The organism is Pseudomonas sp. FW305-20 (assembly GCF_058788075.1).
On sequence record NZ_JBYTAJ010000005.1, the window covers coordinates 1 to 114582 of the forward strand.

Sequence of the window (114582 nt, forward strand, 5' to 3'; positions counted from 1 at the left end):
CGGTCTGTACTGCGTCAACAGTCAGAATCGAGCCTTGTCCCTCCTCCTCCCTTCAAGTCCTACCATACAAGTGAGCCTGCTCGCGATAGCGGTATGCCCATCAACATAAATGTTGAGTGATAGTCCGATATCGCGAGCAGGCTCACTCCCACAGGGTTTGTGTGCTGTCTGGAAGGTTATTCGAAGAGGGCGTCGAGCGCCTGCTCCAAACGCGTTACGGCAATAATCTGCAACCCCGGCGGCGCTTCCTTGGGCGCATTGCCCTTAGGCACGATGGCGCGTTTGAAACCGTGCTTGGCGGCTTCTTTCAAGCGTTCCTGGCCGCTCGGCACCGGGCGTACTTCGCCGGACAGCCCGACTTCGCCGAACACCAACAAATCGTGGGGCAGTGGCCGGTTGCGCAAACTGGACATGACCGCCGCCATCAGCGCCAGGTCGGAGGCCGTTTCCAGCACCTTCACCCCGCCAACCACATTGAGAAACACATCCTGATCGTGGGTCGGAATGCCGCCGTGACGGTGCAGCACCGCCAGCAACATCGCCAGCCGATTCTGATCCAGACCCAGCGTTACCCGACGTGGATTGGCCAAGTGACTGTCGTCCACCAACGCCTGGACTTCCACCAGCATCGGCCGCGTGCCTTCCCACGTCGCCATGACCACACTGCCCGGCACTTCTTCCTGGGCACGGGTGAGAAAAATCGCCGAAGGGTTGGAGACTTCTTTCAGCCCCTTGTCGGTCATACCGAATACGCCCAGTTCGTTGACGGCGCCGAAACGGTTTTTCACCGCCCGCAGCAAACGCAAACGCCCATCGGATTCGCCTTCGAAATACAGCACCGTGTCGACCATGTGCTCCAGCACTCGTGGCCCCGCCAAAGCGCCTTCCTTGGTCACGTGGCCGACCAGGAAAATGGCCGTGCCGCTCTGCTTCGCATAGCGCACCAGCAACGCCGCGCTTTCCCTGACCTGCGACACGCCCCCCGGTGCCGATTGCAGTTGCTCGGTGAAGATCGTCTGGATCGAGTCGATCACCATTACCTTGGGTTTTTCCTGCCGGGCGGTGGCGATGATGGTTTCGATGCAGGTTTCGGTCATCACCCGCAGTTGATCCTGAGGCAAGCCGAGGCGGCGCGCGCGCATGGCCACTTGCTGCTGGGATTCTTCGCCGGTGACGTACAGTGCCGGCATGACTTTGGCGAGGTTGCACAGGGTTTGCAGCAGAATGGTCGATTTGCCAATGCCCGGATCACCGCCGATCAGCACCACCGAACCGTCCACCAGCCCACCACCCAACACCCGATCGAGCTCGCTCGACGCTGTGGAAAAACGCGGGATTTCTTCGACGCTGACTTCGGCCAGGGTCTTGATCTGTGCCTGTTGACCGGTCCAGCCGGTGCGACCGCTGGGGGCTGCCGCGCCACCGCTTTCCACCATGGTTTCGGTCAGGGTGTTCCAGGCCCCGCACTCGCCGCACTGGCCAGCCCACTTGGGGAAGGTTGAGCCGCACTCGGTGCAGCCGTACATGCGCTTGGCCTTGGCCATCTGAACTCCCGGCAAAAACCGCGATGATAGCTCAGCTGGCGTCGGTCACGCGCGGCGAAGTTACCCAGCGGCCCCCTGGCAACAACTTGTACAGCGCTTTGAATACATCTACTGCACTACCAACTTTGAAAAACTGTACAACTTTCAAAGAATACCCGACCCAATAGTTGTCTCGCTCAATGAAACAAAAATCAGAACCTGTACAGGTCTTCATCATTTGGAACATGACTGTACAATCCAACCGTTAAGCAAACTTTACAAATACGAATAACCGAGCCAATGGCAATATACTGGCATTTTCAACATTGAACACCAAGGGGTCCGTTTAAGTAACGAATCCATACTTCCGGTAAACCATTCACATAAAGCCTCTTATACCGCAGATTATCCTTGCATCAAGCGAGGATACTAAAGCCCCTACTTTCTATGTTTTTTCCTGCACTCGCCCTCCACTGAGTAGAGACTGAGCGATCGAGAGGAAAATGCCGGACGGGCGCGCGGGGCGCCCTGGATTGAGCGGCTACCGAACACGGTAGCCGGCAAGCGCTGTAAACAGTTGTTTCGAGCAAGAAGCATCGTGCTGATTTACACTGCGCTCACCAACCTCATCTGTAACAAGGAATAACCTATGGGCGTGATTAGTGAGTTCAAGGCCTTCGCGGTCAAAGGTAACGTAGTCGACATGGCGGTCGGTATCATCATCGGCGCCGCCTTCGGCAAGATCGTTTCATCGTTCGTCGGCGACGTGGTGATGCCACCCATTGGCCTGCTGATCGGAGGGGTGGACTTCAGTGACCTGGCCGTCACGCTCAAGGCAGCCAACGGCGATGTCCCCGCGGTGGTGCTGGCGTACGGCAAATTCATCCAGAGCCTGATTGACTTCATCATCGTCGCTTTCGCGATCTTCATGGGCGTCAAAGCCATCAACCGCCTGAAGCGCGAAGAGGCCGTTGCGCCAACGCTGCCGCCGGTTCCGACCAAGGAAGAAGAGCTGCTGGAAGAGATCCGTGATCTGCTCAAGGCTCAGAACAATCGGCCCTGAACACGTTAGTCAAACAACCAACGGTGCCCCTTGAGGCGCCGTTTTTTTACCAATAGTTTTCCACCGCCACCTGCCCGGGCCGGCGACTGAGGCTCAAGTGCATGTGGCGCTGTTTGAGCAATTTGCGCGTGTCATCGATCATCTGCGGGTTGCCGCAGAGCATGACCCTTGAGTGCTCGGCCGTCAGCGCCACGCCAGCCGCCCGCTCCAGCTCGCCATTTTCGATCAGCGCAGTGATCCGCCCACTCAGAGCGCCATGATGCTGCTCGCGCGTGACCGTGGTGATGAATTGCAGCTTGTGCGCAAACTCCGCTAAATAGTCGCGCTGGGCCAAGCCGCTGACGAGGTCTTGGTACGCCAGTTCCCGGGCTTCGCGCACGCTATAGACCAGAATGATTCGTTCGAATTTCTCCCAGACCTCGAAGTCCTGCAGGATCGACAGAAACGGCGCCAGGCCGGTGCCTGTGGATAACAGCCAGAGATCACGGCCGTCGACAAAGCGATCCAGCGTCAAGTAACCGAAGGCCTGACGCTCGACCAGCAGCGTATCGCCGACTCCCAGCCGACTCAGCTCACTGGTGAACTCCCCCCCTGGCACCACAATGGAAAAGAATTCGAGGAACTCGTCATAGGGCGACGACACCATGGAATAGGCGCGCCATACGGTGCTGCCGTCAGCCTTGGTAACGCCCAGCCGGGCGAATTGCCCTGCACGAAAACGAAAACCCGGATCCCGTGTGGTCCGCAGGGTGAACAGACTGGGGGTCAGCGACTGGACGTCGAGCAAAGTCTGGCGCGTGAACTTTTCTGCGCTGGCGGTCATGGGGTGCTCCATTCAACAGATAGCCACAGTGTCCCGCAAAGCGGGCGGCTTAAACACCGGTGATTTGTAGTGGCTTTAGCCAGTACCTCATTCACATTAACTTCATAGCACGACTTAAATATTAAATACGCGGTTAACGAGCTTGATGACAGTAAGTCCGACATGCCCTTATCTACTCTAATTTTCTGACGTTAGAACCAGATATCAGTTTACAAATCTCAAACAAAGCTAAAAAGTCTCACACACACGTAGGAAACATCCTACACTCGCCTTCGTGCCAGAGACTGGATCCAAAATGGCACCCCCAAGTAACATCATCTGGAGAGACACAATGGAGAGGTGGAAGGAATCACAACTCAATCAATTATCACGGGCAACGGAGATTGAGACTGCCTACCGGATTTCACTCGGCTTTGCGAAAAACATTGGCTTTAAATTTTTCGCTTTTTCAACAACATACCAAACAAAAACTGACCACTTTAATACAGTCCAGCTCAACAACTACCCGACGGATTGGAACATTGAATATGAACAAAAAAATTTCAACGCAATAGACCCGGTAGTGGCTCACTGCAATCACTCCAGATTGCCTGTCCTTTGGAGCGAAGAGCTTTTTTCCAAGACTCCCTGGTTGTGGGATGCGCTTGAGAAACAAGGATTGCAGCACGGCTGGTCGCATTCGGTGCATGACGAGGGCAGTGGTGTTTGCAGCATTCTGAGCCTGGCCAGAAGCCATTGCCCGATCACTGCGTTTGAGCTGTATGAAAACCTTGGTTTCTCAGTGTTCATCGGGCGCCACCTGCATGGCTTGATCGCACAGACACTGCCCAAGAAATCGGCGAAGCCGGTCGTGCCGCATTTGTCTCCCCGCGAGATCGATGTATTGAGGCTGGCGGCTGATGGCAAGACTGCCTATGAGAGTGCCAGAATCCTCAATCTCAGCGCCCGTACGGTTAATTTTCATGTGCAAAGCGCGATTCTGAAACTGGGAGTCAATAACAAGATTTCCGCAGTCATCGCCGCAACCAAGGACGGTATTCTCAACAGCAGCGCGATTCGCTGAGCCAAAAAACCTGCAAGTAATCCAAAAGAAAAAAACGTACCATTTGCGGTCCTTCTTGAGTGATGACGTGTAAACCTTCACGGCGCAGTACACTCGGACGGTCTCGCCCGCTACAACGCCCTTGGGCGGCGGGACACCTGTTGATGACCCCGTTGATTACCCAGAGCCCCGCCTCATGCCTTTGCTCGAAACACCCTTCGCCCGACTCGACCTGATCCGCCAGCCCGAACAGCAGAACGAACCGCTGCAGGCGTTTGACGCCGCAGACGAATACCTGCTCACCCATCTGGCCGACCAACAGCCCTCGGCCGACACTCGGGTTTTGGTGCTCAACGACAGCTTTGGCGCATTGGCCGCCAGCCTGGTCGGCAAGGTTCAAGTGACCAGCAGCGGCGACTCGTTCCTGGCCTTTCAGGGGCTGGAAAAAAATCTGCTCCGTAACGGCCTGCCGTTTGATGCGATACCTGGCGTACCTGCCAGCGAAGCCTTTTCAGGCCCTTTCGATCGGGTACTGATCCGGGTCCCGAAAACTCTCGCCTTGCTGGAAGAACAACTGATTCGTTTGCAGGGCCAACTGGCGCCGGGCGCGCAGGTGATTGCAGCGGCGATGATCAAGCATTTACCTCGCGCTGCGGGCGATCTGCTGGAACGCTACATCGGCCCGGTGCAAGCGTCCTTGGCGGTGAAAAAGGCTCGACTGTTGATCGCGACCGCTGAAGACAAAGCACCTGTCGCATCCCCCTACCCGACCCGTTATCGACTCGACGCGCCTGAGATCGAACTGCTGAATCACGCCAATGTGTTCTGCCGCGAAGGCCTGGACATCGGCACGCGAGCGTTTTTGCCGCACCTGCCGAAGAACCTCGGCACCGCGCGGGTTGCCGACCTCGGTTGTGGCAACGGGGTTTTGGCCATCGCCAGCGCTCTGCAAAACCCTGAGGCCCACTACACGCTCGTGGACGAGTCGTTCATGGCCGTGCAATCGGCAGCCGAAAACTGGCGCGCGGCGCTCGGTGACCGGGAAGTGGTTGTACGTGCCGGCGATGGTTTGGCGGGGCAGGAACCCCAGTCTCTGGACGTTGTACTGTGCAACCCGCCGTTTCACCAACAACAAGTCGTTGGCGACTTCCTGGCCTGGCGCATGTTCCAGCAGGCCCGAGAGGCGCTGGTCGTCGGTGGCGCGCTGTACATCGTCGGCAATCGTCATCTGGGTTATCACAGCAAGCTCGCGCGGTTGTTCCGCGGTGTCGAGCAAGTGGCGGCCACACCCAAGTTCGTGATCCTTAAAGCCCGAAAATAATCCCAGGCAAAAAAAACCCTCCGGCCAAGGAGGGTTGTGAATCCGTGCCGCAAGGCAACGGGATGGGATCTGCTGCAAAAATTCAGTGGGTCGTCAGCCCCGCGGCATTCATGAACATGCGCATCAGGCTGGCCACGATGAACAGCGCCACAACGCTACCGGTCCAGATCATCGCCAGCCAGCCGAGTCGCTGCCAGAGCGGCTTTTTCTCTGCTGCTTCGATTTCCTGCAAGGAATGTTTACCCGCCATCATCGCAATCTCCTCTGAAGAAATGGCGCAGGTCTCAGCCCTGCGCCACAGTCGCGCGTTCTAGTGATAGCCATCTTCATGGGTGACCTTGCCGCGGAACACGTAGTAGCTCCAGAAGGTGTAACCCAGGATAAACGGGATGATGAACAGCGTGCCCACCAGCATGAAGCCCTGGCTTTGCGGCGGTGCGGCGGCGTCCCAGATCGAGATCGACGGCGGCACGATGTTCGGCCACAGGCTGATGCCCAGACCGCTGTAGCCGAGGAAGATCAGCACCAGCGTCAGCAGGAATGGCGTGTAGTGCGCATTGCGAGCCACCGCACGGATCAGACCGTACATGGTCACCAGCACCAGGATCGGCACCGGCAGGAACCAGAACAGGTTCGGCAGGGTGAACCAGCGAGCGGCAATCTCGGCATGGGCCAGCGGGGTCCAGATGCTGACGACACCGATCACCGCCAACACCACGAAAGCCAGCGGCCGAGCCAGGTCATGCATCTGCTCCTGCAACTTGCCTTCGGTTTTCATGATCAGCCAGGTGCAACCGAGCAGCGCGTAAGCCACCACCAGCGCCACACCGCAGAACATCGTGAACGGTGTCAACCAGTCCAGTGAGCCACCGGCAAATTGGCGATTGACCACCGGCAACCCATCAATGAACGCACCCAACGCCACGCCCTGGAAAAAGGTGGCGGCGACCGAACCACCGATGAACGCCTTGTCCCAGAGATGGCGCTTGTCGTCCTTGGCCTTGAAGCGGAACTCGAAGGCCACGCCGCGAAAGATCAGCCCGATCAGCATGAAAATCAGCGGCAGGTACAACGCCGAAAGCACCACCGAATAGGCCAGCGGGAAGGCCCCGAATAACGCGGCGCCGCCCAGCACCAGCCAGGTCTCGTTACCGTCCCATACCGGGGCGACGGTGTTCATCATCACGTCACGATCGGTCTTGCCCGGAATGAACGGGAAGAGAATCCCGATCCCCAAATCGAAACCGTCCATGACCACGTACATCATGATGCCGAAGATGATGATCACGGCCCAGATCAGCGGAAGATCAATACCCATGAGTCAAATCTCCTTGGTCAGGCTAGAGCTGTGGTCGCTGTCACCGTTGTCATCGGCGGCGGACAGCGGACGGGCCGGCGTGCGTTTCTTGCCAGGACCACCCTCGTTGGTTTCCTTGCCTTCGTCGATCTTCGGCCCTTTGCGCACCAGGCGCATCATGTAGCCAAGGCCAGCACCGAACAGCGCGAAATAGACCACGACGAACATGATCAACGTGATGCTCATCTGCATGAAGCTGTGATTGGAGGACGCATCTGCCGTGCGCATCAGGCCGTAGATCACCCACGGCTGACGGCCGATTTCAGTGGTGAACCAACCGGCGAGGATCGCGATCAGGCCGGACGGCCCCATCCACAACGCCAGGTACAGGAACGGTCGCGAGGTATAGAGCTTGTCGCGTTTACGCAGCCACAGGCTCCACAAACCGGTGAAGATCATCAGCATGCCCAGGCCCACCATGATCCGGAACGACCAGAACACGATGGTCGAATTCGGCCGGTCTTCCGGCGGGAACTCCTTGAGCGCCGGGACCTGTTTGTCCAGCGAGTGCGTGAGGATCAGGCTGCCCAGATACGGGATCTCTACTGCGAATTTGGTCCGTTCTTCTTTCATGTCCGGCCAGCCGAACAGAATCAGCGGGGTCGGCTCATCGCCGTGGTTTTCCCAGTGACCTTCGATGGCGGCGATTTTCGCTGGCTGATGCTTGAGCGTGTTGAGGCCGTGGAAGTCACCGATGACCGCCTGAATCGGCGCCACGATCAAGGCCATCCACATGGCCATCGACAGCATGGTGCGGATCGCCGGGTTGTCCTTGCCGCGCAGCAAATGCCAGGCCGCCGAGGATCCGACGAAGAAAGCGGTCGCGACGAACGCTGCCGTGGCCATGTGCATCAGGCGGTACGGGAACGACGGGTTGAAGATCACCGCCAGCCAGTCCACTGGAATGACCTGGCCATTGACGATCTCGTAGCCTTGCGGCGTCTGCATCCAGCTGTTGGAAGCGAGAATCCAGAAAGTCGAGATCAGCGTGCCGATGGCGACCATGACCGTGGAGAAGAAGTGCAGATTGCGCCCGACCTTGTTCCAGCCGAACAGCATGACGCCGAGGAAACCGGCTTCGAGGAAGAACGCGGTGAGTACTTCGTACGTCAGCAGTGGCCCGGTCACGGAACCGGCGAAGTCCGAGAAGCGGCTCCAGTTGGTGCCGAACTGATAGGCCATGACAAGGCCGGAGACCACGCCCATGCCGAAGTTGACCGCAAAGATCTTCGACCAGAAGTGGTACAGATCGCGGTACGTGTCGTTATGGGTTTTCAGCCACAGACCTTCGAGCACCGCCAGGTAACTCGCCAGGCCAATGGTGATAGCGGGAAATATAATGTGAAACGAAATGGTGAATGCGAACTGAATCCGGGCGAGATCAAGTGCCTCCAAACCGAACATAAGTCTTCCTCTGTCAGGTAATACCGGCTGAAGGCTTGCGGCCTACACCCACTGCCCCCACGGATATGGAGTGTGGCGAATTTGAATTCGTTCTTTTTTTACAAACATCACAACGTAGGGAGTCTGGCCATCTGGCCGCCGGATCAATTCCATGAACGGTCTTGATCTGGATCAAGCAACGTTAAAAGAGTAGTCCCATTTTTGACGATGGACGGTGTGGTCTTTTGCCGCGTGACAGGTTGCCTCATACCGTCGCCGACAACCCTGTAGCAGCTGCCGAAGGCTGCGTTCGAGAGCGCAGCAGTCGTAAACCCGGCTGGCTCGAATCAACTGATACACCCACCGCGCATGAGTTTCACGACTGCTGCGCAGCCGAACGCAGCCTTCGGCAGCTGCTACAAGGCTTATGAGCCCCGATCGGTGTCTAGCTAACGAAATTTCCCAACCCTGCAACTTCTGGTTACAGCTTGGTGATAATCTCGCCCCTCCCCTCGCTGAAAAACCGACCCCCAGATGCCCAGCCAAGCGCCTTTGCTGTTACGTCATCACCGCCCTTTTATCGCGTTCTGGCTGGCTCGGGTGTTTACCGCCAGCGGTTTCCAGATGCTCACGGTGGCCATCGGCTGGAACCTCTACCAATTGACCGGCAATGTGCTGGACCTGGGCCTGGTCGGTCTGGTGGAGTTCGCCCCGCGGGTGCTGTTCATGCTGCACACCGGGCATGTCGCGGACCGTTATGACCGGCGCAAGGTCGCGACCATCTGTCAGTTCCTGCAAGCGCTGATCGCCCTGTCGCTGGTCATCGGCAGCGCGACCGACAATGTCACCCGGGAGATGATCTTCATCCTCGCGTTCCTGCTCGGTGCCGCCCGGTCCTTCGAAATGCCGACCACTCAGGCTCTGTTGCCTAGCATCGTGCCCAGCGCGCTGTTCCCTCGCGCGGTCGCCGCCGCCCAATCCGCACAGCAATCGGCGACGATCGTTGCCCCGGCCCTCGGCGGATTGCTTTATGCCTTCGGCAGCGTTTGGGTCTATGGCCCGACGGTGATCCTCTACCTCATCGCCTGCCTGCTGATGGTCAACCTGCCTCCACGGCAGACACCGCTGAACAAGGGCAAGGCGACGCTGGATTCGCTGCTGGCGGGCATCCGCTTCATTCGTAGTCGCCCGGACATTCTCGGGGCGATTTCTCTGGATCTGTTTGCCGTCCTGCTCGGTGGCGCGACGGCGTTGCTGCCGGTGTTTGCCAAGGACATTCTGCTGACCGGCCCTTGGGGCCTGGGCCTGCTGCGGTCAGCGCCGGCAGTCGGTGCGCTGCTGATGTCGCTGTACCTGGCGAGATTCGCCGTGGAGCGCAAAGTCGGAAGGGTCATGTTCACCGCCGTCGGTGTGTTCGGTGTCGCGACCATTGCGTTCGGCCTGTCGACCTCGTTCTGGTTTTCCCTGGCTGTGTTGGTGGTGTTGGGCGCGGCGGACATGATCAGCATGGTGATCCGCGCCTCCTTCGTACAACTGGAAACCCCGGATGAAATGCGCGGCCGGGTCAGTGCCGTGAACGGTCTGTTCATCGGCGCTTCGAACCAATTGGGCGAGTTTGAATCCGGCTTGACCGCCCACTGGTTCGGCACTGTGCCGGCCGTGGTCATGGGGGGGATTGGCACATTGGTGGTGACCGGGGCGTGGATAAAGCTGTTCCCGACCCTGGCTAACCGCGACCGCATGCATGTGGCTGTGGAGGAAGTGAAGGTTTGAAGCAGTTTGTCCGGAGCACTTTCTAGACCGCCAACTCCCCCGCCACCGCCGCTCGCGTGGCCTTGCCACAGAGTTGTTCCACCAGCGCCAGGGCGAATTGCAATGCCGCGCCTGAACCCTGGGCAGTGATGCAGTTGCCGTCGACCACCACCGGTTGATCGACAAAGTTGCATCCCGACAGTTGATGGCTGGCCGAGGGCAGGCAGGTCATGCGCCGCTGACGCAATACGCCAAAGGCTTGCAGCGCGACTGCCGGAGACTCGGCGATGGCGGCGAACAGGCGCCCGGCCGCCGCTTGATCCTTGATCAATTGTTGCAGGGGTTGATGCGCCGCCAGGTGTTGCGCCCCCACGTCACCACCGGGCAGGACGATCAGGTCGAACGGCTGCGCCAGTACGTCCACCAGCATCGCATCGGCCGTCACTCGGGTGCCGCGCGCGCAGGTGAGCATGCGCCGTCCCTCGACACTGGCCACCACCACTTCAACCTTGGCGCGGCGCAGCACATCGATCAGGGTTACTGATTGCAGGTCATCGATGCCCTCGGCGAGGGTAATCAGAGCTCTAAAGGTCATGGGCGCAGTCCACTGGATGATCTTTAAAGCGTAGTCAGCTTTCCTGCCCCTTGTTCGAGCCTGCCATTACTTGATGTAAAGCTGCGTCGACAGCGTATTGCCTGGCGCGTTGATCGATGTGTTGCTGAAGGTGAACGTGCCTTCCTGCTTACCCGCCAGATCGAAGACGTACAGATAGCCGACGGTTTTTTTCCCGACGGTGCACTCAGTCAGGTTGCCATTATCAAAAGCACAGACCGGGGTCCGGGTGCCGTTCACTTCAAAACCGTCCAGCCCGACCTGCGCGCTACGACCGTAACCGACTTCCAGCACGTAGACCTTGATGTTCGGCCCGCTGTGATTGCAGCGGGTTTGCTCTTGCCCCTGCGCGATGTCTTCAAAGCCGCAACCCGGCGACTCGACCTTGAGCACCTTCACCTGGCTCAACGGCGCCGCCGATGCAGCCGAGGCGGTGTGCGTCCCCAGGAACAAGGCGATCGACACTCCGAATGCGGCAATCAGACGTTTATTCATGCAATACATAAGTACCCCCAAAACCAGCGCGCAGTATGGCGCACTTGGCTTTACCGCAAAACATCGACGACGATCGCAGCCATAAGCAGCCATAACCCCAAGCGGCTGGTATGATGCGCGGCTTTTTCCGACCCACAGAAAATTACCAGGCGCCAACAGCGGTCTGTGCTTTGCTGTTGAGGTCGATACATTCACGGCGCCTGGCGCGCCACGGGGAGCAGACATGCTGGAAAGGCTGTTTCAACTCAAGGCACACAACACCAACGTGCGGACCGAGATTCTGGCGGGCGTCACGACCTTTTTGGCCATGGCCTACATTCTGTTCGTCAACCCGAGCATTCTCGGCGAGACCGGCATGGACAAAGGTGCGGTGTTTGTCGCCACCTGCCTGGCAGCAGCCATCGGCTCGGCGACCATGGGCCTGATCGCCAACTACCCGATCGCGCTCGCGCCGGGCATGGGACTGAACGCCTTCTTTACCTACACCGTGGTCCTGCACATGGGCCACACCTGGCAAGTGGCATTGGGCGCGGTGTTCCTCTCGGCGGTGATGTTCTTTCTGTTGTCGATCTTCCGCATCCGTGAATGGATCATCAACAGCATTCCGCTGGCGCTACGCTCGGCAATTGCCGCCGGTATCGGCCTGTTCCTGGCCCTGATCGCGCTGCATAACGCGGGCATCGTGGTGAGCAATCCGGCTACCATGGTCGGTCTCGGTGACTTGAAGCAACCGGCACCGATCCTCGCGACCCTCGGCTTTGCCCTGATCGTGGCGCTTGAAGCACTGAAAGTGCGTGGCGCGGTACTGATCGGCATTCTGGCAGTGACCATCGCTTCGATCGTGATGGGCTTCACCCCATTCGGCGGCGTAATGTCGATGCCGCCGTCGCTGGCGCCGACCTTCCTGCAACTGGACATCATGGGCGCACTGGACATCGGTCTGGTCAGCGTGATCTTCGCCTTCCTGTTCGTCGACCTGTTCGACAACTCCGGCACACTGATCGGCGTCGCCAAGCGCGCGGGCCTGATGGGCAAGGACGGCCATATGCCGAAAATGGGTCGCGCCCTGATCGCCGACAGCACCGCGGCCATGGCCGGTTCGCTGCTGGGCACTTCGACCACCACCAGCTACATCGAATCCGCTGCCGGCGTGAGTGCCGGTGGCCGCACCGGCCTTACCGCTATTGTCGTGGCGATTCTGTTCCTGTTGGCGCTGTTCTTCTCGCCATTGGCGGCCAGCGTTCCAGCCTTTGCTACCGCGCCTGCACTGCTGTTCGTCGCGGTATTGATGACTTCCGGCCTGGCCGAAATAGACTGGGACGACATCACCGTCGCCGCACCGGTTGTGGTCACCGCACTGGCCATGCCATTCACTTATTCCATCGCCAACGGCATCGCCTTCGGTTTCATCTCCTGGACCGCAATCAAGTTGCTGTCCGGCCGCGGCCGTGAGCTGAACTCGGCACTGGTGATTCTGTCGATTCTGTTCGTGATCAAGCTGGGTTGGTTCAACGCATGACTTTTGATTCCAAGGCTTACGCCGTTCAGCTCGAAGAGAAGGTCACGCGCCTGCGTGACCTGTTGGCCCCGTTCGGTGCGCCAGAACCTGCGGTGTTCGATTCGCCGCTGAAAAACTTCCGCCTGCGCGCCGAATTCCGCCTGTGGCGTGAAGCCGGTGAGCGTCACTACGCGATGTTTTCCCAGGAAGACAAGCGCACGCCGATCCTGATCGAGGAATTCCCGATCGCCAGCCTGCGCATCAACGAGTTGATGCCGCAGCTGAAGGCAGCGTGGCAAGCCAGTGCGGCCCTGAGCAACAAGCTGTTTCAGGTGGAGTTCCTCACCACCCTGGCCGGCGATGCGATGATCACGCTGTGCTATCACCGCCCGCTGGACGAGCACTGGCACGCGGCGGCGTCGAAACTGGCAGCCGAGCTGAACGTCAGCATCATCGGCCGCTCCAAGGGCAAACGCGAAGTGATCGGTCACGATTATGTGGTCGAGCAGATGGACGTCGGCGGTCGCACCTTCAGCTATCGCCAGCCGGAAGGCGCGTTCACCCAGCCCAACGGCACTGTGAACCAGAAGATGCTCAACTGGGCTTACGACTCACTCGGTGATCGCTCCGATGATTTGCTGGAGCTGTATTGCGGCAATGGCAACTTCACCTTGCCGCTCGCGACACGCGTACGCAAAGTGCTGGCCACTGAAATCAGCAAGGCCTCGGTCAACGCTGCGTTGAGCAATCTCAGCGAAAACGCTGTGGATAACGTCACTCTGGTGCGCTTGTCCGCCGAGGAGCTGACCGAAGCCCTGAATGAAGTTCGTCCGTTCCGTCGTCTGCACGGTATCGATCTGAAGAGCTACGAGTTCGGTAGTGTCTTCGTCGATCCGCCTCGCGCAGGCATGGACCCGGACACCTGCGAGCTGACCCGCCGCTTCGACAACATTCTCTACATCTCCTGCAACCCGGAAACCCTGGCGGCCAACATCGCCCAGTTGCACGACACCCATCGCATCACCCGCTGCGCAATGTTCGACCAGTTCCCGTGGACCCATCACATGGAATCCGGGGTGTTGTTGACCCGTCGTTGATTGCCCCTGGCAGAAACAGATCAGCCGTCATCACGACGGCTTTTTTGTGCGTGCTTAAAGGGGGATATCGGTCTTGCGCGGACGCCCGCCCTTACGGCCATTCGCCCGCGCCGCCTCTGCTTTGGCGGCGCTGCTTTGGCGACCATTACGCGAGGCGATGACCGATGCGGCCATATCCATCAGCGGCTTGCTCGCCGAAATCATCCCGGCAATGGAGACCTGCAGGTCCTTACCTTCGTGGCAAAGGGCTGTCCCGGAAAAGCCGACTTTGAGGTCGGCGAAATCCTCGATGTCGAAATCATCGAACTCCGGATAGTGCTGCACGGGTAACAGCACGCCACTGCCATCAATAAAACTGACCGCCAGACACGGTTCCACAAAGGTCACCGAGGTCGCCCGCAGACCGCCTTTGTGGCGCAGTTGGCCACGCTGGATGGCATCATCCAGCGTGGCTTCGGTTACCGGCCGATCCACCAACATTTTTGCTGTTATCGTTTTCATAGTTCGATCTCCACGCCCTCCGGAACGCCCATCAGCGCCAGCAGGGTCTTGTTCGTCTCGGGCTCATAGCAAGCCGAGCCAATCATGCAGGTCGTACTGGCGACCCTTTTCACCACCACGACTTCACTGGTTTGCCAGTCCCATATCTGATGATCGAGGCAGACCGTGTGCAACTTGTCCCACCAGATACACCGGGCGCGGCGCAAATGAGCGGGTTGTCCGAGTGCATGACGCAACCCTTCCAGCACCGCCACAGGTGGCCGGCGAGAATGAGGAACCACGTCCCACAGCTCGACACTGTTGTGCCAGAAGCTGAATTTGAAGCGCGCACTCCAGGTTCCGGCATCTACATGGGCATGCGGCGGACAGTGCTCATCGCGCAACATGATCACCATTGAAAATCCTTTGTAGCTGAATAATCTCATGCTAACCCATCCGTTAGGTTAATGAATCCGAAGACCCGACATTCCTTGGAAAATCCGATAACTGGCGCTGCGTTGAATTCGTCATTGCGACTTTTGAGACTAGCGCCAAGGTTCGGCTTGGGCCGGTGGATCACACCGCTAAATGGTAAGCAATCCTTTCCTGGCGCCGACTAAAAAGCCGCCCCGAGGGCGGCCGTCTTGGCTTGTCAGGCAATCAACCCGGCTGGTTTGCTCATCACAAACTCGCTGTATCTGTGTGCTGGCTTCTGATAAACACTGACTCACACACTTCATTTGATCCCCGGTGTAATTAATCATGCAGCGACAATTCGACGATCTTCAGCTGGGCAGCATCGAACTGTTTTGCCTGGCTGCCGAGGCTGGCAGCTTTACCGCCGCCGCGCTGGTGGCTGGCGTGACGCCCGCGGCTGTGAGCCGCTCGGTGTCGCGCATGGAAGAACGCCTGGGCGTGCGGTTGTTCGCCCGCACCACTCGCAGCGTCAAGCTGAGCGACAGTGGTCGGCGCTATTACGAGGAATGTCGCCAGGCGCTGGCGCAATTGGTCGAGGCCCAGCGTGAAGTCATGGGGCAGCAGCAACAGCCTTCCGGCACCTTGCGCATCAGCATTCCCACCACCTATGCCCATCACCGGATCCTGCCGTTGTTGCCGGCATTCCGGGCGCGTTTTCCAGCGGTGAAGGTCGAGTCGCACATCAGCAATCGCAACATCGATTTCGTCGCGGAAGGCTATGACATGGCGATCCGCGTGCGGGCGATTCCGGATTCCGGCCTCATCGCCCGACAGCTGGAAGACGCCGCGCTGGTGATGATTGCCAGTCCTGACTACCTCAAGCACGCGGGCATTCCACAAACACTGGATGATCTCAAAGAGCACGAGTGCATCCAGTACGAATTGCCCAGCAGCGGTCGGCGGATTGCCTGGCTGTTCAACGACAATGGCGAGCAGCGGGAGATTCTGGCCGAGGGCAATCTCAGTTGTTCCGACGATGTGCTGGGCGGGGTGACCCTGGCCAAACATGGTGCGGGACTGTTCCAGACCTATCGCTTCATCGTCGAAAACGAACTGGCCGATGGTTCGCTGGTGGAAGTGCTCAAGCCCTATGGCGGACGCTCGCGACCGTTCACCCTGCTCTACCCGCAAACTCGTCATATGCCGTTGCGCCTGAGGGCCTTCATCGATTTTCTCGTTGAGCATCTGCCCCGCTGAAAGTCAAAACCGTCCGATCACCGCACACATTAACCCTGAAAACGGCCTCTGCAATTGACCAAATTAACTAGCTAGTACAATTTATCTCCACAGGCTGAAACCCTCGGCCAATGCCAAAAACAATACGTGGAGAGACCCCCGATGCCCCCAATCGTTCTGGTGCTCAACGGCCCGAACCTGAACCTGCTCGGCACCCGTGAACCGGCGACTTACGGTCACGAAACCCTGGCCGACCTCTCAGCCTTGTGCGGTCGTGCCGCCGAAGAGTTCGGCCTGGCGGTGGAGTTTCGCCAGACCAATCATGAAGGCGAACTGCTCGACTGGATTCACGCCGCGCGCGGCCGTTGTGCCGGGATCGTCATCAACCCGGCCGCCTGGACTCACACCTCGGTCGCGATTCGCGATGCCCTGGTCGCCAGCGAACTGCCGGTGATCGAAGTCCACCTGTCCAACGTTCATGCTCGCGAGCCCTTCCGCCACCACTCTTTTGTGTCGGCCATCGCCACGGCGGTGATGGCCGGTTTCGGCAGCCACGGCTATCGCCTGGCGCTGGAGCATTTCAGCCAACGTTTAAAAGGATGAAGACCGTGACTCAGACCAACGCTGTACTGGCCGGACTGATCGGTGCCGGCATCCAGGCTTCTCGCACCCCGGCGCTGCACGAGCATGAAGGTGATGCCCAGGGGTTGCGTTACCTCTATCGATTGATCGATCTGGACCCGTTGAAACTCGACAGCAGTGCCCTGCCCGACCTGTTGGTAGCCGCCGAGCGGATGAACTTCACCGGCCTGAACATCACCTTTCCGTGCAAGCAGACGATCATTCCGCTACTCGACGAATTGTCCCCGGAGGCCCGCGGCATTGGGGCGGTGAACACGGTGGTGTTGAAGGACGGCAAACGCATCGGCCACAACACCGATTGCCTGGGCTTCGCCGAGGGTTTTCGTCGCGGCTTGAAGGGCGTTGCCCTTGAGCGCGTCGTGCAAATGGGCGCCGGTGGTGCCGGCGCGGCAGTGGCCCACGCACTCTTGAGTGAAGGCGTGCAGCTGCTGAGCATTTTCGACGTGGAGACCAGCCGCGCCCAGAGCCTGGCGGACAACCTCAATCAACATTTCGGCGGCGGCCGGGCTGTGGCGGGCCATGACTTGCCAAGCACTCTCGCCCAGGCCGACGGCCTGGTGAACACCACCCCCGTGGGCATGAAGAAACTGCCGGGCATGCCGGTGCCGGTGGAGCTGCTTCGAGGTGAGTTATGGGTGGCGGAGATCGTTTACTTTCCGCTGGAAACCGAACTGCTGCGCAACGCCCGCGCGTTGGGTTGCCGCACGCTGGATGGCGGTAACATGGCGGTGTTTCAGGCGGTGAAGGCGTTTGAGTTGTTCAGTGGCGTGGTGCCGGATGCGCAGCGAATGCTCGAGCATTTCCAGAGCATGAATGGCTGAAAAGCCAAGGCGTCAGGCCTGTAGATAGCGCAAAACCGCCTCGCAGATCATCGCCCGATGACGTTGCTTGATGCTTTCTTCCGGCAGGTCGATCTGAAAAATCTCACTTAAGGTATGGCGGTTCGACACGCGATAGAAGCAGAACGAACTGATCAGCAGATGCACATCCAACGGATCAAGCCCTGCCCGGAACACACCCTCCTCAGCACCGCGACGCAAAATCTCGCCCAGTGAATCGAGGATGGTGTTGTTCATCGCCTTGATCGCATCGGAGCGCTTCACGTATTCCGCGTTGTGAATGTTCTCGATGCTGACGATGCGCACAAAGTCGACGTTGTGATCATGGTGATCGAACGTGAATTCCACCAGCCGCCGAATCGCGTCCACCGGCGCCAGTTCGGTCAGGTGCAACCGGTTTTCGGTATTGCGGATATCGCCGTAGAGTTTCTCCAGCACCTCGATGTAGAGCTGTTCCTTACTGCCGAAGTAGTAATAGATCATGCGTTTGGAGGTGTGGATGCGCTCGGCAATCGCATCGACGCGAGCGCCGGAAAGCCCCTGCTGGACGAACTCGACAATCGCCTCTTGAAGGATATTCTCGCGGGTCTTTTCCGGGTTGTTCTTGCGACTCTTGCGCGGCTCGACAATCGGCTTGTCGGGTGCTGTGGAGAGTTCTGAAGTTATTGTCATTGCGGGCTCACGGCCATCACTGCACAGGTGGGCGATTATGGGCCGCTCCGCACAGTGAAGGAAGCCGCGCGGCAGCGGTTTGTGCCCGTGTTTACGATTTCCCTACAACTTGGCTTGGCGTACGACACCGCTTCGAGACTTGGCCATGGCCGCCAGTCGTACCGCGACGTTGGCGGCGCCGTAACCTGCGTAACCGTTCTTGCGCTGGATGATCTCGAAGAAGAAGCGCCCTTCGAACGGCTCGGTATACACATGGAACAGCTCGCCACCCTGGGCATCGCGGTCGTAGAGCACGTTGTAATAAGCCAGTTCGCTGAGGAACTCGTCGTCGAAATCGAACCGCGCAGCAAGGTCATCGTAGTAATTGAGCGGGATGTCCAGCAGCGGCACGCCGGCCTCCTTGGCCCGGCTGACTTCGGCAAAGATGTCGTCGCAATCGAAGGCGATGTGATGCACGCCGGAGCCACGATAACTCGACAGCGCGTGTGAGATTGCGGTGTTGCGGTTCTCGGAAATGTTCAGCGGCAAGCGGATCGAACTGTCCCGGCTGCGCAGCGCCCGACTCTTTACCAGGCCGTATGGGTCAGGCAGCACCACTTCATCATCGGCTTCGAAATCCAGCAGGCTTTTATAGAACAGCACCCAACTGTCGAGGCTGTCGGCCGGCAGCGCCATGGCCATGTGGTCGATGCGCTTGAGACCACCGCTGGCCACCGCAGCAGGTTGCAGATTGAAGTCGGTGCCGTAGACATCGGCGTCCTGGTCCACCAGATAAATCAGGCTGCCATCCGGTGCGCGCACCGCGGCGAGCTCCAGTTCATTGGGGCCGACCAGCCCGCGATACGGCTGGCCTTTATAAGCCACTGCCCGGGCCAGCGCACTGGCGCTGTCCTTGACCCGCACGGCGGTGGCACACAGCGAGGGGCCATGCGCCTCAAAAAAACTGTGGGCGAAGGAGTAAGGCTCGGAGTTGAGGATCAGGTTGATATCACCCTGACGCAGCAAGCTCACGCTCTTGGAACGATGCTGGCCGGCTTTGACGAAACCCAGCCGCTCCAGCCAATGAGACAGCTTGGCGCCAAGGCTTTCGTCCACGGCGAACTCAAGAAACTCGATGCCGTTGTACTCGCTGGCCTTGGGCGTCTCGAACAGAATGTCGACAGTCACCGGTGACGTGGTTTCTTGCGCCAGACGCTCGCGGGTTTTCTCCTCCAGGTACAGCAACGAGCGCAAACCGTCGGCGGCATTGGCCCGTGGCGGCGCGGCTCGGAAGCCGTCGTTGAAGATCTCCAGCGACAACGGCCCGGTGTAACCGCTCTTGATGATCGGCGCGAGAAAACCCGGCAGATCGAATTCGCCCTGGCCCGGGAAACAGCGGAAATGCCGGCTCCACTCCAGCACGTCCATGGCCAGGATTGGCGCGTCGGCCATTTGCACGAAGAAAATCTTGTCGCCGGGGATTTCGGCAATCGCGCTCGGATCACCCTTGAGCGACAGCGTGTGAAAACTGTCCAGCAGCACGCCGAGGCTTGGATGATCGGCCTGACGGACGATGTTCCACACCTGTTGATAAGTGTTCACATGGCGGCCCCAGGCCAGCGCTTCATAGCCGATCCGCAAACCACGGGCACCGGCGCGTTCGGCCAGCAAGCGCAGATCATCGATCAGAATTTGTTCGTCACCGATGGCGTCGGCCGAAGCGTTGCTGCACACCAGCACCAGGTCGGTGCCCAGTTCCTGCATCAGGTCGAACTTGCGCTCGGCCCGCTCCAGGTTGCGCGGCAGGCGGTCACGGCGGCAGCCCTCGAAATCCCGGAAGGGTTGAAACAGCGTGATCGCGATCCCGAGATCGGCGCACATCTGTTTGATTTCCCGCGGGCTGCCGTCGTAGTAGAGAAGGTCATTCTCGAAAATCTCCACCCCGTCGAAACCGGCGGCGGCAATGGCTTCAAGTTTTTCCGGCAGGGTACCGCTCAAGGACACGGTTGCAATGGAACGCTGCATATTTCGACTCCCGGTAGTGGAGACAATCTTGTTATCAATCGCACGCTTTCGCTTTTACGTAGGAGCTATCGAGTGAAACGAGGCTGCGATCTTTTGATCTTAAAAACTGACATCAAAAGATCGCAGCCTCGTTTCACTCGACAGCTCCTACAAAGATCAGGGATCGCGTTTATCTGTGAGCGAATTATTGGCCGGGGGAATCGACACAGCAATTTAAAGTGTACTACCCGGTTAGTTTTGCGTGCGATTATCGAACACAATGGCCCTGGGCGAATTGACGATTTTTCGTCCACTGCGCAACATCAACGCCACATTGGGTCCCGTCATCAACCGCGGGCTCCGGTTACCCAAGACCCAGAACACCACATAAAAATAATCGGTGGACTACATGACTCCTTCTCAAAGCTCTCCCGTGGAGCGTTCCTCCATGACTCCTGCCACTGGCGGCATCGGCGACAAGATCCGCGGCGCCATGGCGGTCGGCAAAACCCGTTGGGGCATGCTGGCGCTGGTGTTTTTCGCCACCACCCTGAACTACATCGACCGCGCCGCACTGGGCGTGATGCAGCCTATCCTTGCCAAGGAAATGAGCTGGACGGCGATGGACTACGCCAACATCAACTTCTGGTTCCAGGTCGGCTATGCCATCGGTTTCGTGCTGCAAGGCCGGTTGATCGATCGGGTCGGCGTCAAGCGCGTGTTCTTCTTCGCCGTGCTGCTCTGGAGCCTGGCCACCGGCGCCCATGGCCTGGCCACTTCGGCCGTCGGCTTCATGGTTTGCCGATTCATCCTCGGTCTGACGGAAGCCGCCAACTACCCGGCGTGCGTGAAGACCACACGGTTATGGTTCCCGGCCGGCGAACGCGCCGTGGCCACCGGCATCTTCAACGCCGGGACCAACGTCGGTGCGATGTTCACCCCCATGTTGTTGCCGCTGATCCTGCATGTCTGGGGCTGGCAGGCCGCGTTCCTGTGCATGGCGTCGCTGGGCGGGATCTGGTTGCTGTTCTGGGGCTTGAAGTACTACAACCCGGAAGATCATCCGAGCGTTAAACAATCGGAACTGGACTACATCCAGAAGGAAGTCGAACCGGAACAATCCCGCGTGCCGTTCACCAAAATCCTGCGCATGCGTGGCACCTGGGCCTTCGCCCTGGCTTATGCGATCACCGCGCCGGTGTTCTGGTTCTACCTCTACTGGCTGCCGCCGTTTCTCAATCAGCAATACAACCTGGGGATCAACGTGACCCAGATGGGTATCCCGCTGATCATCATCTACCTCACTGCCGATTTCGGCAGCGTCGGCGGCGGGATCCTGTCCTCATTCCTGATCGGCCGAGGCGTCAACCCGATCAAGGCGCGGCTGATGTCCATGTTCCTGTTCGCCTGCTGCATCGTCGGCGTGATCATGGCGGCGGGTTCGAGCAGCCTGTGGGTCGCCGTGGCCGCCATCTCCCTGGCCATCGGTGCGCACCAGGCCTGGACCGCGAACATCTGGAGCCTGGTGATGGACTACACGCCTAAACACATGATGAGTACGGTGTTCGGCTTCGGTGGCATGTGCGCGGCCATCGGCGGGATGTTCATGACCCAGTTGGTCGGCCACATTCTGACGATCACCAACAACAATTACACCGTGCTGTTCACCATGATTCCGGCGATGTACTTCATCGCGCTGATCTGGATGTACTTCATGGCACCGCGCAAGATTCCTACTGTCACCCCGTAAAATCCCCTCCCCCGGCAGGCCTGATTCCAGGCCTGCCCTGCGGCTCTCACCGACGACTCTGCTGCCAGGCTGCTGCCAACCCGCTGCAACAGATCACCGCGATCCCGATCACCGTGGTCAGGGTCGGCGTGTGGGAAAACAGCAACCAGCCCAGCAAACCGGCAAAGACAATCTGGCAATAGCCGAACGGCGCCAACAACGCCGGGGCTGCATGGCGGAAGGCTTGCGTCAGAAACAAGTGAGCCGTCATCCCGCAGGCGCCCAGCGCCACCATCATGAATCCATGGCCCAGGCTGGGGACTTGCCAGAAGAACGGCACCAGCGCGCTCATCACCAGGGTGTTGCACAGCCCGGCGAAAAAGTTGCTGGTGGTCGGGCTGTCGATTTCACTGAGCTTGCGGGTTAGCAACTGATAGAAGCAGAAAAACAGCGCCGAGCAGAGCGGCAGCAACACCGCCGGGGTAAAGAGATCTCCGCCGGGATGGACGATGATCAACACGCCGATGAAGCCGCAAATCACCGCAATCCACTGGCCACGCGTGACGTGCTCGCGCAGCAATGGCACCGACAGCGCCGTCACCAGCACCGGCGCAAGAAAGTTGACCGCCGTGGCTTCGGCCAAAGGGATGTACTGCAAGCCGGTGGTGAAAAACAGACTGGTGCCCAGCAGGCACAACGCCCGCAACAGCTGAAGCAACGGCCGTTTGGTGCGTAGGACACCCAACCCGGATTGCGGCAGGAAAATCCCGGCCATGAGTAAGGTGTGAACCAGATAACGGGCCCAGACCACCATGACGACCGGGTAGAAGCCTGAAAGGTATTTCGACAAGGCGTCGTGACTGGAAAACAGGAAGGTCGCAACGACGATCAGCACAATCCCTTTGAAGGGCTGGTTTACGCCTGAGAGCGGAGTGCTGACGGTCATTCGGTATCCCTTGTGTTATGCATCAACTATTTAAAAGCATCCCTTACCGGAAAGACGAACCCGAATAATTTAGAACCTTGTTCCAGATTCCTACACAGGTAAACCAAAAAAGTGTGCGAACAGCGCACGGTTTCTGTAGGAGCGATCAGTTGAACAACTCCGAGGCCAGACTGGCCGCCGACAGCTCATCGGCGAATTTCAACAACAGTGGCGCCAACTCATGCAATCGCGCCCCCGGCATCCGCGCGCTGGGCCCGGCGATGCTCAGCACACCGATGACTCGACCATCACTGGGATGTCGCACCACCGCAGCTATCGCCGAAGTGCCCACTGCCGAACTTTCCTCGACCCAGGCATAGCCCTGCTCCCGCGCCAGGCGCAGGCGTTCCAGCAATTCGATGTTGGAACGCGGAGCATTTGGCCCGAGGTCCTTTGGCCGCTCGACACCCTGTCGTTCGACCAGGGACAGCGCCTCGGCATCGCTCATGCACGCCAGCCACGCATGCCCGGACGCGGTGTAAAACAAGGGCGCATCACGGCCCATGTCCGGGTCGTAGCGCAGCCCGGAACGGGCGCCCTGGGATTTGGCGATCCAGATCTGCCGCTCACCTTCAATCACCCCAAGACGCACCAGCTCGCCGGTTTCCTGGGCGAGGCGATCCAGCACTGGTTGCACAATATCGGCGCCGCTGCCCGACAGGTAACGGAAACCCATCGCCACCAGTTTGGTCGACAGGTGATACCGCAAATTCTCCGGATTCTGTCGCACATAACCCAGCCGGATCAGCTCGGCGAGCAACCGGTGAGTCGCGCTTTTGGGAATATCCAGCTGCTCCGCCAGCTTCTGCATCGGCAGGCCACGAGGGTCACTGGTGAGACTTTCAAGCACGCTGAAAACACGTTCGATCTGACTGCCTGCCATTGAGAGGTTCCACACAAATTTTGTCCGATTCTAGAAGACAACCGACCGTATGCGAAATCTGGAACCCACTGTCCGAAAACGAAGCAGGCGGTCGCCTGCTCGATAAAAACCGACCGCCCGAAGGAATTAGATGGGTTGTCTGTGTTCAATACGAGTCTGGAAGACTCCCGGCCACCCACCACAGGTTGCCGGGACGGCTGCTGTGCGCAACAAAAGATGGACGACCGGACTGGCGCCGCTCCCACTCAGCAGCAACACTCATCCCCACGGACAATCAGAGGATTCCCACATGCTATGGAAAAAAGGCCGACGCAGCGACAACGTGGTCGATGCCCGTGGAGATGATGTCGGCAGTGGCGGTGGCAGAATGCGCTTCGGTGGCGGCAAGGGCCTGAGCCTGACGGCGATTATCCTGATCGTCGGGATCGGCTGGATCACCGGCCAGGACCCGCTGCAAATCCTCGGACAATTGACCGGACAGATGAGCGAGCAATCGGCACCGGCCCCGACTCAAACCCGCAAGGCGCCACCGGCCACTGATGAAGGAGCCGAGTTCGTGCGCTCGATCCTCGGCGATACCGAAGACACCTGGGGTCAAATTTTCCAGCAGGCCGGTCGTCAATATAAGGACCCGACCCTGGTGCTGTTCAGCGGCCGCGTCAACTCGGCCTGCGGCCTGGCCAGTTCGGCGACCGGTCCGTTCTATTGCCCGGCGGACCAGAGGGTCTACCTGGACATGAGTTTCTTCCAGGAAATGTCCCAACGCTTTTCCGCCGCTGGCGACTTCGCTCAGGCCTACGTGATCGCTCACGAAATCGGACACCACGTGCAGACGCTTCTCGGTGTATCGGCGAAAGTTCAGACTGCCCGCCAACAGGGTCGGCAGATGGAAGGCGACAGCGGTTTGCTGGTGCGCCAGGAACTTCAGGCCGATTGCCTGGCCGGAGTCTGGGCCAACAATGCGCAGAAACGGCTGAACTGGCTGGAACCCGGTGACATTGAAGAAGCCTTGAACGCCGCCAATGCCATCGGCGATGACCGCTTGCAACAGCAAGGTCAGGGGCGCGTGGTGCCGGACTCGTTTACTCATGGTACGTCGGCGCAAAGGGTGCGCTGGTTCAAAATCGGATTCGCACAAGGCCAGGTCGGCCAGTGCGATACCTTTGCAGCGAAAAACCTATAAATGAACAAGTGGCTGTTAGCTCTACTGATCACCTGCGCAAGCGCCCAGGCTGCCGAGCATGCGGTCAAAGAGGTCAGCTCCGGACGCCTGCTTTTGACTTCAGGTGAAATCGCGGTGGGCATCGGCCCGGCGCCGGCGAAAATCGAACGCGTGCTGATCATCATCCATGGTCGATTGCGCAATGCCGATACCTATCGCCAGAGCGCCGTGCGCGTGGCCGAACAGGCCGGGCAAACCGCCAGCACCTTGGTGATCGCTCCGCAATTTCTCAATGAAGCCGACGTCGTAGCCCATCCCGTGGCGGACAGCGTATTGCGCTGGCAGGGCAACGACTGGATGGCGGGCGGTTTATCCACCGCACCGTTTGCCATCAGTTCCTACGCGGCGCTCGACGAAATCATTGGCCGAATCGGCGATCGAAAACAGTTTCCGGATGTGAAGCAAATTGTCATCGCCGGTCACTCCGGCGGCGCTCAGGTAGTGCAGCGATACGCGTTGCTGGGCCACGACCAGCCAGCGCTAAAGGCGGCCGACATACAGGTGCGTTACGTCATTGCCAACCCGTCGTCTTATGCGTACTTCGATGAACGACGACCCGTGGCGTTCAACCACGCCGGTTGCCCGAATTTCAATCGCTGGAAATATGGGCTGGCGAATTTACCCGCCTATGCCGAAGGGCAAACGGCCAAGCAGTTGAAGGAAATCTACGTCAAACGTGATGTCGTTTATCTAATCGGACAGCAGGATAACGACCCTAAGCAGTCGGCGCTGGATAAAAGCTGTGAAGCCCAGGCTCAGGGAGCCAATCGATTGGCTCGCGGGCGCAATTATTTTGCTCACCTGAAGCGGCTGCAACCTCAAGGATTGAATCAGCAACTGATTGAAGTGCCCGGGGTCGGGCATGACGGGGATGGGATGTTCAACTCGCCGCAGGGGCGCAAGGCGTTGTTCGGTCAGTGAGTTTTGTGGTGCCTGATCAGGCGCCTTCGCGGGCAAGCTCGCTCCCACAGGTTTTGTGTTGGACAAAGTATTGTGATCAACACAGAACCTTGTGGGAGCGAGCCTGCTCGCGAGGCCCTCAAGCCGACAACATTTCCCGCAACGCCACGCAATCCGCCGCATGCCAATCCGCCAACTCAGGCCAGGGATTATCCGGCAGGTTCACCAACACCGTCCGCGCCCCTGCCGCCCGACCGCAATCCAGATCGAAGCGGTAATCGCCGACCATCACCAGCTCGCTGGCCGGGACATTCCAGGCCTGGGCCAACTTCAGCAGACCGCCGGGATGCGGTTTTGGCGGTGCTTCATCGCGGCCCAGTACATCCTCCGCCGCGAAGCAGTCAGCCAAACCGATCGCCTCTAGCGTGACATGCGCCAGTTCGCGCGCATTGCGCGTGAGAATGCCCAGGCGATAACCGCGCCCGGCCAGCTCGCGCACCAGTTCTACCGCGCCCGGTGCCGCTTTCGAACCCAGTGCCAGGTCGCGTTCATGTTCCAGCAACCACGCATGTTTGGCGGCGGCCTCATCGGCCGGCAGCGCGGCGAGGTGGGTCAGGATGTCGTCATCGGCAGGAATCGCCAACGCCACGCGGATCGCCGCGAAGTCATGCACGGCCACCGTCAGGGTGCCGTCCATGTCGAACACCCAGTGCCGCACCTCGGCCAGGCTCATGCCCAATCCTTGCGGTGGCGAATCAGGCCTTCCTGAGTGACCGACGCCACCAGTTGCCCGGCACGATTGAACACGCTGCCACGGGAGAAACCGCGGGAGTTGCCCGCCCAAGGGCTGTCCATCGCATACAGCAACCAATCATCGGCACGTAGATCCTGATGGAACCACAGCGCGTGATCGAGGCTGGCGACCTGCATGTCTTTCTGCCAGACCGATTTGCCATGGGGCTGCATCGAGGTGGTCAGCAACCCGAAATCCGAAGCGTAGGCCAGCAGGTATTTATGCAGCGCCGGGGAGTCGGCCAAGGCACCGTCGGCGCGAAACCAGACGTACTTGATCGGATCGGACGGCTGCGGGTTGTAGGGATCTTTCTCGGTGATCGGGCGAAACTCGATCGGTTTCGGGCACAGGAATTTTTCGCGCATGTGCTCAGGGATCAGGTGCGCGCGCTGCTGAGTGAGTTCCAGCTCCGACGGCAGGTTTTCCGGGCCGACCACCACCGGCATCTCGGCTTGGTGCTGGAAGCCTTCTTCGTCGTACTGGAACGACGCACTGCAGGTGAAAATCGGGTTGCCCTTCTGGATCGCCGTCACCCGGCGCGTGCTGAAACTGCCGCCGTCGCGTACCCGGTCAACCTGATAAACCACAGGCAACGCGGAATCGCCGGGGCGCAGGAAATAACCGTGCATCGAATGCACATGACGCGCTTCTTCGACCGTCTGACTGGCCGCCGACAGGGATTGGCCGATCACCTGACCGCCGAACAGCTGACGAAAACCCAGGTCCTGGCTGCGGCCACGGAACAGGTTTTCTTCGATCGGTTCCAGGGTCAGCAGGTCAACCAGATCATCCAACACTTGGCTCATTCAGACTCTCCTCACACAACGCATGCCGCGCAGTCTTGGCTGCGACGGTCGATTCAATTTCTGGCCAGGGCCCACGGCAGCCATTGTAAACGTCCGTGTCGGCTTAGCCATGCAAGGTTTGCAGCCATTGTTCACGAGTGATGCGGTACAACGCATGGTGACGCAGGGGATGATCGGCCGCGAGCATCGGGTGCTCGAAATCATTGGCTGAATCATGATGCATGCCGATTGCCTGCATGACTTTCTGCGACGGCATGTTGGTTTCGGTGGTGAAGGACACCACTTCTTTCAGCGCCAACCGATCAAACCCGCAGCGCAGAGCGGTCCACGCCGCTTCACTGGCGTAACCAAGGCCCCAGTGCTCGCGAGCCAGGCGCCAGCCGATTTCGGTGGCCGGGGCAAAGCGCGCGTCGAAGCCAACCACGGCGAGCCCGGTAAAACCGATAAATGCCCCGGTGTCCTTGCGCTCCAGCGCCCAGAAACCGAAGCCATGTTCGGCAAAATGGCCACGAATCCGTCCGATCAGCGAGGCACTTTCCAGTCGACTCAAAGGCGCCGGAAAATAACGCATCACCTGTGGATCGGCGCACATCGCCGCAAACTCAGGTAAATCCTCATCGCTCCACTGCCGTAACAGCAGTCGCGCGCTCTCGAGTTCCAGTATCGGTTCCATCGTGCTCCCCCGTTCCCATGCCACAAGTCTACAACGCTGGTAGGATCCGTCCTTCATTCCTACGTTAATTCGTCATGCCCCTGCCCCTGATCTACCACGAAGACTACAGCCCCGAGTTCCCGGCGGAACACCGCTTCCCCATGGACAAGTTTCGCCTGTTGCGCGATCACCTGGTGGACAGCGGACTGACTCGCGACGCCGACCTGCTGCGCCCCGACCTCTGCCCGCCAGAGATTCTCGCGCTCGCACATGACCCTGCGTATATCGAACGCTACATGGGCGGCGAGTTGTCCCGTGAAGACCAGCGACGCCTCGGCCTGCCGTGGAGCGAAGCCCTGGCCCGGCGCACGGTGCGAGCGGTTGGCGGCTCGCTGCTGGCGGCCGAGCAGGCGCTGGAGCATGGTTTGGCCTGTCATCTGGCTGGCGGCACCCATCACGCGCATTACGACCATCCTGCCGGGTTCTGCATCTTCAATGACCTGGCGGTGATCAGCCATTTCCTGCTGGAAAGCGGCCGTGTGAATCGGGTGCTGATCTTCGACTGCGATGTGCATCAGGGCGACGGGACTGCACGGATCCTGCACAACACCCCCGAAGCGGTGACCGTTTCCCTGCACTGCGAGAAGAACTTTCCTGCGCGCAAAGCCGAAAGTGACTGGGACATTCCACTGCCCAAGGGCATGGGCGATGCCGATTACCTGAAGGTGGTGGACGATGCGCTGAATTATTTGCTGCCGCTCTACCAACCTGACCTGGTGTTGTACGACGCTGGCGTCGATGTGCATAAAGATGACGCGCTCGGTTATCTGAAGCTGACAGACGAAGGCGTCGCCGCCCGCGATGAAAGCGTGATGCGCCATTGCCTGGGCCGGGATATCCCGGTGGTCGGGGTGATCGGCGGCGGCTACAGCAAGGACCGCAAGGCGTTGGCGCGCCGTCATGGAATCCTGCATCACAGTGCGCAACGGGTCTGGCAGTCATCAGGTTGTCATTGAGGTCTGGGTCTTTACCCACAATGCCTGTGGAACTGCCTGTGGATAACCTGAGTGAAAGGGCCTACAGGCTATGTGCTGTGTAGCCTACAGAACACTGGTTGTTTTTTGATCACTATCTTATAAACACAACAGAACCCATGTGGGAGTGAGCCTGCTCGCGATAGCGGAGGCACATCCAGTAATTGAAGTGACGGTCAGATCGCTATCGCGAGCAGGCTCACTCCCACAGGGAATGGTGCTGGTAGAATGCGCGGCTTATTCCGCCAAGCCGCAGCTCTCGCCATGACCCAATCCGCCGCCCTCTCCCCTCACGTCGCCATCATCGGCGGCGGCCCCGCCGGTTTGATGGCCGCCGAAGTGCTGAGCCAGGCCGGGGTCAAGGTTGACCTGTACGACGGCATGCCGTCAGTAGGGCGAAAATTCCTCCTGGCCGGCGTCGGCGGCATGAACATCACCCATTCCGAAGCCTACCCGGCATTTCTCTCACGCTACGCCGAACGCGCGCCGCAGATTGCGCCACTGCTGCGTGGCTTCGGTGCCGATGCGCTGTGCCAATGGATTCATGACCTGGGCATCGAAACCTTTGTCGGCAGCTCCGGGCGAGTCTTTCCTACAGACATGAAAGCCGCCCCCCTATTGCGCGCCTGGCTCAAACGCCTGCGAGACAGCGGCGTCGTTATCCATACCCGCCACCGCTGGCTCGGCTGGGATGACAGCGGTGGATTGCGCATCGCCAGCCCTGAAGGCGAAAAAACCGTCAAACCTGACGCCACCTTGCTGGCCCTCGGTGGCGGTAGCTGGTCGCGGCTGGGCTCGGACGGCGCCTGGATGCTGGCGCTGGAACAACACGGCGTAGGACTCGCGCCGCTGCAACCGAGTAATTGCGGCTTCGAGGTGCAGGCCTGGAGCGAGTTGATGGTCAGCAAATTCGCCGGCGCACCGCTGAAAAACATCGCCATTGGCCTCAATGACGACGTGCCGCGGCTCGGGGAATGTGTGATTACGGCAACCGGGATCGAAGGCAGTTTGATCTACGCCTTGTCAGCGCCGATCCGCGAGGCCATCAATCAGCACGGCTCAGCAACCATTCACCTGGACCTGTTGCCGGGCAAGCCTGTGGATAAAGTACAGTCTGCGCTGAGCAAACCGCGTGGTTCACGCTCAATGTCCAAGCACCTGCACAGTCAGCTCGGCATTGATGGCGTGAAAGCGGCGTTACTGCGCGAACTGACGCCGGCCGAACACTTCACCGATCCGGCGCTGCTGGCCAAAGCGATCAAGGCGCTTCCACTGACACTGGTGAAAACCCGCCCACTGGACGAGGCCATCAGCACTGCCGGTGGCGTGATGTTCGAAGCAATGGATGAGCGTTTGATGCTCAAGCAACTGCCCGGCGTGTTCTGCGCAGGAGAAATGCTGGATTGGGAAGCACCGACCGGCGGCTATTTGCTGACCGCGTGTTTCGCCAGTGGGCGAGCGGCAGGGTTGGGGATGGTGGAGTGGTTGAAACACAAGGGCTGAAGAACCGGTGCGCGCGCCACTGATCGTTCCCACGCTCTGCGTGGGAATGCCTCTTCGGACGCTCTGCGTTCGGCTTTGAAGGGACGCGGAGCGTCCCGGGCTGCATTCCCACGCAGAGCGTGGGAACGATCATTACGCGATCAAGGCTTCTTCTTACGCGGCCCGGTATTAAACACCGGCACCTTGCGCACAGGTTTGATCGAAGGCTCCGGCGCCGACGCATCCCCACTCTCGACCCACTTACCCAGATTGCGTTTACCGCCACCGGAGGTCTTCGGCTTCTTCGGTTTTTTCGGCTTCTTGACGACCTGACCGCTGGCATCGGTATCCGGCACCCGGTGCTCAGGCTCGAAGTCATGCTCCATCTGGCGAGGCAATGTCTGACGGGTCAACGTCTCGATGGCCGACAGCAGATTCACTTCGTCAGCGCAGACCAGCGAAATCGCCTGCCCGGTTGCACCCGCGCGACCGGTACGGCCGATCCGGTGGATGTAGTCCTCCGCCACGATCGGCAGGTCGAAGTTGACCACCAATGGCAAATCTTCAATGTCCAGACCACGGGCCGCAACGTCGGTGGCCACCAGAATCTGCACTTCACTGGCCTTGAAACGGTCCAGCGCACGCTGACGGGTTGCCTGCGGTTTGTCGCCGTGGATGCCGTCGGCATTGACGCCCAGGCCCTGGAGTTTTTCCACCAGCGCGTCCACGCCATTGCGGGTCTTGGCGAATACCAGCACCTGCTTCCACTTGCCCTTGCGCAGCAAGTGGATGAACAGCTCCGGCTTGCGCTTCTTGTCCACCGTCACCACCCATTGTTTGACGGTGTTGGCCGCCACGTTGCGCGGGCTGACTTCGATGCTCAACGGATCGTTGAGCATTTGTCCGGCCAGCAAGCGGATCGCGTCGGAGAACGTCGCGGAGAACAGCAGCGTCTGACGTTGCTTGGGCAGCACGCGGTAGATATTCCCCAGTTCCTCGGAGAAACCCAGATCAAGCATGCGATCGGCTTCGTCCAGGATCAGGGTTTGCAGCTGATTGAACTTGAGGGCCTTCTGGCGATACAGGTCGAGCAAACGACCCGGCGTCGCCACCAGCACGTCAACCCCCTTGCGCAGCTTCATCATTTGCGGGTTGATGCTGACGCCGCCGTACACCGCGTAAGTGCTCAGCGGCAGATTCTCGGCGTACTGACGCACGGCTTCGTGAACCTGTTCGGCCAATTCGCGGGTCGGCACCAGGATCAGTGCGCGCACCGAGTTGGACGCCACTTTCGGCCCTTCCATGGCCAGTAATTGCAGGAGCGGCAGCGCGAAGCCGGCGGTCTTGCCAGTCCCGGTCTGGGCGGCAGCCATCAGGTCGCGACCGGCCAGCACCGCCGGAATGGCTTGCGCCTGAACCGGCGTCGGGGTCTGGTAGCCGAGCGTCTCGAGAGAGCGCAGCAAAGGTTCGATCAGGCCAAGGGAGGCGAAAGTCATGGGATTACCGTAGGAAAATTCAGCGCGGGTGTGCAATGGCGCGCAGTTTACCCTAATTCACACTCGATTCTGTCTGCACCACGGCCGCAGGTCTTTCCGGCGCCCGGCGCCACTGCGGCAAACCGATCAACACCACGGCGCTGATGATCACCAACATGGCCAGCGCTTCTTCTATCCCGATGGTCTCGCCGACAAACACGATCCCCAGCAACACCGCCACCGCTGGGTTGACGTAGGCATAACTGGTGGCCGCCGCCGGACGCACGTTTTTCAACAGGTACATATAAGCGTTGAAAGCGATGATCGAGCCGAAGAAGGTGAGGTAGGCCAGGGCCGCCCAGCCTTCGATCGGCGGCATGGCTTGCAGATGCTCACCGCTTACCGCACTGCCGATCAGCAGCGCTACACCGCCGACCAGCATTTCCACGGCACTGGCCATCGCGCCTTGGGGCAGCGGTAAGTGTTTGCTCCACACCGAACCGAAGGCCCAGGACGCTGCGGCGAATATCAGCAAGGCGGCACCCAACGGGCTCGATTGCAAGTTGGAACCGAGATTGAGCATGGCAATGCCGATCAGCCCGAGCGCAATCCCGGCCCATTCGAGACGGGTATTACGCGCGCCCCAGAAATATCCGCAGAGCAAGGTAAACAGCGGCACCGTCGCCACCGCCAACGCAGCCACACCCGAAGCCACGCCCGTGTGCTCGGCCACGCTCACCGCGCCGTTACCGAAACTCAGCAGCAAAATCCCGATGATCCCGGCGGCTTTCCACTGTGGCCAGGTCGGTGCCGGCGCCCCGCGCCAGCGCAGGAACGCATACATCAGCGTCCCGGCGATCACGAAGCGGATACCGGCGAGCAGCAGCGGCGGCCAGTACTCCACACCGATGCGAATCACCAGGTAAGTCGACCCCCAAATCACGTACAACGCGAAAAAGGCAGCGATCAACGGTAAGGGAAAACGACGTAAGCCAGGCATGGGGCAGCTCGTAGGCAAGACAAGTGAGCAGCTATTCTAGAAAGGCCAGTCGCTTAAAATAAGTTACAAAACCTGTTTATAGCGCCGGTACACTTTTCAAAACACGGAGTTCATCGCTATAAACCGTGTTTTCGAAAGTCAGTCATTTTTCAGGAATCCGACGATGGACAAATACGACCGCATGCTCCTCAGCGCCCTGTTGGAAAACGGTCGTGCGTCCTACGCCGACCTGGCGCGCAAAGTGAACCTGTCCGCCCCGGCCGTGGCCGAGCGCGTGGCCAAACTGGAAGCTTGCGGAGTAATCACCGGTTATCAGGCGAAAGTCGACATGGCCAAGCTTGGCTTGCCGATCCAGTGCGTGATCGAACTGCGCTTGAATCAGCACGGTAACCAGAAGGCCTACGACGACCTGATCAAAATCCCACAACTGACCGAATGCCACCGAGTGACGGGGGATCCCTGCGTGATCATGCAAGCGGCGGTGGGTTCGATGCCGGAGCTGGAAGAGCTGATCAACCGGATCGCCAAGTTCGGGTTCAGCAAAACGTCGATTGTGCTGTCGAGCGCGATAGAGAAGCGCGTGCCGCTGGGGCAGTTGGAAGGCAATGGCAGAATCTGAAACGGCGCAATCCCTGTGGGAGCGAGCCTGCTCGCGATAGCGGAGTATCAGTCGACATCGATGCTGAATGATAAATCGCTATCGCGAGCAGGCTCGCTCCCACAGGGGATTTGCGGTGTTCTTAGAACCCGCGATGGCGCTTGAGATGCTCATTGATCTTCGCCGCCGGCACTTTTTGCAAGCTCACCAGCAGATCATGTGACAACTCGCGCAACCCGTGTTTCTGCCGCAGTTCCTGGGCCAGATACGCCGTCAGGTTGGCCGCCATTTCAGCATCGGCCATGGCCCGGTGAGCCTTGCCGGTGTTAGGCAGGTTGGCGAACGTGGTAAGCGTGCCGAGTTTGTGGTTCGGCGCGGCGGGCATCAAACGGCGGGCCAGAAGCAGCGAGCAGGCAAAGTTCTGCAAGCGTGTGCGTTTGATTCGCCCCAGCTCAAAGTCCCAGAACTTCTGGTCGAACGCGGCGTTGTGCGCCAGCAGCGGTGTGATGCCGACGAATTCGTTGACTTCGTTCATCACCTGCTCGGCCGATGGCGCGGTGCGCAGCATGGCGTTGCTGATGCCGGTGAGTTGTTCGATGAAGGCTGGCACGCGCACGCCGGCATTCATCAGGCTTTGGTAACGCTCGACGATGCGCCCCTGTTCAAGGATCACCACGGCAATTTCCGTGGCCCGGCAACTGCTGCTCGGGGAGATCCCGGTGGTTTCAAAGTCGATGACTGCTATGCGTTCCAAACCTGTTTCAACTCCGTAAAAATCAATTCTTGAGCAGCAACGCGCCTTCGATCGGCACGTAGCGGCTGGCGGCGCGGATCAGCGAGTTGGCCGTCAGGCCCGGTACGCCGTAGGCCACGGCTTGCACTCCGTGCTTGGTGATGATGCGCTCCAGCAGCATGTCGAAATCACCGTCACCGGAGGCCAGCACCACTTCGTCGACATGATCGGCGGCGTCCATGATGTCGAGGGTGATGCCCACGTCCCAGTCACCTTTGGCCGAGCCATCGCTGCGCTGGATGTAGGGCTTGAGCTTCACGACGAAGCCGAGGTTGCGCAGGATCTGCTGGAATTGCTGCTGTTTGCTGTCGCCACGATCGATGGCGTAGGCGTAGGCCTCAACGATCTCGCCCTGTTTGCTGATATCAGCCCACAGCGCGGCATAGTTGAAATGGCAGCCATAGGCCTGACGCACGGTGTAATAGAGGTTCTGGACATCGGCGAACACTGCGATTTTTTTCACCGGTCATCCTCGTTGTCGCGCCGCAGCGCAGGCAGGATCAGGCACCTGGCCCGAAAAGTTGCCCAGTATGCCAGCCTGAAGGATTGTTCCGCGAATAATCAGCCGTGTGGCGAGGGAGCTTGCTCCCGCTGGACTGCGTAGCAGGCCCTTAGGTTCTAAAGCAAGGGGCGCTTCGCACCCCAGCGGGAGCAAGCTCCCTCGCCACAGTGAATCAGACGAAGGAATCGTCGTCGCCGCCGAAGAACGATGAGCTGTCATCGCTGTAGTCGGCGTCGGCAAAGCCGCCCTGATCACTGGAGTTGTCGGCCACGCGCTGATCCTCGTTCCAGCCGCTATCGCCACTTTGATCGTTGACCTGAGCCGGTTCTTCCTTGATCACTTCAGCCACTTCCGGCTGCTGATTCTGATGGAACAGGCTGCTGATGCCTTGCGCCAGCATCACGCCACCGGCCACACCGGCGGCGGTTTTCAGTGCACCACCGAGGAAACCACTGCCGGCAGGCTGTTGCTGGGCGTAATTCTGCCGAGGCGGTGCCGCACCGAAATTCTGTTGTGGCGGCTGCGAGTTGAACGACGGCCGCGCCGGTTCACGCCAGCCGCCACCGCTCGAGGCAGGTGGACTTTGGGTGGGTGCTGGCTGCGGATCACGGGAACCGCCACCGAAGATGCTCGACAAGAAGCCACCGCTGCTGGGTGCAGCCGCCGCCGGCTGCGCCTTGGCCGATTGCAGTTCGGCCTGCAATTGCTCGACTTGCCGGGCGAGTTGTTTGTTCTGTTCGTCGAGGCTTTTGAGAGCCGCCTCTTGCACCAGAATCGCCTGGGTCATGAAATAGCCTGCCGCGGGCTGGCGAGTCAGGTGTTCCTTGATCCGCGCCTCGGCCTGGGCGTCGCGCGGGGCTGAGTCCGTTTCGGCCTGTTGCAGCCGGGAAAACAGTCCATCGATCAGGGTTTGTTCTTCGCTGTTCATGGCGACCTCGTAGATTGCCGGGAAAATCGTCGCCCCTATCCACTGTGGAAAAGGTGCTCATCCGTAATGGAGGCTGATAAAGGATGTTTCAATGGTCTTTACCGAACGTTTACGTTTGCGCCCCAATGCGCTTCATCGGTTAAAGTGGGCCACTGCTTCCAACCTGCGATACCGACTGATGAATTCGTTCGATGTACTGCGTGACTCACTGTATTTCTTCAAGCGCAATCTGGGCCAGATCGTGCAGCTGTGCCTGCCGCTGGTGATTTTCGAGGCGCTGCTGCAACAAGTGGTCGATCACTCCACCGAGCCGGACAGCTTTCCCGGTATCAGCGTGATGGTCGGCTTGCTGGTTTATCCGCTGTACACCGGCGCACTGATCCTGTTCCTCGATGCCCGCAGCCGTGGCGAGTCGCCGCGCATTCGCGACCTGCTGTCGAGGTCCGCCTACTTATGGCCGCGTTTTGCCGTGCTGACGGCGCTCAATACGCTGCTGATCCTGATCGGCCTGTCGCTGTATTTCCTGCCGGGCATCTGGCTGATGGTGACCCTCGCGTTTGGCGAGTATTTGCTGGTGCTGCGCGGCATGGCACCGCTGGCGGCGATGAAGGAAAGCCTGCGCCTGACCCGCGGCAACTTTCTGCGCATTCTGGTGTGCATTCTCTGCGTAATGGGCCCGTTGTGGGTGCTCAAGGGCGCGACCCTGGCGGTTTATCCCGAACCGCAGAACGCGGTGATTTCCCTGCTGATCGACAGCGCCCACAGCTTCCTGCAACTGTTCGTCAGCGTGGTGCTGTTTCGCTTGTTCATGTTGATCGACGAGGTGCCAGAAAAGATTGATCGACCTCTTTAAAGAACAACGCGCCCCTTGTAGCAGCTGGCGAAGCCTGCGTTCGGCTGCGCAGCAGTCGTAAAATCAGTGCTCACGGTGAACCAGGCAGACCGCGCTCGCCGGATTTACGACTGCTTCGCAGCCGAACGCAGGCTTCGCCAGCTGCTACAGGGATATCGTTACGGCTAATTGCCGGGCAGGCCGTTTCGCCCTTGGGATTAAACCCGACGCTCGGTTATGCTCGGGGTCAACTTTTGTAACGCTATAAGCCGAGCCATGACCCGTCTGCTGCGCTACACCCTGCTGGGCCTGTTGATCGCGACCGGCCTGATGGTCTTGCTGATCTACAACCTGACCTGGCGCCCCGAAGCCAAGGAAGCCTTGCCGGTCAGTTGCAACGCCCAGGCTCCGACGCTGGTGCCCGGTCAGGCGCTGAAGGTGATGACCTGGAACGTCCAGTACCTGGCGGGAAAACGCTACGTGTTCTGGAATGACCTGGCGGCCGGCAATGACGAAAAACCCACGCCCGAAGACATGGCCTTCAGCCTCGATGAAGTGGCGCGGGTGATCCGTGACGAGCAACCGGACGTCGTGCTGTTGCAGGAGCTCGATGACGGCGCCAAGGCCAGCGATTACCAAAACCAGTTCAAGCTGCTTCAGGAACGAGTCGCGGACCTGTATCCATGCAGCGCCCACGCCTTCGACTGGAAAGCCGATTTCGTGCCTGAGCCGCACATTTTCGGCAGCGTCGGCCGGCAGTTGGTCACCCTCAGCCGCTACCAGATAAAACAGGCCGAACGCCTGCAATTACCGGTCGCACCGGCCAACGTCATCAGCCGGCAGTTCAAACCGAAAAACGCCTTGTTGGTCACCTATCTGCCGTTGAGCGACGGTGGTCAGCTAGCGGTGCTCAACACCCATCTGGACCACGTTCTCCCACCAGACGAAACACTGCAGTCCCAGGTGTCGGCCATCGTCAAAATACTCGACAAACTCGAAAGCCGCAGCACGCCGTGGTTGATCGGGGGCGACTTCAACCTGTTGCCGCTGGGGCAATATCGACGCCTGCCCGACGAGCAACGCACGCCCTACTCTGCCGACAGTGCGCTGCATGTGCTCTGGGACAAATACCCGATGATCCCGACCAACAACGAAGCCAGCGGCATCGACCGGGCGCGGTGGTTGACCCATTACCCGAATGATCCGGGCTTGAACGGCCCGGACCGGACTGTCGACTACCTGTTCTACAGTCCGCGGATCAAACGGGTCGAGGCGACGGTGAGGCAGGACGATACCTTGCGGATCTCCGATCACTTGCCGGTGATTGCAAGGTTCCTCTTGCCGGCAGCGCCTTAACTTCGGTTAAACGCAAAACCTGTGGGAGCGAGCCTGCTCGCGATGGCGTAGTGTCAGTTGACATCTTTGTTGGATGATCAATCGCAATCGCGAGCAGGCTCACTCCCACAGGGATTTGTGCACGGTCAATGTTCCTCCTCCAGCTCATCGTGCAATAGCCCGAAGATCCTGCGCTTCATGTCGATGAACGAGCGCTCCATGACCATGTCCAGCGTCCGTGGGCGTTCGATCGGCACGTCCAGAATCTGCTTGATCCGACCCGGCCGAGCGCCCATCACGTAGACCCGATCACCCAGCAGAATCGCCTCGTCGATATCGTGAGTCACGAACAACACGGTCTTCTTGCTGTTGCCCCAGACCCGCAACAACAGCTGCTGCATTTGCAGGCGCGTCTGGCTGTCGAGCGCGCCGAAGGGCTCGTCCATGAGCAGGATTTGCGGGTCGTTGGCCAGCGCCCGAGCAATCGCCACGCGCTGCATCATGCCGCCGGACAGCTGCTTGGCGTAGTTGTCGGCAAACCCGGACAGGCCGACTTCGTTGACGTAGTAATCGACGATCTCCTTGCGCTGGGCGGCGGCCATGCCGCGACGCTTGAGGCCGAACTCGACGTTCTGCCGCACGGTCAGCCACGGGAACAGCGTATAGCTCTGGAACACCATGCCGCGATCCGCGCCCGGCCCCTGAACTTGCTGGCCACCGACGTAGATCTCGCCTTCCGTGGGCTCATTCAAACCCGCCGTGAGGTAAAGCAGACTCGACTTGCCGCAGCCCGAAGGCCCCACCAGCACGGCGAATTGCTGATCCGGCACTTCAAACGACACCTGATCCAGCGCGGTGAACACGCCACCGTCGGGCTTTTGATAGCGAAGGCTGACCTTGTCCACTTGCAGCCGTGGTGCGGCGTGCACCGGGGCGGGTTGTGGCGTGATGAAACGAGGGTTGACGGCGCTTACTGAGCCCATGCGGCGATCCTCAGACGAAGGAAACGGAACAGTTGATCGGTGACCAGGCCCAGCAGGCCGATGATCGCGATTGCCAGGAAAATCACATCCACTTGAAAGCCGCGCATGGCTTTAAGGCTCAAGTAGCCCAGACCGCTGGAAGCCGCGACCAGCTCGGCAACCACCAGGTAAGTCCAGGCCCAGCCCATGGTCACGCGCAAGGTGTCGAGCACACCCGGCAATGACGCTGGGGCGATCACATGCAGCACCGCATCGCGGCGGTTCGAACCCAAGGTATAGGACGCGTTGATCAGGTCCTTGGAGATGCCTTTGGACACGTCCGCGATCATCACCAGTTGTTGGAAAAACACGCCGAAGATGATCACCGAAACCCGCTGCTCCAGACCGATGCCGATCCACAGGATGAACAGCGGCACGAACGAAGTGACCGGCAGGTAGCGGATGAAATTGACCATCGGCTCAAGGAACGCCTGGACGATACGAAAGCTGCCCATCAACAACCCCAGCGGCACGGCCACCAGCGACGACACGATGAAGCCGACCATCACCACTTCGAGGCTGGCCCACACATGCAGGCCGAGCGTGCCGTCGCGACTCAGGCGCACGGCGGCCTCGACCACCGCGCCCGGTGTCGGCAGGAACATGCCCGGCACCACGCCGCCGTAAGACAACCCGGCCCACAGGCCGACCAACAACACCCAGGCCAGACCGCTCGCGCTCCAGATCACCGAAACCGGCAAACCGGTCTTGGGCGTGATGCAGCGGCTCAGCCATGAATTGCGCTTGAACATGCGAACCTCCTAGAGCGGGCTGACGAAACGGTTGTCGATCAGGTCGTCATGGCTGACGTTGTAGGGTTTGCCCTGCAATTCGCTAGCGGTCTCGTTGGCCAGTTTGATCAGCAGTTCGCTGTCGCCCGGTTTGCCCGGCGAGCCGAGGAGTTTCTCGCTCATGGCCTGATCGTAGAAGCGCACGCCCTGTGCGGCAGCGGCCAGCTCCTTGGGATCGGCGAGGTAACCGCCGACGCCTTTGGCCATGATTTTGTAGGCTTCTTGCGGATGGTCCTTGGTGTACTGCACGGCCTTGTACAGACCGGCCACCAACGCCTTGACGTCTTCCGGCTGCTTTTCAATGACCGTGCAGTTGAGCGCGACCACGTCGACAATCACTCCCGGCGTACTGCTGCTGTCGATCAGCACTTTGCCTTTTTGCTTATTGCGGACCATCGACAGATGCGGTTCCCAGGTCACGGCGGCGGGCACGCGACCGGCGATGAACGCGGTGGCTGCATCGTCAGCCGTCATGTTCTGCACGGTGATGTCGCTCATTTTCATGCCGTGTTTTTTCAGCAGGTACGACAGCCAAAACTGCGAAGTCGAACCTTCGTTCACCGCCACGGCCTTGCCTTTCAACTCCTGCAAACTCTTGACGTCCTTGCCGACCAAAACACCGTCGCCACCATGGCTGTCATCCAGTGCAGCCACAGCCTTGAAGCAGAATTGCGGGCGGTACTTGAGCACCTCGTCGATGGTCGACGCCGAGCCCGACAACTCGCCCGAGGCTTGTGCGGCCATGTACATCGAAGCCTCTTCGACGACGGGCAATTCGACGGTCAAACCGTTTTCCTTGAAGTAGCCCAGGTCTTGAGCCAGGTAGAGCGTGCCGTATCCGACCCACGTGGTGTGGCCGATAGAGAGGGTGCCGGCCTGGGCGCTGGTGGCGACCGTGACGGCGATGGCGGTGACCGCCAGTGGATGAGTGATGCAGTTCAGCAAGGACTTGATCATGGAGCACTCCCAAAGCTGTTGATTTAGTTTTGTCATGGGCAGTACGGCCAGCGGCCTTGGAGAAGTGCTGCCACCTGCGGTCTCTGGTGGACCTTTCGGCGAGCAGCGTTTGGCTGACTGGCGAGGTCGATGTTGGCCCAAGGCCGGGAGAAGGAAAATCAGGAAATATGTCGTTGGGAGTGATGAAAAAACTGGGTAGTGCGCGCCGTAAAAGGGCGCTGTGGGCGGGGATGCCCGAGGTGGGTGCAAAAGGTGAGAGGTGTGTTAAATCGGTAATAGCTATCGCGGGCAAGCCCGCTCCCACAGGGTTTGTGTTGGCCTCAGAATTCCGGCACGACACATAACCTGTGGGAGCGGGCTTGCCCGCGATAAGGTCCGCAGGACCTTCCGGCAATGTCAGAGCCGGCCGTATTCCTGCGCCGTACGATCAACCGCTTTCAGGGTTTTGCCGACCAGTTCATCCACCTCTTCCCGACTGGCAATCAACGCCGGCGCCATGATCATCCGCCCCAACGTCGAGCGAATAATCACCCCCTCTTCAAAACCAATCGTGCGGCAACGCCAGGCAATGTCGCCTTCATTGGCAAAGCGTTTGCGACTGGTCTTGTCCTCAGCCAATTGCAGCGCCGCGACCATGCCGACACCCTGAATATCGCCCACCAACGGGTGATTGCCGAACACCTCGCGCAAGCACTGTTGCAGGTACGGCCCGATGTCATCCTTGACCCGCGCCACCACCCCTTCATCGCGCAACGCCGTGAGGTTGGCGATGGCCACCGCCGCCGCCACCGGGTGCCCGGAATAGGTCAAGCCGTGGGCAAACACCCCGCCCTGCTCCACCAGTACCTGAGCCATTTTCTTCGACAGGATCAGACCGCCCATGGGGATGTAACCCGAGGTCAAACCCTTGGCGATCGACAGCGTGTCCGGCTCGAAACCGAAGTGCTCGTGGGCGAACCATTCGCCGGTACGACCGAAGCCGCCGATCACTTCGTCAGCGCACAACAGCACATCGTACTTACGGCAGATCCGCTGAATTTCCGGCCAGTAACTCTCGGGTGGAAAGATCATCCCGCCAGCGCCCTGGAACGGTTCGGCGATAAACCCGGCGATCTTGTCCGCGCCGAGTTCGAGAATCTTCGCTTCCAGTTGCTGCGCCGCCCGCAGACCAAATTCAGCCGGAGTCAGGTTGCCCTCGTGGGCGAAAAAGTACGGCTCGTCAATGTGTTCGATGTCGGGAATCATGCCGCCCATTTCGTGCATGAATTTCATGCCGCCGAGCGCCGTCGCTGCCAGGGTCGAGCCGTGGTAGCCGTTCCAGCGACCGATCATGATTTTCTTCTCGGGCTTGCCGAGGATCGTCCAGTAACGACGCACGGTGCGGATCAGCACCTCGTTGGCCTCGGAGCCGGAGTTGGTGTAGATCGCGTGGCTGTAGTGCCCCGGCAACAGGCTGAACAGCAGCTCCGAAAGCTCGATCACCTGCGGGTGGGTGGTGTGGAAAAACATGTTGTAGTACGGCAACTGCTCCAGCTGCCGAGACGCGGCGGCAGCCAGGTCCTTGCGCCCGTAACCGAGGTTGGTGCACCACAATCCGGACATGCCGTCGAGGTAACGCCGACCATCGTTGTCCCACAGGTGCAGGCGCTCGCCACGAACCATCACCCGGGGTCCTTCATCGTTGAGCGCTTTTTGATCGACGAATGCGTGGATGTGGTGCGCAGCGTCGGCGGCCTGGTAGTCGCGGGTTTCACGTGGTGTGGTCATCGCCAGTTCTCCGTTTTGTTATGTGCGGCTGTTATGTGCGCAGCTGAAACCAGGTGGTCTTCAACTGGGTGTATTTATCGAATGAATGCAGCGACAGGTCGCGGCCGAAACCGGATTGTTTGCCGCCCCCGAAAGGCACGGTCACGTCCAGCGCATCGACGCTGTTGACCGACACCGTGCCGGCTCGCAATTGTCGCGCCACGCGGTGGGCGCGATTGAGGTCGTCGGTCCACAGCGACGCGGCCAAACCGTAGACGCTGTCGTTGGCCAGTTGCAAGGCGTGGGCCTCATCATCGAACGCCGTGACCGCCAGCACCGGGCCGAACACTTCATCACGAAACAGCGGCATGTCCGGGCTCACGCCAGTGAAAATCGTCGGCTGAATGAAGTTGTCGGAGCCGTTGAAAATCGACTGTCGACCGCCGCACACCTTGGTAGCGCCGTGGCTCTCGGCGTTTTGGATGAACTTCATGATGCGTGCGGTTTGACGGCTGTCGACGATGGCTCCGGCGCGACTCGACGGGTCCAATGGATCACCCGGCTGCCAGCGCTCAGCCTGCACTTTGAGACGCTCGACGAACTCGTCATGAATCGAACGCTCCACCAGCAACCGCGAGTTGGCCGAGCACACTTCACCCTGATTGAAGAAGATCCCGAACGCGGCTTTCTCTGCAGCGAGGTCGAGGTCCTGGCAATCAGCAAACACCAGATTGGCGCTCTTGCCGCCGCACTCCAGCCACACCTGTTTCAGGTTCGATTGCGCGGAGTACTGCATGAAATATTTGCCGACTTCGGTGGAGCCAGTGAACACCAGACAATCGACATCCGGGTGCAAACCGAGGGCTTTGCCGGTCTGTTCGCCGAGCCCCGGCAACACGTTCAGCACCCCGGCCGGCAGGCCGGCTTCCAGCGCCAGCTCGGCCAGACGCAGGGCGGAAAACGGTGATTGCTCGGCAGGTTTGAGGATCACCGAATTACCCGCCGCCAACGCCGGTGCGAGTTTCCACGCGGCCATGTCCAGCGGGAAGTTCCACGGCACCACCGCAGCGACCACGCCCAGCGCTTCGCGGGTGATGGTCGCCAGCACGTTCTGCGCGCTCGGGGCGATCTGGTCGTAGAGTTTGTCGAGGCTTTCGGCGTACCAGCGAAACACCACGGCGGCGCCCGGCACGTCGATGTTGTAGGCGTCCATCACCGGTTTGCCCATGTTCAGCGAATCGAGCAGCGCCAGTTCTTCGCGGTGGGTCATGATCAGATCGGCCAGGCGCAACAGCACTTGCTTGCGCTCACTCGGCGAACGCGCCGCCCAGGTGCCGGCCTCGAACACTTGCCGCGCATTGCGCACCGCAGCGTCCACGTCTTCTTCGCCGCACGCGGCCACGTTGGCCAGGCACTGGCCGGTGGCGGGGTTGATCGCGGCGAAGGTCTGCCCCGACTGCGCCGCACGGGGTTTGCCGTCGATCACGGCCTGATCGGGAAACCGCAGCGCAGCGGCTTTGTTTTGCCAGTCTGTAAGCTCGAACACGTTCAGATGCTCCATGGGCTTTTCTTGTGAATTGGATGGTGGCCCAGGCCTGTGTCGAGGAAAAATAGTAAAAATGTCTTCGCAGACCATGAAAAAACTGGGCAGCCGATCTCCCCGGTGGCGCGGTATGTGGTTATTGTTCAGGCACAACAACACCGTCGTCAGAACGGAAGCAGTCGGCGCGAAAATTGCCTGGATGTCGACATCATCCACCCCGAGGTTTGCCGTGGCTGCCTACAACCTGCGTCAATTGAAGTACTTCATCACCACCGTCGAATGCGGCAGCGTCGCCGAGGCCTCGCGCAAGCTGTACATCGCCCAACCGGCGATTTCCACGGCGATCAAAGGCCTGGAAGACAGCTTCGGCGTGCAACTGCTGATCCGTCATCACGCCCAGGGCGTGTCCTTGACCCCCAGCGGTGCACGCTTCTACCGCAAGGCCCAGGAACTGCTGCGCATGGCCAAGGAGTTCGAACAGAACGCCCTCGCCGACAACGACGTGGTGGCCGGGCAAATCGATATCGGTTGCTTCGAAACGGTCGCGCCGCTGTACCTGCCGCAGTTGATTGCCGGGTTCTCGGCGCTGTATCCGGGGGTGAAAATCCGCATCCGCGACGGCGAGCAGCAAGAGCTGGTGCAAGGCCTGACCTCGGGCACCTTCGACCTGGCGATCCTGTATGAACACGACCTCGACGCCACCATCCAGACCGAACCCCTGATGCCGGCGCAGCGGCCTTATGCATTGCTGCCGGCAGATCACCGCTTTGCCCAGCTCAAGCAAGTGTCGCTGCGCGATTTGTGCCTGGAGCCGATGATTTTGCTGGACGTGCAACCGAGCCGGACCTACTTCGTCAGCCTGTTCGAAGAGTTGGGGCTGACGCCGAACATTGCTTTCAGCTCACCGTCGATCGAGATGGTCCGGGGCATGGTCGGGCAAGGCTTCGGCTTCTCGATCCTGGTCACCCGGCCGCATTCGGAATGCACCTATGACGGCCAGAAAGTGGTGTGCGTGGACATCGTCGAAGACATCACCGGCTCAGGGCTGGTGGCGGCGTGGCTCAAGCGCGGGCAGTTGACCAAACCGGCGCAGTTGTTTGCAGATTATTGCCGCGAGCAGTTGACGGCCAAGGCCGGGACCAGAGCTTAGCGCTTATGATCGTTCCCACGCTCTGCGTGGGAATGCCTCAAGGGACGCTCCGCGTTCCAGCAGCACCGCTGGCGCCGGGCCTGGCACCGAAGTGACGCGGAGCGTCACGGGATGCATTCCCACGCGGAGCGTGGGAACGATCAGCGCTTCAGCTTTTACGGGGTTTGATCCGCGCGGTCGCTTCGGCCACCAGTGGGTCATCCGGCCAATAGTGCTTCGGATACCGACCCTTCAAATCCTTCTTCACCTCGGCATACGTACTGCGCCAGAAGTTCGCCAAATCCTGGGTCACCTGCACCGGCCGTCGCGCCGGGGACAGCAGATGCAGTTTGACCACCTGCCGGCCACCGGCGATCCGCGGGGTTTCCGCCAGGCCGAACAGCTCCTGCAACCGCACCGCCAGAATCGGCGGCTGTTCGCTGTAGTCCAGCCGAATCGATGAACCCGACGGCACGCTCAAATGATGCGGCGCCAGCTCATCGAGCCGTTGCGGCAGCGGCCACGGCAACAGGTTATGGACGATGCTCGACAGGTCCAGATTGGCGAAATGACTGAGCCGCGAGACTTTACCCAGATACGGCATCAGCCACTGTTCGAGGCTTTTGAGCAATGCAGCGTCGCTGACATCCGGCCATTCACTCTGCTCCTTACTGCCGAGGTCCAGCTGTCGCAGCAACGCCACGCGCGCTTGCCACTGACGCAGCTCTGGGGTCCACGGCAACAGCTCCAGGCCTTTGCGTCGCACCAGATTGACCAACGCCTGACTGCGGGCAGTTTCATCGAGCCCGGTCAACGGTTCGCGGCTGAGGATCAATTCACCGACCTTGCGCTGACGCTCGGCGCGCAACACGCCTTCGCGCTCATCCCAATCCAGTTGATCGACCACGCGCACTTGCTCGGCCAGCACCGAATCGAACAGCGCCGGATCGAAATCCACCGCCAGATAAATCCGTTCTTCACGCTGGCCCTGGCGACTGCCGAGATCGGCGATCACCAGCCACGGTTGCTTCATCAAACTGTCCGCTTCGGCGAACAACGCCGCACGGCCATTGGCCAAACGATACTCCGCGCCACCGGCACGACGCTGCTGGGCAACGCGGTCGGGATAGGCCAACGCCAACAGCGCGCCCAGCCAACGCGGATGATCCGGATCGCTGACCGGTTCCGACGCTTTACCCCGCAAGTAACCGCGATACTGCCGCGCCAGTTGCCGGGCACGCTGCACGCCACCCTGCGCGCCGCGTGCGGCCCGTTCTTCGCCAGACAACAGCACCAATCGGCTGTGCAGATCCGCCCCGGCGCCACGCAAGATATCCCGCTCGCCGAGCAAGGCCGCGACATCGCAGGCCATATCCGCCAAGCCGAGCGCCTGACCGCGCAACAGTAAATGCGCGATGCGCGGATGCGCCGGCAGTTCGGCCATGGCCTGACCGTGGCGGGTCAGCGCTTCGCCGTCCAATGCGCCCAGGCGCTCGAGCAAGTCCTGAGCCTGCGCGTAAGCGGCCGCTGGAGGGATGTCGAGCCACACCAATTGCCCCGGTGTCACGCCCCAGCGGCCGAGTTGCAACGCCAATCCGGCAAGGTCCGCCGAGAGGATTTCCGCGCTGGCGTAGGCCGCCAGTTGCTCGTGCTGATCCTGCGACCACAAGCGATAACACACGCCCGGTTCCAACCGCCCGGCCCGACCCGCGCGCTGAGTGGCGCTGGCTTTGGAAATACGCTGAGTGTCGAGGCGGGCCATGCCGCTGCCCGGATCGAACCGCGGCACCCGCGCCAGCCCGGCATCGATTACCACGCGCACGCCGTTGATGGTCAGGCTGGTCTCGGCGATGTTGGTCGCCAACACCACTTTGCGCTTGCCGGCGGGGGCCGGATCGATCGCGGCGCGTTGCGCGGCCAGATCCAGTTCACCGTGCAACGGGCAGAGCAGAACTTCCGAAGCGAAGTCGACGTAGTTTTCTATGCAGTTTTTCTGATAATTCTTGTCATTGTCTCGTATGGCTGCGACTCGAATTCCAAGCAGGTTAGCGAGCTCCATATACCTTTTGAAGCTAGTGCCGCCAATAGAGATTATGTGAACGTCATCGACATGCGGCAGACGCCCATTGGTACATTGCTTATAGAATTCTTCCACCAGGATGAATTCCGCATCACCTTCAACCAATATCACTTTCTTCGAAAGCGCGAACTCCAGGACATTGTTGTCCGGGGCCTTCATGAAGAATTCTGCGGTGTCAGGTGATAGGGCTTTAAGTGAGCCAGCAGCTGCATTCGGGCCGATCAAAAGGGCATGCCGAAGATCAAGCCTTGAGCAAATATGGCTACTGTGGGTTGCGATGAAAAGCTGTGTGCTTTCGTTCTCCGCTAGCTTGGCGACAAGTGCTTTCATAGAGGAATGGCTGAGATGGTTTTCAGGCTCCTCCAATAGCATTACATCTAAGCCTCCTTGCTTGTGCTTGCTCAGCGCAAATTCGGTCTTGATGAAGCACTGCCTTCCTTTCCCATGGTTCTCAAGCGGAATATTGTCTTCCGTGATGATTAGGTCAGTTTCCAGGTTCGACCGGACGCTACTCCGTACGTCAAACTGATACGCTCGTAGGTCAGCGTTGAGCGCTGCGAGATGTTGTCCTGTAAACGCCTGCTTCCCTTGGCGGTACAGGTTCTCAAGCTTATAGCGGTCTTCAACGGGGGCGTTGAAAGCGTATACGGCTCGTGTGTATTCACGAGATGCGTGATCGCCATCAATACGTGAACCGTCTAGCATCATATGCTTGATGGGGCGGTTGAACGCTGCATAGGGCCTGCCGGCAAACGTTTCAAACCGCACCGCGTAATATTCGAATGGGAAGTTCGGTTGATCATCAGCCAAAATGGCTTGTACCGCTTCGCCATACTCGGCCATCACCGCAAGGATCATGCGCACACCGTCTGTCTGGCGCTGGTGGGCGTTGTTGGTTCCATACAGGCTTTCGTCGTCACCTTCCTCTAGGAACACGTCGACTATCAGCTCAGGCAGTTTCTCTAGGCTTTTCTCCCCAGCAAGGAAGGTGGTCACCGAATCCTGGTTGAGCAAGGTTTCAGCACCCAGAGCTTCAATGCGATTGCGACTCCCGCCGAGCGCGAGGTCTAGAGCGAGCAAAATGCTGCTTTTTCCTGCCTCATTGTTGCCAATCAGAACACTCTTCCCAGGCTCGAAATCGAGCGTGAGCGATTTGAATTTTTTGAAGTTCTGGATTACCACTTTCCGTATGGTATGCATGTCGAGCCCTGAGCTGAAAAAGTAAAAAAAAGAGGGTGAACCACCGGAAATGTAAAGCAAGGCGGGTCACGGATTCATAGCCAATACCCAGCTATCTGCAACGAAACCTATCGTCACTAGATGGCCTCGTCTATCGGTTCTTACGTCTCCAAAGCGCCTGCGAAATTTTACCCCCCGGGGATACGTCATCAGATGATCGCTTAAACGCCGTAGCGCTTGTTTCCGCCTGAGGTAATGCAGTACCTACCGCCTCTTGGCCCTATGCAAACTGTTCCAGAGGAACAGGGGCACGAGGAGCCGTAAGCTGGAGTATGTTGGCGAGAAGGCTGTGCAGGCTGAGTAGCTGGCATGGGTTTCGACACGACGTAGCAGCCCGATCCACTACACAGACTTTTGGACGACAGCCACTTCGCTGGTTGACCATCAATGCTGATGCGCGCCCATTCATTCTGCGTCTCGAAGACCTGAACCTTTTCCCCGCGCTTCAGTTTGGAGATGACCTTTCCGCCTGGTTGATTCCGAACATTGAGGTTGTCAGCGCTCACGAACTGCTCAGTTGCAGAGGTAGGGGCCGGTGTTGACGGTGAGGCAGGAGAAGTTGACGGCAGCGTACTCGGCGCGCTCAAGGTTCTGGGCTGCGCAGGGGCAGGAGGTGTGTCTTTCTTCCCCATTGCCCACAGGACAGCGAATAGAATCAGGAGCGGGACAAACCATGACTGAGACTTCTTGCGCATATCCATTGCTCTCATTCGGCACGTATCACAACGGCTGTCTTACTGACCAACCTGACGTCATCACCTATTGCGAGCTTAGCCAAGCTTCCACTTTTTGCAGCCTGTTCAGTTCCGAGAGCTTGGGCTTCCCACGATCCAGTACACCAAGCAGATGTCTTCTCGCCTCTGGGGAAGGGAACCATTCCGCGACTTCTACATTGCAGTGTCTTGAATCGCTCAACGCCCATTTCACGATCATGTCTGCAGCAGCTCTGTAGTGATCAGCCATAAAGAGCCGTTTATCCTCTACGCGCCAGCCACGCTCCCTGAGCTGCTCGGTCACATCAGTGATGCCCGTGTCACCAAAAAACGCATCGGTATCCGGGTAGTGAATCCCTGCAAGAGACACTTTGGCGACGACCGAATCTCGGTCGAAATAAGACAGGAAATGCCACCCACCGGTGCTGCATCCTGGGCAGGGGAAATTGATTGCGGCTTTGCCAGTTATGTAGTGCTGGCGAGAAACGCGTTTGAGGTCGAAATCGAAGAGCGGTTGCGTCATGTGACATACCTCTGTGCACCTGCGCTACCTAATCGCCCGGAGACAACGCCTCGGTAAAGCAAGAGTCTGACTGCTCATCTCAGGCGTTTGGTACGGCGGAGGCCTTAATGGCTTCTTCATCCTTCCGTAACCTTACTCCGGCATCCTTAACATACACCCCGCATTCAATTAGCTCACTCACGTCCTCGTGCTTGCCAAGAAATGATGCTCGAATCCCCTTGAGCAAAACGTGGGCGTAGCGGGCATCTTCAATCATGGTGTCCATCTCGCCTGATATCGTTATCCCTCGGGAACTCAAATGCTTAACAGCAGACAGAGTGAAAGGCTGCTGTGGCTCCTCCATTCGATACTGGTGGCGCTGCTTCAGTAGCTCGCTTAACTGATGCGCGTCACTTAGCATTTGTTCTGAGAGGCCTCGGCGATTACTTTGCCGAGCTGCGACCAGCACATTTGCCTGCATGGATTGAAGCCCAGGCAGGATAAAATCGCGGAGGATGAAGTAGAACTCCAACTGCCGATTCATCGCATCGTCAGCTGGCTTGCGCAGCCGCTTCAAGCGTTCAGCAGACGCATCAGAATTGTTAGGAATGCATAGTGCCTTCTGGCTATCCCTGATGCCCTGTTCAAAAAAATCAGTCATCTGATTGGCGATCAATCCCTGTCGATAATCCTCTCGTAAAAGGTCGAGCAGCACATCCAGTTGGTTAATCGCTGCAATATCAATCTTTAAACTGGCGTGCTGCACCTGATGCTCCATTGCATTCAGTGTCCTTTCCACAGGAACGATGCAAAACTGCTGAAAAGAATATGAGAAGGCAAACGTCTCTTTGTCCAGCATTCCAAGGCAACCCTCATAGATCTGAATCAACCGATCATTTAGATCCATATACTCAGCGAGGCCCTCGATTGTCGCCTGATTCATCTGTGCTGTATCGGCTTGATAGGCCAGGTACTTATGGATCCCCACGAGGGCAGCTACGGCAAAGCAGCTCGCCAATCCGACCCTGAGGATCCAACCACGAAGAGAAATCTTAGGTTTGTAGTCAGGATAAAATGACTCCTGAAGCGAGGCGTTCTCTTGAATTACAGCTTCAAGCGCCCCCCAGCCCCATACGTCCACTGTTCCCTTTCCAACGATAGCTCGCTCTTCCGTAAGCTCTAAAGCTCGATTGGTGAGAAGCTTGTCATGCGGACTGGTGGTAAGGATGAAGAAGTGATCGATCTTGAACGGGAAGTCTTCTGTCTCGAGAACCGCTTGGTTTACCTGCGCGAGGGTCAGATTTTTGCCGAGGTTCTCATTTCGCCCCTTGCACTGAACGGCGATGAGAGAACCATCTTTGAGGCGGCAATACAGATCCACGCCATGCTGCCGTTGGCCTTCCCGACCGTATTGGTCGAATCTGTTTTTAAAGACGCAGCTCATTACTGCTAGTGACAGACGCTCGAATTGTTTCCAGTCTGCGGGACGTCGGTAGGTCGCGGCATGTGGTGCGGTCATAACCTGAAAATCAACTCCATTTAAAAGTGTTTACGCAGGGAAGCTTGGCTGAGCTAGACCCAGCAGCTAAAACATCCCAAGCCAGGTTTCGCCTCAAATGGGGCAACCTGAAGGCTGCGACTCGGCGTACAGCAAGTTTTTCATCGGGCCGAGCGTCCATGGTGACTTAGAATCGCCGCCAATTGAATTCTGCTAGGCGTAAAACATGGATGAAGACCTGATCTGCCACGAATGCTTGAACGAAATCCATCTTAAAGGGTTGATCAGGCGAACCGGCGTGGCTGCAGAGTGCTCGTTCTGCCTAAAAAAGCGTAAGGCTATCCCACTCGAGAATCTGGTCAGTATGGTCGACGATGTCCTCCAGAAGTATTGCCATCCTGGAGCGATATACGATCAGTACGATGACAATGGAAAACGCTCTGAGACAGAGCAGACTGGCGATCCCCTTATCTTCCATGTCGCAGAATTGCTTGGTTTGGATGAGGACGACCCGGTCGCCGAGCGTGTCCTCTGCGACCTCAACGAAAGCTCCCATTACGACATCATGCAAGGAGGAGAGGCTAGATATAGCGATGATGAGAACTATGAGTGGAGAGTGATTCGACCAAGAGAAGCAGAAACCCGATGGCTGAATTTTCAGAACGAAATGAAACATGGGAATCGATTTTTTAGCCAGCATGCCAAGGATTTTCTGGACTGGCTGTTTCGAGGACTCTCATCCTTCAAAAGCCCTGATGGCTCGATGTCCGTTGTCAGAGAGCTTGCGAACGATCAGATCTTTCGTGCCAGGCGCTGTGACTCCGCTTCAGAATACGACTCGATCATTAGCAGCCCTGCTGCAGAACTCGGCCCGCCACCCAAGGAGGCCGCAGGGGCTGGCCGAATGAACCCTAAAGGATTGGCCGCTTTTTATGGAGCTTTTGACCGAAAAACCTGTGTTGCCGAGCTTCGCCCGCCAGTAGGAGGACGAGTCGTCAGCGGCGAATTCAAACTCACAAGACCCGTTCGCGTCCTGGATTTCATTGCTTTGGATGAAGCCTACGAAGCGAGGCCGTTGAGTGCTTTTGAAGCCAGCTATGAAGAGCAAATGGGTAGGCGCATCTTCTTGAAAACTCTCCACGCAAAAATCACCGTTCCAGTGCTTCCGAACCAGGAACACGAATACCTGGCAACACAAGTCATGGCGGAGTACCTGGCGACACAATTCGACCCGCCGCTCGACGGTGTACTGTTCGAATCGGCTCAAGTGCGAAAAGGTACAAATCTGACTCTGTTTAATCATGCCGTGGTGGCCTCACTCAAGCCTAGAACTGCTTTTACGAACCTAGATGACTTGCTTAGCACCAGCTCACCGCAAACGCCTGCGATTGAATACGTTCCTGACACGCTGGTGAGACATAAGGTTTGTCGAGTGAGATTCATAACCGATGATCTGATGCGTGAGGATGGCCAGCCCGAGTCTGATGAGCAGTACGACGATTGGGATGAGTATTAATTCGAGTCGTCTGGGGCAGTCGGGTTAAACTGGCGCTGATCACTCAGTCCGGTTTCTTCCGATTAAGACTCAATATTGGCCGAACACCAGCTCCCCCGGTGGCCTGCGGCTGCTGCTCGCTTGCAGTTTCAGCTGACGGTGGAATCTCCACTTGGCGAATTCTGGCAGGCTCGCGGTTCGGCGCGGGGTTTGCATCAGGCTTGTGTTGAGCGTCCGCTTTCACTCTGACGGAGATTTTCACCTCTGGCTTATCGTGCCGAGATTTTTTCTCTGGCTTGGCTGCCGTCGTGTTCTCATCGCCCTTCATCGCAACTTCGACCTGAGCTGACTGAGCCACTACAACGGCCTCTGGCCTCACTTCACTAGGCTGTCCAGCTGCGCGCCTAGCGGCTTCCTTCCAGTTATTCCAGTCGGCCACAGCAGCCGGTAATCGGTCATGGGCTTTGAGCCAGGTGCATAAACCTGGGTCGATCCACTGCACGATTTTCGTAATGTCACGATGCAGAAAATAGATCGGTTGCCACAAAAGCGGCTCGTGATGAAAGCATCGATTACGTAAATCCCTTGCATTGTTCAGCCGCTAGGCACGACCTCACTTAATGTCCCTTAAAAGGGACACTAACCTAGCTTTTGCCACTTAATGACCCAGTTTGGGGTCATTAACGAATGTCTGTTTTGCGCTCAAAAATTAGTGAAACAATCGACTGCACTTGGGGTGATCGGCGCGAGCGCTTCTTCAAAAAGCCAACCGCATCTTTGACCCAGATGCGGGTCGCTTTCGGCATACAACCTGGGGGTATAGTCGAATCAGCATCCGTTAAGCGCTTGGAGGGTATGAACGGGGTATGAACGATTGCAGGTGAATCGAGCGCGGTTCGAGTACTTTCTTGCTATCGCTCTTTCGAGCCATAGGCTCGGCTGAGACGGCCCTGAATTAATTGGCAACGGTGATCCAATTCAGTGGTCACTGCAGGATCTTATGGTTGCCGCACGAATCGCTTGAGTGACCGTCGACTCGCTATCACTTGCTCTCGTATCTCGGCGGGGTCAATCGACATGCCGCCATTGGGTGTCACGCGAAGCGACAGCAGCTTATTTAGGGCAGCTATGAAGGCGCGATCTCTCGCTTGCTCTGTGCCAGATCTTTTGTCAGGCCAAACGAATTCAACGCATCTCCTAAACAAGTTCATAACGCTCTCCATTGACGTCGCCTGCTCATCACAGAGCTTCAGCAAATGATATCTGGGTTCTACTACCCTCAGCGACGGGCGCTGATGTGCTGGGCCATAAAAACTCAAAGCGCGGTGGTAAATCGTCATGCATTGACCACCTGACTGGCTTCACCGCAGGTGTTAGGTGAGTGAGCGATTAGCCGCTAGATATTGGACAACTTGCTCGAGACCCGTTCTGCTTTTGATGAGGCCACGAGGTCGACTACACAGACCACGATTCTCGCTGCTGAGCCAGTTTCTTGCATTTCGCTCGTTACCAACGGCTGCGAGTAAGGACTGATACACCTCAACTAAAAGCAAAGCACGGCTCCCCGTGTCACTACTCGGTCGAAGCAGTTCATGTCCATGGCGTAAAAGCTGCATCGAGGAAACATCCTCGCCTAAGACAGCTGATAGTTCAGCGTCAGCAAGCCTCAGCCCTTCGCCGGCCCGGATAAATGCTTTGCTAAGTACAGCGCTTTCAGCGCTCGAAGCGGATTCCATGCTCCACCATATGGTCGGTGATGACTGGTCTGTAACGTAATTCTATGCTCTGTAACGCTGCTTACGTTACAAGTCAAAAGTTACGTTACGGGCTGTGATTAAACTCATAAGGCAGGCGGAGCGCGCAGGCGTGCAGGATGTCAGCCCGAAGGGCCGAGACGTGGCTTGCTACGGCTCGGTTCACGACAGCCCCCCCGCCAACGGCGGCACGCCACTATCGAAGCCCAGTTTCAACCAACCTGAAGAGGCTGAAATGACCCACGATGGGGAATGCCCAACGCTGGTCTTCGATGAAGCGTCTACATGGTCGAGGTGCCGTGACTCTAGAGCGCCCACTTGAGTTTTGGCTGCGCCAGCCGACACCAGGGGGATCGCTTCACGGCGCTGGAGCTCCTCCCCAGTTCCTGATTTATGAGTGCGGCCCCCTAAGATGAATAAGTAAAGGAATACTATTTTGCATATCAAAAGTTTTGGCTTGCTGGGTCTCCGCAGACTCTACCTCAACAACACCATGCAGACCGCCTCTCTCAATCCGGGTGAAGTTAAGCAATTCAAAGCGTCGAAGATTAATATCTTTGTCGGCCCCAATGGCGGAGGTAAGTCAACCGTACTGGATATGGTACGCGCGCTCAAAGACCCTGAAGTTATAAAAACAGTTGCTCGTGAAAACATGCGATCTACGACTGCCGCGACATCGATCATCCATTTTGAGAATGGAACCTGGGTCGGTTCAATATTCAACAAGCTAAAGATTGAAGAGTTCGGCACGTATGTTTCCGTCACCACGCAAGCGGACAAGCATGTATTTGAAGGAAGTATTTATAGTAACTCATCAACTCCTCCAAAAAAGCTAGTCAACGTTCTAGAAAAAATAGAAGCAAAAATTAGTTTTCGCAGATCAAACGATGAGCGCGGAGTTAGCATCCAAAGAGTCATAGATGCGCTAAATAGTGACGGTAAAAACCTAGTGGGCTTAGCGCCGAACCCTTTACAGTCCAACCAGGTTGCCTACGCTAGCCCTCCTGGCCAAGACCATACTTATAAATACGCTCAACCTGTAAGCCATATTAAGAATGGTGTTTTAGGCGTATATCTGAATGATGACTTATTCCAGCGCAATCACATCCCATTGAAGCTGCTGCCATCCGGCTGGCGAGCGTTTGCAGGTTTGGTAGGATGGCTAAATTCTGTTGATGATGACCAAATATGTGTCATTGAAGAGCCGGAAGTCCACCTGCATCCTACTCTTCAAAGACTCATGATTGCCAGGGTTTCTGAAATCGTCACACGCAAGAACCTACAACTATTCATCTCTACGCATTCGTCCGTGCTTATAGACATATCAAGCTGGGCTGTATCAGACGTAAGTCTATTTGAAGTTAATGGTCACGCATTATCTGAATTAACATCACCTGCTAAAGCCTTGGCAGGCCTTGGCATCAAGCCTAGTGATGTATTCCAAGCCAATGGTGTTATATGGGTCGAAGGGGCCTCTGATCGGATCTATATATTGCGCTGGTTGTCATTGTGGTGCTCGGCAAACGGCAAGCCCATGCCCGTAGAAAACCTTGATTTTTCTTTCGTGCTGTACGGCGGGTCAATGCTCGGCCACTTCACATCCAATGGTACGCCAGGATTGATTGATATATTCAGTATAAACAAAAACTCCATCGTTATTATGGATCGCGATCTAGACTTCAAGCGTTCCCCTAATGGCACGGACGAATGCACTAACAAAAACTGCGTGAAATACCAAGTGTGGGCTGATATCGCTATAAATAACTCAGAGACGGGATACTGTTGGGTGACCGAGGGCTACACGATTGAGAGTTATCTGCCGACAGCCTTCCGACATAAACATTATAGGACTTTTGGCTCTAGATTAAAGCAGATTACCACCTACTCCAAAGTAACAATCGCTAACAAGTTCGTAGCTGGGGCCGGTACTTTTAATCATAGCCATGACCCAAAAACCGACTTACCAACTCAAATTGAAAAGCTGTTCAAGTCTATTGAGGCATGGAAGCTATAGTCCCATTTCGCAACTAAGTAAATAGGGTGTTCTAGGCGTCAACAAGCCGCCTAGAAAGGTAATCAGAGCGCTGCGTCCCAAGCATCCATAGCCTCACTCACAGTAGTAAACCACTGGAGCTCGCTCTGTACGGCGCTAGCGACTTGCCTGTTTGTGTTGGCGTCAACCCAGGACGGGAGACTCTCCGTACCGCCTGAAAATAGGCTGGCCGTCGCCACAGCGTACCTACCCGTTCTCGTAGACTGGAGGCTCACGTAGCGCACCGCTGCTCCACTAGGAAGACGACGCCAAGCCACAACCTCAATACAGTCCAGGCCATCCACCGAAGCGCCTACGATGGAACTCGCGCCCTGATCCACCTGAATATCAGTCACTACCTTCAACGGCCTCCTGGGGGCTCCTGGCATGTGAACAAGATGCTTAAGCTGTTCACGGGATGTGATGACCTGCTCGCGAATCTCTTCGGGATTGATGGCCATGCCACCTCGGTCGGTAACCGAAAGGGTCTTGAGCTTGTTCACAGCAAGGATGAACTCGCGTTCACGCGCTTTCTCACGCTCGGGGCGGCGGTCGGGATAGAGGACGTTAAAGACGCGTTTCAATACCTTCAGCATCATTCCTAGCCTGATTTGAGGGAGGCAAGCTCCGACGATCATACCTCACTGCTTCAATGATGCTCACACCACCATTGGTTGTCCCTCCCTCAAAAGATGGGGCTTGGCTATACCGGCTATGATGGCTAAATGGTATGTTGCGCAAGACAAGTGAAAATCAGGCACAGGGAATGTGGAATCTTGAACAGGCAGCCTGCGAAAGCAGCGTGTCTTTATCACCAAGCGCAGTCGCCGCGTCGGTTGACACCGTCTTGCCACCCTCCCAATCGTCCGTAGGTCAGGCGTTCCCTTCTTTCCGTATGGAGCCTACACCGGTGCCTATTCATCACTCTTCTATCAGCCAGCCGGGGCACTGCTCAGCCCTGAGTGGCATTCAGACAATTTAGGTTTTATATGGCGAATGTAAGGACAACTTACCATCCTGAAGAGCACAGCATGCTTTATGCGGAAACAGGTGGTATCTGTCCGCTATGCGCTCGTGCAATCATAGATAAGAAGCCAGGTTCAAAAAACCCTAGAAAGTTTTATGAAATCGCTCATATCTATCCTCTGAATCCAACTGCCGCTCAAACTCTGGCACTGGTAAATCACACTATCCCTATCGACATCAACGGCCTCGGCAACGTGATCTGCTTGTGCCCTTCTTGTCACCGAAAGTATGACAAGGATTTTAAGATTGAAGAGTATGATCGGTTACGGGAAATTAAGGACTGCTTCATCCGAGATACCGAGGCAAGAAAGTCGATTTCTGAACACAGCCTCAGGATAGAGATAAAAGAGCTGATTGAGTCATTCGTTGATCTAGACGACGAAAGCCTTGTCGCCTTTGACTTAGAACTAAATGCCTACACCTTAAAAGAAAAACTAAAGAAAGGTGCTACCAACGTCCTGAAACGCAACATACGAAACGACGTGGTTGGCTATTTCGTGACCATTCGGGATGAGCTGCGGCTGCTTGAGCAACGGGATCAAGCATCAGTTAAGATGCTGCTCAACCAAGTTAATACCTATTTTTGGGCGATGCATAGAGAGCACCCCGACAACAAGGATGTAATATTCAACTATATCGCTCAATGGATTAGCGCCAAGAGCGGTAAGTCGCTGGATGTTTCGAAGATCATCACTTCATTCTTTGTTCAAAACTGCGAGGTTTTCGATGTTAGTGCCTAGTAAGTTTACGAAGCTTGAGGAATCTACCATTTTCAAGATGCACGCAATCCTAGCAGAGAAGAAGCCTGGCGAAACCGTAGCCCAATCCCTCGCAAAGACTCGCGATAAATTCTTAGATGCCTCTGAATTTCTTGCTGCGATGGATGTTTTATTTTTTTTAGGTTATTTAGATATTCAGGATGAAACTGGAGTGATTGAATATGCTTAAACAGGTAAAGTGCAATCTATTCAATCAAACCCCTATTGAATTCCATGCTGGACTAAATATTGTCCTTGGTGATGACGAAGCTAAGAACTCCATTGGCAAGTCATCAGCCCTCTTGGTGATCGACTTCGCAATGGGCGGTAATAGCCTATTGGTAGACGACGCCGGGGTTATTAAGGTGCTTGGGAGCCATTCATACGAAATCACATTTGACTTTGGTGGCGCCCCTCTATTCGTAACTAGGTCTACTGAGCAGCCAGACGTTGTTTATGTCTGCGACTCCAACCATGTTAAACAAGACGAAATATCACTCGAAGCGTATAGAGAAAAGCTCAAAAGCCTATACGACCTGTCTGAGCTAGAGAGCTCCTTCCGATCCATCGTTGGCCCATTTGCTCGGATATGGAACAAGGGCGAAGCCGATCCAGATCACCCATTGGCGGGAGCTTCAAAAGAAAGGCTCAGCGCCGGGGTGGCCAGGCTACTCGATCTCTTTGAACGCACCGGTGATGTTTCCGTGGAGCGGGCTGTACTTCAGACCTTGAAAGAAAAAAAAGATCTGATGAGGAAGTCGATGACTGCGGAAATCATTCCACGGATCACGATGACTAAGTACAAATCCAACAACCAGCTCATTAAAACTAATGTACAAGCTATTAGTGACATCAAGGATAATTTCGCCGGAGCCATCACCGCATACGAAGCCCTGTTCGACGAAAAGTTAAGGGCCATCCAACAAACCAAAAATGAGATGATAAATCAGAGAAATCTGATTTCAGCTAGAAGAGAAAAGCTTCAGAGGGACATCTCTGGCGTATCACCTCGCCTCGCTGCAAACATAGCCCTCGTTGCTGAATTTTTCCCAGAAGCCGACCTTGAACGCCTCGAGCAGGTAGAGCAATTCCACGCAAAAATTGGCAAGCTAGTAAGCAAAGAACTTAAGAGTGAACTTGAACTTTTGGTCGCAAATGAATCTGAGATTATCGGACTCATCACCGACTTGGATCAACAGATAAAATTCACTCTTAAAGCCAAAGGCACCCCCACAGACCTATTCGCGAAGGTCTTTGAACTTAAAGAGGTTACCGACAAAGCTAGGGAAGAGAATAAATTCTTCGAGCAGAAGGTTTCCATTGATGATAGCGAGGCAGCTTCCAAAACGCGCCTAGACGCTATCTACGACAAGATCTTCCTTGAAATTGAAGGCACCATTAACCAGAAGCTTGAGAAATTTAACAACATTGTTTACGGGCCTGAGCGCAACCCGTCACAGCTTCGCATTAAGAATGCAAATTCTTACAGCTTTACTTCGCCATTGGATACTGGAACAGGAAAATCGTACGCGGGCTTGGTTGGGTTTGATTTGTCAATGCTTTCGCTCACGCGTCTGCCATTCGTCATCCATGATTCGATGATCTACAAAAACATCGAAATTGCCGCCACCGAGCATATCATTCGAATTCTGGCCTCATTTAAACAAAAGCAAATTTTCCTAGCTTTTGATGAGGCGAAGAAGTTTAGCTCAGTGACTCAGCAACTCCTGCAAACCAATAAGGTATTACAGTTACATCGCGACAAACTGCTCTATACCAAGGACTGGCGGGCAAAAGTGAAGAGGACATAAGGAGGCTTGTCGGGTACGTGTCGTGTTCGGGCGCATTGAGCGCCCTCATGCTTGAGCCATCTAAACAGCCACACGGCAGGAGATACGACATGAGCACCTTTGACACCGCTGAAACACGCACTCTGAGCAAAGCCGAACTGGGACAGGTAATCAGGTATCTGAGAGAACTTCGCAACTGGTCTCAAGAGACGTTCGCGGAGCTCGCCCAGACGACAACCCGCACCATCCAGAGAATCGAAGCCGGTTCGGGCACGAGTATCAACACCCTACGTTCCATGGCCAGTGCATTTGAATTCCAAGACATCGACACTTTCAGTAAACCGATGGCCATCCCTACCGATGAACAAATGAAAGCTGCACGCGAGCAGTTTGAGAATGACTATGTGGTATGTAGGGCTCTCAAGCCCGAGTCGGGAAGGTGTTTGGCCAGGCTTGCAGCTGAGACCATCGGCGATTACATCGAGCCCGCCTTCGAACCCTCATGTGATCAAGCACTAGCATTCGCGGAGCTGACTGATTACCTACGCGACTATCGCGACTGCGCCGAGCACTACTCGAGCACCGCCCGCCTTGAGGTTTTTAATCAGTTGCAGGAGCTCCTAGACCGGCTCAGTGCCCTGGGCGTAACGTTACGCTACGCGACCAGACAGATAGTGCAGAAGGACGCCTCCGAACCGCAGCAGAAACCACAGCCAGTGGGTCAGGTGCTTTACCTATTGGCATTCATGCATGGCGAGGCTCCGGAAGAACTCGGACTGCCAAGGAAGCTTAATTTTCGGTAAACCTTATCTAAAGGCAACTCAACAAAACATGAAATACCCATCCAAGATTGCAACAGGCGATGCTGGAGAATATTTTTTTGCCTACAAGATTTCGTATGTTCTCGGTTGGCCTTGTCGACTGTTCGATATCGACATTGGCATTGATGCACAAGTCGAAATACTGGACGAGAATCGAAATAGCACTGGGCGATTTGTCGCCTTTCAAGTGAAAACATCTGCAGATGAGGAGCCTCAGCCTTACTGGTATGTTTCGAAAAATCAGCTCGACTACTGGCGCGACATGGACATACCGGTCTTTGTTGCATTGGTCTCGCTAAAATATCAGACTATTCACCTGCATCAGATAAAGAAAAAATCTCGCTACCACATAACTGAGAAAGACTCAGTCCGCATTGATTTTGATTTAGTTAAAGAGCTCTTCACCGAATCAAGCGGCAAGCGAATTAAGGCGGCAGCCGAAGAAAGCACCATGTCGGCAATACAGGAGCATTTGTCTAAAGTCCAGATTAAGATCGATGAAGTCAAATCAGCAATCGAAGAGATGGACGATTACTCAGACCCTCCCAACTTAATTGATATTATGAACAGTAGGTGGGAGGCCTACAATGACTTATTACAAGCCAGAACTCTTTCCGCCAGTTATAAGATCGGGGCACCCGAATGCAAGCAAATGGAAGAAGCCTTAGAGACAGCCCTGAATGAACTGAGAACTTTCATGGAAGACTGGAATATGCATATCGATTGGGATGACCGAAAGTATGGGGACGGTGAGATTCAAAAATTCATTGATGAGGCTTAATACCTCACCAACACATTTGTCACCCTGTTAGCGTCTTATTTGACACATGCGAAACAAGAGAACCATGCGAATTTTGGTTCGCGGATCACGGCTCAATGACTTCCGAAGGCAGCCTCACAACGCCGCCCGCAACATTCTCATCCCTCATCAGGATTTTCTGGGCTTGGCTCGCGCGGTTGCCTCAGCCACCAATGGGTCTTCGGGCCAATAATGCTTTGGATATCGGCCCTTAAGATCCTTCTTTACTTCCACGTAGGTGCTGCGCCAGAAGTTTGCGAGATCTTGAGTGACTTGCACCGGCCTGCGGGCCGGCGACAAGAGATGCAAAACCAGCGATTGCTTACCCAGGGCGATGCGTGGGGTTTCTGCTAGGCCAAAAAGCTCCTGCAGGCGCACTGCGAGGATTGGTGGATGCTGCGAGTAGTCGATACGAATATTGGAGCCCGAAGGCACCTGGATGGTCTGAGGTGCCTGAGTCTCCAGTTCCTGTGGAAGCGGCCAAGGCAGAAGATTTCTGACAATCGATGACAGATCCAGGTGGCTGAAGTGGCTGAGCCTCGTGACTTTGCCCAGGTACGGTGCGAGCCACTCTTCCAGCGTGTCCAGAAGGTTGGTATCGCTGAGATCAGGCCACTTGCTTTCTGCTCGGCCATTTTGGATATCCAGCTGACGCAGCAGATCGACCCGCGCTTGCCATTGGCGCAACTCAGGGTTCCAAGGCAGAAGTTCGATGCCCTTGCGCCTTACCAGATTGACCAAGGCTAGCGAACGAGCTTGTTCATCAAGACTTGGCAAAGGTGTTGTGGACATTACCAACTGTCCCACCTTTAGCTGCCGCTCAGCCTTGAGTAAGCCTTCCCTCTCGTCCCAGTCAACCTCATCGACTGGCCTTACAAGGTCAGCCAGCTCGTCATCGAACAAAGCTGGATCGAGATCGCTCGCTAGGTAGATCCGCTCCTCGCGCTGCCCTTGCCGGCTACCCAGATCGGCCACTACTAGCCACTCATGCTTAGTGAGAGCATCAGGCTCTGAGAATACGGCAGCCCGCCCGTTGGAGAGACGGTACTCAGACACACTCGCATGCCTCTGAAGACCGATTCGGTCAGGGTAAGCGAATGCCAGTAGGCACCCTACCCATCTTGGGTGATCGGGCTCGCTGACAGGGTGAACGGCACTCCCACGTAGCAGGGATCGATACTGCCGAGCAGACTGCTTTACTCGCTGAAAAGAGCCTCCGCCTCTGCGCGAATGTTGCTCTCCTGACAATGCACTCAGCCTAGTGTGAAGGTCGGCACCTGCTCCGCGCAGGATGTCTTTCTCACCCAGCAACGCGGCGATGTTGCAAGCAAGGTCATCCAGCCCCATCGTGTTGCCCTTGATGAGCATGTGAGCGATCCGTGGATGCGCTGGAAGCTCGCTCATTGCCGATCCATGTCGTGTGAGCTGCCCAGCATCATCGAGTGCGCCTAAGCGCTTTAGCAGGTCTCTGGCTTGGCGGAAGGGAGCTGATGGAGGTTGGTCGAGCCAGGTCATCTCATCTGGCTTAATTCCCCACCGCGCCAATTGAAGTGCCAAGGCTGCAAGATCCGCCTGTAGGATTTCAGGGGTACTGTAACCGGCCATTTGCTCGTGCTGCGACTCAGACCACAGGCGATAGCAGACTCCTGGCTCCAATCGCCCTGCCCGTCCCGCACGCTGAGTAGCGCTGGCCTTCGAGATACGCTGCGTATCTAGTCGGGTCATCCCACTTCGAGGATCGAACTTCGGCACTCGCTCGAGACCACTGTCCACCACTACCCTGACCCCTTCAATGGTCAAGCTAGTCTCGGCGATGTTCGTGGCCAGTACGATCTTCCGGGAGCCTTTGGGTGCCGGGTTTATCGCAGCTCGCTGCGCGCTCAGGTCGAGATCGCCGTACAGCGGGCATACGATCACCTCTGGACGACTGCTCAACTGCTCCTTGAGTGCCTCAGCCACCCGCCGAATCTCTGCCTGCCCAGGAAGGAAAACCAAGACGCTTCCAGGCTGGTCGTTGATGGCGGCCAGGCAGGTATCCGTGACTCGCGCATCGATACGCTCGCCCGGCTGATATGGACTACCCCAAACCGTTACCACCGGATACATCCGTCCTTCACTGGTGACCACAGGCGCATCATTGAGCACCTTTGAAAGGCGAGCACCTTCCAGCGTTGCGGACATCAGAAGTAACTTCAGTGGGGGCTCATCACGCAGGAGCTCACGAGCACTCACGCACAACGCCAGTGCAAGGTCGGAGTCGAGGTTTCGCAGGTGGTACTCATCGAAGATAACCACGCCCACTCCATCAAGCGCAGGGTCATCTTGGAGCCGTCGAGCCAGGATGCCTTCCGTAACCACTTCGATTTGAGTGTGCGGGCCTACCTTGCTTTCAAGACGAATGCGGTAGCCGACGGTCTCACCAACCTTCTCACCCAGTTCACTCGCCAAACGCTCGGCAGCGGCCCGAGCAGCCAAGCGCCGAGGCTCGAGCATCAAGATCTTCTGGTCACCAAGCCAAGATTCATTCAGCAGCGCTAGAGGCACTCGAGTGGTCTTGCCAGCCCCAGGTGGCGCTTCAAGGATCACTTCGTTGCGGTTGGCCAAGGCGTCTCGTAGGTCTGGCAATACGAGGTCAATAGGTAGAGAAATCATCGAGGCTCCCAAATCAGGGGAGCAGTATACGTCGGGGGATTAAGGGAAGAGATCAAGCCTTCAGACTGAGACGGCGTTGCTTGAGAGTTTTTGACAATAAATCGATGAATTACGTGCATTCAGCAAAACGTGGAATTCGTCGAAGATCACCAGGCCAACACCTTCGAGCGCCGGGTCGTCCTGCAAACGGCGGGTCAGAATGCCTTCGGTGACTACTTCGATACGGGTGTTGGGGCCGACTTTGCTGTCGAGACGAATGCGATAGCCGACGGTTTCGCCGACCTTCTCGCCCAGCTCACTGGCCAGGCGTTCCGCTGCGGCCCGCGCAGCCAAACGCCGCGGTTCGAGCATCAGAATGGTCTGCCCGGCCAACCAGGGCTCGTTGAGCAAGGCCAGTGGCACGCGGGTGGTTTTACCGGCGCCGGGCGGTGCTTCGAGCACGGCTTCGTGGCGTGTAGCCAAGGCTTCACGCAGGGCGGGTAAAACTTCATCAATCGGCAAAGAAATCATGCTGGCTCCCCAGGGCGTGCCCACAGTAAATTGCGAGTCGCGTTGAAGCTGTGGACGTGCCAGGCAAGGCGCGGGACGCTGGCAAGGGTCGTTTCCTTGCCAAGTCCCGCAACGCAGCATGGCGCGTCCACAGCTTCAGCCCGGAGGGCCGAGCCCCGAAAAAGTCCATCAGCCGTTACGCGTTGTCGATCTGGAAAAAACAACATCAATCCTCAACTATTCCAGTAGGGGTGAGACGCGGCCGTAATTTACTGTGGGCACGCCCTGCCGAGCGCGAGTATAACGGCGAACTGCTCGGCGTTAATGACGGTCCTAATTCATACAGGCGTCCTTTCGTTTTGAAATTACCCAGGAGATTTCATATGCGTATTCCCTTTCGCTTGATTGGCGGTGTATTGGTCGCGACGTTGCTGACCCAGGTCACCGCTTGCGGATCGATTTTCTACCCTGACCGTCGCGGTCAGATTGACGGCAAGATCGACCCGGCCATCGCCGCGCTGGATGCCGTAGGCCTGCTGTTCTACATCATCCCCGGCCTGATCGCGTTCGCCGTGGACTTCGCCACTGGCGCGATTTACTACGCGCCCGGCGAGACCGCACAAGTGGCCCCGGAAAAACTTAAGGAAGCCATCGGCGCCGACGGCAAGGTCGATAATCACAAGTTGCAGACTATTCTTGAAACCGAACTGGGCCGCAGCTTCCCGCTGGATGACCCACGCCTGATCCAGCACAAGGGCAGCGCTCAGCAACTGGCCATGTTCGGCCTGCAACCTGCCGCGTAACCCGTGCACTTAAAGGAATAGCCGCACTTATGATCTCCAGCTCCGAACACGCCCGCCTGCTGCGGCTGGCGACCCGTGCCTCGGTGGCGGTGGCGTGCACGTTGATCGTCGCCAAAGCCATCGCCTGGTGGTTGAGCGGTTCGGTGAGCATGCTCGCCGGGTTGACCGACTCGACCCTCGACGGCGTGACCTCGCTGCTCAACCTGCTCGCTGTGCATTACGCCTTGCGCCCGGCCGACGATGATCACCGGTATGGACACGGCAAGGCCGAGTCGCTGGCGGGCATGGCCCAGGCGTTGTTCATTGGCGGCAGTGCGGTGCTGATCGCCTTGCAGGCGATCGAACGACTGAAACACCCGGAACCGGTGGGTGCGCCGTGGATCAGCATCGGGGTGATTGTGTTTTCCCTGGCGCTGACCCTGGCCCTGTTGGTGTTGCAACATCGGGTCATCAAGGCGACCGGCTCCAACGCGGTGCGCGCCGACTCCCTGCATTACCGCTCGGACCTGCTGCTTAACGGCAGCATTCTGGTGGCGCTGGTGCTCGCCGGGTATGGCTGGCATCAGGTCGACCCTTGGTTCGGTTTGGGGATCGCTGCCTACATTCTCTGGAGCGCGATTCATATCGCCCGGGAAAGTTTTACGGTGCTGATGGATGAAGCGCTGCCAACGGACGTCAGCCAGCACATGCTCGAACTGGCCTGCAGCGTACCGGGAGTGTTGGGGGCGCACGACCTGCGTACGCGGGTTTCCGGCAACCAGTGGTTCGTGCAGTTGCACCTGGAACTGCCGGGGGATTTGACCCTGTCAGTCGCTCACGGCATCAGCGACCAAGCCGCCGATGCGATTCACGCGGCTTATCCGCGAGCCGAAGTGCTGGTGCACGCCGACCCGCAGGAAGTGGTGCTGGCAGGCACGGCTCAGAAAGAAACCTGATAACCGCGACTGCCCAGGCAGTTGCCCTGGGCCTGACGGTAGGCTTGTACTACCGAAGGATCCGGTTGATAGGTGGCCGTTCGCGGATCGAAACCACTCTGCTGCACCGCATATTGATAGCACTCGTATCCGTCCTGGTTGACCTGCTCTGGCGACTGACCGTTGGCCGGATACGCCACCACGTCATAACCATTACTGACCGGTTGCGGCTGCGGTTGTACGGGCGGCTCGACCACGACGTAATCCTGAGTGCTTTGCTGATAGGCGTAATAAGAGCCGGCCGCGAGGAACAACAGCGCCCCGCCGATCCACACTTCGCGCGCGTAATCGGGCAAGTAGCTGACGCGAATCCCGCGTGGCGGTTGCACCACCACATAGCGTGGGCCTTGTGGGCGATACCAGTAGCCGCCGGAGTAGAAGTAGTCCTGACCACGGTACGGCACACGGTAATCACGGTCGGGGAAGCGATCGATCACATGACCGGGACGGTATTGCGGGCCAGGTCCCCAGCCATTGCCATGCCCATCCGGGCGACCGGCCCAGCGATAGTCGTCGGGACGCGGACCGTTGTTTTGCCAATGCGGGTTGTTATCGTTGCGCCGCGGCACGTCCTGGTAGTAACCACGCTGCGGCTGCTGGGTCTGGCGCACGGTATCGGGCCGGCCCTGGATCGGCAGGTCATTGGCCGGTAGCTGCGGCGGTGGCGGCGGTGGTCGAACCGGATTGTTGTAGTCATGCGGCGCACGGTTCTGCCGTTGACCGTCGTTCTGACTCTGGCCGTTGTGCTCGAACTGGCGACTGTTGTCGCCACGAATGATGTCGTTATTCTGCGCACGCGGCGGGTTCTGCTGCGGATTGTTCTGCGGGCGCGGCTGGTTATTGCCGCCGTGGCCCTGATTGTTGCCCTGATGGCCATCCGAGCCGCGTTGCCCGCTGTCGGGGCCACGGTCTTGCGGCTCATCGGCCAGCGATTGCGCAGTGACACTTACACATAGCAAACCAACACCGGCCAAACGCCAGATGCGCGACTTCATGCTTTTCCTCACTGCGGGTTAGGGCCTGAACGTAAGACTGGGAAAGCACAGGCCGGTTCTGCAACAGGTTATCAGTCGCGCAACTTATTTATTGAGGGTGGTCGGCAAATTGCGGGCAAAAGAAAAGGGAGACCCGTCGGCCTCCCTTTGAGAACTTCGTCCGTGCTCGACGCTTTTGACGTCGGCTCACCTCACGCCGTCTTCTGGACAGTGTGTAGCTCGGGGGTCGGCTCATCCCCGGTGGGGGTGGCGACCGCAGCTGGCCTGATTGGGCGAGCCGCACTGGACTGTTTGTCCGAGCAGTGATTCTGGTGATAAGAATAGGCTCGCGGCGCCGGCAGAGGATTGCGAAGATTGCTCAAATAAACATCACTTGCGCAATTTTTAACCCTGGATAGATAATCCGCCGCAATAGTTATGACAAAGGCCTGATTGATGAGCAAACTCGACCGATACGACCTGAGCATTTTGGCGGAATTGCAGCGTGATGCGCGCATCTCCAACCAGGAGCTGGCCGAACGCATCGGCCTGTCCCCCTCGCCATGCTCGCGGCGGGTCAAGCAGCTGGAAGATGACGGCTACATCTCCCGCCAGGTGGCCCTGCTGGACCGCAAGATGCTCGGCCTGAGCCTGACGGCTTACGTGTTGATCGGCATGGACCGGCATACGCCAGAGCGTTTCGAGAACTTCGAAGCGGCGATTCGTACATTACCGCAAGTGCTGGAATGCAGTCTGGTGACCGGGATGGATGCCGACTATCAGCTCAAGGTCGTCGTGCCGGACATGGATCACTATCAGAAACTGCTGCTGGGACACCTCACCCGGATTGAAGGGGTGACGAGTGTGCGGTCGAGTTTTGTGCTTAATCAGGTGCTCAACAGTACCGAGTTGCCGCTGACTCATCTGCGCAGCTGATGATGGCTTTGACTGATCGTTCCCACGCTCCGCGTGGGAATGCATCCTGTGACGCTCTACGTCACGATCTAAAGCGGACGCGGAGCGTCCATGGCGGCATTCCCACGCAGAGCGTGGGAACGATCACTGCCCAAGGCGACGAATGACTGCGACACACCGACGCAGGTCAATACTCCGCCAATTCGTCGTGGCGTATACTCCAGCGCCTTTTAGCCCCGCCCGCGCTGGAGATGTTCGATGGATCCTGCAGTATTCGAAGAGTGGATGATGACCGGACTGGTCAGCATCCTGATCATTTTCATGGGTTTCATCGTCTGGGATCTGGCGAAGAAGTCCAAGGCCGGACGCTTTGGCTCGTTCATCCTGTTCTTCGTACTCGGCCTGGGCGTGGCCGCGTTCGTGATCAAAAGCGTGGTCATCGGCCTGATCGAATCCGGCACGTTATAAGCGCGCTGGCACTTCCTTCCACTGGCCCTGATCGAGCCCTTCGATCGACCAGTCGCCGATTCTGACCCGCACCAGACGCAACGTCGGCAAGCCGACCGCCGCGGTCATGCGCCGTACCTGACGGTTGCGCCCTTCACGAATCACCAGCTCCAGCCAACTGGTCGGCACGCTTTTGCGAAAGCGCACAGGCGGGTTGCGTGGCCACAGTTCAGGCTCTTCCAGCAGCCGCGCTTCAGCCGGTAGCGTCATGCCATCGTTCAACTCCACGCCATCGCGCAAACGCTGCAATTGCTCGGCACTCGGCTCACCTTCCACTTGCACCCAATAGGTCTTGGCCAGTTTGTGTTTCGGGTCGGCAATCCGCGCCTGAAGCTGACCATCGTTGGTCAGCAGCAGCAAACCTTCACTGTCGCGGTCCAGCCGTCCTGCCGGGTAAATCCCGGGAATCTCGATGTAATCCTTGAGCGTCGCCCGCCCTTCGCCGTCGCTGAACTGCGTCAGCACATCGAACGGCTTGTTGAACAGGATCAGCTTCGGCTCGGCTGGCGGCGCTTTGGCGACACGGCGCGGGGCTGAGGACGATGGCGCAGGCTTCACGCCAGGGCGGCGGGAAACGGGACGTTGAGGACGAGACATGGGAAAAGGAACATCTAACGGTCAGGGCTGCTAATGCTAGTGCCCTGACCGCTAAATGACCATGAGAACAATCAGCGGAACGGCGGCTCGTCGAAGCTGCGCAGTTTGCGCGAGTGCAGCGAGTTGAGTTCGGTGCGCAACAAATCCACCGCCTCGATGCCGATCTTCAAATGCTGGCTGACCGCACGCTCATAGAAGGCGTTGGCCGAACCTGGCAGTTTGATTTCACTGTGCAACGGTTTGTCCGACACGCAGAGCAACGTGCCATACGGCACCCGCAGGCGATAACCTTGCGCAGCGATGGTGCCGCTTTCCATGTCCACCGCCACGGCGCGGGACAGGTTGATCAACGGACGTTCCTGAGCCCAGCGCAATTCCCAGTTACGGTCGTCGTAGGTCAGTACGGTGCCGGTGCGCAGGCGTTTTTTCAGTTCGTCGCCCTTCTCGCCGGTGATATTGGCTGCCGCTTGCTGCAACGCCATTTGCACTTCGGCCAGGGCCGGAATCGGAATATTCGGCGGCACGACCCGGTCGAGAATCCCGTCGCGACGCATGTAAGCGTGCGCCAACACGTAGTCGCCAATCGTCTGCGACTGACGCAAGCCGCCACAGTGGCCGATCATCAGCCAACAATGCGGACGCAGCACCGCCAGGTGGTCGGTGATGTTCTTGGCGTTGGACGGGCCGACGCCAATGTTCACCAGGGTCACACCGTGGCCGTCGCTGGCGATCAGGTGATAGGCCGGCATCTGATAGCGGTGCCAGACCACACCGGCGGCAATCGCCGAGGCTTCGCCGTGGTCCATGCTCTTTTCGATGATCACATTGCCCGGCAAGACCATGCGCACGAAACGCGGATCGTTGCGCAGTTGCTCCAGGCCATGAACGATGAACTGGTCAACGTAGCGGTGGTAGTTGGTCAGCAGAATCCACGGCTGCACATGGCGCCAGTCGCTGCCGGTGTAATGCACCAGTCGACGCAGGGAGAAATCCACCCGCGCAGCGTCGAACAAGGCCAACGGTAGCGGGTCGGTGTTTTCCCAATCGTACAGACCGTCGGCGATGCCATCGGTCGCGGCAGACAGGTCGGTACTCGGGAACACCCGCGCCAGCACGGCGGCGGTAACGCCGGAACCGGCCAGTTCATCGCCCTGCTCGACCACGTACGGATAAGGAATGTTTTGCTGACTGATGCCGACTTCCACCGTCACGGTGAAGTCGTGCATCAGCGGCACCAGCTGTTCCAGCAGGTATTTACGGAACGCGGCGGGATGAGTGACGGTGACGCTGTAGGTCCCCGGCAGTTGAACCTTGGCGTAGGCGCGAGTGGTCTGTGGGACTTCGCCCTGGCAATGGTAGGTCAGACGCAGTTCGGGATAACGAAACATCGCACGCTGTTCGGCGTCCGGTTCGACTCGATCATGGAGGTAACGCTTGAGCGCCTGGTTCAGCGCGGTGGTTGCACGATGGTGCAAGAGCGCAAGCCGGTCCACGGCTTGCTCGGCGGTTTGAACGACAATAAAAGCTTCGGTCACGATCAGCATCCTGTGTTCTGACTTGCAGGCCTTCATCTTGCCTGCATCGTCGCTTCACGGGAACAGCGGTTGCTACACAAATACCAAGTCCACCCAGGATCCAATGTGGGAGTGAGCCTGCTCGCGATAGCGGTATGACAGTCGATATTACTGTTGAATGTTGAACCGTCATCGCGAGCAGGCTCGCTCCTACATTTGATCGGTGTCGCTCATGGAAGTGGGGTCGAGCGGGCGACAATCGCTTCCACATCCAGCCCACGCGGCAACGCCCCATACACCCGACCGGCCGAACCGAGGCGGCTGGCGATGAAGGCATCACTGACCGCCGCATTGCCCGCCTCCAGCAACAGCTTGGCCTGAAGGCCCAAGGCGATGTCTTCGGTGAGCTGCCGCGCACGATATTGAATGTCGCCGGTGTCCTTGAACGCTGCCTGCAATTGAATGATGTGTGCGGCCAGGCGCTTGTCGCCATGGCCATCGCCCAATTCGCTGAACAGTACGTCGAGCACGCCCGGTTCCTTGGACAACGCTCGCAATACGTCGAGGCATTGCACGTTGCCGGAACCTTCCCATGTCGAATTGACCGGTGCTTCACGGTACAACCGCGGCAGGATGCTGTCTTCGACATAACCGGCGCCGCCCATGCATTCGGCAGCTTCGTTGATCATTCCGGGCGCACGTTTGCAGATCCAGTACTTGCCCACCGCCGTGACCAGCCGAGCGAATTTGGCTTCGTGCTCGTCATCCAGATGATCCAGCGCCCGGCCCATGCGCAGGCTCAAGGCCAGGGCGGCTTCGCTTTCCAGGGCCAGGTCGGCCAGTACGTTCTGCATCAAGGGTTGTTCGCTGAGCAATTTGCCGCCGACCTTGCGGTGAGCGCAGTGATGGCTGGCCTGGGTCAGGGCCTGGCGCATCAGCGAACTGGAACCGACCATGCAATCGAAGCGGGTCATGGCGACCATTTCGATGATGGTCGGAACACCCCGGCCCTCCTCGCCGACCATCCACGCCAGCGCACCACGGAACTCCACTTCGCTGGACGCGTTGGAGCAATTGCCGAGTTTGTTCTTCAAGCGCTGTATGTAGAACTGATTGCGCGTGTCGTCCGGGCGATGGCGCGGCAGCAGGAAACAGGTCAGCCCCTTGTCAGTCTGGGCCAGGGTGAGGAAGGCATCGCACATCGGCGCCGAACAGAACCACTTGTGGCCCACCAGCTCATACGCCTGGCCCGGACCACTGGCACCGACCGGAAACGCCTTGGTGGTGTTGGCCCGCACGTCGGTGCCGCCCTGTTTCTCGGTCATCGCCATGCCGATGGTGACCCCAGCCTTGTGGGCCATGCCGACGTTGCGCGGGTCGTATTCGGTGGAGAGGATTTTCGGCAGCCATTGCTCCGCCAAGTCCGCTTGCAGGCGCATCGCCGGGACGCTGGCGAAGGTCATGGTCAGCGGGCAACCACTCCCGGCTTCGGCCTGGCTGTGCAGGTAGGTCATGGCGGCGCGGGCGACGTGGGCGCCGGACTGCGGATGCGCCCAGGGCAACGAAGTCAAACCGTGCTCGACCGCCGTGCGCATCAGTTCGTGATACGCCGGGTGAAATTCAACCAGGTCGATGCGATGGCCGTAACGGTCATGGCTGCTGAAAACCGGCTTGTTCTGATTGGCCAAAAACCCTGCTTCCATCAGCGGCCCACCGGCCAGGGCGCCGTAAGCGTCGATCCGCGACTCGGCCCACCCGGCCCCGAAACGCCGCGACCACTCCTGCAACGGCAGGTCGATGCGATACAGGTTGGCGCCGTCCAGCGACGGTGGCTGGTTGGTGACTTCGTGGGTTTCGGCGAACTGATGCAGGTTCATGACAGGGCTCCTTTGGTCAGCCAAGGAACTTCAGTTAAGCACCGCCCCCCGACCGAACAAAGTGTCATACCTGCCTAACTGTCGGCGCTTTCGCCTTGCTTTGGACATAGCACCCGGCGATAGAGCGCTGCCTGCAGATCCTCGAATTTCACCGGTTTGTTCAGATAATCGATCAAGGCACCGGTCGGGCAATGTTCCCGATCAATGCTCAAGGCAATCACGAATACAGGCAGTTCGGCGCAGCCCGGCAACGCGCGGATCTGGCAACAGAGGGACGTTCCGTCCAGCGGTGGAAGCTGGCAATCGAGCAATACCGCATCGAAGGTTTCGCGCTGCAAGTGATCGAGCGCGGCAGCCCCGTTGTCGGTGCTGCGCACCCGGAACCCAAGCTTGAGCAACATGCCGCGCATCACCAACTGGTTGATGCTGTTGTCATCGACCAGCAGGACGGTGCAGTCCTGAGGCAGTCGCAGGCGCGGGAATTCCCGGTTCATCAGGGGCGCTGGCGGCCGCTCCACCACGGGCAGTTCGAACTCGACGTCGAGCTGGAAGCGGCTGCCACGACCAGGTTCGGAGCGGTGGGTGAGTTTTCCGCCGAGCAGTTCGACCAGTTGCCGACAGATCGCCAGGCCAACGCCCAGGCCGCCGTATTCACGGGTCATCGAGCCATCGAGCTGGAAGAACCGCTGATACAGTGTCGCCTCTCCCAGATCGGTGAAGCCGATGCCGGTGTCGATCACTGCAAAGGACAGCGCGAATCGGTCGGGCGCCGCGGGTTTACCCGTCACCCGCAGCGCCAGCCCGCCGATCCGCGTGAACTTGATCGCGTTATCCAGCAGGCATTCCAGGCATTGCGCCAATTTGGCGCTGTCGCCGTGCAAGCGATCCGGCAGCCCCGGCGAGACCTCGACTTTGAAGTCCAGCGACTTGCTCGACGCGTTGCCCTCGAATTGCAGGCGCAAAGCCTCGATCACGCCGCGCAAACTGAAAACGGCGGGATAGGTCTTGAGCTTGCCGGCCTGCAACTCGGTCAGGGTGAGGATGCCGTTGACCATGCGCATCATGTCTCGCGCGGAACCGGCGGCCGTTTGCTGGTATTGCTCCAGCTCCGGGTCCATCTCGACGGTCTGCATCAGCTCAAGCGAGCCGATTACACCGTTCATGGGCGTGCGTAGTTCGTGGGTCAGGGTGGCGAGGAACTCGTCCTTGAGCTTGTTGCTGTGAGCCAATTGCTGGTTGAGCACTTCAAGCGTTTGACCGGCATCGAACAGGGTCTGTGCCTGTTGCTCGCGCATGGCGTTGATGCGATCGGCCAGCGCCAGGGACAGCAGCGCCACTTCAATCGCCGAGCCGATCTGGCTGGAATACATGGTCAGGAACACGTTCGGCAGGTAACCCAGCACCATCAGGGTGTTGACGACGCCACCGAGTAAAAACGCCGACCAGGCAATAATGAAATAACGCGCCACTCGCAGGCCACGCAGCCAGGCGAAAATCCCTGCGGCAAAAATCACCACGGTGAAGATCAGTGCCAGCGTCGTCGCCAGGCGCAGGGCCATGGCGTAACTGGTCATCAACGACAACCCGACCACGACTGCGCTAAACGCAATCAACGCCAGCAGGATGCGGTCGAGCCAACGACTGTGGGTCGCCGTCTGCAAGAAACTGCGCGCGAACTGGCTGCCGAACAGCCCTGCACAACCGATGAAAAAAGGCGTCGCCGCGTTGGCCCACCAGGGATTGTTCGGCCAGAAATACTCCACGGCCGCGCCGTTGACCGACAGCTGATACAAGCCGAACGAGGCGATATAGAAGATGTAATAGAGGTAGCTGGTATCGCGCACGCTGAGATAGATGAACAGGTTGTACACCAGCATTCCCAGCAACACGCCGTAGATCAGCCCCAGTACATACAGTCGGACCGGCTGTTCTTCCAGGTAGGCAGTGCTCGACCATAGGGTGACCGGCGCCTGGATCGACCCTTCACTTTGCAGTCGCAGGTACAGGGTTTGCGCTTGATCAGGGGTGAAGTTCAGATCGAACAAATAGTTGTTCTGGCGGATCTCGCGACTGTCGAACGGCAAGGCATCACCGGTCTGACGTGCCAATTGATAGCCACCGGCCGCATCGGGCAAATAGAGATCAATGTGATCAAGGGGCGGATAGGCCAGCTCCAGCAACCAGGTGCGTTGCACCGCGGGGTTGTTCGGGCGGTAATGCAGGTCGATTTTCAGCCAGAACACTGAACGCGAGTAACCGGCGTTGAGGGTGGCTTTGTCATGGGGTTTGAAGTTTCCGGCCGCGGCTTGTGCGCGGACATCGGCGATGCTCGCCTGACCGCCCGCGTCTTCGAACACTTGCAGGGTTCGGCCCAGGGGAAGGCTTTGAGTGAACTCGTCGAATTCGACTGCACTCGCCATAAGGGGCAAGCACAACAGCATCATCAGCAAATAGCGCATTTAAGCCCCAGCGTGGCCTGTCCGGTTATCCAAGGAAGCCCCTCATTCCTTTTGAGTAGACGTAAAACCGGCATTACCTGTTATTGGTTTGGATCCACTCTAGCATAGCCGTTGGTGGCCATTGAACACCATTGTAATTTTTCCCACAAAGGCTCTAGCACGGGCGCTCCAGCCGCACATATTGAGCTAGAGCTATTTCACCGGTCAGTTTGTGACAACGCCCTGTTCCCTGTAGCAGCTGCCGAAGGCCGCGTTCGGCTGCGCAGCAGTCGTCAATGACCACCCGGTTTGCCTGATACACCGCAGCGACTGACTTCACGCCTGCTATGCAGCCGAACGCAGCCTTCGGCAGCTGCTACATGGACCGCGTGATGACTCGCTGGGGGCAACCGAAAAAAGATGTTTGGTGGTAAGCTCGCGCACCATGAATATCTACAGCTCTCGCCCCGTTGTCCTCTGTCTCTCCGGCCACGACCCAAGTGGTGGCGCCGGCTTGCAGGCAGATATCGAAGCCCTGCTCGCTCAGGGATGTCATGCGGCCCCGGCCGTCACCGCCCTGACCGTGCAAGACACGGTCAACGTCACTGATTTCCGCGTCCTAGACCGTGAATGGGTGTTGGCCCAGGCCAATGCCGTGCTCAACGACTCCGAAGTCGCGGCGGTGAAACTGGGCATGCTCGGCTCCCTGGAAATGGTCGACACCGTGGTCGAACTGCTCTCGGCGCACCCGCATTTGCCGGTGGTCTGCGACCCGGTGCTGCGCGCCGGCGGCGGCGGACGACTGGGCAAGGACGAAGTCGGCTACGCCATGCGCGAACGCCTGCTGCCTCTGTCGATCATCGCCACCCCAAACCTTCCCGAAGCCCGCATCCTCGCCGAACTGCCCGAAGGCACCGCGGACGAGTGCGCGGAAAAACTCCTGCCATTCGTCAAACACCTGCTGATCACTGGCGGCCATGGCGATGAACACGAAATCCACAATCGCCTGTATAGCCGCGACGGTCACCGCGAAACCTTCACTTGCCAGCGCTTGCCCGGCAGTTATCACGGTTCCGGTTGCACGCTGGCCAGTGCCTTGGCCGGTCGTCTGGCCCTCGGTGAAAATCTCGCCAGTGCCGTGCAGACCGCGCTTAACTACACGTGGCGCACCCTGCGGGATGCGGAGCAGTTGGGCAAAGGCCAGTTCGTGCCGCGCCGCCTGCCGCTGGATTTCTGTTCGTAACTGTCCCTGCGTAAAGCAAAAAGGATTGTCCGATGAAGCTACGTGGCCTGTACGCCATTACCGACAGCCAACTGCTGGCCGGTAAATTTCTTTCGTACGTGGAGGCGGCGCTGGAAGGCGGCGTCACCCTGCTGCAATACCGCGACAAGAGCAGCGACGAGACCCGCCGTCTGCGCGAGGCCCAAGCCCTGCGCGATCTGTGTGAACGCTACAAGACCCAGCTGATTATCAATGACGATGCCGAACTCGCTGCGCGCCTGAACGTCGGCGTGCACCTGGGCCAGACCGACGGCCCGCTGACCCCGGCCCGCGCATTGCTCGGTCGCCAGGCGATCATCGGTTCGACCTGCCACGCGCAACTCGAACTCGCCGAACAAGCGGCCAAGGAAGGCGCCAGTTACGTCGCCTTCGGTCGCTTCTTCAACTCCAATACCAAACCCGGCGCCCCCACTTGCAGCCTCGAACTGCTCGACCAGGCCCGCAGCAAACTGCACCTGCCGATCTGCGCGATTGGCGGCATCACCCTGGACAACGCCGCGCCACTGGTGGCCCATGGGGTCGATCTGCTGGCGGTGGTCCATGGCCTGTTTGGCGCCGAGAGCACGGCTGAAGTGACACGCCGCGCCCGCGCCTTTAACGAATTACTGAAAATCTGATTTGAGAGCCCGATCATGTCTCGTTCCGAAACCCTGTTTGCCAATGCCCAGAAACACATTCCCGGTGGCGTGAACTCGCCTGTTCGCGCGTTCAAAAGCGTTGGCGGCACGCCGCTGTTCTTCAAACACGCGGAAGGCGCCTACGTCACCGACGAAGACAACAAGCGTTATGTGGATTACGTGGGCTCCTGGGGGCCGATGATTCTCGGCCACAGCCACCCGGATGTGCTGGACGCCGTGCGCAAACAGCTTGAGCACGGATTGTCCTACGGCGCGCCGACCGAGATGGAAACCCAGATGGCGGACCTGGTCTGCTCGATCGTGCCATCGATGGAAATGGTGCGCATGGTCAGCTCCGGCACCGAAGCCACCATGAGCGCGATTCGTCTGGCCCGTGGTTTCACCGGCCGCGACAGCATCATCAAATTCGAAGGCTGCTACCACGGTCACTCCGACAGTCTGCTGGTCAAGGCCGGCTCTGGCGCCCTGACCCAAGGCGTGCCGAGTTCGGCCGGCGTGCCGGCGGCTTTCGCCAAACACACCCTGACCCTGCCGTTCAACGACATCGACGCGGTAGAAACCATGCTCGCCGAAGTCGGCCAGGACGTGGCGTGCATCATCGTCGAGCCCGTGGCCGGCAATATGAACTGCGTACCGCCGGCGCCAGGTTTCCTCGAAGGCCTGCGCACCCTGTGCGACAAGCATGGCGTGGTGCTGATTTTCGACGAAGTGATGACCGGTTTCCGTGTCGCCCTTGGTGGTGCACAAGCCCACTACGGCGTGACGCCAGACCTGACCACCTTCGGCAAAATCATCGGTGGCGGCATGCCGGTTGGCTGCTTCGGCGGCAAGCGCGAAATCATGTCGCACATCGCACCCTTGGGCCCGGTCTATCAGGCGGGCACCCTGTCGGGTAACCCGTTGGCCATGGCTGCCGGCCTGACGACCCTGCGCCTGATCAGCCGTCCGGGCTTCCACGCAGAGTTGACTGACTACACCAGTCGCCTGCTCGATGGCCTGCAACAACGCGCCGATGCCGCGGGCATTCCGTTCGTGACCACACAGGCAGGCGGTATGTTCGGTCTGTACTTCAGCGGTGCCGACGACATCGTGACCTTCGATGACGTGATGGACAGCGACGCCGCCCTGTTCGGACGCTTCTTCCACTTGATGCTTGAAGGCGGCGTGTACCTGGCGCCGAGCGCCTTCGAAGCCGGCTTCACCTCGATTGCCCACGGCGAAACCGAGCTGAAACTGACGCTGGATGCTGCCGAACGCGCATTTGCTGCATTGAAATAACGCTGTGCCGCTGACGCTGGCAGTTGCCAGCGTCAGCTTTCACCTGCATTCCCGTCCTTATTCCTGCGCTTCTGCTCAAATACTCGGCAAAGTGGCCGATATATTCCCCGCGCAGCAGAAAAACGAGTAAAGACTTTGTAAGGTTGGCCCTGCTTATTTCATAATGCGCGCTTATTGGATCCCTCGACGGGTCCGCGCGCCCCTCAGAGGTAAGTCGATTCCCATGAACCGCACCGGCCGCGCCCTTGCACTGGGCTGCCTGTTGCTCCTTCAGCCCCTGCTCGCGCTCGCACAAGCAGGCGGCAACTCGTTGTTAATCCCAGCGATGGGTCGTTGCACCCTCAATACTCAGCCGCAAGACCTGGCACAGGCGCTCGCCGCCTGCCAGAAAGCGTCGGATGAAGGGGATGCGCAAGCGCAATACGAGTTGGGCGAGTTCTACTACGACGGCACAAATACGCCGCGCGACCTCAAAAAAGCCCTGGGCTACTTCGAAAAAGCCTCGTTGCAAGGCCATGCTCAGGCGCAATTCAAACTCGGCTCCATGTTCTTCCACGGCGAAGGCGTACCGGCCAACAACGTCCAGGCGTATATCGTGCTGAAAATGGCGGCGGTCAATGGCGCTGAAGAAGCGTTGGACACTGCCGACGAAGTCGCCGAGAAAATGCCCCGCGAAGAACTGGAAGTCGCTACCCAAGTGCTGGGGCAAATCTTCCGCAAGTATCTGATGGAATTGCAAAGCGCCGATGGGCGTACGCCGTTCTCGCCGTTGCCTTAACTGTGGCGAGGGGATTTATCCCCTCGCCACAGATAAATCCCTTCACCACAGACAAATCCCCTGACCACAATGACTCTCTAGCCACAGAAGAGAGCCCTGTCAGCTTCAGGATTGCTATTTACTTCTCAGGCATCGGCATCGGAAACGGCATGACATTGCCGACCGCGCCGCGGGCTTCGCTGATTTTCGGTGTACCGAGGCGCTCGACCTCGTCGATCCGCACGATCGAATGCATCGGCACAAAGCTGCGCACAACGCCTTCGAACTGAGCCTTGAGCTTCTCTTCGCTCGGATCGACGACCACTTGCGTGCGCTCGCCAAAGACGAACTCTTCAACTTCCAGGAAGCCCCACAGATCACTTTGATAGATCTGTTTGGCATACATTTCGTACACCTGGCCCTGGTTGAGGAAAATCACCTTGTAGATTGGAGCTTCACGTTTGGTCATGGTGGGCGAGCAACACATCGGGGGATAAAAATGAGGGCGCGAACTATAGCATAGCCGCCGGACGCGCAACGGTAGGAACCTTGGAACATGTTCCCTATAATGCGCGGTTCTTTGAATCACGTGATGACTCTGTCCATGGCCAAGAAGCTTTACATCGAAACCCACGGTTGCCAGATGAACGAGTACGACAGCTCGCGCATGGTCGATCTGCTGGGCGAACATCAGGCCCTGGAAGTCACCGCTCGCGCTGAAGATGCCGACGTGATCCTGCTCAATACCTGCTCGATCCGCGAACGTGCCCAGGACCGGGTGTATTCCCAACTCGGCCGCTGGCGCGAACTGAAGCTGGCCAACCCGGACATGGTGATTGCCGTTGGCGGTTGCGTGGCCAGCCAGGAAGGCGCGGCCATCCGCGATCGTGCGCCGTACGTCGATGTGGTGTTCGGCCCGCAGACCTTGCACCGCCTGCCGGAAATGATCGACGCCGCCCGCGCGACCAAGCTGCCGCAAGTCGACGTCTCGTTTCCGGAAATCGAAAAATTCGACCACTTGCCCGAGCCGCGCATCGATGGCCCAAGCGCCTACGTGTCGGTCATGGAAGGCTGCAGCAAGTACTGCACTTTCTGCGTGGTGCCCTACACCCGCGGCGAAGAAGTCAGCCGACCTTTCGATGACGTGATCGCCGAGATCATCCATCTGGCTGAAAACGGCGTGCGTGAAGTGACCCTGCTCGGGCAGAACGTCAATGGCTACCGCGGGACCACTCATGACGGTCGTTTGGCTGACCTGGCCGAACTGATCCGCGTCGTCGCCGCCGTCGATGGCATCGATCGCATCCGCTACACCACTTCACACCCGCTGGAATTCTCCGATAGCCTCATCCAGGCTCACGCCGACGTTCCGGAACTGGTCAAACACTTGCACTTGCCGGTGCAATCGGGCTCGGACCGAATCCTGGCGGCGATGAAGCGCAACCACACCGCGCTGGAATACAAATCCAAACTGCGCAAGCTGCGTGCTGCCGTACCGGGGATTTGCATCAGCTCGGACTTCATCGTCGGCTTCCCGGGCGAGACCGAAAAAGACTTCGAACAGACCATGAAGCTGATCGAAGACGTCGGTTTCGACTTCTCCTACTCGTTCGTCTATAGCCAACGCCCGGGCACTCCGGCTGCCGATCTGGCCGACGAAACGCCGGAAGCGCTGAAAAAAGAACGCCTGAACGCCCTGCAACATCGCCTGAACCAGCAAGGTTTCGAGATCAGCCGACAAATGGTGGGCTCCATTCAGCGGATTCTGGTCACCGATTATTCGAAAAAAGACCCCGGTGAACTGCAAGGCCGGACCGAGAATAATCGCATCGTCAACTTCCGCTGCGACAATCCGACGTTGATCGGGCAGTTCGCCGATGTGCATATCGATGCCGCACAACCGCACTCGCTGCGGGGTTCGCTGATTCAGTAACACCTCATTACCCTGTGGGAGCGAGCTTTGTGGCGAGGGGGCTTGTCGGAACGCCGCATCGCCCCGTTGGACTGCGAAGCGGTCCCGAGTATTTTGCGACTGCTTCGCAGCCGGACGGGGGCAAGCCCCCCCTCGCCACAGATGAAGTACCAAAATCCGGCATATTATTTAAGACCTTTCGCACCCGGGCCTCTGGCGTTATCCTTGATTTCATCTTAATTGCCCCAGGGCGGCTAAATACGACCTTGAACGCACCCATAGAACCACATCGTTTTATCCTCGAGCCTTTTGAAGCTCGCCGTTTCGCCAATCTGTGCGGGCAATTCGACGAGCATCTGCGCTTGATCGAACAGCGCCTGAATATCGAGATCCGCAACCGCGGAGACCAGTTCGAACTGATCGGCGATCCCAAGCACACCACCTCCGCGGAAAACCTCCTGCGCCGCCTGTACCGGGAAACCAAGGGTACCGAGCTGTCGCCGGACATGGTTCACCTGTTCCTGCAGGAATCGGCCGTCGAAGAGCTGGACAACGTCTCCCCCTCCGAACCGTCCGTCGCCCTGCGCACCAAGAAAGGCATGATTCGCCCTCGCGGCTTGAATCAGTTGCGCTATGTGAAGGAAATCCTCGGTAACGACATCAACTTCGGCATCGGCCCGGCCGGTACCGGCAAGACCTATCTGGCCGTTGCCTGCGCGGTAGACGCACTGGAACGCGAGCAGATTCGTCGCATCCTGCTGGTACGACCGGCGGTTGAAGCAGGTGAAAAGCTTGGTTTCCTGCCCGGCGACCTGTCGCAGAAGATCGACCCGTACCTGCGCCCGCTCTACGATGCACTCTACGAAATGCTCGGCTTCGAATACGTGGCCAAGCTGATCGAGCGTCAGGTGATCGAAGTTGCGCCGCTGGCCTACATGCGCGGCCGAACCTTGAACAACAGTTTCATCATCCTCGACGAAAGCCAGAACACCACCGTCGAGCAGATGAAAATGTTCCTTACCCGGATCGGCTTCGGCTCTACCGCCGTCATCACCGGTGACATCACCCAGGTCGACCTGCCGAAAGGCACCAAGTCCGGGCTGCACCATGTGATCGAAGTGCTCAAGGACGTACCGGGCATCAGCTTCACCCATTTCATGCCCAAAGACGTCGTGCGCCATCCATTGGTGCAGCGCATTGTCGAAGCCTACGAGCGCTTCGAGAATCGCGTGGCCGACGAACCGGCGAAGGTCTCGTCCAAGGACAATCGCCACGATGCTTGAGCTTGATCTGCAACTGGCTACCGAAGCGCCTGCGCCCAGCGAAGCCGAGTTCCGCCAATGGTGCGAACTGGCGCTGCGCCAGCGCACAGCCGACTCCGAAATGACCATTCGTTTGGTCGATGAAGCGGAAGGTCGCGAGCTGAACCACACCTGGCGGCAAAAGGATTACGCCACTAACGTCTTGTCGTTTCCTGCCGATGTGCCCGACGAATTTCTGGATATCCCGCTATTGGGCGATCTGGTGATCTGCGTGGCGGTGGTCGAGCGCGAAGCAACCGAACAAGGCAAGGCACTCAAGGCCCATTGGGCTCACCTGGTCATTCACGGCTGCCTGCATCTGCTTGGTTACGACCATATCGATGACGAGGAAGCCGAAGAAATGGAAGCACTGGAACGAACGTTGCTTGCAGAGTTGGGCTATCCCGACCCGTATGCGGACGACGAAACAGACACATCCCCTATCGTTACAACAAAGGATTCAGAGTAATCGCTATGAGCGAAGATCGATCGAGCAACGGGCAAAAGTCATGGCTGGGTAAGCTCACCCAGGCTTTTGCCCACGAGCCGAAGAACCGCCAGGAGTTGCTGGAGCTGCTGCGCGACGCCCACCAAAACAAGTTGCTGGACAGCGAAGCGCTGGCCATCGTCGAAGGCGCCATCCAGGTGGCTGACCTGCAAGTACGGGACATCATGGTCCCGCGCTCGCAGATGATCAGCATCAAGGCGACCCAGACACCCCGCGAGTTCCTGCCTGCCGTGGTCGACTCGGCCCACTCCCGCTACCCGGTGATCGGCGAAAGCCACGATGACGTGATGGGCGTGTTGCTGGCCAAGGACTTGCTGCCGTTGATCCTCAAGGAGAACGGCGACAGCTTCAACATCAAGGACTTGCTGCGCCCGGCCACTTTCGTGCCCGAGTCCAAGCGCCTGAATGTGCTGCTGCGCGAGTTCCGTGCCAACCACAACCACATGGCTATCGTCATCGACGAATACGGCGGCGTGGCGGGCCTGGTGACCATCGAAGACGTGCTGGAACAGATCGTCGGCGACATCGAAGACGAGCATGACGTCGAAGAAGACAGCTACATCAAGCCGCTGCCCAGCGGTGACTTCCTGATCAAGGCCCTGACGCCGATCGAGAATTTCAACGAATTCTTCGACAGCCAATTCTCCGATGACGAATTCGACACGGTCGGCGGTCTGGTGATGAGCGCGTTCGGGCACCTGCCAAAACGCAATGAAATCACTGAAATCGGCCCCTATCGCTTCCGCATCCTGAACGCCGACAGCCGTCGGATTCACCTGCTGCGCCTGTCACCTATCGCCCGGTAATTCTAAGGATTGAAATGCATCGTCTGACCCGCCCCGGCTGGCCCGGTAACCTGCTGGCCGTGGTGGCCGGTGCAATCACCACCCTGGCCCTGGCGCCGTTCGATATCTGGCCGTTGGCGTTGCTGGCGGTCGGTTTCTTTTATGCCGGCTTGCGCGAACTGAACCCACGTCAGGCCCTGGGCCGTGGCTGGTGTTTCGGTTTCGGCCTGTTTGGCGCTGGCACCAGTTGGATCTACTACAGCATTCACCACTTCGGCGGCGCTTCGGTGCTGCTGGCCGGTTTCCTGATGCTGATCTTCACGGCGGCAATTGCCTGGTTCTTCGCCCTGCCGGCCTGGATCTGGACGCGCTGGCTGCGCCGTAACGAAGCGCCGCTGGCCGACGCCCTGGCGTTTGCGGCGTTGTGGGTCGGCCAGGAAGCCTTTCGCGGCTGGTTCCTGACCGGTTTCCCCTGGCTATATTCCGGCTACAGTCAGCTCGACGGCCCGTTGGCCGGGCTCGCCCCGCTGGGCGGGATGTGGCTGATTTCCTTCACTCTGGCCCTGACGGCAGCGCTGATCTATAACGCTTTGCGCCTGCTGCGCACCGGCCGCAAAGGCTTTATCGCCGCAGGTGTGTTGCTGCTGATTGGCCCTTGGGTGGCCGGCATGGCGCTCAAGGAACACGCCTGGACAACCCCGGCGGGTGCACCACTGACTGTCGCAGCGATTCAGGGCAACATCGAACAGAGCATGAAGTGGGATCCGACGCAGCTCAACGCGCAGTTGGCGCTGTACCGTGACATGAGTTTCAGCTCCAAACCGGTCGACTTGCTGATCTGGCCGGAAACGGCCATCCCGGTGCTCAAGGAGTCCGCCGAGGGCTACCTGAACATGATGGGAAGCTTCGCCGCAGAGCGTAAATCCGCGCTGATTACCGGTGTACCGATTCGCAAGGAAGTCCATCACCAGAAGCGTTTCTACAACGGCATCACCGTCGTGGGCGAAGGCGATGGCACTTACCTCAAACAGAAGCTGGTGCCGTTTGGCGAATACGTTCCGTTGCAGGACGTGCTGCGCGGATTGATCGCCTTCTTCGACCTGCCGATGTCGGACTTTGCCCGCGGTCCCGCCGATCAGGCGATGCTGCAAGCCAAGGGCTATCAGATTGCACCGTTCATCTGCTACGAAGTGGTTTACCCGGAATTCGCCGCCAGCCTTGCGGCGCGCAGCGATCTGCTGCTGACCATCAGTAATGACACCTGGTTCGGCACGTCCATCGGCCCGCTGCAACATTTACAGATGGCGCAGATGCGCGCGCTCGAGGCTGGTCGCTGGATGATCCGCGCCACCAACAACGGCGTGACCGGCCTGATCAACCCGTTCGGCCAGATCACCGTGCAGATCCCTCAGTTTGAACGTGGCATTTTGTACGGTGAAGTGGTGCCCATGCACAACCTGACGCCTTATCTGGAATGGCGTTCGTGGCCGCTGATCATTGTTTGCGTGTTGTTGTTTGGCTGGGCACTGATCGCGAGCCGGATGGCCAAGACAGTCTGATGATCGTTCCCACGCTCCGCGTGGGAATGCATCCCGTGACGCTCTGCGTCACAGCGTCAACAGCGGGACGCAGAGCGTCCCCGGCGGCATTCCCACGCGGAGCGTGGGAACGATCAATCAGCACCAACATCGCCTCGGTAAAAGATCGAATACCCGATCTGCCCCACCGCCTCATTCATCAACTGCCCGCTCTGCCAGATTGACTTGAATTCCGGCATCCAGCCACCCAGCGGCCGGGCGTTGTCCACGCCTAAAAACCCCATCGGCGCCGGGACTACTTCAAAACCTGCCTTTTCGAAACTCCAGACGGCTCGCGGCATGTGCCAGGCCTGAGTCACGATCACCACGCGCTTGATCCCTTGCGGCAACAACACCTCGGCGCTGAACTGCGCGTTCTCCCAGGTCGTGCGGCTGCGCCCTTCCTGCCAACGCACCGTCACGCCGAAATCATCTTGCAATGAGTCAGCCATCAACCTGGCCTCAGTCGGCGGCGTACCGTAATGCAAACCGCCGCTGGTCAGGACCGGCAAGCCCGACGCCTTGGCCAGCCGCGCCGTATAACGCTCGCGCTGCAGCGCCACCCCCGTCGGCTGGTCGTCGCCCCAGGCCAGATCGCCACGTTCGCGCCCCGCGCCCAGCACGACAATCGCGTCGGCACGCTGCGCCAATGTCGCCCATTCATTACGAGCCAGCGGTGCTTCACGTTCCAGCGTCTTCGCACCCCACTGCACCACCACCGGCAAGCTCATCAACCAGAAGCCGCCCACGCCTAAGGCAAAGCACAACCCGGCAAGGCGCGGTCTTGAGCGTCGCAACCACCACGCAAGCACCAACAGCAGCAAAAGAATGCCGGGCGGCAACAGGAGTTGTTTAACGAAATATCGAAAAGGCATCGAGCATCTCCAAAAGATGCCCGAAGCCTAAGTGGGTTGACGCAATGCGACAACAAATACGGAAGGACCAAGCTTCACAAATACATCAGACATTGCTTCCAGTGTCCTTACTTGAACTGCAAAGACCGGACCTTTACCGTGTCCTTGCCAGGAGCCTTGTCCTTGAGCCAGATGATCTTGGCCGAACGTGGTGCGTCGAGTTGCTTCACTGCTTCTGACAAGCATCCGTGTGTCTCACGTTCACTGCGATCGAGATACGCCTTGACCAGATCAAACTCTGCGGGGCTCAAGCCACGCAATTCCAGTTCCAACGGACGCTCATCGCGTAACCGGTCAGCGGTTTTTGCCGCGTCCAAGGCCATTCCCAAACGATCGATCAGTCTTTCGTACAGCTCCGGTTTTGTAACTTTTTGCCGTGACTCAACCATCCATCACCTCATTGAAGATAAGACTCACTCCCCATTTAGAGCTTAGCCTCCATCAACAAACCGGCTGAGTACTGCGACCAACGGCCCTCGCAGCGGTTTTTGGGCGACCCGCAGCAGCAATCAGGGTTTCCCTCGGTAGAGTGCGGTCATGTATGCTACGGCGCTTCCTGTAACTCCACTTCCAGCTCGCCTGGGCACCGAAACGCCGATTTGGCGTGATCACCGTCCAGCGTTGCATTGAAGAGGATTAGGCCACCCCTATTCAGTTCAAAAGTAGCCATGCACGAACAATATCAGCCCCGTGAAATCGAAGCCGCCGCCCAGTCGTTCTGGGACGAGCAAAAGTCCTTTGAAGTCAGTGAACAGCCAGGCAAGGAGACTTTCTACTGCCTGTCGATGTTCCCTTACCCCAGCGGCAAGCTACACATGGGGCACGTGCGCAACTACACCATCGGCGACGTGATCTCCCGCTACCAGCGCATGCAAGGCAAGAACGTCCTGCAACCCATGGGTTGGGACGCCTTCGGCATGCCGGCGGAAAACGCCGCGATGAAGAACAACGTAGCGCCCGCCAAGTGGACCTACGAAAACATCGCCTACATGAAAACCCAGCTGCGCAGCCTGGGCCTCGCGGTGGACTGGTCACGCGAAGTCACCACCTGCAAGCCTGATTACTACCGCTGGGAACAATGGCTGTTCACTCGCCTGTTCGAAAAAGGCGTGATTTACAAGAAAAGCGGCACCGTGAACTGGGACCCGGTCGACCAGACCGTCCTGGCCAACGAGCAAGTGATCGACGGTCGCGGCTGGCGTTCCGGCGCGCTGATCGAAAAGCGCGAAATCCCGATGTACTACTTCAAGATCACCGCCTACGCGGATGAGCTGCTGGAAAGCCTCGACGAACTGACTGGCTGGCCTGAACAGGTCAAGACCATGCAGCGCAACTGGATCGGCAAATCCCGCGGCATGGAAGTGCAGTTCCCGTATGACTTTGCGTCCATCGGCGAAGCCGGTGCGCTGAAAGTTTTCACCACCCGACCAGACACCTTGATGGGCGCGACCTACGTTGCCGTAGCCGCCGAGCACCATTTGGCGACCCTGGCCGCGCAGAACAACCCTGAGCTGCAAGCGTTCATCGCTGAATGCAAGGGCGGCAGCGTTGCCGAAGCCGACGTCGCCACCCAAGAGAAGAAAGGCCTGCCGACTTCGCTGTTCGTCGAACATCCGCTGACCGGCGAGAAACTCCCGGTGTGGGTCGCCAACTATGTGCTGATGCACTACGGCGATGGCGCGGTGATGGCTGTTCCGGCTCACGATGAACGCGATTTCGAGTTCGCTACCAAGTACAACCTGCCAATCAAGTCCGTGGTGCGCACCAGTTCCGGTGACACCAACCCGGCTCCGTGGCAGGACGCGTACGGCGAGCACGGCACGCTGATCAACTCCGGCGAATTCGACGGCCTCGACTTCCCAGGCGCTTTCGACGCCATCGAAGTCGCGCTGATCAAGAAGAACCTCGGCGCCTCGCGTACCCAGTTCCGCCTGCGCGACTGGGGCATCAGCCGTCAGCGCTACTGGGGCTGCCCGATCCCGATCATCCACTGCACCACCTGCGGTGATGTGCCGGTCCCGCAAGATCAATTGCCCGTGGTACTTCCGGAAGACGTCGTGCCGGATGGCGCCGGTTCGCCATTGGCGCGCATGCCCGAGTTCTACGAGTGCAGCTGCCCGAAATGCGGCGCACCGGCCAAGCGTGAAACCGACACCATGGACACCTTCGTCGAGTCCTCGTGGTACTACGCCCGTTACGCCTCGCCGCACTATGAAGGCGGCCTGGTGGAAAAATCGGCGGCCGACCATTGGTTGCCGGTTGATCAGTACATTGGCGGTATCGAACACGCCATTCTTCACCTGCTCTACGCACGTTTCTTCCACAAGCTGATGCGCGACGAAGGCCTGGTGAGCTCCAACGAACCGTTCAAGAACCTGCTGACCCAGGGCATGGTGATCGCCGAGACTTACTATCGCCGCGAAGCCAACGGTGCTTACACCTGGTTCAACCCGGCGGATGTCGAACTCGAACGCGACAGCAAGGCCAAGGTCATCAGCGCCAAGCTGATCGCGGACGGCCTGCCGGTGGAAATCGGTGGCACCGAGAAGATGGCCAAGTCGAAGAACAACGGCGTTGACCCACAGTCGATGATCGACCAGTTCGGCGCAGACACCTGCCGCCTGTTCATGATGTTCGCCTCGCCACCCGACATGAGCGCGGAATGGTCCGACTCCGGCGTAGAAGGTTCGCATCGCTTCCTCAAGCGTGTCTGGCGCCTGGCTCAGGCCCACGTCACTCAGGGCTTGCCGGGCAAACTGGACCTCGCCAGCCTGAACGACGGGCAGAAAGCCATTCGCCGCTCGATCCACCAGGCGATCAAGCAGGCCAGCCACGACGTCGGCCAGAACCACAAATTCAACACCGCCATCGCTCAGGTGATGACGCTGATGAACGTGCTGGAAAAAGCCCCTCAAGGCACCGAACAGGATCGCGCGCTGATTCACGAAGGTCTGGAAGCCGTAACGCTGCTGCTGGCTCCGATCACGCCGCACATCAGCCACGAGCTGTGGAATCAACTGGGTCACGCTGACCCGGTGATCGACGCCGCCTGGCCGGTGCTGGACGAAAGCGCATTGGTACAGGACAGCCTGCAACTGGTCATCCAGGTCAACGGCAAGCTGCGCGGCCACATCGAAATGCCCGCCAGCGCCAGCCGCGAAGAAGTCGAAGCCGCCGCACGGGCCAACGAGAACGTGCTGCGCTTTGTCGACGGTCTGACCATTCGTAAAGTGATCGTAGTGCCCGGGAAACTGGTCAATATCGTCGCAAGCTAATTGGATCAGGCGCCAGGTCATGCCTGGCGCCGAGTAAAACCTTTCGGGCCGCATGATCGGCCCACATGGTTTCAAGGGGAGCAACAAGATGATCAAACGCAATTTGCTGGTGATGGGCCTTGCGGTCCTGTTGAGCGCCTGCGGTTTCCAGCTGCGCGGCACCGGCACCAATGAACTGGCGATCAAGGAACTCGACCTGAGTGCCCGTAACGCTTACGGCGAAATCGTGACGCAACTGCGTCAAGTGCTGGAAAGCAGCGGCGTCAAGGTCTACAGCGGTGCACCTTACAAACTGGTGCTGACCGATGAGCAGGAAAGCCAGCGCATCCTCAGCTACGCAGGTGCCGGTCGTACTGGCGAGTACCAGGTAAGCACAGTGCTGAGCTACGACATCCGTGGCGAGAGCAACCTGCCGCTGCTGAGCGACAAGCTCGAAGTGCAAAAAATCTTTATCCACGACGGCAGCAACCTGGTGGGTTCCGACCAGGAAGCCAACGACGCCCGCAAGGAAACCCGTCGTGAACTGGTCCAACGGATGATGCTGCGTCTGCAACAGCTCACGCCTGCTCAGCTGGACCAGATGCAACAGACCGCCAACGCCAAAGCCAAGGCTGAGGCCGATGCACTGGAAGCGGCGCAGAAGGTTGAAGCGCAAACGCCACGCCAGTCGCCAATCGAACTGCCGCAGCAGTAAGACTTACGGGGCGCTCAGGCGCCCCGTTAGCCCTCGCCTATGAAACTCGCCCCCGCCCAACTCGCCAAACACCTGCAAGGTGCCCTCGCGCCGGTCTACATCATCAGTGGCGATGACCCACTGCTGTGTCAGGAAGCCGCCGACGCCATTCGTGCCGCCGCCCGCCAACAGGGATTCGACGAACGCCAGGTCTTCGCCGCCGACGCCAGTTTCGACTGGGGAACGTTGCTGCAAGCCGGCGCGAGCATGTCGCTGTTCGCCGAAAAGCGCCTGCTGGAACTGCGTCTGCCGTCCGGCAAACCCGGTGACAAAGGCGCTGCCGCGTTTATCGAGTACTGCTCACGGCCCGCCGAAGACACGGTGTTGCTGATCAGCCTGCCGAAACTCGATGGCAGCGCGCAGAAAACCAAGTGGGGCAAGGCGCTGATCGAAGGTCAACAGACCCAGTTCGTGCAAATCTGGCCGATAGAGACCAACCAGTTGCCGAGCTGGATCCGTCAACGGTTGTCCCAGGCAGGGCTTTCCGCCAGCCAGGACGCCGTCGAACTGATCGCCGCACGGGTCGAGGGCAACCTGCTGGCGGCGGCCCAGGAAATCGAAAAGCTCAAGCTGATGGCCGAAGGTGGCCAGATCACCGTCGAAACCGTGCAAGCGGCGGTGGCCGACAGTGCGCGCTTCGATGTCTTTGGCCTGACCGACGCGATTCTCAACGGCGAAGCCGCTCATGCCCTGCGCATGCTTGAAGGGCTGCGCGGCGAAGGCGTTGAGCCACCAGTGATCCTCTGGGCGCTGGCCCGGGAACTGCGTCTGTTGGCCAACCTGTCGCTGCAGTACAGCCAGGGCGTGCCACTGGACAAAGCCTTCAGCTCCGCCCGACCGCCGGTCTGGGACAAACGCAAGCCACTGATGAGCAAAGCCTTGCAACGCTACTCGGCGCAACGCTGGGCGCAGCTATTGCTGGAAGCTCAGCGCATCGATGCGCAAATCAAAGGCCAGGCTGCAGGCTCGCCATGGATGAGCCTTAGTCGATTGTCGTTGTTGATGGCCGGCCAACGCCTGACCTTGCCTGCCGAGTAAACACGCCCTCTGTAGCAGCTGGCGAAGCCTGCGTTCGGCTGCGCAGCAGTCGTCAATACTGAGTTCCGGATCATCCTGGCACACCGCGCTGTCCGATTTTACGACTGCTGCGCAGCCGAACGCAGGCTTCGCCAGCTGCTACAGAGGTTTCCTACGCTACTCACATCCATTTGCCCTATAGACAGAATCTCAACTTCGGCAGATTATTTCCCCCGCAAAACCCACTCAATCGAGAGATCCGATCATGAGCAAAAAGCCATCTAAACGTGGCCCCAACAAGGCCAAATCCATCATCGCCAAGCCACTGTTCCGCAGCCGTCAGGAACGAGCCGGCAAGGGCAAAGGCAGCTACCGCCGCGAAGCCTTCCAGTCTAATAGCTGGGAGGCTTCTTACTTTCTGGCGGCCTGAAAGGCAAGCGCTCGCTCAACATGTTAAGGTCTGCACCTGATTCGTACTCCCTGGACCCGTGCATGCCCTTTTGTATTTCCCGTCGTTGGCCTGTGCGCCAACTGATAGCTGCCTCCAGCCTCATTTTGCTAGTCGCCTGCGCGGAAAAACCCACCGCAGCCGACGCCAAGCCGCTTCAGACCCTCCCTGTCGCGACAGCCCCTGCGGTCATTCCGCCCGTGGTGCCGACCGGTGAAAACCTCGATATCCAGCCCACCCAGACCTTCGCCGAATGGCAGGCGGGTTTCCGCAAGGACGCTCTGGCCGCCGGTATCCGCGCCGATCTGTTCGACCGCGCCTTCGCCAATGTCAGCCTCGACTCCAGCGTGATCCGTGCCGACCGCAGCCAGCCGGAATTTTCCCGTCCGGTTTGGGAATACCTCGACGGCGCCCTTTCGCCGCTGCGGGTACACAAAGGCCAGGCGCTGGTCAGCCAGTACGCCGACATCCTGCAAAGCATCGAACAGCGCTACGGCGTCGATCGCCAGGCACTGGTCTCGGTATGGGGCATGGAAAGTAACTTCGGGCAGTTCCAGGGCAACAAGTCGGTGATCAATTCCCTGGCGACCCTGGCCTATGAAGGTCGGCGTCCCGGGTTTGCCCACGCGCAACTGATCGCCGCCCTGCAGATCCTGCAACAGGGCGATATCGCGCCCGAGAAAATGCTCGGCTCCTGGGCTGGCGCCATGGGCCAGACCCAGTTCATCCCGACCACCTACAACACCCACGCCGTAGACTTCGATGGCGATGGTCGCCGCGACATCTGGGGCAGCCCGGCCGACGCGCTGGCCTCGACGGCACACTACCTGCAAAGCTCAGGCTGGCAGAAAGGCCAGCCGTGGGGCTTTGAAGTGCAGTTGCCAGGCAGTTTCAACTACATCCTGGCCGATGGCACGATTCGCAAGAGCGTCGCCGAATGGCAGCAACTGGGCGTCACCCTGCCCAACGGCGGCCAGGTTCCGGCAGGTTCCGAACACCTGTCAGCCGCCCTGCTGCTGCCGGCCGGTTACCGCGGCCCGGCGTTCCTGGTCCTCGATAACTTCCGCGCGATCCTCAAGTACAACAACTCGTCGTCCTACGCCTTGGCCGTTAGCTTGTTGTCCGAGCGTTTCAACGGCGCCGGCCTGATCGACGGCACGTGGCCCAAAGATGATTTGCCGCTGAGCCGTACCGAGCGGATCGAACTGCAAAGCCTGTTGAGTGCCCAGAACTACGACGCGGGCAACGCCGACGGGATTATCGGCGCCAATACCCGCAAGGCGATCCGCAGCGCCCAGCAGTCGTTTGGCTGGCCGGCGGATGGGTATCCGACGCACAAGTTGCTCGAAGGCCTGCGTAACCGCTAAAAGCATCGCGGGCAAGCCATGCGCCTACGTTGGGTCGTCATAAACCCTGTAAGAGCATGGCTTGCCCGCGATGACTGACTAACAGGCGACAACACTCTAGCGCCTGACAACCACATCCTGCTCCAACACCAACACCTTTTCCCCCGCATCCAATCTGACCAGCGCGCCCATCGGCAACGTCAGGTTCGGATCACAATGCCCGCTACGCCACCCTGCCAACACCGGTATCCGCAAAGGTGCAAAGGTCTGCTTGAGCAAGCGCTCCAGAGAAACCGTATCGACCCCCGCCACATCCCCCACCAAAACCCCACGCAGCTTGTGCAGCGTGCCGGCCAGTCGCAAATGAGTCAGCAGCCGGTCGATGCGATACAGCGGCTCGTTAATGTCCTCGATGAACAGGATGACGCCCTCGGCATCGATCTCGTACGGCGTACCCATGGTTGCGGCGATCATCGACAGATTGCCCCCCAGCAAACGTCCATGGGCAATGCCGGGCTCGATGGTGGTCAACGGCCAGGCCACCGGGTGTGAAAGCACACTGCCCGCCTTCACCTGCCCGCGCAGCATGTTGAAAAACGAGAATTCGGTGGGTTGTTGTTTGTCACCCAGCAGGTCCGCGTTGAGCATCGGGCCATGGAAGGTCACAAACCCGGCATGACGACTGATAGCCAAGTGCAGCGCAGTGACGTCGCTGTAGCCGATGAACGGCTTGGCATTGTTGCGCAGCAGCTCAAAGTCGATGCGATCGAGCAAACGCGGCGTACCGTAACCGCCACGCAGACAGATAATGGCATCGACCTCGCTGTCGGCGAACGCGTCATGCAAGTCGTTGAGCCGCACATCATCGCTGCCGGCCAGATAACCCTCTTGCTCATAAACGCCGGGAAACACGCGCAGCGAATAACCGCGAGTGCGCATCCAGGCAATGGCTTTATCAGTGTTCAGTGCCGCAGGGCCGGCAGGCGCGATCACGCCGATCAGCCCTGCAGACGGCAAGGCCGGGACGGGGGCATGTGGACAAAGGGTATGGTTCGGTAAAACGGTCATCCATGAATCTCCCTGCGTGAATGCGTCAAGCACACAGTAGTCAGGAACGGGGACAAACAGAAGAGGGTCCGTCGCACCGAAAGTTGCAGGAAAAGTCTGTCATTGCGGTGGGCAGGCAAAAAAACGCCCGCGAGGCTGAAGGCCTGCGGGCGTTTTTCATGTCTGGCAACCGATCAGGACGACATCAGCTCGGCTTTAACCAGCTTCGCCTGCTCGTCGGCGTGGTACGAAGAACGTACCAACGGGCCGGAAGCGACGTTCTTGAAGCCCATCTTGTAACCTTCCTCGGCGAACCAGGCGAACACGTCCGGGTGCACGAAACGCTGGACCGGCAAGTGGCTGCGGGACGGTTGCAGGTACTGGCCCAGGGTCAGCATGTCGATGTCGTGCTCGCGCATGCGCTTCATGACTTCGATCACTTCTTCGTCGGTTTCGCCAAGACCCAGCATCAGGCCGGACTTGGTCGGAATGTGCGGCATCATCTGCTTGAAGCGTTGCAGCAGGGTCAGCGACCACTGGTAATCCGAACCCGGACGCGCGGCCTTGTACAGGCGCGGCACGGTTTCCAGGTTGTGGTTGAACACATCTGGCGGCTCGGCAGCAGTGATTTCCAACGCAACGTCCATGCGGCCACGGTAGTCCGGGACCAAGGTCTCGAGCTGCACGTTCGGCGACAGCTTGCGGATCTCGCGGATGCAGTCGGCAAAGTGCTGGGCACCGCCGTCACGCAGGTCGTCGCGGTCTACCGAGGTGATCACCACGTATTTGAGTTTCAGGTCGGCGATGGCGATGGCCAGGCTTTCCGGCTCGTTGACGTCCAGTGGCTTCGGACGACCGTGGCCGACGTCGCAGAACGGGCAGCGACGGGTGCAGATGTCACCCATGATCATGAAGGTCGCAGTACCGCCGGAGAAGCATTCGCCCAGGTTCGGGCAGGACGCCTCTTCGCACACGCTGTGCAGCTTGTGTTTGCGCAGCAGGGCCTTGATGCGGTCGACTTCCGGGGAAACCGGGATACGCACGCGAATCCAGTCAGGTTTCTTTGGCAGTTCGGTGGTCGGAATGATCTTCACCGGGATACGTGCAACCTTCTCGGCGCCGCGCAGCTTCACGCCGGCTTCAACCTTGGCACGCGGGGCCGGACGCTCGGTGACATCCAGCGTCGGGATCATGGTTTGCACTGCATCAGTAGTCATATCAGTCGATTCCGCCCGTTAGGGTCGTCTGCTCAGCATAGTCGAGGTGTTTGACGAGCTGCGCGCGCAGCCGGGCACTTACCTCGGCAAATTCAATCGATCCTGCGTGATCGCTCAGCTGGGTCATCGCCAGCCCGGCGTAGCCGCAGGGATTAATCCGTCGAAACGGTTCCAGGTTCATATCCACGTTCAAGGCCAGGCCATGAAAGGAGCAACCGTGGCGGATCCGCAGACCCAGAGAAGCGATTTTCGCCCCATTGACGTAGACACCCGGGGCATCCGGCTTGGCCACGGCGGTGACGCCGTAGCTGGCCAGCAACTCGATCAGGCATTGTTCCATGCGACTGACCAAGTCACGCACGCCGAAACCCAGCTTGCGTACATCGAGCAACAGGTAGGCCACCAATTGGCCGGGACCGTGATAAGTCACCTGGCCACCGCGATCGACCTTCACGACCGGAATATCTCCCGGCAGCAACAAATGCTCGGCCTTGCCGGCCTGCCCCTGGGTGAACACCGGTGGGTGCTCGACCAGCCAGATCTCGTCCGCGGCATCGCTGCCACGTTCGTTGGTGAAGCGTTGCATGGCATGCCAGACCGGCTCGTAAGCCATCTGGCCAAGCTCACGAAAGCCCAGCGTGCCCGACATCACAGCACCATGTGCACGAAACCGGTAGCCCGCAACTCGCTGTTAATGTCGTACAGCTGTTCCTGGCCGGTGGCGATGATGTGCAGCTGGATGGTCGTGTACTTGCCGTTGGTGCTCTGCCGTTCGGCAAAGGTGTCGTGATCAACGGTCGCGTGTTTCTCAAGGATCGCGATGATCTTGTCCTTGAAACCCACGCCGGTGTCGCCGATTACCTTGATCGGGTAATCCGCGCAGGGGAATTCGATTTTTGGCGCCTTTACTTCGGTGTCTGTCATGGCGTAACGGCCTCGTAAGCCGTGGCAACGGACATGGCCCCGTTCCGGATTGGAACAGGGCCATGCAGGTCCACACTAATTCAGTTGAACAAGCCGTAGAAGAATAGACGGATGCTATCCCACATGCGGCGGAAGATACCACCCTCGTCGACTGCGTCCAGAGCGATCAGGTCAGCGCTATGCACCACTTTGTCGTCCAGCTTCACTTCGACTTTACCGATTACGTCGCCCTTGGCGATGGGTGCAATCAGTTGCGGGTTCATGGTCATGCTCGCGGCGAGCTTTTTCAGCTGGCCTTTTGGCAGGGTCATGGTCAGGTCTTGAGCCAGGCCGGCCTTGACTTGATTGGTGGTGCCTTTCCAGACAGGAGCCTGAGCCAGCTCAGCGCCTTTCTGATAGAAGGTCTGGGTTTCGAAGAAGCGGAAACCGTAGGTCAGCAGCTTCTGGGTTTCGGAAGCGCGAGCCACTTCACTGTTGGTGCCGAACACCACAGCGATCAGGCGCATGCCATCACGTACTGCCGAAGACACCATGCAGTAGCCGGCTTCGTCGGTGTGACCGGTTTTCAAGCCATCGACCGTCTTGTCGCGCCACAGCAGCAGGTTACGGTTAGGTTGCTTGATACCGTTCCAGAAGAACTCTTTCTGCGAGTAGATCGCGTAGTGAGCCGGGTCTTCGTGGATGATTGCGCGAGCCAGCACGGCCATGTCGTGAGCCGACGAGTAGTGCTCAGGGTTCGGCAGACCGGTCGGGTTCATGAAGTGGCTGTTGGTCATGCCCAGGTCGGCCACGGTTTTGTTCATCATGTCGGCGAAGGCGTCTTCGCTGCCGGCGATGTGCTCGGCGAGCGCAACGCTGGCGTCGTTACCCGACTGAATGATGATGCCGTGCAGCAGGTCGCTGACCGTGACTTGCGAGCCGACCTTGATGAACATCCGCGAACCGCCGGTACGCCAGGCGTTTTCGCTGACGGTCACCGGGTCGTTTTCGCCAATCTGACCACGACGGATTTCCAGGGTCGCGATGTACGCGGTCATCAGCTTGGTCAGGCTGGCCGGAGGCAGACGCTGGTCACCGTTGTTCTCCACCAGCACGTTGCCGCTGCTGGCATCCATGAGTACATAGGCTTTGGCGGCCAGTTGCGGTGGCGACGGCATCATCTCGACCGCGAAAGCGGCAGGCGAGAGAAGCAGCGGGACTAGCAGGCACAGGCGTTTGGCAAAGGTGGTGATGTTCATCCGTCTCTCGAAATCGCTAATGGAAACTGCCCTAAGGGGCAAAACTAATCAGACAGCTCTCTAAAAAGCTGTCGCGTGTTCAGTTGTTCACTCTGAACCCTTGCCGGGCTTTTGTTCTTCAACGAGCCAACAACCAGGTCCACCCCCCAAACCGCAAGCGAACCGTCAATCAAGTACTACGTATTATTCGGCAGTGACCAGGCTCGGCGAACCGAGATTGGCCAGGCGCACACTGTTCTGCACTTGCTGGATTTCACCCGGCGAGCCGATCGGCCCCAGGCGCACCCGATGCAGGGTCTGTTGATTGCGCACGATCGAACTGATGAACACCGGAGCGCTCACCATCCCGCTGAGCTTCGATCTCAGGAGTTCTGCAGCGTCCGGGTTGGCGAACGCGCCCACCTGCAGATACTGGCCAGAGGCTGGTACAGAAGCGTTTTTTTTTGCATCGATCGGCGAAGGCACAACGGCCGCAGCGTGCTGCTGCGGCGGGGGTGTCCATTGTTCGACGGTGCCGGCCGAAGCCGTGATCACCGGGGCATTATTCTGCGCAATTTTCGGCTCGTTGAGCATCAAAGGCGCCGGGCGCCCTTTGGCGGCCCACCATTGCTGCGGGTCGATGCCTTCGACCTTGACCCGCGCGGTGCCGGTTTCGGCATAACCGAGTTTCTTGGCCGCTGCGTAGGACAAATCGATGATTCGGTCCGAGTAGAACGGCCCGCGGTCGTTGACCCGCAGGACTACGCTCTTGTTGTTGTCCAGGTTGGTCACCCGAACGTAACTCGGCAGTGGCAAGGTCTTGTGCGCAGCACTCATGCCGTACAGGTCGTAGACCTCGCCATTGGCGGTGTTCTGACCGTGGAATTTGGTGCCATACCAGGACGCCGTGCCTGAGGCCACGTAGGTCTTGGATTCTTGCATCGGGAAGTAAGTCTTGCCCAGCACGGTGTACGGGTTGGCTTTATAGGGCCCGCTGTGCAGGGTTGGCGTGGCATCCGGGATACGCGATACGTCGACATCCCACCAGGGTGCGCCATCCTTGTGCGCCCGGTTGATATCCAGGCCAGGTGCCGAACGAACGGCGGTCGCAGATTTCTGAGCAGGCGCGCGGCTGGTCGAGCAACTGGCGACCAGCATCGCCAACGCGGCGAATGCCATCAGCTTCAGGGGTTTATTCATAGGCAATGCCCGCATTACTTGACGCCCCGTGCTTGGACCAGCTGTTCAGACAGTTGATGTACGGCCATGGCGTACATCACGCTGCGGTTATAACGCGTGATTGCGTAAAAATTCGTCAGGCCCATCCAGTATTCAGGGCCATTGTCACCTTCCAGGCGGAACGCCGTAACCGGCATATCATCGCGCAGCGCATCATGACTTGCCCACCCCAGCGCCCGCAACTCCCCAACCGTTTTAGTCGGCTCGATGCCCGTGGTCAAACCTTCGTCCACCTGATCGCCACGCACATCGGCGCGGCCGACCACCGGTTCGTCGGCAACCCAGCCGTGACGCTTGAAATAACTGGCGACGCTGCCGATGGCATCGTCCGGATTGGTCCAGATATTTATGTGGCCGTCACCGTCGAAGTCCACCGCGTAGGCGCGAAAGCTGCTCGGCATGAACTGTGGCAAACCCATGGCGCCCGCGTAAGAGCCTTTGAGCGTCAGCGGATCGACCTGCTCTTCCCGGGCGAGCAATAGGAACTCACGCAATTCCTTGCGGAAAAATTCGGCACGGGGAGGATAGTCGAAACCCAGGGTCGACAAGGCGTCGATTACCCGGAAATTGCCGGTATTGCGGCCAAAAAAGGTCTCGACGCCGATGATGGAGACGATGACCTGCGCCGGCACGCCGTATTCCTGCTCGGCACGGGCCAGTACCGCTTCGTGCTGACGCCAGAAGTCGACACCACGGGCAATGCGCGCGTCGGTGATGAACATCGGACGGTATTCGTTCCACTGCTTGACCCGCTCGGCGGGTTTCGAGATCGCGTCCAGGATCGACTGCTTGCGCTCGGCTTCGCGGAACACGCCCATCAGCTGCTCACCGGCAAAACCGTAGTCGCGGGTCATTTCACCGACGAATTCGGCCACCTGCGGTGAGCCTTCGTAATCGCCGGCCAGCGCGCCCTGCGCTGTGCCAAGGATGCTTACCAGGCCGACCCACGGCGCATATCGAGTCGCCCAGCCACGCATTACTTGCATTGAAATCTTCACCTTATTCAAACCTGAGCGATCCACTTGCGATGGGTATGGATCGACATCAAAACCCCAAACGCTGACAGCAGCGTCACCAGCGAAGTTCCTCCGTAGCTAATGAACGGCAACGGCACCCCCACAACCGGCAACAGGCCACTGACCATACCGATGTTGACGAAAACGTAAACAAAAAACGTCATGGTCAGGCTGCCCGCGAGCAATTTACCGAACAATGTCTGGGCCTGGGCGGTAATCACCAGTCCGCGACCGATCAACAGGAGGTAAATCAGCAGCAGTGCGCAGATGCCCACCAGGCCGAATTCTTCGCCCATGACCGCAATGATGAAGTCGGTGTGGCTTTCCGGCAGGAAATCCAGGTGCGACTGGGTGCCAAGCAGCCAGCCCTTGCCGAACACACCGCCGGAACCGATGGCCGCTTTCGACTGAATGATGTTCCAGCCGGTGCCCAGCGGATCGCTTTCGGGATCGAGGAAGGTCAGGACTCGCTGCTTCTGGTAATCGTGCATGACGAAGTACCACATGGCGACAGCCACCGGCACAGCAGCAGCGAGCACGCTGAGGATCCAGCGCCAGCGCAGGCCGCCCATGAACAGAACGAACGCGCCACCGGCGAGGATCAGCAGCGAAGTGCCGAGGTCCGGCTGACGCACGATCAGGATAAACGGCAAGCCAATCAGAAACAGACTGACGCCCACATGCTTGAGCTGCGGCGGCAAGGTGCGCTTGGACAGGTACCAGGCGATGGTCGCCGGCATCAGGATCTTCATGAATTCCGAAGGCTGGAAGCGGATCACCCCGGGAATGTTGATCCAGCGTGTGGCGCCCATGGCGTTGTGGCCCATGACGTCCACCACCACCAGCAACAACACACCGATCACATACCCCACTGGCACCCAGCGGGCCATGAAGCGCGGCTCGAATTGGGCGATGACGATCATCGATACCAGACCGATGCCGAACGAAGTGGCTTGCTTGGCCAGCAGATCCCAGCTCTTGCCGCTGGCCGAATACAGCACGAACAGGCTGCCGGCGGCGAGGGTCAGCAACAGGATCAGCAACGGGCCGTCAATGTGCATGCGTTGCAACAGCGTCGCGCGGCGACGCATCACATCCTCGCTGGAGAGGATGCGGTCGAAATTACTCTTCACGGGCCGTAGCCTCCGCACTGATAGGGCTGGCGTACTCGGCCTTCAACCGACCGTCCTGATCCAGAAGCCAGGCGTCCATGATCTGGCGCACCACGGGCGCGGCGACGCCGGAACCGGACTCGCCGTTCTCGACCATCACCGACACCACGATTTGCGGGTTGTCGGCCGGTGCGAAGCCGACGAACAAGGCGTGGTCGCGATGGCGCTCCTGAACCTTGGAGCGGTCGTACTTCTCGCCCTGCTTGATCGCAACGACCTGAGCCGTACCACTTTTGCCCGCGATGCGGTACTGCGCACCGATCGCCGCTTTGCGTGCCGTGCCCCGGGCACCGTGCATTACCTGCTGCATGCCGTGGTTGACCTTCGTCCAGTCGGACGGGTCACGCAGGATGATGTCCGGCATCGGGTTTTCGTCCACTGGCTTCGCACCTTCGAGGGTCTTGGCCAAATGCGGGCGATTCCACACCCCCTTGTTGGCCACCAGCGCCGTGGCCTGGGCCAACTGCAACGGAGTGGACTGCATATAGCCCTGACCGATCCCGAGAATCAGCGTTTCGCCTGGGTACCAGGCCTGACGCCGGGTCGCGCGCTTCCATTCACGAGTAGGCATCAGCCCCGGCGACTCTTCGAACATGTCCAGCGAAACCTTCTGGCCGATGCCGAACTTGCCCATATAGGCCGATAACCGATCGATTCCCAGTTTGTGGGCCAGGTCGTAGAAGTAGGTGTCGTTGGAGCGCATGATCGCCGTGTCCAGATCGACGTAGCCGTCACCGGTACGGTTCCAGTTACGGTATTTGTGATCGTAGTTGGGCAACTGGTAATAGCCGGGGTCATACACCCGACTCGACGCAGTCACGACGCCAGCATCCAGGCCGGCAATCGCCACCGCCGGTTTGATGGTCGAACCCGGCGGGTACAGGCCGCGCAGCACGCGGTTGAACAGTGGCCGGTCGATGGAATCGCGCAACTCGGCATAAGCCTTGAAGCTGATGCCGGTAACGAACAGGTTGGGATCGAAACTTGGCGCGCTGACCATCGCCAGCACTTCGCCGGTTTTCGGGTCCAGCGCTACCACCGCACCACGACGACCGCCGAGCGCAGCTTCGGCCGCTTCCTGCAATTTGATGTCCAGGCTCAGGACGATGTCCTTGCCGGGAATCGGATCGGTACGCTTGAGCACGCGCAATACGCGGCCTCGAGCATTGGTCTCGACTTCTTCGTAACCCACCTGGCCGTGCAGTTCGGGCTCGTAGAAGCGCTCGATGCCGGTTTTGCCGATGTGGTGGGTGCCGCTGTAATTGACCGGATCGAGCGACTTCAGCTCTTTTTCGTTGATCCGCCCCATGTAACCCACCGAGTGCGCAAAGTGCGGGCCCTGCGGGTAGTGACGCACCAGCTGCGCGACCACTTCCACCCCCGGCAGACGGAACTGATTGACCGCGATGCGGGCGATCTGCTCTTCGCTCAGCTCGAACAGGATCGGCACCGGTTCGAATGGCCGACGCCCCTGGCGCATGCGTTTCTCGAAGATCACCCGGTCTTCAGGCGTCAGTTCCAGCACTTCGACAATGACGTCGAGCACTTGCTGCCAGTCGCCGGAGCGCTCACGGGTCATGCTCAAACTGAAGCTGGGCCGGTTATCGGCCACCACCACGCCATTGCGATCAAAGATCAACCCGCGAGTCGGTGGAATCGGCTGCACATGGACACGGTTGTTTTCCGACAGGGTCGAGTGGTACTCGTACTGAATCACCTGGAGGAAATACAGCCGCGCGATCAGCACACAGATCAGCGCCACCACCGCAATGGCCCCGAACACGACGCGGCCACGCACCAGACGGGCGTCTTTTTCGTGGTCCTTGATGCGGATCGGCTGGGGCATGAGGGCAGAACTACTTGTGGTAAGGGTGGCCGGACAGGACTGTCCAGGCACGATACAGCTGTTCGCCGATCAGGATTCGCACCAGCGGGTGCGGCAACGTCAACGGCGAGAGCGACCAGCGCTGATCGGCCCGGGCACAGACTTCCGGCGCCAGCCCTTCGGGGCCGCCGACCATGAAGTTCACCGTGCGCGAGTCCAGCCGCCAGCGATCGAGCTCGACCGCCAGCTGCTCGGTGCTCCAGGGCTTGCCGTGGACTTCGAGGGTGACAACGCGCTCGTTCGGCCCGACCTTCGCCAGCATGGCTTCGCCTTCCTGACGGATGAAGCGCGCCACGTCGGCGTTCTTGCCACGGGTGTTGAGCGGTATTTCCACCAGTTCCAGCGCCAGCTCGGACGGAAGACGCTTGGCATATTCATGCCAGCCTTCTTCCACCCATTTGGGCATGCGTGAACCGACGGCGATCAGTCGCAGTCGCACAGCGGTCCCTTATTGCTGGTCTTTGTTGAGCTTGACGAAGTGCTCATGGGTGTTTTCCGGGCTGTGGTGAGCCGCGTTCAGGGCACGGCTCTGCTCTGCACCGGACCACAGACGCTCCAGGTCGTAAAACTGACGAGCCGAAGCGGTCATCATGTGCACGATGACATCATCCATATCCAGCAGGACCCAGTCACTGTCGCCCTTGCCTTCTTCACCCAGCGGCTTGACGCCCTGGGCCTTGACCGCTTCGCGGACCTTGTCCAGCATCGCGCCGATCTGGCGGTTGGACGTACCGGTGGCGATGATCATGAAGTCAGTGATGCTCTGCTTTTCACGAACGTCGATCACCTGAATGTCCTGGCCCTTGACGTCTTCCAGGGCAGCTACGGCAACCTTGACCAGCTCTTCGCCGCGCAGCTCGGGGCCGGTTGGAACTTCTACTGGCAGTGGGGCGCTCTTGAACGTGCCTTTGCGCTTTACTTTAGTTACGTCTTTGTCAGTCATATAAAACTCGTTTTGCTCGTATGTTCGGGCGCTTCGGTACACGCGTTCACGTGTTTTGAAGCGCTCCCTTTTTCAGTTCGACGCACGGTAGAGACCGTGCGCATCGATGTAGGCCAGGACCGCGTCGGGCACCAGGAAACGTACCGACTTACCGCTGGCCAGCAGTTGACGGATCTGGGTGGCGGATACCGCGAGCGGTGTCTGCCAGACGAATGCAATCTGTCCGCTCGGCCCTTTGAGGGCCAGCGGGTCGCTCACCGAGCGTGCCGCCAACAGATTGCGCAAGGCATCCGGCGGTTCGCTGTCGGCATCCGGGCGTTGCAGCACCAGGATGTGGCAATGCTGGAGCAACTCTTCCCAGCGGTGCCAAGTGGGCAGGCCGCAAAATGCGTCCCAGCCCAAAAGTAGAAAAACCTGGTCTTCGGCGGCCAGTTCGGCGCGCATCAGCTCCAGGGTGTCGATAGTGTAGGACGGTTTGTCCCGCTGCAATTCGCGGGCGTCCACCACCAGCGGTGCCACACCGGCCACCGCGCACTCGACCATCGCCAGACGGTCTTTCGCCGATACCTGCGGCGTACCGCGATGAGGCGGTCTGGCACTGGGCGTCAGACGCAGCTCATCGAGCGCCAGCGATTCGGCGACTTCCAGCGCACCGCGCAAATGGCCGATGTGCACCGGATCGAAGGTCCCGCCCAACATGCCAATGCGTCGAGGCGCAGGCTCGCTGGCGGTTACCGGGGCTGACAGGTCGAGGTCGCCCAAGTCAGTCCGACGCCTGGCCGCGCAACTGGCCATCACCGACCACGATGTACTTCTCGCAGGTCAGACCTTCGAGGCCCACCGGGCCGCGGGCGTGCAGCTTATCAGTAGAAATGCCAATCTCGGCACCCAATCCGTATTCGAAGCCATCGGCAAAGCACGTCGGCGTATTGATCATCACCGAAGACGAATCGACTTCGGCCACGAAACGCCGGGTGTCGGCCAGGTTTTCGCTGACGATCGAATCGGTGTGATGGGAGCCGTACTTGTTAATGTGCTCGATGGCCTGGTCCAGCCCGTCGACCACGCGGATCGAAAGAATCGGCGCCAGGTATTCGGTGTTCCAGTCCTCTTCGCTGGCGACAACCGCCTCGATGATCGCCCGGGTGCGTTCGCAGCCACGCAGCTCGACCCCTTTTTCGCGGAACTGTGCAGCCATCGATGGCAGGAAATCCTTGGCGACCGATTGGTCCACCAGCAGGGTTTCCATGGCACCGCAGATACCGTAGCGGTAAGTCTTGGCGTTGAACGCGATGCGCTGGGCTTTCGGCAGGTCGGCGTGAGCACTGACGTAAACGTGACAGATGCCGTCCAGATGCTTGATAACCGGCACGCGGGCGTCACGGCTGACGCGCTCGATCAGGCCACGGCCGCCACGGGGCACGATAACGTCGACGTATTCAGGCATGGTGATCAGCGCGCCAACGGCGGCGCGGTCAGTGGTTTCGACCACTTGCACCACGGCGGCAGGCAAATCGGCTTCGGCCAGACCGCGCTGGATGCAGGCGGCAATGGCACGATTGGAATGAATCGCCTCGGAGCCGCCACGCAGGATAGTTGCGTTGCCGGACTTCAGGCACAGGCTGGCGGCATCGATGGTCACATTCGGCCGGGATTCGTAGATGATCCCGATCACGCCCAACGGCACGCGCATCTTGCCGACCTGAATGCCCGACGGCCGAAAACTCATGTCGCGGATCGCGCCGACCGGGTCCGGCAGAGCCGCTACCTGACGCAAACCGACGATCATGCCGTCGATGCGTTCCGGGGTCAGTGCCAGACGTTCAAGTAATGCAGGCTCAAGACCATTGGCGCGACCAGCGGCCAGATCCAGTTCATTGGCAGCCGTCAACTCGGCGCGTGCGGCGTCCAACGCATTGGCAGCAGCCTGCAAGGCGCGGTTTTTCTGCGCGGTGCTGGCACGGCCGATGACGCGAGAAGCTTCGCGGGCAGCGCGACCCAATCGGGTCATGTAATCAAGAACGGACTCAGTCATGGTCTGGAGTGGTCTTTGCTAAGGTCTTGGTAAAGAGTAAAGCGGCAGATTATAGCTGTCGCGTCCCGGGACTAACAGCGGTGACGGGCGGATGGTCGAAATGGAGGGCAATTTGCCGACGTTAAGCCGTGATTAAGCTGCAAATTGTTATCATCGCGACTCAATCAGCCCTGATAAACGCCGTTCATCATGACTAACCTGACTGTTCGCACCTCTGCGACGAGCCTGCCCAAGGGGCTCGCGGATGCATTTTTCGACAGAGACGCCCAAACGCTGGCCCGGGATTTACTCGGCAAGGTCATTCGACACCGGGTTGGCGACTTGTGGCTCAGCGCCCGGATTATCGAGACCGAGGCCTATTACTTCGAAGAAAAAGGCAGCCACGCCTCCCTCGGCTACACAGAAAAACGTAAGGCTTTGTTTCTGGATGGCGGCCACATCTATATGTACTACGCCCGTGGCGGCGATTCCCTGAACTTCAGCGCCCAGGGACCGGGCAATGCCGTGCTGATCAAATCCGCCTATCCGTGGGTCGATGATTTGAGCGGGCCGGCAAGCCTGGCGCAGATGCTGTTGAACAATCCCGACACCCAAGGTCGCCCCCGCCCCACGCAAAAGCTCTGCGCTGGACAGACGTTGCTTTGCAAGGCATTGGGCTTGAAGGTACCGGTCTGGGACGCCAAGCGCTTCGATCATGAGGTGCTGCTGGTGGAAGATGTCGGCCCGGCGCCCGTTCACATCATACAAACCACACGCCTGGGCATTCCTCACGGTCGCGATGAGCATCTGATGTACCGTTTCGTCGATGCGGCTTACGCGCCGTATTGCACGCGCAACCCCTTGCGACGGGGGCAGATAGAAGGTCGCGATTATTTTTTGCTGACCTGAATTATTGAAAATCCATTGTGGGAGTGAGCCTGCTCGCGATAGCAGACTGATTGTCGAAGTAGATGTCGTCTGACACTCCGCTATCGCGAGCAGGCTCGCTCCCACATGTGTTTTGAAGATTGCGTTCGTCCCTCGGGACCGATTGATTATTCAATGGAGTTGTTTTTATGGGCCCATGGCTCGATAGCGTGACCGGTTGGTTGACGGTCAACCCACAATGGCTGGCCGCGGCGGTGTTCATCGTGGCCTTTGTAGAATGCCTGGCGATTGCCGGGCTGATCGTGCCCGGTACGGTGCTGCTGTTCGCCGTGGCGGTACTGGCCGGCAGTGGCGCGCTGTCATTGAGCGAAACGTTATTGCTGGGGTTCGTCGCTGGCGTTCTCGGCGATACCGTCTCTTACTTCATCGGGCGACATTTCCATCAGAACATCCGACGCCTGCCAGGGTTGCGTCATCATCCGGAATGGATCGCCGGGGCCGAGGCATATTTCCAGCGTTACGGCATCGCCAGCCTGTTGGTCGGGCGCTTCATCGGACCGCTGCGGCCGATGCTGCCTATGGTCGCGGGGATGTTCGACATGCCCTTCCCGCGCTTCGCTGTCGTCAGCCTGCTGGCAGCCGCTGGCTGGACCGTTGCCTATCTGCTGCCCGGCTGGGCCACTGGCGCGGCGATTCGCCTGCCGCTGCCGGAAGGTTTCTGGCCACAGGTCGGGCTGGTGGTCGGCAGCATCGCGGCGCTGGTAGGCCTGAGCGTCAACAGCAGCGTGCGCGCTCATCGCCTGGTTACCGTATACATCGCCGGCCTCAGCCTGGTGATACTCGGTGGGTTGTTCATTGGCTTTGCGCATCTGAACGCCTTCGATCAGGGCTTGATGACGCTGATACAGGAGCACCGCAGCCCGCTGCTGGATGAAGTCGCGGTGATGCTCACCCAGCTCGGCGAGTTCAAAAACATGTTCGCGATCAGCGCGGCGCTGACGATCCTGCTGCTGGTTACCCGACAATGGCGACACATGCTCTTCGCCGGCAGCACGCTGCTGATCACCGCGCTGGCGAACACCGGAACCAAAAACCTGTTCGCCCGGATGCGCCCGGAAGTACTGGCCGATCCGCTGAGCAGCTACAGCATGCCCAGTGGTCATTCGTCCGGTTCGTTTGCGCTATTCCTGACCTTGGCGGTACTGGCCGGCCGAGGCCAGCCAACGCGCATGCGCCTGACCTGGCTGCTGCTCGGCTGCTTGCCGGCTGTGTCCATCGCCATGTCGCGGGTTTATCTTGGCGCGCACTGGCCAACCGATGTCCTGGCCGGAGCGGTACTGGCGGCTTGTGTTTGTGCGGCCAGCCTGGCCGTGACCCAGCGTCAGACAGTCCTGAATCCGATGCCGACCAAAGTCTGGTGGTTGGTCTTGCCGGTGTTGATGGCATTGTTCGGCTTCTTCGCGCTGTGGAATTTGCCTCACGCTCTGTTGCGTTACTCGTACTGATAGCGAAGGGCTCGCAGCTTCTCCTTTCGAAGAGAAGCTGTGAACTGCCTGGACTGACCGCTATTACCGATCAGAAGATCGCAGTAGTTGATAAAACAGCGCCCCCTATTTATTGCGTTACTTAATTCAACCTCAACTTGCAACATTGCTTCTTAAAAAAATCGTCTGCGAGGGCATATAAAATAACGAAAGCTATAAATATGTACCGCACCTGCTACATCCATCTCAACAATACTTTTCAACGCCAACATGAGGCCCAAGAACCGAATTACATCTATATGAAAGAAGAGATACTCGAACCATGTCCACGCCATCCATATCCACCGGGCAAAATCCAACACTGCCGATAAACATCCGTATTACCGAAACGCCCCCTTCTCTCTCGGCACGGATGCCCTCCTCCACACCCCAAGATGAACAACGTCGGAACAGACTCTTGCTCCAGGATCAATTGAACGGTCCGGTTCGCATTGGCGAATTAACCATCAGTCGCCAGGACTTGTATGACATGGGGGCCAGGCTCAATGGCCAGGTGATCAACGCAAATCATCCGATTCAGCTTGAGCCCGACCAGACATTCATAAACGCTCTGCAATTTGATCCGGCCAAGGTCGAGGGCAGGCTGCAATCCCCTCAACATAGCGACAGCTGCGCGGGGTTGTTGTTTGAACTCGGCGTTCTGCGCTCGGCCAGCGCCCAGTCTTTGCTTTCAGCATCATCCTCCGACTTGTCAGCGTCCATGCAAAGCCTTGGCAAACTGCTGGACTCCGCCCAGCAATTGTCATTGAGCACCCCTTCGCTGCCTGAAAACCTGCCGAGCTGGGCCGACAAGGTCAAAAGCCGCAGCATGACCAGCATGGGCGTCGGGCTGCAGGGCTACGGCATCTACAGCGGCATCATGGGCACCGCAGAAGCACTGAAGAAAAGCGACCTGGTTGAAGCCGGCATCAACGTAGGCGGGATCACTGCCGAGGTGGGTTCTTTGTTCCTCGAGCGAGGTCTGGAAAACATCGGCAGAAACATGATGCTCAGTGGCGGCAAGGTGTTTACAGGGTTCAGCAAAACCAGTGCCGGCAAGTACCTGGCACGCGGCGCCGGCCTGCTTGCCAGTGTCCTGACTCTTCCCTTCGATATCTACACCGCCATCAAAGCGTTCAACGACGCCGCCAGCGCCACCGGCAAACAAGCTCAGGATCACTACTTCAATGCAGCGCTTAGCCTGACCAGCGCCGGGCTGAGTATTGTTCTGGGTATAGCGGCACTTGCCGGTTTCAGTGCCGCCGGCCCGATCGGGATTGCGGCGGGTGCCGTGCTCATCCTGGGTGCAAGAATTTACGGTGCCGCTCGCCAGGTCGATGACATCGACGATTACATTACATTGAGCACCCACGAACGCTTGCGCTCGGGTTGGTTTGCGTTCACCGGGCAAACCATGGATCGAGACATCCTCGACCGCTACCTCGTCGCCAAAACCGACAGCAGCTACAGCGAGCTACTGAAAAAGACGGCCCGAAGCTGGCTGGACAACGAATTGAAAGACACTGTCGAAGCGGTAGTGTTAGGCAGCTATCAAGTCGAATTGCAGACCGTCAAGCACTGGAAATACCAGTGGGACGATGCCGGCGGCGAAAGTCCATACATCGAGGAAAAGGAAGCCGTCATCAAGGAAACCGACGACACGTTCGATGCCAGCCAAGGCATCAGCCACATTCCGGGCGCAATCATCGGTAGCGCGGGCGAGCACAAGGCCATCCTCTGGCAACTGGGAGGCGGGCACGACACCGTTGTGGGGGTCAGGGACAAACCCAACCAGTTCAGCTACGGCACGGGAAAAAAGACCCTCACCGGTGGCGACAAGGATGATATTTTCAGCTTTCGGATCGCCGCCGACACTCTCCAGCCTGGCGATCTGTCAGGCAGTCGGCTGCGAGGTGGCGCCGGCAATGACACGCTGCAACTGGAAGGCAAGGTCTCGCGCGACAAGCCGCATCAGGGCGTGCACATTGACCTGCAAACAGGGCAACTGAACCTGCGCGCCAGCCCCGACACCCCGCCCCTGCGCTTTGAGTCTGTTGAGACTGTCGAAACGCTGGCGGACGCCGCGAATAGCATCACCGGCAGTTCGCAGGCGGACCGAATCGTCCTGCGCGGAAACGCGGACATTGCCGACACCGGCGCAGGTGCCGACACGATTGTGATCAAAGGGCCAAACAGCCAGGCCAACGGCGGTCCCGGCGAAGATCACTACATCATCGCCGACAAAACCGACGCCACCACACTGATCGAAGATGGCCAGGACCCCAGCCTCATCGACCTCGACTGGACGCTCGAACGCATTCAAGGCTGGCGGGTCGAAGGGACTTCGCTGGTGCTGTCCGCTCTTCACGGGATAGATGGAAAACTGCCGCGGATCACCGTCACGGTCAAAGGGATTTATCGCCAGGAAGCCGACAAACGCCTGCTGCGCAACGACAAACTGATAGTGCGCACCAAGGATCTCTACTCACTCAAACCTGACTTGCCGCAACAGCTCGATGGCCGCGACAACGTCGGCGTCAACGCAATCATCCTGGCGCGGGGCAAACCTGCAACCCCGCCGCAACTGTTGAACGGAGGAGACCATGTCGCCTCCAGCGCATCGCACTCAAGCTACTTCGTCTATCGACATTTGGCCTCGACCGTACTGGCTGTCCGGCACGTGAGCGAAACGACGCTCAGCACGCTATTCCTGGATTACGACAGTCATGAAATAGAAGCCGTAGAGGCGCAGTACACGGTCAGGTCAACACGCAACATCAACTCCGAGTACCTGCGCTACCAGGACGTCAACTTGACCTTGCGCTTCATGGATCAAAAGCGCCTGACGCTCAAAGACATGGCCCGCGATCGCGCGGGGGTCGGTAGCAATGTCATAGGCAACGTGATCGCGTCAGGGCTGATGCCCACACACAACTTTGTGCTCATCATGCGCGACGGAATTTCCTACCGGGTAGAACTGCCGCACCATTCCTATCTTGAAGACCAACGCCAACCGGGTCACAAGACTTTACTGACACCCCGCTCGCTGGTTGAGCGTACCGGCCACTACCTGATGCAGCAACCTGCGGCCCATCCGCCCACCGTGCTGAAACCGCAGGACCTGCGGGTGGACATCCAAGCCGCGCCCCAGACCGGCATTCTCGTGCTGGAGGGGCAGGCCGCGACCTACGACATCCATCCGGCGGCCGACACCATCCTCAGGCTGTCGACTTCGGTCGCGATAGCCGCTGCTATCGGTACTTCAACCTGGAATATTCATACACAGCACCTGAGTGAGACGATCGGCCGCGAGCACATCCGCCTGAGCGGCGCACAGCTATGGGTCGGCCACATCCTTATTCTGCTGCCCAACGACGAGACCGGTGACGCGCTGATGGAAACGGTGCGTGTTTTCACCTCATCCGGCCACCGATACGACATCGAACAGGAATTTGCCGTGGTGCTTCTGGCAGAAATCAATGCCCAGGCCTATTCCAGCATCGACGCGATCCAGGCAGGGATCAGTCTGCATCGCCAAGGCAACGAACCGATGACCGACCTGGTGCTCATCCGCCATCTGCAATTGCGTGACGATGACAGCAAAGCCATTTACTACGACAGCGTCGCCGAGGACTGGACGCTCGAAGGTGACTGGTCGCGCAAGCTGCACCTGGAGGACATGCACATCGCGCGCGCCCCCGTGAACGAAACCCCAATGGATCAATGATCGAATTGCGCCACACCTGATTTCATTCAAACACCGCTTCAACACTGGAAAGGATTCCAACATGGCACCCAAACCACCGATATCTTCGATACCCAAAATCAACCTGCCTGAGCTGCCGACGACGACCCCGCCGCGATTGCAAGCGGATGCGTCGCTGCCGGGCACCCGCGTGAATACAGGGCTGGAGTCGATGCAACCTGCTGCGGGATGGCCTGATGGCACGTCCCATGCGCCTGGGCTGACACCCGGTCTGTTGCCCGACGCCCAGCAGCCGATACAAACACAGGCAGTCGCTACGTCCACGGTGCCGACACGTGCTCTCGGCAATGATCCATTGAATGGGTTTCGAGTGTCGGTCTACTCGGCAAACATGTTGCCCGCCCCAAACGACGCCGGCTTGCGAATCCATGCCCAACGCATGTACGTCGACATCCCGGGCAACGGTACAGTCCAAGTCAGCTATGACGCAGGCACGAACACATACCGGGCACAACGTCGCTTCGAAGTGACTCCCAGCGGACCGGTATTGCACCTGAACAACGATGGAAAAAGCTGGAGCCTCAATCCCCCTGCCCCGCCGCCAGTAAACATGTCAACGACTGCTATCGCCCCACGCATCTACCTTGATAGCACACACTATGTCTGGAACCCGGACGCAACAAACCTTCAGGGATACGTCGTTCTGCATCGAAAAAGAGGCCTGGACGCACACGTAGGACCCGAAACCCATATGGCCTTTCAGGATGACAACGGTTCGTTCGTCAAAGTCGAACCGGGCTCGACCCCGATCGACCAGCCGGCGGCCAAGCTAGCGGCGTGGACCGATCGTGACCTGTGGGATATGTACGATCTTTCCGGCAGTGATATCACCCGTTTCCGCGACGAAGTCACGGTCACCGGGATGAAGCCGCAATGGGCCTCCATTCGACAGGAGCGGCTTCAGAAATCGTATCTTCTCGATGAACTTCGCCGCTGGTTGGCGCCACATATGAGCCGGGATGAATTTAACCGGCGAATGGAGCCTCTGAACTATTCGGTCGAGCAATGGGCGGCGCAACTCGACAAGGTCAGTCTCGATTCGGTCGCCAGGCGCCAACGTGAAGTACACAAACGCAAGCTGGACAACCCGCAAGCGCAAACCGGAGCCGAGGCACAACGCCCACGCCTGGCGGACGAACAATCCTCCAGAGCGGATAGTCCCGCAGTGCCCGACTACATTACGAAGTCCGTTGAGTACGGAGCACTGAGAGACCAACTGATCGAACAACTTCGATCCCTGACAAGCACGGGACCAGCCGCGAAATCGCGGGAGGAGATCACCCGCCAGATTCAACCCTACAACCTGTCGACACGACAGCTCTCGCGACTGGTCAGTGACGTGCAGGCCCAAGGACGCATTCCCCAGTGGGCTGAGGACCTCAGACATTCTTCCATGGACGAAACCAACCCTCATCGGTTCGATGAAGTCTACGAAGAACTGTTGCCCGAGATACTGCACCTCAGAAACCAGTCAACCGGCAACATCTCCTTCTCCGACAACTTCACCCGTCCATATCTCAATGCCCTGCTCACAAAGGCCGGTTACCAGCGCAACAAATACAACTGCTTATACAGAACTGATATTCCGGCCATGTTCAGGGGGGACGACCGCAACCCCTTCGAGTTTTTCGAGGATCACATGCGCCCACGCCAGAAACACGGTGTCGGATCAACCACACAAAAAGCCGTGAGCGCAACGTTCAGTCTATCGGAGGCATATGTACATGCTCGCAGCGCTCCAGAGGTGGAAGCGTTGCTGTATGACACTCAGCATCACAAATACCCAGGGGAATTAATCGACTACAGCGGAACCCGCAGATACGAAGAAAGAGGCAAAAGTTCATCAAGCAGTGACGAGAGTTCATCCAGCAGTGACGAGGACGACAGCTCATCCAGCAGCGACGAGGACAGCTCAGGTAACCCGCTCTTGCGTTTCCATGACAAACACTACATCGCAAAAAGGCAAAATCAGCGCATCGGGTTTACCTATTTGCTCGACACCCGCAATATTGAAGTTGTGCCTGGCGAAGAAAACCTGGCTTTCAATGCCTATGCGCGAACCGAAAAAAAGCCCGGTGAAAAGATCTGGTTTCCCGACGATTCATATGAAGGCCACATTTCAATGTCTGCGCGCGGCTTGAGTGCTGACAGGATCTGGCTGATCAACTCGAGCGGGACGCGTGCAGCGAAGATCAATGACATCTGCGCCCTGTACCTGAGTCAGCCCGAGTCCGCCAGGCACAGCCCCCGTGCGGGCAGACCCATTGAAGAAAGAACCTGGAGCGGTGACGACAACGAGTGGGAATATGACAACTTGATCGATCAGGCCGCAAACTTGGG

103 protein-coding genes and 3 pseudogenes (1 of these 106 only partly in view) are annotated in these 114582 nt (G+C 58.6%); 48 read left to right on the plus strand and 58 right to left on the minus strand.

Annotated elements, in window-relative coordinates; all coding sequences use genetic code 11:
- Nucleotides 1-176: 176 nt before the first annotated feature.
- On the minus strand, nt 177-1544 hold the full coding sequence (radA, locus tag AC3WP4_RS05835) for a DNA repair protein RadA (protein WP_008149143.1): 1368 nt from the start codon (nt 1542-1544) through the stop codon (nt 177-179).
- A gap of 628 nt (nt 1545-2172) precedes the next feature.
- Here radA and mscL point away from each other — a divergent pair.
- On the plus strand, nt 2173-2586 hold the full coding sequence (gene mscL, locus AC3WP4_RS05840; RefSeq protein ID WP_008149145.1) for a large-conductance mechanosensitive channel protein MscL: 414 nt from the start codon (nt 2173-2175) through the stop codon (nt 2584-2586).
- 46 nt (nt 2587-2632) lie between these two features.
- Here mscL and AC3WP4_RS05845 read toward each other — a convergent pair whose 3' ends face one another.
- Nucleotides 2633-3409, minus strand: a complete 777-nt coding sequence (locus AC3WP4_RS05845; RefSeq protein ID WP_076029675.1) for a ferredoxin--NADP reductase — start codon at nt 3407-3409, stop codon at nt 2633-2635.
- A gap of 331 nt (nt 3410-3740) precedes the next feature.
- Here AC3WP4_RS05845 and AC3WP4_RS05850 point away from each other — a divergent pair, with 331 nt between their 5' ends.
- On the plus strand, nt 3741-4472 hold the full coding sequence (locus tag AC3WP4_RS05850; protein ID WP_074871078.1) for a helix-turn-helix transcriptional regulator: 732 nt from the start codon (nt 3741-3743) through the stop codon (nt 4470-4472).
- Between the two features lie 175 nt (nt 4473-4647).
- Nucleotides 4648-5772 carry a methyltransferase gene (locus AC3WP4_RS05855; RefSeq protein ID WP_102616577.1) on the plus strand — a complete coding sequence of 375 codons (1125 nt, stop codon included), beginning with the start codon at nt 4648-4650 and terminating at the stop codon, nt 5770-5772.
- Nucleotides 5773-5854: 82 nt separating this feature from the next.
- Here the strand turns inward: AC3WP4_RS05855 and AC3WP4_RS05860 are convergent, their stop codons facing one another.
- The 3 genes from AC3WP4_RS05860 to AC3WP4_RS05870 are packed head-to-tail and all read right to left on the minus strand — an operon-like array spanning nt 5855 to nt 8533.
- Nucleotides 5855-6022, minus strand: coding sequence for a DUF2474 domain-containing protein (locus AC3WP4_RS05860; protein WP_074880353.1), 168 nt, complete (start codon nt 6020-6022; stop codon nt 5855-5857).
- Nucleotides 6023-6082: 60 nt separating this feature from the next.
- Nucleotides 6083-7090 (minus strand): cytochrome d ubiquinol oxidase subunit II, encoded by a 1008-nt coding sequence (gene cydB, locus AC3WP4_RS05865; protein WP_074871081.1) that lies wholly within the window; start codon nt 7088-7090, stop codon nt 6083-6085.
- A gap of 3 nt (nt 7091-7093) precedes the next feature.
- A complete protein-coding gene (locus AC3WP4_RS05870; protein ID WP_102616578.1) occupies nt 7094-8533 on the minus strand; it encodes a cytochrome ubiquinol oxidase subunit I in 1440 nt (479 codons plus the stop codon).
- Between the two features lie 513 nt (nt 8534-9046).
- Between AC3WP4_RS05870 and AC3WP4_RS05875 the strand changes: the two genes are divergently transcribed.
- The gene (locus AC3WP4_RS05875; protein WP_102616579.1) at nt 9047-10285 is read left to right on the plus strand and encodes an MFS transporter; all 1239 of its coding nucleotides are present in this window, start codon (nt 9047-9049) and stop codon (nt 10283-10285) included.
- Between the two features lie 22 nt (nt 10286-10307).
- On the opposite strand, the gene AC3WP4_RS05880 is transcribed toward AC3WP4_RS05875, so the two are convergent.
- On the minus strand, nt 10308-10859 hold the full coding sequence (locus AC3WP4_RS05880; protein WP_102616580.1) for a DJ-1 family glyoxalase III: 552 nt from the start codon (nt 10857-10859) through the stop codon (nt 10308-10310).
- A 66-nt stretch (nt 10860-10925) separates the two neighbouring features.
- Nucleotides 10926-11381 (minus strand): DUF4879 domain-containing protein, encoded by a 456-nt coding sequence (locus AC3WP4_RS05885; protein ID WP_102616581.1) that lies wholly within the window; start codon nt 11379-11381, stop codon nt 10926-10928.
- 214 nt (nt 11382-11595) lie between these two features.
- Here AC3WP4_RS05885 and AC3WP4_RS05890 point away from each other — a divergent pair, with 214 nt between their 5' ends.
- Nucleotides 11596-12891 (plus strand): NCS2 family permease, encoded by a 1296-nt coding sequence (locus AC3WP4_RS05890; RefSeq protein ID WP_074871093.1) that lies wholly within the window; start codon nt 11596-11598, stop codon nt 12889-12891.
- Nucleotides 12888-13967, plus strand: coding sequence for a tRNA (uridine(54)-C5)-methyltransferase TrmA (trmA, locus tag AC3WP4_RS05895; protein WP_074871095.1), 1080 nt, complete (start codon nt 12888-12890; stop codon nt 13965-13967). The genes AC3WP4_RS05890 and trmA overlap by 4 nt, the downstream gene beginning before the upstream one ends.
- Before the next feature lie 54 nt (nt 13968-14021).
- Here the strand turns inward: trmA and AC3WP4_RS05900 are convergent, their stop codons facing one another.
- Nucleotides 14022-14468, minus strand: coding sequence for a DUF2442 domain-containing protein (locus tag AC3WP4_RS05900; protein ID WP_074871097.1), 447 nt, complete (start codon nt 14466-14468; stop codon nt 14022-14024).
- Complete coding sequence (locus tag AC3WP4_RS05905; RefSeq protein ID WP_056744643.1) at nt 14465-14893, minus strand: hypothetical protein; 429 nt, start codon at nt 14891-14893, stop codon at nt 14465-14467. The genes AC3WP4_RS05900 and AC3WP4_RS05905 overlap by 4 nt, the downstream gene beginning before the upstream one ends.
- A gap of 316 nt (nt 14894-15209) precedes the next feature.
- On the opposite strand from AC3WP4_RS05905, the gene AC3WP4_RS05910 reads away from it, so the two are divergent.
- From AC3WP4_RS05910 to AC3WP4_RS05920, 3 genes are all read left to right on the plus strand, one after another.
- Nucleotides 15210-16121, plus strand: a complete 912-nt coding sequence (locus AC3WP4_RS05910) for a LysR family transcriptional regulator (RefSeq protein WP_074871099.1) — start codon at nt 15210-15212, stop codon at nt 16119-16121.
- Between the two features lie 141 nt (nt 16122-16262).
- Complete coding sequence (aroQ, locus tag AC3WP4_RS05915; protein ID WP_074871101.1) at nt 16263-16703, plus strand: type II 3-dehydroquinate dehydratase; 441 nt, start codon at nt 16263-16265, stop codon at nt 16701-16703.
- Entirely contained in the window at nt 16700-17563 is an 864-nt protein-coding gene (locus AC3WP4_RS05920) for a shikimate dehydrogenase (RefSeq protein WP_219732566.1), read from the plus strand. The genes aroQ and AC3WP4_RS05920 overlap by 4 nt, the downstream gene beginning before the upstream one ends.
- Before the next feature lie 12 nt (nt 17564-17575).
- Here AC3WP4_RS05920 and AC3WP4_RS05925 read toward each other — a convergent pair whose 3' ends face one another.
- Together AC3WP4_RS05925 and quiC are read right to left on the minus strand one after the other, a co-directional pair.
- Nucleotides 17576-18253: a TetR/AcrR family transcriptional regulator gene (locus AC3WP4_RS05925; protein ID WP_074871102.1), complete on the minus strand. Its 678-nt coding sequence runs from the start codon at nt 18251-18253 to the stop codon at nt 17576-17578.
- Nucleotides 18254-18355: 102 nt separating this feature from the next.
- A complete protein-coding gene (gene quiC / locus AC3WP4_RS05930; RefSeq protein WP_102616582.1) occupies nt 18356-20257 on the minus strand; it encodes a 3-dehydroshikimate dehydratase QuiC in 1902 nt (633 codons plus the stop codon).
- 427 nt (nt 20258-20684) lie between these two features.
- On the opposite strand from quiC, the gene AC3WP4_RS05935 reads away from it, so the two are divergent.
- Nucleotides 20685-21986: an MFS transporter gene (locus AC3WP4_RS05935; RefSeq protein ID WP_235864980.1), complete on the plus strand. Its 1302-nt coding sequence runs from the start codon at nt 20685-20687 to the stop codon at nt 21984-21986.
- A 46-nt stretch (nt 21987-22032) separates the two neighbouring features.
- On the opposite strand, the gene AC3WP4_RS05940 is transcribed toward AC3WP4_RS05935, so the two are convergent.
- Complete coding sequence (locus AC3WP4_RS05940; RefSeq protein ID WP_074871108.1) at nt 22033-22911, minus strand: DMT family transporter; 879 nt, start codon at nt 22909-22911, stop codon at nt 22033-22035.
- Nucleotides 22912-23056: 145 nt separating this feature from the next.
- Complete coding sequence (locus tag AC3WP4_RS05945; RefSeq protein WP_074871110.1) at nt 23057-23833, minus strand: IclR family transcriptional regulator; 777 nt, start codon at nt 23831-23833, stop codon at nt 23057-23059.
- A 289-nt stretch (nt 23834-24122) separates the two neighbouring features.
- Between AC3WP4_RS05945 and ypfJ the strand changes: the two genes are divergently transcribed.
- Both ypfJ and AC3WP4_RS05955 read left to right on the plus strand, forming a co-directional pair.
- Nucleotides 24123-25016: a KPN_02809 family neutral zinc metallopeptidase gene (gene ypfJ, locus AC3WP4_RS05950; RefSeq protein WP_102616583.1), complete on the plus strand. Its 894-nt coding sequence runs from the start codon at nt 24123-24125 to the stop codon at nt 25014-25016.
- Nucleotides 25017-25976 carry an alpha/beta hydrolase gene (locus tag AC3WP4_RS05955; protein ID WP_102616584.1) on the plus strand — a complete coding sequence of 320 codons (960 nt, stop codon included), beginning with the start codon at nt 25017-25019 and terminating at the stop codon, nt 25974-25976.
- A 118-nt stretch (nt 25977-26094) separates the two neighbouring features.
- On the opposite strand, the gene AC3WP4_RS05960 is transcribed toward AC3WP4_RS05955, so the two are convergent.
- The 3 genes from AC3WP4_RS05960 to AC3WP4_RS05970 all read right to left on the minus strand — a co-directional run bounded on the left by AC3WP4_RS05960 (nt 26095) and on the right by AC3WP4_RS05970 (nt 28227).
- Nucleotides 26095-26688 (minus strand): HAD family hydrolase, encoded by a 594-nt coding sequence (locus tag AC3WP4_RS05960; protein ID WP_076029655.1) that lies wholly within the window; start codon nt 26686-26688, stop codon nt 26095-26097.
- Nucleotides 26685-27554, minus strand: coding sequence for an acyl-CoA thioesterase II (tesB, locus tag AC3WP4_RS05965; RefSeq protein WP_008149206.1), 870 nt, complete (start codon nt 27552-27554; stop codon nt 26685-26687). Before tesB ends, AC3WP4_RS05960 begins: the two co-directional genes overlap by 4 nt.
- Nucleotides 27555-27657: 103 nt before the next feature.
- Nucleotides 27658-28227, minus strand: a complete 570-nt coding sequence (locus AC3WP4_RS05970; protein ID WP_074871118.1) for a GNAT family N-acetyltransferase — start codon at nt 28225-28227, stop codon at nt 27658-27660.
- Nucleotides 28228-28301: 74 nt separating this feature from the next.
- Here AC3WP4_RS05970 and AC3WP4_RS05975 point away from each other — a divergent pair, with 74 nt between their 5' ends.
- Both AC3WP4_RS05975 and AC3WP4_RS05980 read left to right on the plus strand, forming a co-directional pair.
- The gene (locus AC3WP4_RS05975) at nt 28302-29222 is read left to right on the plus strand and encodes a histone deacetylase family protein (protein WP_074871120.1); all 921 of its coding nucleotides are present in this window, start codon (nt 28302-28304) and stop codon (nt 29220-29222) included.
- A gap of 282 nt (nt 29223-29504) precedes the next feature.
- Nucleotides 29505-30743 carry a TIGR03862 family flavoprotein gene (locus AC3WP4_RS05980; protein ID WP_174553762.1) on the plus strand — a complete coding sequence of 413 codons (1239 nt, stop codon included), beginning with the start codon at nt 29505-29507 and terminating at the stop codon, nt 30741-30743.
- A 140-nt stretch (nt 30744-30883) separates the two neighbouring features.
- Here the strand turns inward: AC3WP4_RS05980 and rhlE1 are convergent, their stop codons facing one another.
- Together rhlE1 and yedA are read right to left on the minus strand one after the other, a co-directional pair.
- The gene (rhlE1, locus tag AC3WP4_RS05985) at nt 30884-32218 is read right to left on the minus strand and encodes an RNA helicase RhlE1 (RefSeq protein ID WP_074871125.1); all 1335 of its coding nucleotides are present in this window, start codon (nt 32216-32218) and stop codon (nt 30884-30886) included.
- A 52-nt stretch (nt 32219-32270) separates the two neighbouring features.
- Nucleotides 32271-33197, minus strand: a complete 927-nt coding sequence (gene yedA / locus AC3WP4_RS05990) for a drug/metabolite exporter YedA (RefSeq protein ID WP_074871126.1) — start codon at nt 33195-33197, stop codon at nt 32271-32273.
- Nucleotides 33198-33360: 163 nt separating this feature from the next.
- Between yedA and AC3WP4_RS05995 the strand changes: the two genes are divergently transcribed.
- Complete coding sequence (locus tag AC3WP4_RS05995; protein ID WP_102615750.1) at nt 33361-33816, plus strand: Lrp/AsnC family transcriptional regulator; 456 nt, start codon at nt 33361-33363, stop codon at nt 33814-33816.
- A gap of 121 nt (nt 33817-33937) precedes the next feature.
- Here AC3WP4_RS05995 and AC3WP4_RS06000 read toward each other — a convergent pair whose 3' ends face one another.
- The 3 genes from AC3WP4_RS06000 to AC3WP4_RS06010 all read right to left on the minus strand — a co-directional run bounded on the left by AC3WP4_RS06000 (nt 33938) and on the right by AC3WP4_RS06010 (nt 36018).
- On the minus strand, nt 33938-34549 hold the full coding sequence (locus AC3WP4_RS06000) for a 3'-5' exonuclease (RefSeq protein ID WP_102615751.1): 612 nt from the start codon (nt 34547-34549) through the stop codon (nt 33938-33940).
- A 22-nt stretch (nt 34550-34571) separates the two neighbouring features.
- Complete coding sequence (locus AC3WP4_RS06005) at nt 34572-35051, minus strand: LabA-like NYN domain-containing protein (RefSeq protein WP_008149222.1); 480 nt, start codon at nt 35049-35051, stop codon at nt 34572-34574.
- 211 nt (nt 35052-35262) lie between these two features.
- Nucleotides 35263-36018 (minus strand): DUF2076 domain-containing protein, encoded by a 756-nt coding sequence (locus AC3WP4_RS06010; RefSeq protein ID WP_102615752.1) that lies wholly within the window; start codon nt 36016-36018, stop codon nt 35263-35265.
- A 178-nt stretch (nt 36019-36196) separates the two neighbouring features.
- Here AC3WP4_RS06010 and AC3WP4_RS06015 point away from each other — a divergent pair, with 178 nt between their 5' ends.
- Together AC3WP4_RS06015 and AC3WP4_RS06020 are read left to right on the plus strand one after the other, a co-directional pair.
- The gene (locus AC3WP4_RS06015) at nt 36197-36871 is read left to right on the plus strand and encodes a YciC family protein (RefSeq protein ID WP_074880358.1); all 675 of its coding nucleotides are present in this window, start codon (nt 36197-36199) and stop codon (nt 36869-36871) included.
- Between the two features lie 255 nt (nt 36872-37126).
- On the plus strand, nt 37127-38206 hold the full coding sequence (locus AC3WP4_RS06020) for an endonuclease/exonuclease/phosphatase family protein (RefSeq protein ID WP_074871134.1): 1080 nt from the start codon (nt 37127-37129) through the stop codon (nt 38204-38206).
- A gap of 125 nt (nt 38207-38331) precedes the next feature.
- Here AC3WP4_RS06020 and AC3WP4_RS06025 read toward each other — a convergent pair whose 3' ends face one another.
- The 5 genes from AC3WP4_RS06025 to AC3WP4_RS06045 all read right to left on the minus strand — a co-directional run bounded on the left by AC3WP4_RS06025 (nt 38332) and on the right by AC3WP4_RS06045 (nt 44247).
- On the minus strand, nt 38332-39168 hold the full coding sequence (locus AC3WP4_RS06025; RefSeq protein WP_074871136.1) for an ABC transporter ATP-binding protein: 837 nt from the start codon (nt 39166-39168) through the stop codon (nt 38332-38334).
- On the minus strand, nt 39156-39959 hold the full coding sequence (locus tag AC3WP4_RS06030) for an ABC transporter permease (RefSeq protein ID WP_008149230.1): 804 nt from the start codon (nt 39957-39959) through the stop codon (nt 39156-39158). Before AC3WP4_RS06030 ends, AC3WP4_RS06025 begins: the two co-directional genes overlap by 13 nt.
- Before the next feature lie 9 nt (nt 39960-39968).
- Entirely contained in the window at nt 39969-40955 is a 987-nt protein-coding gene (locus tag AC3WP4_RS06035; RefSeq protein WP_074871140.1) for an ABC transporter substrate-binding protein, read from the minus strand.
- Between the two features lie 396 nt (nt 40956-41351).
- Complete coding sequence (locus tag AC3WP4_RS06040; protein ID WP_102615753.1) at nt 41352-42722, minus strand: aspartate aminotransferase family protein; 1371 nt, start codon at nt 42720-42722, stop codon at nt 41352-41354.
- Nucleotides 42723-42753: 31 nt separating this feature from the next.
- The gene (locus AC3WP4_RS06045; protein ID WP_102615783.1) at nt 42754-44247 is read right to left on the minus strand and encodes an aldehyde dehydrogenase; all 1494 of its coding nucleotides are present in this window, start codon (nt 44245-44247) and stop codon (nt 42754-42756) included.
- 226 nt (nt 44248-44473) lie between these two features.
- Between AC3WP4_RS06045 and AC3WP4_RS06050 the strand changes: the two genes are divergently transcribed.
- On the plus strand, nt 44474-45394 hold the full coding sequence (locus tag AC3WP4_RS06050; protein WP_074880365.1) for a LysR substrate-binding domain-containing protein: 921 nt from the start codon (nt 44474-44476) through the stop codon (nt 45392-45394).
- A 148-nt stretch (nt 45395-45542) separates the two neighbouring features.
- On the opposite strand, the gene hrpB (AC3WP4_RS06055) is transcribed toward AC3WP4_RS06050, so the two are convergent.
- Both hrpB (AC3WP4_RS06055) and AC3WP4_RS06060 read right to left on the minus strand, forming a co-directional pair.
- Complete coding sequence (hrpB, locus tag AC3WP4_RS06055; RefSeq protein WP_309475563.1) at nt 45543-47417, minus strand: ATP-dependent helicase HrpB; 1875 nt, start codon at nt 47415-47417, stop codon at nt 45543-45545.
- Nucleotides 47391-48311 (minus strand): annotated as a pseudogene (locus AC3WP4_RS06060) (ATP-dependent nuclease); the annotation flags it as partial. The pseudogene AC3WP4_RS06060 and the gene hrpB (AC3WP4_RS06055), both read right to left, overlap by 27 nt.
- Here AC3WP4_RS06060 and AC3WP4_RS06065 point away from each other — a divergent pair.
- On the plus strand, nt 48249-48383 hold the full coding sequence (locus tag AC3WP4_RS06065) for a hypothetical protein (protein ID WP_256581141.1): 135 nt from the start codon (nt 48249-48251) through the stop codon (nt 48381-48383). The pseudogene AC3WP4_RS06060 and the gene AC3WP4_RS06065 sit on opposite strands and share 63 nt — an antisense overlap.
- 99 nt (nt 48384-48482) lie before the next feature.
- Here AC3WP4_RS06065 and AC3WP4_RS06070 read toward each other — a convergent pair.
- From AC3WP4_RS06070 to AC3WP4_RS06085, 4 genes and pseudogenes are all read right to left on the minus strand, one after another.
- Nucleotides 48483-48653 (minus strand): annotated as a pseudogene (locus tag AC3WP4_RS06070) (AAA family ATPase); the annotation flags it as partial.
- Nucleotides 48654-48853: 200 nt separating this feature from the next.
- Nucleotides 48854-49402, minus strand: coding sequence for an SH3 domain-containing protein (locus AC3WP4_RS06075; RefSeq protein WP_309475562.1), 549 nt, complete (start codon nt 49400-49402; stop codon nt 48854-48856).
- Nucleotides 49403-49451: 49 nt separating this feature from the next.
- Entirely contained in the window at nt 49452-49928 is a 477-nt protein-coding gene (locus AC3WP4_RS06080) for a hypothetical protein (RefSeq protein WP_102615755.1), read from the minus strand.
- Nucleotides 49929-50007: 79 nt separating this feature from the next.
- Nucleotides 50008-51426 (minus strand): PDDEXK family nuclease, encoded by a 1419-nt coding sequence (locus AC3WP4_RS06085; RefSeq protein ID WP_146011610.1) that lies wholly within the window; start codon nt 51424-51426, stop codon nt 50008-50010.
- Nucleotides 51427-51631: 205 nt separating this feature from the next.
- Here AC3WP4_RS06085 and AC3WP4_RS06090 point away from each other — a divergent pair, with 205 nt between their 5' ends.
- Nucleotides 51632-52921 carry an RES family NAD+ phosphorylase gene (locus AC3WP4_RS06090; protein WP_102615757.1) on the plus strand — a complete coding sequence of 430 codons (1290 nt, stop codon included), beginning with the start codon at nt 51632-51634 and terminating at the stop codon, nt 52919-52921.
- A 43-nt stretch (nt 52922-52964) separates the two neighbouring features.
- Here the strand turns inward: AC3WP4_RS06090 and AC3WP4_RS06095 are convergent, their stop codons facing one another.
- Together AC3WP4_RS06095 and AC3WP4_RS06100 are read right to left on the minus strand one after the other, a co-directional pair.
- Complete coding sequence (locus AC3WP4_RS06095) at nt 52965-53447, minus strand: hypothetical protein (protein ID WP_178081746.1); 483 nt, start codon at nt 53445-53447, stop codon at nt 52965-52967.
- An 826-nt stretch (nt 53448-54273) separates the two neighbouring features.
- The gene (locus tag AC3WP4_RS06100; RefSeq protein WP_102615759.1) at nt 54274-54636 is read right to left on the minus strand and encodes an antitoxin Xre/MbcA/ParS toxin-binding domain-containing protein; all 363 of its coding nucleotides are present in this window, start codon (nt 54634-54636) and stop codon (nt 54274-54276) included.
- A 454-nt stretch (nt 54637-55090) separates the two neighbouring features.
- Here AC3WP4_RS06100 and AC3WP4_RS06105 point away from each other — a divergent pair, with 454 nt between their 5' ends.
- The gene (locus tag AC3WP4_RS06105; RefSeq protein ID WP_102615760.1) at nt 55091-56668 is read left to right on the plus strand and encodes an ATP-dependent nuclease; all 1578 of its coding nucleotides are present in this window, start codon (nt 55091-55093) and stop codon (nt 56666-56668) included.
- A 62-nt stretch (nt 56669-56730) separates the two neighbouring features.
- Here AC3WP4_RS06105 and AC3WP4_RS06110 read toward each other — a convergent pair whose 3' ends face one another.
- Nucleotides 56731-57282, minus strand: coding sequence for a hypothetical protein (locus AC3WP4_RS06110; RefSeq protein ID WP_102615785.1), 552 nt, complete (start codon nt 57280-57282; stop codon nt 56731-56733).
- Between the two features lie 435 nt (nt 57283-57717).
- Here AC3WP4_RS06110 and AC3WP4_RS06115 point away from each other — a divergent pair, with 435 nt between their 5' ends.
- The 5 genes from AC3WP4_RS06115 to AC3WP4_RS06135 all read left to right on the plus strand — a co-directional run bounded on the left by AC3WP4_RS06115 (nt 57718) and on the right by AC3WP4_RS06135 (nt 61862).
- Nucleotides 57718-58452 (plus strand): ABC-three component system protein, encoded by a 735-nt coding sequence (locus tag AC3WP4_RS06115; protein WP_102615761.1) that lies wholly within the window; start codon nt 57718-57720, stop codon nt 58450-58452.
- Complete coding sequence (locus AC3WP4_RS06120) at nt 58445-58660, plus strand: ABC-three component system middle component 7 (protein ID WP_256590519.1); 216 nt, start codon at nt 58445-58447, stop codon at nt 58658-58660. Before AC3WP4_RS06115 ends, AC3WP4_RS06120 begins: the two co-directional genes overlap by 8 nt.
- Complete coding sequence (locus AC3WP4_RS06125) at nt 58653-60281, plus strand: DUF2326 domain-containing protein (RefSeq protein WP_102615763.1); 1629 nt, start codon at nt 58653-58655, stop codon at nt 60279-60281. The genes AC3WP4_RS06120 and AC3WP4_RS06125 overlap by 8 nt, the downstream gene beginning before the upstream one ends.
- 89 nt (nt 60282-60370) lie before the next feature.
- On the plus strand, nt 60371-61063 hold the full coding sequence (locus AC3WP4_RS06130; RefSeq protein WP_102615764.1) for a helix-turn-helix domain-containing protein: 693 nt from the start codon (nt 60371-60373) through the stop codon (nt 61061-61063).
- A gap of 28 nt (nt 61064-61091) precedes the next feature.
- Entirely contained in the window at nt 61092-61862 is a 771-nt protein-coding gene (locus AC3WP4_RS06135) for a DUF4365 domain-containing protein (RefSeq protein ID WP_102615765.1), read from the plus strand.
- 147 nt (nt 61863-62009) lie between these two features.
- Here AC3WP4_RS06135 and hrpB (AC3WP4_RS06140) read toward each other — a convergent pair whose 3' ends face one another.
- Together hrpB (AC3WP4_RS06140) and AC3WP4_RS06145 are read right to left on the minus strand one after the other, a co-directional pair.
- On the minus strand, nt 62010-64532 hold the full coding sequence (gene hrpB / locus AC3WP4_RS06140) for an ATP-dependent helicase HrpB (protein ID WP_102615766.1): 2523 nt from the start codon (nt 64530-64532) through the stop codon (nt 62010-62012).
- Between the two features lie 129 nt (nt 64533-64661).
- Nucleotides 64662-65042, minus strand: a pseudogene (locus AC3WP4_RS06145) (DEAD/DEAH box helicase); the annotation flags it as partial.
- Between the two features lie 362 nt (nt 65043-65404).
- On the opposite strand from AC3WP4_RS06145, the gene AC3WP4_RS06150 reads away from it, so the two are divergent.
- Both AC3WP4_RS06150 and AC3WP4_RS06155 read left to right on the plus strand, forming a co-directional pair.
- Entirely contained in the window at nt 65405-65824 is a 420-nt protein-coding gene (locus AC3WP4_RS06150) for a polyribonucleotide nucleotidyltransferase (protein ID WP_074871145.1), read from the plus strand.
- 29 nt (nt 65825-65853) lie between these two features.
- The gene (locus AC3WP4_RS06155; protein ID WP_074871147.1) at nt 65854-66759 is read left to right on the plus strand and encodes a cation diffusion facilitator family transporter; all 906 of its coding nucleotides are present in this window, start codon (nt 65854-65856) and stop codon (nt 66757-66759) included.
- Here AC3WP4_RS06155 and AC3WP4_RS06160 read toward each other — a convergent pair.
- Nucleotides 66744-67793 carry a DUF6515 family protein gene (locus AC3WP4_RS06160; protein WP_102615768.1) on the minus strand — a complete coding sequence of 350 codons (1050 nt, stop codon included), beginning with the start codon at nt 67791-67793 and terminating at the stop codon, nt 66744-66746. The two genes, AC3WP4_RS06155 and AC3WP4_RS06160, sit on opposite strands and share 16 nt — an antisense overlap.
- Nucleotides 67794-68228: 435 nt before the next feature.
- Between AC3WP4_RS06160 and AC3WP4_RS06165 the strand changes: the two genes are divergently transcribed.
- Nucleotides 68229-68708, plus strand: coding sequence for an Lrp/AsnC family transcriptional regulator (locus AC3WP4_RS06165; protein ID WP_007937367.1), 480 nt, complete (start codon nt 68229-68231; stop codon nt 68706-68708).
- Nucleotides 68709-68945: 237 nt separating this feature from the next.
- Nucleotides 68946-69155 carry a DUF2788 domain-containing protein gene (locus AC3WP4_RS06170; RefSeq protein ID WP_007937369.1) on the plus strand — a complete coding sequence of 70 codons (210 nt, stop codon included), beginning with the start codon at nt 68946-68948 and terminating at the stop codon, nt 69153-69155.
- On the opposite strand, the gene AC3WP4_RS06175 is transcribed toward AC3WP4_RS06170, so the two are convergent.
- The 4 genes from AC3WP4_RS06175 to AC3WP4_RS06190 all read right to left on the minus strand — a co-directional run bounded on the left by AC3WP4_RS06175 (nt 69150) and on the right by AC3WP4_RS06190 (nt 75641).
- Nucleotides 69150-69791: a pseudouridine synthase gene (locus AC3WP4_RS06175; protein WP_074871151.1), complete on the minus strand. Its 642-nt coding sequence runs from the start codon at nt 69789-69791 to the stop codon at nt 69150-69152. The genes AC3WP4_RS06170 and AC3WP4_RS06175 overlap by 6 nt on opposite strands.
- 71 nt (nt 69792-69862) lie before the next feature.
- On the minus strand, nt 69863-71362 hold the full coding sequence (amn, locus tag AC3WP4_RS06180) for an AMP nucleosidase (protein ID WP_173860464.1): 1500 nt from the start codon (nt 71360-71362) through the stop codon (nt 69863-69865).
- A gap of 173 nt (nt 71363-71535) precedes the next feature.
- On the minus strand, nt 71536-73182 hold the full coding sequence (locus tag AC3WP4_RS06185) for an acyl-CoA dehydrogenase family protein (RefSeq protein WP_102615769.1): 1647 nt from the start codon (nt 73180-73182) through the stop codon (nt 71536-71538).
- Nucleotides 73183-73256: 74 nt separating this feature from the next.
- Entirely contained in the window at nt 73257-75641 is a 2385-nt protein-coding gene (locus tag AC3WP4_RS06190) for a hybrid sensor histidine kinase/response regulator (protein ID WP_074871155.1), read from the minus strand.
- 424 nt (nt 75642-76065) lie between these two features.
- Between AC3WP4_RS06190 and AC3WP4_RS06195 the strand changes: the two genes are divergently transcribed.
- The 4 genes from AC3WP4_RS06195 to AC3WP4_RS06210 all read left to right on the plus strand — a co-directional run bounded on the left by AC3WP4_RS06195 (nt 76066) and on the right by AC3WP4_RS06210 (nt 79596).
- The gene (locus AC3WP4_RS06195; RefSeq protein WP_033054181.1) at nt 76066-76863 is read left to right on the plus strand and encodes a hydroxymethylpyrimidine/phosphomethylpyrimidine kinase; all 798 of its coding nucleotides are present in this window, start codon (nt 76066-76068) and stop codon (nt 76861-76863) included.
- 32 nt (nt 76864-76895) lie between these two features.
- On the plus strand, nt 76896-77519 hold the full coding sequence (gene thiE, locus AC3WP4_RS06200; protein WP_102615770.1) for a thiamine phosphate synthase: 624 nt from the start codon (nt 76896-76898) through the stop codon (nt 77517-77519).
- A 15-nt stretch (nt 77520-77534) separates the two neighbouring features.
- Nucleotides 77535-78818: a glutamate-1-semialdehyde 2,1-aminomutase gene (hemL, locus tag AC3WP4_RS06205; RefSeq protein WP_074871161.1), complete on the plus strand. Its 1284-nt coding sequence runs from the start codon at nt 77535-77537 to the stop codon at nt 78816-78818.
- Between the two features lie 223 nt (nt 78819-79041).
- Nucleotides 79042-79596: a tetratricopeptide repeat protein gene (locus AC3WP4_RS06210; protein WP_074871163.1), complete on the plus strand. Its 555-nt coding sequence runs from the start codon at nt 79042-79044 to the stop codon at nt 79594-79596.
- A gap of 118 nt (nt 79597-79714) precedes the next feature.
- Here AC3WP4_RS06210 and AC3WP4_RS06215 read toward each other — a convergent pair whose 3' ends face one another.
- Nucleotides 79715-80044, minus strand: coding sequence for a DUF1820 family protein (locus tag AC3WP4_RS06215; RefSeq protein ID WP_007894425.1), 330 nt, complete (start codon nt 80042-80044; stop codon nt 79715-79717).
- Between the two features lie 135 nt (nt 80045-80179).
- Between AC3WP4_RS06215 and miaB the strand changes: the two genes are divergently transcribed.
- The 5 genes from miaB (at nt 80180) to lnt (ending at nt 85640) form a co-directional block, all read left to right on the plus strand.
- The gene (miaB, locus tag AC3WP4_RS06220) at nt 80180-81508 is read left to right on the plus strand and encodes a tRNA (N6-isopentenyl adenosine(37)-C2)-methylthiotransferase MiaB (RefSeq protein ID WP_033053447.1); all 1329 of its coding nucleotides are present in this window, start codon (nt 80180-80182) and stop codon (nt 81506-81508) included.
- Nucleotides 81509-81753: 245 nt separating this feature from the next.
- A complete protein-coding gene (locus tag AC3WP4_RS06225; protein ID WP_074871167.1) occupies nt 81754-82770 on the plus strand; it encodes a PhoH family protein in 1017 nt (338 codons plus the stop codon).
- Nucleotides 82763-83257 (plus strand): rRNA maturation RNase YbeY, encoded by a 495-nt coding sequence (ybeY, locus tag AC3WP4_RS06230; RefSeq protein ID WP_074871169.1) that lies wholly within the window; start codon nt 82763-82765, stop codon nt 83255-83257. Before AC3WP4_RS06225 ends, ybeY begins: the two co-directional genes overlap by 8 nt.
- A 5-nt stretch (nt 83258-83262) precedes the next feature.
- The gene (locus AC3WP4_RS06235; protein WP_074871170.1) at nt 83263-84102 is read left to right on the plus strand and encodes a CorC family transporter; all 840 of its coding nucleotides are present in this window, start codon (nt 83263-83265) and stop codon (nt 84100-84102) included.
- Nucleotides 84103-84116: 14 nt separating this feature from the next.
- Nucleotides 84117-85640, plus strand: coding sequence for an apolipoprotein N-acyltransferase (gene lnt, locus AC3WP4_RS06240; RefSeq protein WP_102615771.1), 1524 nt, complete (start codon nt 84117-84119; stop codon nt 85638-85640).
- Nucleotides 85641-85753: 113 nt separating this feature from the next.
- On the opposite strand, the gene AC3WP4_RS06245 is transcribed toward lnt, so the two are convergent.
- Both AC3WP4_RS06245 and AC3WP4_RS06250 read right to left on the minus strand, forming a co-directional pair.
- A complete protein-coding gene (locus AC3WP4_RS06245; protein ID WP_102615772.1) occupies nt 85754-86533 on the minus strand; it encodes a YdcF family protein in 780 nt (259 codons plus the stop codon).
- Between the two features lie 107 nt (nt 86534-86640).
- Nucleotides 86641-86961 carry a hypothetical protein gene (locus AC3WP4_RS06250; protein WP_074871175.1) on the minus strand — a complete coding sequence of 107 codons (321 nt, stop codon included), beginning with the start codon at nt 86959-86961 and terminating at the stop codon, nt 86641-86643.
- Nucleotides 86962-87240: 279 nt separating this feature from the next.
- Between AC3WP4_RS06250 and leuS the strand changes: the two genes are divergently transcribed.
- From leuS to AC3WP4_RS06275, 5 genes are all read left to right on the plus strand, one after another.
- Entirely contained in the window at nt 87241-89847 is a 2607-nt protein-coding gene (gene leuS, locus AC3WP4_RS06255; protein ID WP_102615773.1) for a leucine--tRNA ligase, read from the plus strand.
- An 88-nt stretch (nt 89848-89935) separates the two neighbouring features.
- Nucleotides 89936-90541, plus strand: coding sequence for an LPS-assembly lipoprotein LptE (locus AC3WP4_RS06260; RefSeq protein WP_076029632.1), 606 nt, complete (start codon nt 89936-89938; stop codon nt 90539-90541).
- Between the two features lie 39 nt (nt 90542-90580).
- A complete protein-coding gene (gene holA, locus AC3WP4_RS06265) occupies nt 90581-91618 on the plus strand; it encodes a DNA polymerase III subunit delta (protein ID WP_074871179.1) in 1038 nt (345 codons plus the stop codon).
- A gap of 244 nt (nt 91619-91862) precedes the next feature.
- Entirely contained in the window at nt 91863-92027 is a 165-nt protein-coding gene (arfA, locus tag AC3WP4_RS06270) for an alternative ribosome rescue factor ArfA (protein WP_102615774.1), read from the plus strand.
- Between the two features lie 62 nt (nt 92028-92089).
- Nucleotides 92090-93412 carry a lytic murein transglycosylase gene (locus AC3WP4_RS06275; protein WP_074871181.1) on the plus strand — a complete coding sequence of 441 codons (1323 nt, stop codon included), beginning with the start codon at nt 92090-92092 and terminating at the stop codon, nt 93410-93412.
- A 96-nt stretch (nt 93413-93508) separates the two neighbouring features.
- On the opposite strand, the gene AC3WP4_RS06280 is transcribed toward AC3WP4_RS06275, so the two are convergent.
- The 13 genes from AC3WP4_RS06280 to AC3WP4_RS06340 all read right to left on the minus strand — a co-directional run bounded on the left by AC3WP4_RS06280 (nt 93509) and on the right by AC3WP4_RS06340 (nt 106086).
- Entirely contained in the window at nt 93509-94459 is a 951-nt protein-coding gene (locus tag AC3WP4_RS06280; RefSeq protein ID WP_102615775.1) for a S66 peptidase family protein, read from the minus strand.
- Between the two features lie 173 nt (nt 94460-94632).
- On the minus strand, nt 94633-95655 hold the full coding sequence (gene lipA / locus AC3WP4_RS06285; protein WP_059402097.1) for a lipoyl synthase: 1023 nt from the start codon (nt 95653-95655) through the stop codon (nt 94633-94635).
- A gap of 1 nt (nt 95656) precedes the next feature.
- Entirely contained in the window at nt 95657-96304 is a 648-nt protein-coding gene (gene lipB, locus AC3WP4_RS06290) for a lipoyl(octanoyl) transferase LipB (protein ID WP_008152829.1), read from the minus strand.
- Nucleotides 96304-96579: a DUF493 domain-containing protein gene (locus AC3WP4_RS06295; protein WP_074871185.1), complete on the minus strand. Its 276-nt coding sequence runs from the start codon at nt 96577-96579 to the stop codon at nt 96304-96306. Before AC3WP4_RS06295 ends, lipB begins: the two co-directional genes overlap by 1 nt.
- Nucleotides 96580-96659: 80 nt before the next feature.
- Nucleotides 96660-97817, minus strand: a complete 1158-nt coding sequence (locus AC3WP4_RS06300) for a D-alanyl-D-alanine carboxypeptidase family protein (protein WP_074871187.1) — start codon at nt 97815-97817, stop codon at nt 96660-96662.
- 183 nt (nt 97818-98000) lie between these two features.
- Nucleotides 98001-99011 (minus strand): septal ring lytic transglycosylase RlpA family protein, encoded by a 1011-nt coding sequence (locus AC3WP4_RS06305; protein WP_102615776.1) that lies wholly within the window; start codon nt 99009-99011, stop codon nt 98001-98003.
- Entirely contained in the window at nt 99011-100021 is a 1011-nt protein-coding gene (gene mltB / locus AC3WP4_RS06310) for a lytic murein transglycosylase B (RefSeq protein WP_102615777.1), read from the minus strand. The genes AC3WP4_RS06305 and mltB overlap by 1 nt, the downstream gene beginning before the upstream one ends.
- Before the next feature lie 17 nt (nt 100022-100038).
- Nucleotides 100039-101142, minus strand: a complete 1104-nt coding sequence (gene rodA / locus AC3WP4_RS06315) for a rod shape-determining protein RodA (RefSeq protein ID WP_074880374.1) — start codon at nt 101140-101142, stop codon at nt 100039-100041.
- Nucleotides 101143-101173: 31 nt separating this feature from the next.
- Nucleotides 101174-103069, minus strand: a complete 1896-nt coding sequence (mrdA, locus tag AC3WP4_RS06320; protein WP_074871193.1) for a penicillin-binding protein 2 — start codon at nt 103067-103069, stop codon at nt 101174-101176.
- Nucleotides 103070-103079: 10 nt separating this feature from the next.
- Complete coding sequence (gene rlmH / locus AC3WP4_RS06325) at nt 103080-103547, minus strand: 23S rRNA (pseudouridine(1915)-N(3))-methyltransferase RlmH (RefSeq protein ID WP_007937439.1); 468 nt, start codon at nt 103545-103547, stop codon at nt 103080-103082.
- Nucleotides 103548-103556: 9 nt separating this feature from the next.
- Nucleotides 103557-104051 carry a ribosome silencing factor gene (gene rsfS / locus AC3WP4_RS06330; RefSeq protein ID WP_008152812.1) on the minus strand — a complete coding sequence of 165 codons (495 nt, stop codon included), beginning with the start codon at nt 104049-104051 and terminating at the stop codon, nt 103557-103559.
- A 72-nt stretch (nt 104052-104123) separates the two neighbouring features.
- The gene (gene nadD / locus AC3WP4_RS06335) at nt 104124-104813 is read right to left on the minus strand and encodes a nicotinate-nucleotide adenylyltransferase (protein ID WP_256581142.1); all 690 of its coding nucleotides are present in this window, start codon (nt 104811-104813) and stop codon (nt 104124-104126) included.
- Nucleotide 104814: 1 nt separating this feature from the next.
- Nucleotides 104815-106086, minus strand: coding sequence for a glutamate-5-semialdehyde dehydrogenase (locus tag AC3WP4_RS06340; RefSeq protein WP_074871197.1), 1272 nt, complete (start codon nt 106084-106086; stop codon nt 104815-104817).
- Between the two features lie 189 nt (nt 106087-106275).
- Between AC3WP4_RS06340 and AC3WP4_RS06345 the strand changes: the two genes are divergently transcribed.
- From AC3WP4_RS06345 to AC3WP4_RS06360, 4 genes are all read left to right on the plus strand, one after another.
- Nucleotides 106276-106974 (plus strand): DNA-3-methyladenine glycosylase, encoded by a 699-nt coding sequence (locus AC3WP4_RS06345; RefSeq protein ID WP_074871199.1) that lies wholly within the window; start codon nt 106276-106278, stop codon nt 106972-106974.
- A 167-nt stretch (nt 106975-107141) separates the two neighbouring features.
- The gene (locus tag AC3WP4_RS06350; protein ID WP_102615779.1) at nt 107142-108458 is read left to right on the plus strand and encodes a bifunctional DedA family/phosphatase PAP2 family protein; all 1317 of its coding nucleotides are present in this window, start codon (nt 107142-107144) and stop codon (nt 108456-108458) included.
- A 436-nt stretch (nt 108459-108894) separates the two neighbouring features.
- Nucleotides 108895-112203 carry a hypothetical protein gene (locus tag AC3WP4_RS06355; RefSeq protein ID WP_102615780.1) on the plus strand — a complete coding sequence of 1103 codons (3309 nt, stop codon included), beginning with the start codon at nt 108895-108897 and terminating at the stop codon, nt 112201-112203.
- Nucleotides 112204-112264: 61 nt separating this feature from the next.
- A protein-coding gene (locus AC3WP4_RS06360; protein ID WP_146011622.1) for a hypothetical protein crosses the window boundary here: on the plus strand, nt 112265-114582 show its 5' portion. The gene runs 61 nt beyond the window's last position; 2318 of the gene's 2379 nt are visible here — the first part of the coding sequence; the start codon lies at nt 112265-112267; its stop codon lies off the right edge, out of view.

What these genes read in the sequence shown, in the direction of transcription:
- radA (WP_008149143.1), bottom strand. Translation starts at nt 1,544, where the DNA reads ATGGCCAAGGCCAAGCGCATGTACGGCTGCACCGAGTGCGGCTCAACC.
- mscL (WP_008149145.1), top strand. Translation starts at nt 2,173, where the DNA reads ATGGGCGTGATTAGTGAGTTCAAGGCCTTCGCGGTCAAAGGTAACGTA.
- AC3WP4_RS05845 (WP_076029675.1), bottom strand. Translation starts at nt 3,409, where the DNA reads ATGACCGCCAGCGCAGAAAAGTTCACGCGCCAGACTTTGCTCGACGTC.
- AC3WP4_RS05850 (WP_074871078.1), top strand. Translation starts at nt 3,741, where the DNA reads ATGGAGAGGTGGAAGGAATCACAACTCAATCAATTATCACGGGCAACG.
- AC3WP4_RS05855 (WP_102616577.1), top strand. Translation starts at nt 4,648, where the DNA reads ATGCCTTTGCTCGAAACACCCTTCGCCCGACTCGACCTGATCCGCCAG.
- AC3WP4_RS05860 (WP_074880353.1), bottom strand. Translation starts at nt 6,022, where the DNA reads ATGGCGGGTAAACATTCCTTGCAGGAAATCGAAGCAGCAGAGAAAAAG.
- cydB (WP_074871081.1), bottom strand. Translation starts at nt 7,090, where the DNA reads ATGGGTATTGATCTTCCGCTGATCTGGGCCGTGATCATCATCTTCGGC.
- AC3WP4_RS05870 (WP_102616578.1), bottom strand. Translation starts at nt 8,533, where the DNA reads ATGTTCGGTTTGGAGGCACTTGATCTCGCCCGGATTCAGTTCGCATTC.
- AC3WP4_RS05875 (WP_102616579.1), top strand. Translation starts at nt 9,047, where the DNA reads ATGCCCAGCCAAGCGCCTTTGCTGTTACGTCATCACCGCCCTTTTATC.
- AC3WP4_RS05880 (WP_102616580.1), bottom strand. Translation starts at nt 10,859, where the DNA reads ATGACCTTTAGAGCTCTGATTACCCTCGCCGAGGGCATCGATGACCTG.
- AC3WP4_RS05885 (WP_102616581.1), bottom strand. Translation starts at nt 11,381, where the DNA reads ATGTATTGCATGAATAAACGTCTGATTGCCGCATTCGGAGTGTCGATC.
- AC3WP4_RS05890 (WP_074871093.1), top strand. Translation starts at nt 11,596, where the DNA reads ATGCTGGAAAGGCTGTTTCAACTCAAGGCACACAACACCAACGTGCGG.
- trmA (WP_074871095.1), top strand. Translation starts at nt 12,888, where the DNA reads ATGACTTTTGATTCCAAGGCTTACGCCGTTCAGCTCGAAGAGAAGGTC.
- AC3WP4_RS05900 (WP_074871097.1), bottom strand. Translation starts at nt 14,468, where the DNA reads ATGAAAACGATAACAGCAAAAATGTTGGTGGATCGGCCGGTAACCGAA.
- AC3WP4_RS05905 (WP_056744643.1), bottom strand. Translation starts at nt 14,893, where the DNA reads ATGAGATTATTCAGCTACAAAGGATTTTCAATGGTGATCATGTTGCGC.
- AC3WP4_RS05910 (WP_074871099.1), top strand. Translation starts at nt 15,210, where the DNA reads ATGCAGCGACAATTCGACGATCTTCAGCTGGGCAGCATCGAACTGTTT.
- aroQ (WP_074871101.1), top strand. Translation starts at nt 16,263, where the DNA reads ATGCCCCCAATCGTTCTGGTGCTCAACGGCCCGAACCTGAACCTGCTC.
- AC3WP4_RS05920 (WP_219732566.1), top strand. Translation starts at nt 16,700, where the DNA reads ATGAAGACCGTGACTCAGACCAACGCTGTACTGGCCGGACTGATCGGT.
- AC3WP4_RS05925 (WP_074871102.1), bottom strand. Translation starts at nt 18,253, where the DNA reads ATGACAATAACTTCAGAACTCTCCACAGCACCCGACAAGCCGATTGTC.
- quiC (WP_102616582.1), bottom strand. Translation starts at nt 20,257, where the DNA reads ATGCAGCGTTCCATTGCAACCGTGTCCTTGAGCGGTACCCTGCCGGAA.
- AC3WP4_RS05935 (WP_235864980.1), top strand. Translation starts at nt 20,685, where the DNA reads ATGACTCCTGCCACTGGCGGCATCGGCGACAAGATCCGCGGCGCCATG.
- AC3WP4_RS05940 (WP_074871108.1), bottom strand. Translation starts at nt 22,911, where the DNA reads ATGACCGTCAGCACTCCGCTCTCAGGCGTAAACCAGCCCTTCAAAGGG.
- AC3WP4_RS05945 (WP_074871110.1), bottom strand. Translation starts at nt 23,833, where the DNA reads ATGGCAGGCAGTCAGATCGAACGTGTTTTCAGCGTGCTTGAAAGTCTC.
- ypfJ (WP_102616583.1), top strand. Translation starts at nt 24,123, where the DNA reads ATGCTATGGAAAAAAGGCCGACGCAGCGACAACGTGGTCGATGCCCGT.
- AC3WP4_RS05955 (WP_102616584.1), top strand. Translation starts at nt 25,017, where the DNA reads ATGAACAAGTGGCTGTTAGCTCTACTGATCACCTGCGCAAGCGCCCAG.
- AC3WP4_RS05960 (WP_076029655.1), bottom strand. Translation starts at nt 26,688, where the DNA reads ATGAGCCTGGCCGAGGTGCGGCACTGGGTGTTCGACATGGACGGCACC.
- tesB (WP_008149206.1), bottom strand. Translation starts at nt 27,554, where the DNA reads ATGAGCCAAGTGTTGGATGATCTGGTTGACCTGCTGACCCTGGAACCG.
- AC3WP4_RS05970 (WP_074871118.1), bottom strand. Translation starts at nt 28,227, where the DNA reads ATGGAACCGATACTGGAACTCGAGAGCGCGCGACTGCTGTTACGGCAG.
- AC3WP4_RS05975 (WP_074871120.1), top strand. Translation starts at nt 28,302, where the DNA reads ATGCCCCTGCCCCTGATCTACCACGAAGACTACAGCCCCGAGTTCCCG.
- AC3WP4_RS05980 (WP_174553762.1), top strand. Translation starts at nt 29,505, where the DNA reads ATGACCCAATCCGCCGCCCTCTCCCCTCACGTCGCCATCATCGGCGGC.
- rhlE1 (WP_074871125.1), bottom strand. Translation starts at nt 32,218, where the DNA reads ATGACTTTCGCCTCCCTTGGCCTGATCGAACCTTTGCTGCGCTCTCTC.
- yedA (WP_074871126.1), bottom strand. Translation starts at nt 33,197, where the DNA reads ATGCCTGGCTTACGTCGTTTTCCCTTACCGTTGATCGCTGCCTTTTTC.
- AC3WP4_RS05995 (WP_102615750.1), top strand. Translation starts at nt 33,361, where the DNA reads ATGGACAAATACGACCGCATGCTCCTCAGCGCCCTGTTGGAAAACGGT.
- AC3WP4_RS06010 (WP_102615752.1), bottom strand. Translation starts at nt 36,018, where the DNA reads ATGAACAGCGAAGAACAAACCCTGATCGATGGACTGTTTTCCCGGCTG.
- AC3WP4_RS06015 (WP_074880358.1), top strand. Translation starts at nt 36,197, where the DNA reads ATGAATTCGTTCGATGTACTGCGTGACTCACTGTATTTCTTCAAGCGC.
- AC3WP4_RS06020 (WP_074871134.1), top strand. Translation starts at nt 37,127, where the DNA reads ATGACCCGTCTGCTGCGCTACACCCTGCTGGGCCTGTTGATCGCGACC.
- AC3WP4_RS06025 (WP_074871136.1), bottom strand. Translation starts at nt 39,168, where the DNA reads ATGGGCTCAGTAAGCGCCGTCAACCCTCGTTTCATCACGCCACAACCC.
- AC3WP4_RS06030 (WP_008149230.1), bottom strand. Translation starts at nt 39,959, where the DNA reads ATGTTCAAGCGCAATTCATGGCTGAGCCGCTGCATCACGCCCAAGACC.
- AC3WP4_RS06035 (WP_074871140.1), bottom strand. Translation starts at nt 40,955, where the DNA reads ATGATCAAGTCCTTGCTGAACTGCATCACTCATCCACTGGCGGTCACC.
- AC3WP4_RS06040 (WP_102615753.1), bottom strand. Translation starts at nt 42,722, where the DNA reads ATGACCACACCACGTGAAACCCGCGACTACCAGGCCGCCGACGCTGCG.
- AC3WP4_RS06075 (WP_309475562.1), bottom strand. Translation starts at nt 49,402, where the DNA reads ATGAGAGCAATGGATATGCGCAAGAAGTCTCAGTCATGGTTTGTCCCG.
- AC3WP4_RS06080 (WP_102615755.1), bottom strand. Translation starts at nt 49,928, where the DNA reads ATGACGCAACCGCTCTTCGATTTCGACCTCAAACGCGTTTCTCGCCAG.
- AC3WP4_RS06085 (WP_146011610.1), bottom strand. Translation starts at nt 51,426, where the DNA reads ATGACCGCACCACATGCCGCGACCTACCGACGTCCCGCAGACTGGAAA.
- AC3WP4_RS06090 (WP_102615757.1), top strand. Translation starts at nt 51,632, where the DNA reads ATGGATGAAGACCTGATCTGCCACGAATGCTTGAACGAAATCCATCTT.
- AC3WP4_RS06100 (WP_102615759.1), bottom strand. Translation starts at nt 54,636, where the DNA reads ATGGAATCCGCTTCGAGCGCTGAAAGCGCTGTACTTAGCAAAGCATTT.
- AC3WP4_RS06110 (WP_102615785.1), bottom strand. Translation starts at nt 57,282, where the DNA reads ATGCTGAAGGTATTGAAACGCGTCTTTAACGTCCTCTATCCCGACCGC.
- AC3WP4_RS06115 (WP_102615761.1), top strand. Translation starts at nt 57,718, where the DNA reads ATGCTTTATGCGGAAACAGGTGGTATCTGTCCGCTATGCGCTCGTGCA.
- AC3WP4_RS06125 (WP_102615763.1), top strand. Translation starts at nt 58,653, where the DNA reads ATGCTTAAACAGGTAAAGTGCAATCTATTCAATCAAACCCCTATTGAA.
- AC3WP4_RS06130 (WP_102615764.1), top strand. Translation starts at nt 60,371, where the DNA reads ATGAGCACCTTTGACACCGCTGAAACACGCACTCTGAGCAAAGCCGAA.
- AC3WP4_RS06135 (WP_102615765.1), top strand. Translation starts at nt 61,092, where the DNA reads ATGAAATACCCATCCAAGATTGCAACAGGCGATGCTGGAGAATATTTT.
- hrpB (WP_102615766.1), bottom strand. Translation starts at nt 64,532, where the DNA reads ATGATTTCTCTACCTATTGACCTCGTATTGCCAGACCTACGAGACGCC.
- AC3WP4_RS06150 (WP_074871145.1), top strand. Translation starts at nt 65,405, where the DNA reads ATGCGTATTCCCTTTCGCTTGATTGGCGGTGTATTGGTCGCGACGTTG.
- AC3WP4_RS06155 (WP_074871147.1), top strand. Translation starts at nt 65,854, where the DNA reads ATGATCTCCAGCTCCGAACACGCCCGCCTGCTGCGGCTGGCGACCCGT.
- AC3WP4_RS06160 (WP_102615768.1), bottom strand. Translation starts at nt 67,793, where the DNA reads ATGAAGTCGCGCATCTGGCGTTTGGCCGGTGTTGGTTTGCTATGTGTA.
- AC3WP4_RS06165 (WP_007937367.1), top strand. Translation starts at nt 68,229, where the DNA reads ATGAGCAAACTCGACCGATACGACCTGAGCATTTTGGCGGAATTGCAG.
- AC3WP4_RS06170 (WP_007937369.1), top strand. Translation starts at nt 68,946, where the DNA reads ATGGATCCTGCAGTATTCGAAGAGTGGATGATGACCGGACTGGTCAGC.
- AC3WP4_RS06175 (WP_074871151.1), bottom strand. Translation starts at nt 69,791, where the DNA reads ATGTCTCGTCCTCAACGTCCCGTTTCCCGCCGCCCTGGCGTGAAGCCT.
- amn (WP_173860464.1), bottom strand. Translation starts at nt 71,362, where the DNA reads ATGAAGGCCTGCAAGTCAGAACACAGGATGCTGATCGTGACCGAAGCT.
- AC3WP4_RS06185 (WP_102615769.1), bottom strand. Translation starts at nt 73,182, where the DNA reads ATGAACCTGCATCAGTTCGCCGAAACCCACGAAGTCACCAACCAGCCA.
- AC3WP4_RS06190 (WP_074871155.1), bottom strand. Translation starts at nt 75,641, where the DNA reads ATGCGCTATTTGCTGATGATGCTGTTGTGCTTGCCCCTTATGGCGAGT.
- AC3WP4_RS06195 (WP_033054181.1), top strand. Translation starts at nt 76,066, where the DNA reads ATGAATATCTACAGCTCTCGCCCCGTTGTCCTCTGTCTCTCCGGCCAC.
- thiE (WP_102615770.1), top strand. Translation starts at nt 76,896, where the DNA reads ATGAAGCTACGTGGCCTGTACGCCATTACCGACAGCCAACTGCTGGCC.
- hemL (WP_074871161.1), top strand. Translation starts at nt 77,535, where the DNA reads ATGTCTCGTTCCGAAACCCTGTTTGCCAATGCCCAGAAACACATTCCC.
- AC3WP4_RS06210 (WP_074871163.1), top strand. Translation starts at nt 79,042, where the DNA reads ATGAACCGCACCGGCCGCGCCCTTGCACTGGGCTGCCTGTTGCTCCTT.
- AC3WP4_RS06215 (WP_007894425.1), bottom strand. Translation starts at nt 80,044, where the DNA reads ATGACCAAACGTGAAGCTCCAATCTACAAGGTGATTTTCCTCAACCAG.
- miaB (WP_033053447.1), top strand. Translation starts at nt 80,180, where the DNA reads ATGGCCAAGAAGCTTTACATCGAAACCCACGGTTGCCAGATGAACGAG.
- ybeY (WP_074871169.1), top strand. Translation starts at nt 82,763, where the DNA reads ATGCTTGAGCTTGATCTGCAACTGGCTACCGAAGCGCCTGCGCCCAGC.
- AC3WP4_RS06235 (WP_074871170.1), top strand. Translation starts at nt 83,263, where the DNA reads ATGAGCGAAGATCGATCGAGCAACGGGCAAAAGTCATGGCTGGGTAAG.
- lnt (WP_102615771.1), top strand. Translation starts at nt 84,117, where the DNA reads ATGCATCGTCTGACCCGCCCCGGCTGGCCCGGTAACCTGCTGGCCGTG.
- AC3WP4_RS06245 (WP_102615772.1), bottom strand. Translation starts at nt 86,533, where the DNA reads ATGCCTTTTCGATATTTCGTTAAACAACTCCTGTTGCCGCCCGGCATT.
- AC3WP4_RS06250 (WP_074871175.1), bottom strand. Translation starts at nt 86,961, where the DNA reads ATGGTTGAGTCACGGCAAAAAGTTACAAAACCGGAGCTGTACGAAAGA.
- leuS (WP_102615773.1), top strand. Translation starts at nt 87,241, where the DNA reads ATGCACGAACAATATCAGCCCCGTGAAATCGAAGCCGCCGCCCAGTCG.
- AC3WP4_RS06260 (WP_076029632.1), top strand. Translation starts at nt 89,936, where the DNA reads ATGATCAAACGCAATTTGCTGGTGATGGGCCTTGCGGTCCTGTTGAGC.
- holA (WP_074871179.1), top strand. Translation starts at nt 90,581, where the DNA reads ATGAAACTCGCCCCCGCCCAACTCGCCAAACACCTGCAAGGTGCCCTC.
- arfA (WP_102615774.1), top strand. Translation starts at nt 91,863, where the DNA reads ATGAGCAAAAAGCCATCTAAACGTGGCCCCAACAAGGCCAAATCCATC.
- AC3WP4_RS06275 (WP_074871181.1), top strand. Translation starts at nt 92,090, where the DNA reads ATGCCCTTTTGTATTTCCCGTCGTTGGCCTGTGCGCCAACTGATAGCT.
- AC3WP4_RS06280 (WP_102615775.1), bottom strand. Translation starts at nt 94,459, where the DNA reads ATGACCGTTTTACCGAACCATACCCTTTGTCCACATGCCCCCGTCCCG.
- lipA (WP_059402097.1), bottom strand. Translation starts at nt 95,655, where the DNA reads ATGACTACTGATGCAGTGCAAACCATGATCCCGACGCTGGATGTCACC.
- lipB (WP_008152829.1), bottom strand. Translation starts at nt 96,304, where the DNA reads ATGTCGGGCACGCTGGGCTTTCGTGAGCTTGGCCAGATGGCTTACGAG.
- AC3WP4_RS06295 (WP_074871185.1), bottom strand. Translation starts at nt 96,579, where the DNA reads ATGACAGACACCGAAGTAAAGGCGCCAAAAATCGAATTCCCCTGCGCG.
- AC3WP4_RS06300 (WP_074871187.1), bottom strand. Translation starts at nt 97,817, where the DNA reads ATGAACATCACCACCTTTGCCAAACGCCTGTGCCTGCTAGTCCCGCTG.
- AC3WP4_RS06305 (WP_102615776.1), bottom strand. Translation starts at nt 99,011, where the DNA reads ATGCGGGCATTGCCTATGAATAAACCCCTGAAGCTGATGGCATTCGCC.
- mltB (WP_102615777.1), bottom strand. Translation starts at nt 100,021, where the DNA reads ATGCAAGTAATGCGTGGCTGGGCGACTCGATATGCGCCGTGGGTCGGC.
- rodA (WP_074880374.1), bottom strand. Translation starts at nt 101,142, where the DNA reads ATGCGTCGCCGCGCGACGCTGTTGCAACGCATGCACATTGACGGCCCG.
- mrdA (WP_074871193.1), bottom strand. Translation starts at nt 103,069, where the DNA reads ATGCCCCAGCCGATCCGCATCAAGGACCACGAAAAAGACGCCCGTCTG.
- rsfS (WP_008152812.1), bottom strand. Translation starts at nt 104,051, where the DNA reads ATGACTGACAAAGACGTAACTAAAGTAAAGCGCAAAGGCACGTTCAAG.
- AC3WP4_RS06340 (WP_074871197.1), bottom strand. Translation starts at nt 106,086, where the DNA reads ATGACTGAGTCCGTTCTTGATTACATGACCCGATTGGGTCGCGCTGCC.
- AC3WP4_RS06345 (WP_074871199.1), top strand. Translation starts at nt 106,276, where the DNA reads ATGACTAACCTGACTGTTCGCACCTCTGCGACGAGCCTGCCCAAGGGG.
- AC3WP4_RS06350 (WP_102615779.1), top strand. Translation starts at nt 107,142, where the DNA reads ATGGGCCCATGGCTCGATAGCGTGACCGGTTGGTTGACGGTCAACCCA.